Consider the following 112156-nt stretch of genomic DNA (forward strand, 5'->3'; position numbering starts at 1 on the left):
GACGCATCATGGTGACGGGCTCCTGATGGAAATCGGGAGCACAGCATCAGCTGTCAGCTATCCGCTTGGAATGTGGGGTTCATGGAGCGGATACGCTCAAACGCACTGATTGGACAATGGCTCCTGGCCAGGCTGAGGATGCTGCACAGACCGCTTTCATCGTCCTGCACCGATTGCGACCAGCCGTGCTGAATTCCTTGCAACTCGAGCGCCTCCCACATCGAGGGAGCTTTGGAAAAGAGCTCTTCGCTCCAAAGAATGGGCAACATTGTTTGATTGCAATGAGCCACTACTGGGTCGATGTCGCTGAATTTTTTTTGTTCGTACTCCGTATTCCAGCTTTTGGGATAATTGTTGAGTTTCAACGTATTATCTTTATCTGAACTGGCTTTGTAAGTTACTGAAAATTCGAAAAATTTATAGCCGATATTTTTCGCGAAACGCAGCGCTACCTGATAAGCGGTGTCGACTTCCGTTGCGGCGGATAACTGTCTGAGCTGTGACTCCTTCCATCTTTCCATCTTTGAACTCCCACGCATTGGTTTATGGATCCAAAGTCCAATACGCTCGGATTGTAGGATGTTTCCTACGTGCCAGTGAGAATTTTTTGTTTTGTTGAAATTTCTAAAAAGCGTTTCTGGTTCTAAATGTGATTGAGTTCAAAAGATGTATTAAATGTCGATGTTAATGCAATTGCCTGTGTTTTTATTTTATTAACTGGGTGGTTAAATATTTGTGATGGAGTTATGCATTCTATAATGTTTCGCTAAAGACATTACAAATCGCCGGTGTTTATGGGACCCGCTTTGCGCGACACTGCGGTCATGCGTTGAAGGAGCCTGCGATGACCGCCAGTGAAGAGAAATTTACCCGTCAAACCTTGATCGACGTCCAGCCGTTGACGCCGAACCTGTTCACCCTGCGTGCCACGAGGGACGCAGGTTTTCGCTTTCGCGCTGGGCAATTCGCCCGGCTGGGCGTAGTCAAGGCAGACGGCAGTACGGTGTGGCGCGCCTATTCCATGGTGTCTTCACCCTACGACGAGTTTCTCGAATTCTTTTCCATCGTCGTGCCAGGCGGTGAATTCACCAGCGAGCTCAGCCGGCTGGGCGTTGGCGACACGCTGCTGGTCGATCGGCAGGCGTTCGGGTACCTGACGCTCGACCGTTTCATTGACGGGCGTGATTTGTGGCTGTTATCCACCGGTACGGGTCTAGCGCCTTTTCTATCGATCCTGCAGGACTTCGAGGTCTGGGAAAAATTCGAGCGCATCATCCTGGTGTACAGCGTCCGGGAGACCAGGGAGCTGGCTTACCAGGCGCTGATCGCAGGCCTGGCGCAGCGCGACTACTTGAAGGAATTTGCCCACAAATTGCAGCTCATCAACACCGTGACCCGCGAGCAACATCCAGGCGCCCTGAACGGACGGATCACCACCTTGATTGAAAACGGCGAACTGGAGCGGGCGGCGGGTGTGGCGCTGACGCCGGAACATTCGCGTGTGATGTTGTGCGGCAACCCGCAAATGATCGATGACACGCGCAAATTGCTCAAGCAGCGCGACATGCACTTGAGCCTCAGCCGGCGGCCCGGTCAGGTGGCAGTGGAGAACTTCTGGTAAAAAAACGGCGCCTCGAGGGCGCCGTTTGATTCAGGGTCGATTGTTCTGGGCCTTGAGCAAGTCGCGAATCTCACCGAGCAACTCTTCTTCCTTGGTCGGAACCGGCGGCAGGGTGGGCGCCACGGCTTCTTCGCGCTTGAGGCGGTTGATGGCCTTGACGCCCATGAAGATCGCGAAGGCCACGATGACGAAGTCAATCAGGGTCTGGATGAACTTACCGTACGCCAGGACCACGGCCGGGACATCGCCCTGGGCGGCCTTGAGCGTAATGACCAGGTCACTGAAGTCCACTCCGCCGATCAGCAAGCCGATGGGGGGCATGATCACATCGCCGACAAACGACGACACGATCTTGCCGAAAGCAGCGCCGATGATGATGCCGACGGCCATGTCGATCACATTGCCTTTGACCGCGAAGGCCTTGAACTCGTTTATCACGCCCATAGGTCATTTCCTTGTTACAGATGAGGTTGGTGAACGCAGTGTAATTCAGCAAATTGTATCTTGCTTGAAGCGACTGCGTGCGGGGGGCCGCCGGTAAAGGACCGGAGCGGCGGGAAAAAGTTTACCAAATGCCTCTTTATTCCACTCGATAGCATTGCCCGGCAGCTGCTTTTTTACGTTTGGCAATCTGGCGAGTGGCAGGCGGAGAAAGTCGCACTTGCACTCTGGAATTTGAATGTTCAATGTTGTACGGCGTGGAGATTGATGGTTAATGTTTGTACAGGTTTTCCTGCGTGTGCTAGTGGGGGGGCAAGTAATTTGGGGGTGTGTATTCAACTAGTGGCGTTGTACATGTTGTTTATAGATGTGTTGTTTAGTTCTTTAAAGCAAGATCGGAAGTGTTGAGAGGTAAATCACTTGAGATTACCTGACATCAATCGCGGCGTACCAGGACAGCTGTCCTGAGCTATCATCGCGGTTTTTGCCGGGAGTTCAGATGGCCAAGGCCAAGCGCATGTACGGCTGCACCGAGTGCGGCTCAACCTTTCCCAAGTGGGCCGGACAATGTGGCGAATGCGGCGCCTGGAACACACTCACCGAAACCATGGTGGAAAGTGGCGGGGCAGCGGCGCCCAGCGGTCGCACCGGCTGGACCGGCCAGCAGGCGCAAATCAAGACCCTGGCTGAAGTCAGTGTCGAGGAAGTCCCGCGTTTCTCCACGGCCTCCAGTGAACTTGACCGGGTGCTCGGTGGTGGCCTGGTGGACGGCTCGGTGGTTCTGATCGGCGGTGATCCCGGCATCGGCAAATCCACCATTCTGTTGCAAACTTTGTGCAATCTCGCCAAGAGCATGCCGGCGCTGTATGTCACAGGTGAAGAGTCGCAGCAGCAGGTGGCCATGCGCGCCCGACGCCTGGGGCTGCCACAGGATCAGCTGCGGGTCATGACCGAAACCTGCATTGAAACCATCATTGCAACTGCCCGGCTGGAAAAGCCCCGGGTCATGGTAATCGACTCGATCCAGACGATTTTCACCGAGCAACTGCAATCGGCACCGGGCGGTGTGTCTCAGGTTCGCGAAAGTGCGGCGCTGTTGGTGCGTTATGCCAAGCAGAGTGGCACCGCAATTTTCCTGGTGGGACACGTGACCAAGGAGGGCGCCCTGGCGGGGCCCCGAGTGCTGGAGCACATGGTCGACACCGTGCTGTATTTTGAAGGCGAATCAGACGGGCGCTTGCGCCTGTTGCGCGCGGTAAAAAATCGTTTCGGCGCGGTTAACGAGCTGGGCGTGTTCGGGATGACCGACAAGGGCCTGAAAGAAGTCTCCAATCCTTCGGCGATTTTTCTGACCCGTGCCCAGGAAGAAGTCCCGGGCAGCGTGGTCATGGCGACATGGGAAGGCACACGGCCGATGCTGGTGGAAGTCCAGGCGCTGGTCGATGACAGTCACCTGGCCAATCCGCGCCGGGTAACTCTGGGCCTGGATCAGAACCGGCTGGCAATGTTGCTGGCAGTCTTGCACCGGCACGGCGGCATACCCACCCACGATCAGGATGTGTTTCTCAACGTGGTCGGTGGGGTGAAAGTACTGGAAACGGCATCGGATCTGGCATTGATGGCAGCCGTCATGTCCAGTTTGCGTAACCGGCCGCTGCCCCATGACCTGCTGGTGTTCGGTGAGGTCGGCCTGTCTGGCGAAGTGCGTCCGGTGCCAAGCGGTCAGGAGCGCCTGAAGGAAGCTGCCAAGCATGGTTTCAAACGTGCCATCGTGCCCAAGGGCAATGCTCCGAAAGAGGCGCCGCCGGGTTTGCAGATCATTGCTGTGACCCGTCTGGAGCAGGCGCTCGACGCGCTCTTCGAATAACGCCAATCCCCTGTAGGAGCTGCCGCAGGCTGCGATTTTTTGATTTTGGCGTCAGGTGTATCGCCGAAGATCAAAAGATCGCAGCCTGCGGCAGCTCCTACGGGGGCATTCAGATTTCGATGAGCGCGCCCAATTCCCGCTCAAGCTCCTGCGGATCACCCAGGTTGAATTCAATCAATCGCCGCAGGCGTTCAATCGATTCCAGGCTGATATGCCGGCACACGAATCCCAATTGTCCATGGTTTTGATGGGTCAACTGCACATCCATTGCGATGGGGGTGTCTTCGCTCAGATGGATGTCGACAAAAAAGTCCTGCTGCGGGTTGCCAAGCCACGGTTCCGGTCGCTCGATCAGCAAGCCCTTGAGCGACAGATCGATCAGTTTCACCGGCCAGATGAACTCACCTTGGCCCAGTTCGGTTCTGGCATCGAACGCAATACGTTTGAAGCGGCGACGTTCGGCAGGGTTCTCGCTCATGGCGCGATCCTCGGAAATGTACGCTGACTATAGACCGGCATTGCAAAAGGCTGCCAGCTCCGCCAGGTGTCTGGACCCATGTTGGGGTATGGCCTTTGCCGTCAGGCGAGCTAAACTCGAGGGGGTCTGTCTTTCTTGTCCACTCTGGCTGGAATAATAAAATGAAAAATAATAATAGCCCGCTACGCCACTTACCCTGGCTGTTGCTGGCAATCGTTGGGGCGTGCGCCCTGGGCGTAGTGGCACTGCGCCGAGGTGAAGCGATCAACGCTTTGTGGATTGTGGTCGCTGCCGTGGCCATCTATCTGGTGGCGTATCGTTACTACAGTCTGTTCATCGCCAATAATGTCATGCAACTCGATGCGCGACGGGCTACCCCCGCAGTGCTCAATAATGACGGTCTGGATTATGTCCCGACCAACAAGCATATCCTCTTCGGTCACCACTTCGCGGCTATCGCTGGCGCGGGGCCGCTGGTCGGTCCGGTACTGGCGGCGCAGATGGGCTACCTGCCCGGCACGCTGTGGCTGATTGCCGGCGTGGTACTGGCCGGTGCCGTGCAGGACTTCATGGTCCTGTTCATGTCCACCCGCCGCAACGGCCGCTCCCTGGGCGACATGGTCCGCGAGGAAATGGGCCGCATCCCTGGCACCATCGCGCTGTTCGGCTGCTTCCTGATCATGATCATCATCCTCGCGGTGCTGGCCCTGATCGTGGTCAAGGCCCTGGCCGAAAGCCCGTGGGGGATCTTCACGGTGATGGCGACCATCCCGATCGCGATGTTCATGGGCATCTACATGCGTTACATCCGCCCAGGTCGCATCGGTGAAATCTCCGTTATCGGCGTGTTGCTGCTGCTGGGGTCGATCTGGCTCGGCGGGCAGATCGCTGCTGATCCGGTGTGGGCCAAGGCCTTTACCTTCACCGGTGTGCAGATCACCTGGATGCTGATTGGTTACGGTTTCGTGGCAGCCTCTTTGCCGGTGTGGCTGATCCTGGCCCCCCGTGACTACCTGTCGACTTTCCTGAAAATCGGCACCATCGTGGCCCTGGCAATCGGCATCCTGATCACCATGCCTGAGCTGAAAATGCCGGCCCTGACCCAATTCGTTGACGGCACGGGTCCGGTGTGGAAGGGCGGTCTGTTCCCGTTCCTGTTCATCACCATCGCCTGTGGTGCGGTGTCCGGTTTCCATGCACTGATCTCCTCCGGTACTACGCCGAAGCTGCTCGACAACGAGGTCAACGCCCGTTATATCGGCTACGGCGGCATGTTGATGGAGTCCTTCGTGGCGATCATGGCCATGGTCGCTGCCTCGGTAATCGAGCCAGGCGTGTACTTCGCCATGAACAGCCCGCCCGCCGTGGTCGGCGGTGATGTGGTGGCCGTGGCGACCGCAGTCAGCAACTGGGGCTTTGCGATTACCCCGGAGGCACTGCAAGCGGTGGCCAAGGACATCGGTGAAACCACCATCCTGGCCCGAGCCGGCGGTGCGCCGACCCTGGCCGTGGGTATCGCGCAGATCCTGCACAGTGTGCTGCCGGGTGAAAACACCATGGCATTCTGGTACCACTTCGCGATCCTGTTCGAAGCGCTGTTCATCCTGACCGCGGTGGACGCCGGTACCCGTGCCGGGCGTTTCATGTTGCAGGATCTGCTCGGCTCCTTCGTGCCGGCGCTCAAGCGTACCGAGTCCTGGGCTGCCAACTTCCTCGCCACCGCCGGGTGCGTGGCCATGTGGGGCTGGCTGCTGTACCAGGGCGTGATCGATCCGCTGGGTGGCATCAATACCCTGTGGCCGCTGTTCGGCATCTCCAACCAGATGCTGGCCGGTATCGCGCTGATGCTCGGCACCGTGGTGCTGATCAAGATGAAACGCCAGCGTTATGTCTGGGTCACCATGTTGCCTGCCGTGTGGTTGCTGATCTGCACCACCACCGCCGGCTTCATCAAGCTGTTCGACGCCAACCCGGCGATCGGCTTCCTGGCCCTGGCGAAAAAATACAGCGATGCCCTGGCCAACGGTCAGATCCTCGCCCCGGCCAAGGACATTACGCAAATGCAGCACGTGATCTTCAACGCCTACACCAATGCCACGCTGACCGCGCTGTTCCTGTTCGTGGTGTTCAGCATCCTGTTCTATGCGCTCAAGGTCGGTATTGCCGCCTGGGGTAAAAAAGAGCGCACGGATAAAGAATCACCCTTCCAGGCGCTGCCGGATGCGTAACCAGAGGATTGCAGCATGTTCAATGACCTGAGTCGCCTCGGTAAATACCTCGGTCAGGCCGCGCGTCTGATGGTCGGCATGCCCGATTACGACAACTACGTTGAGCACATGCAAAGCAAGCACCCGGACAAACCGGTGATGAGTTATGAGGCGTTCTTTCGCGAGCGCCAGGAGGCTCGTTACGGTGGCAAGGGTGGGCCGAAGTGCTGTTGATGCATCACGCCTGAACAACGCACGACTGTAGGAGCCAGGCTTGCCGGCGAAAGCGATCTTGAGGACGCCTTCGCCGGCAAGCCTGGCTCCTACAGTTTTATCAGCACATAGGAGATTTCGTTTTGCTCACTCCAATCCCGGTCACGATCCTCAGTGGCTTTCTCGGCGCAGGTAAAACCACCTTGCTGCGCTACCTGCTCAAAGCCGAGCACGGTCTGAAAATCGCCGTGATCGAAAACGAATTCAGCGACGCCGGCATCGACACCCAGCTGTTGGGCGATGAGCCGGTGCAAGTCATGACGCTGTCCAACGGTTGCGTCTGTTGCACCATCCACACCGACCTGACCAAGGCCTTGTATCTGCTGCTCGAGCGCCTCGACAGCGGTGAGATCGCCTTCGACCGCCTGGTAATCGAATGTACCGGCCTCGCCGACCCGGCTCCGGTGGCACAAACCTTCTTCATCGACGAGGAGTTGCGCGAGCGCTACATCCTCGACGGCATCATCACCTTGGTTGACGCGGCACATGCCGAACAGCACCTGACCCAGACCATCGCCCAGGCGCAGATCGGTTTCGCCGACCGCTTGCTGGTGAGCAAGCGGGATCTGGTGGACGAACCTGCATTCACGGCGTTGAGCGAGCGCCTGACCCGTATCAATCGTCGTGCACCGATCCGCGTGGTCGACCACGGCAAGATCGACCTTGCCGAACTGCTAGACGTGCGTGGGTTCAACCTTAACGCCGATCTGGGCGGCGGCGTGAGTTTGCGCCCGGTGAGCCAGGCGCCGTCCATCGACCGTATTTCCAGCCTGGTACTGCGCACCGAAAAGCCGCTGGATATCGACAAGCTCAGCGAGTTCATGAACGAGCTGCTGGAGGAGCACGGCAAGCAACTGCTGCGCTACAAAGGCGTATTGAACATCCTCGGCGAGCCGCGCCGCATGGTGTTTCAGGGCGTGCTGAAACTTTACGGTTTCGACTGGGACACGGAGTGGGCGGACGATGAGGCCCGTGAAAGCGTGATCGTGTTCATTGCCGATGATTTGCCGCAAGAAAAGATTCGCGAAGGCTTCGCGCGAGTGGCGGCGAGCTAACCGGCAATACGCTTCTGGTTGGAGTGCGGTTGAGCGTTCAGCAAAACCGCCTCCAGCGACTGGTCGAATGGATGCGCTGTTCGAGAATGGCGTTGAAAACCCGCGAGTACAGATCATCCGCCGCCGGTGCAAAGGGCAGGGTGTTAAGCGTTTGTGGTGAAACGAAGCTGTTCATGGCCTGTCTCCGGTTCGAAGCGGATTCAATTGCCGAGGTTGTCGTCTGGAATGTTCAGTTCGATGCCCATGCACTGGCCTTCGCGCAAGATGTGCCGGCGCATCTCGGTCTGACCAGTTGCTCAAGACGGGTGTCAGAGGGGGCTTAGGCAAGCAAAACCGACCATTGCTGGCCGGTCCATCAACTAAATCTGATCTCTTAGATTTCGTTCGGCGAATCCAGATAAGGCGCGTTTCTTTTATCAATCATCAAGCTGAATAACAACGGTGTTTCGCCCTTGTCAGCAATGTAAGTGTATTTTGAGTTGTGAATTCTATACTTATGCAGTAGCCACGAACTCCTGACTTGGAGATACACTTCGGGGTTGTCTTCGCTTATATCGTCCAAGGTTAAAATGTTACGCCCTTTCCCAACCAGATTAAAGGTGGTTGATCCTTTGCAGGGAAATGCACCCAGTAGTCCAGTTTCACTAATGCTCAGACATTTGCCAAAATAAGGGCCAAGTGTACGAATATACAATTGGTAGTCAATGCCGGTGTATCTGAAGTACAGCTGAAGGCGTGACCTGGCTTCAACCTCAGCCCCGGAGCGCAAGCCTACAAAATGAGAGTGGTCCCTCTGCTGCGGCCTTCCGGCGAAAGAGCCGCCGCTGCCAAGACTGTCGGTAACAAGCGCTTTCTCCCCATACAGTGAATCCAGAAAGTGCAAGGGCGTACCGTGGGTGCCAAGTGTTGCAGTGAAGGATTTTTGTCTGTCTGTACTCATGATGTTCTCTATATTCGGTTAGTAAAAAACTGTCAGGCAGTAGTTGAAGTGCCTTAGTGTTTTTGAGTTTCTTGAATATAGGGGTTTGCAGGTTAAATGTGCGGGTTGTTGCTTTTCAAGCTGTTTCTGAGTTGTGCTAGTAGTTGTTGTTGGTAGGGGTGAATTACTTGGATGTACATTGCGTAGATAATAAAAAAGCCCGACCATTTCTGGTCGAGCCTCGGTATCGCGGGGTGGTGATTGCCCGATTAAGCGCCGTACACCGGCAGCTTCTTGCAGATGGCCTTGACCTTCTCACGAACGGCATCGATCACCGCTTCGTTGTTCAGGTCTGCCAGGATGTCGCAGATCCAGCCGGCCAGTTCCTTGCACTCTGCTTCCTTGAAGCCGCGAGTGGTCACAGCCGGAGTGCCGAAGCGCAGGCCGGAGGTGACGAACGGGGAGCGTGGGTCGTTTGGCACGGAGTTCTTGTTCACGGTGATGAACGCCTTGCCCAGGGCGGCGTCGGCATCTTTACCGGAGATTTCCTGCTTGATCAGCGATAGCAGGAACAGGTGGTTTTCAGTACCGCCGGAAACCACGTCGAAACCGCGCTCGATGAACACGCTGGCCATGGCCTGGGCGTTTTTCACCACTTGTTGCTGGTAGGCCTTGAACTCAGGCTGCAGTGCTTCCTTGAAGCAGATCGCTTTAGCGGCGATCACGTGCTCCAGCGGGCCGCCCTGGGCGCCTGGGAATACCGCGGAGTTCAGCTTCTTCTCGATGTCAGCGTTGGCGCGAGCCAGGATCAGGCCGCCACGTGGACCGCGCAGGGTCTTGTGGGTGGTGGTGGTCACCACGTCAGCGAATGGCACCGGGTTCGGGTAGACGCCAGCGGCGACCAGACCGGCCACGTGGGCCATGTCGACGAACAGGTAGGCGCCCACTTTGTCAGCGATTGCACGGAAACGCGGGAAGTCGAGGATCTGCGAGTAGGCAGAGAAACCGGCCACGATCATTTTTGGCTTGTGTTCAACGGCCAGGCGCTCGACTTCGTCGTAGTCGATCAGGCCATTGGCGTCGATGCCGTACTGGATGGCGTTGTACAGCTTACCGGAGGACGAAACACTGGCACCGTGGGTCAGGTGACCACCGTGGGCCAGGCTCATGCCCAGGATGGTGTCGCCAGCCGACAGCAGGGCCAGGTAAACGGCGCTGTTGGCTTGCGAACCGGCGTGTGGCTGAACGTTGGCGTAATCGGCGCCGAACAGTTCTTTGGCTCGATCAATTGCAAGCTGCTCGACGACGTCAACGTACTCGCAACCACCGTAGTAGCGCTTGCCCGGGTAGCCTTCGGCGTACTTGTTGGTCAGTACCGAGCCTTGAGCTTCCATCACCGCAGGGCTGGTGTAGTTTTCCGAAGCGATCAGCTCAATGTGCTCTTCCTGGCGCTGAGCTTCTTGCTCCATGGCGGCAAAGAGATCGGCGTCGTACTTGGCAATAGTCAAATCACGGCTGAACATGGCGGTCCTCAAGGATCGGGGGCGGAAAAGGGGGGCATTCTAACCCAATGGGTTTTGGAAGGCATATGAAACGACATCATGTCGCAGACAAGTGGGCTTCATGACTGACATGCGGTGTCTGTGCTGGCCTCATCGCTGGCAAGCCAGCTCCCACAATGTCCGTGTTTCAACCCGAGAATTTGGGTTCACAGCAAGTCCCTGTGGGAGCTGGCTTGCCAGCGATGAAGCCAGCAGCCTTGCTGCGATAATTCAGTCGAACATGAAGAGGGCATCATTGCTGAATTGCCCTTCAAAGGTGTGGGCCGGCATCGGCCGGCCAAACAGGTAGCCCTGGACCTCGTCGCAACCGTGCTCCCTGAGGAAATCCAGCTGCTCCTGGGTTTCCACACCCTCGGCGATCACCGCCAGGTTGAGGCTATGGGCCATGGCGATGATCGCCCGGGCGATCTGCGCATCCTGCTCACCCGACGGCAGGCCGTCGACGAAGGTGCGGTCGATCTTGAGTACGTCGATCGGAAACTGCTTGAGGTAATTGAGCGATGAGTAGCCGGTGCCGAAGTCGTCGACCGCGATGCTCAGGCCAAGGTTCTTCAGCCCGGCGAGAATCTGCATGGCTTCGCTGACTTCGCGCATCAGGATACTTTCGGTCAGCTCCAGTTCAAGGCAAGCCGGCGGCAGGCCGGTGTCCCTGAGGATATTGGCGATGCGCGTGCCCAATTGACCATCGGAGAACTGCCGGGCGGAGATGTTCACCGACACCTTCGGCACGCGCACCTTGGCCTGATGCCAGGTCTTGAGCTGACGGCAGGCCTCGCTGATCACCCAGTCGCCGACATCCACCACCAGGCCCAGCTCTTCGAGCACCGGGATGAAATCGCCCGGTGGTACCAGGCCACGACGCGGATGACGCCAGCGCAACAAGGCTTCGGCGCCGGTCAGGCGTTTGCCGTCGCCGCTGAACTGCGGTTGGTAATACAACACGAATTCGTTTTGTTCCAGGGCATGCCGCAAGTCGCTTTCCAGTTCCAGGCGCTCCAGGGCGCTGGCGTTCATGTCCGCCTGATAGAACTGGAAGTTGTTCTTGCCGCGTTCCTTGGCGTGGTACATCGCGGTATCGGCGTTCTTCATCAACTGGCTGAGCTCATTGCCGTCCTGCGGGCTCAGGGCGATGCCGATACTGGCCGTGACGAAGAACTCGCGGCCCTCGAGCACGAAGGGTTTGACCAGGCTGGCGAGGATCTGCTCCGCCACGTGAATCGCCCGGGTCAAGGCGATTTCACGGTTGGCCCGCGGTTGCAGGAGCAAGGTGAATTCATCGCCGCCCATGCGCGCGACCGTGTCGTCATCGTCGACGCAACCGAGCAGGCGCGTGGCCATTTCCTTGAGCATGCGATCACCGGCGGCATGGCCCAGGGAATCGTTGATCGGTTTGAAGCGGTCGAGGTCGAGGAACATCAACACCACCCAGGACTTCTGCCGTTCAGCCGCTTGCAACGCCGTGTGCAAGCGATCCTGGAACAGCGTGCGGTTGGGCAGGTGGGTCAGGGCGTCGTAGTAGGCCAGGCGGTGAATCCGTTGCTCACTGGCCTTGCGCTCGCTGATGTCGCTGAAGAAACACACGTAACTGGCCAGGTCGCCTTCATCGTCCAGTACCGCGGTAATACCGACCCAGGCCGGATAATGCTCGCCATTGCGCCGACGCAGCCACACTTCGCCTTCCCAGGTGCTGTGCTGGTTCAGTTGCTTGAGCACGTAGCGCAAATGGGCTTCCTGCTGCTCGTCGACGGTGAGCATGTTCGGCAACTGGTCGAGTACCTGTTCCACGGCATAACCGCTGACCCGGCTGAAGGCTTCGTTGGCCTGGACGATATAGCCGGCCGGGTCGGTGATGAGGATCGCCGAGGTCGAGTGTTCGAATACCGTGGCGGCCATTCGCAGGTCTTTTTCGGCCCGGCGTTGTTGGCTGATGTCGCGACCGACCCCCAGCACGCCTTCGAATGTACCGTTTTCGTCCCATACCAGTACCAGCCGCAGTTCGATGGGAATCTTGCGTCCGTCGGCGCGCAGGCAGTCGAACAGAAACAGTTGGGTTTGCACCTGGCTGCGTAAATGGGCCAGTTGCTCGGGTTTATCCAGCGCTTTGCCGACGCGATCCATCAGTTGGTAGATGCCGCTCAACTGTTGCGGATTGGCAATGGTCGATTGCCAGCCGTTTTGGAAAATCCACTCGACTTCGTAGCCCAGCACCGCCTGTACCGAAGGGCTGACATAGTTGAGTGCCAGTCGGCTGTCGGTGGAAATAATCACGTCGCTGATGCTTTCGGCGAGCATGCGGTAGCGCTGCTCGCTGTCGCGCAGCGACTCACTGGCCTCGATCTGCTCGGTAACGTCCTTGGCCACGCCGATGATGCGGGTGACCTGATCATGCTTGTCCCGTGCCAGTGCCTGCTCGCGAATGTCGAAACGCCGCCATTGCCCGTCACGGTGGCGGAAGCGCAACTGGCACTGCATCAATTGGCTGTAGCCGCCTTGCCGCTGGCTTTGGCGCGAGCGGTGGTAGTAGTCGGCGTCGTCGGGGTGCAGGAGGATTTCCCAGAAGTACTCGCCCATCTGCTGCAGTTCCGTGCGGTTGTAGCCCAGCGTCTGGCCCAGATGGTGGTTGCTGAAGATCATTCGCTGGCTGATCACATCTTGCACGTAAAGATGATCGGGCACGGTCCGCACGACGTCTGACCAGAAGCCTTCGCGCTCCTGCTGCGACAGCTCGATGAGCTTGCGGCTGGTGATATCGGTGATGCTCAGGATCACCGCCTTGAAGTCGTCAGGGTTCTGCGGCAGGCGCAGCACCAGCCACAGATGTTGGTCACGACCCGTGGCGTCCTGGAGTTTGATTTCCAGTTCAAGCTGTTGCTGTTGCCTGTGCACCGCTTGGAGTACCTGATTGCCGATGGCGCTGCCTTCCACGGGGTTGCCATCGATCAGCAGTCTCCAGACCTGATCGCAGGTATTGACGTTGAGCAGTTGCAGGGCGACCTGGTTGACCTCGGTAATGCGCAGCTCCTGTAACAACTGCCGACGTTGTTCCGGAGCTGCCAGCCATGCTTGCAGTTGCTCGTCGTGCAGCAGCTGAGCCTTGTCGAACACGCTTCGCAGGCCGGACATGTCGAGTACGCACAGGGCCACGCCGCTGCCTTCGAAAATCTCCTGGTAGCGTCGGCGACCTTCGTGCAGCTGTCGCTGGCGACGGCGCATGTTCAGCAGGACGATGAACGGCAGCATGGAAAAGGCCAGGCATAGCAGGCATTTGCCGATGAATGCTGGCAGCAGTTCCTCGAGCACTCGCTGGCGATCGAACAGCCCGCGCAGTTGCCAGTCGCTGCTGCTCAGCGCGACGGTCAGTACGCTGCTGGCCACATCGTCCTGGGTCAAGGTGCCGGGGTTGACCTGCGGTAGCGCCTCGTCGCGGCTGATGATCTGGTGATTGAGGCGATTTTCCACCAGAAACAGCGAGGCAGTGGCCGTTTCGTTCAGCTTGGTCAGTGAGGCGAAAAACGTCGGTTTGAAGCGCAAGACCCAATAGCCACGATTGCTGCCGCTGGCTTGATGCAACAACAAATACACCCGCGAGCCGTCGATGGCGTTGCTGTAATAGTGGGGTTGGGAGCGACTGCGTCGGACCAGATCCCCCAGATAGTCGGCATCGTCGCGGGTGCCGACCGTGTCGCTGATAATTCTTCCCGAGGGGCTGAGCAGTGCAAGGCTTAGCAGATCGGGCAAGGACTTTTGCACTTTGCGCAGCAAGTCCTGGAGCTCGTCAGCACTTTGTGGGTGCTCGACAATCGGCAGCAGGTTGAGGGCGATCTGGGCGTTGAGCGCCATGTTCAGGCTGACTTGTGCAGCCTGGTCGGCAGTGTGGTCGATGGTGGCCTGGCGCTGGCTTTTCTGGGTTTCCCGCAGCTGATCGAAGAGCTGCCAGAACAACAGGGCGAGCAGCAGCAACACGAGTATCGCCAAAGCGCCCTTGAGTGTGCCGCGCATGGGCGAGCCGGGTGCAACAGTCGGTGCACGGGGGGTCAGGGACGGAGGGACACTGGACAAACTGTAATCCTGCGGTTTGGCTGGACTGGCGCGACGTGCACTATAAGTCGGACGCCCGAAGGGCGGCTAGCATGCCTTGAGTTGTGGCGAAGTGCCAGTCCCGCTCGGCTGGACTGCCATCTGTCATTAAGGTAGCTTTACCGGTTACGCGGGAGCGTTCCAGCTCCTAGAATCAGACTTTTTTCAGCGCCTGCGCATTGGCCTCGTCAAGCGTACGTCGCGCATGGTCTGGCCGGGCATCGCCTGCGCTCTATTTATTCATCAGTCACTGACCCTAGGTTCTCCATGGCTCAATACGTATTCACCATGCATCGGCTGGGCAAAGTTGTTCCGCCGAAGCGGGAAATCCTGAAAAACATCTCCTTGTCGTTCTTCCCGGGCGCCAAGATCGGCGTACTCGGCCTCAACGGTTCGGGTAAGTCCACCCTGTTGAAAATCATGGCTGGCGTCGACACCGAGTTCGACGGCGAAGCCCGTCCGATGCCAGACCTGAACATCGGCTATCTGCCGCAAGAACCACAACTGGACCCGACCAAGACCGTGCGTGAAGTGGTCGAGGAAGCGGTCAGCGTGATCAAGGACGCCCAGGCGCGCCTGGACGAGGTCTACGCGGCCTACGCCGACCCGGATGCCGACTTCGACAAGCTGGCTGCCGAACAGGCCAAGCTCGAAGCCATCCTGCAAGCCAGCGATGGTCATAACCTGGAGCGCCAGCTGGAAGTCGCCGCCGATGCACTGCGTCTGCCGGCCTGGGATGCCAAGGTCGAAGTCCTCTCCGGTGGTGAAAAGCGTCGTGTGGCGCTGTGCCGCCTGCTGCTGTCCGCGCCGGACATGCTGCTGCTCGACGAACCGACCAACCACCTGGACGCCGATTCCGTTGCATGGCTTGAGCACTTCTTGCACGACTTCCCGGGCACCGTGGTTGCGATCACGCACGACCGTTACTTCCTGGACAACGTCGCTGGCTGGATTCTGGAACTCGACCGCGGCGCGGGCATTCCGTACGAGGGCAACTATTCGGGTTGGCTGGAAGCCAAGTCTGATCGTCTGGCCCAGGAATCCAAGCAGCAGTCGGCTCACGAAAAAGCCATGAAGGAAGAACTGGAGTGGGTGCGCAAAGGCGCCAAGGCCCGCCAGTCGAAATCCAAGGCTCGTCTGCAACGCTTCGAAGAAATGCAATCGCAGGAATTCCAGAAGCGCAGCGAAACCAACGAGATCTACATCCCGGCCGGTCCACGCCTGGGTGACAAGGTCATCGAATTCAAGAACGTCACCAAGGGCTACGGCGATCGCGTATTGATCGACAACCTGTCGTTCTCCATGCCTAAAGGCGCCATCGTTGGCGTGATCGGCGGTAACGGTGCCGGTAAGTCGACCCTGTTCCGCATGCTGATGGGCAAGGAAACACCGGATTCGGGCAGCATCGAAGTCGGCGAAACCGTGCAACTGGCTTGCGTGGACCAGAGCCGCGAAGACCTGGATGGCAGCAAGACCGTGTTCCAGCAGATCTCCGACGGTTCCGACCAGATCCGCATCGGCAACTACGAGATCCCGTCGCGTACCTACGTCGGTCGCTTCAACTTCAAGGGCGGCGACCAGCAGAAGTTCGTGAAGGACCTGTCCGGTGGTGAGCGTGGTCGCTTGCACCTGGCCCTGACCCTGAAGGAGGGCGGCAACGTCCTGCTGCTCGACGAACCGTCCAACGACCTCGACGTCGAAACCCTGCGTTCCCTGGAAGAAGCGCTGCTCGACTTCCCGGGCGCCGCCATTGTGATCTCTCACGATCGGTGGTTCCTTGACCGTGTCGCGACGCACATCCTGGCGTACGAAGACGACTCGCAAGCGGTGTTCTTCGAAGGTAACTACACCGAGTACGAAGCCGATCGCAAAAAGCGTCTTGGCGAAGCCGCAGCCCAGCCGCATCGGGTACGCCACAAGAAACTGGCCTGATTTGGGGTTGGTTGCATGAAAAAACGGAGCCTTCGGGGCTCCGTTTTTTTATTCATTTTTCAGTGGCACCGCGGTGTATTCATCGCTGGCAAGCCAGCTCCCACAGGGTTTACGCAATGTCTCTAATCGGGTGGAGCACCCCATAAACTGTGGGAGCTGGCTTGCCAGCGATGGCGGTGTAACTGTTGGTGCGGTATTCAAGGAGTCAATCCCTGTTTAGGTGCAAAAATGGCCGATAATCGGACTATATTTATATTCAATGCACCATTTAATTTCATAAACGCGACATTTTGCTCTATTCCTGTGCGCGATTCGTTTGTTAAAGTCCGGCCCAATTTCTTCCAACGACAATAATTTGCCGAGACTTTTCCATGATCGAATCCGTCGAATCCTTCCTTGCCCGCCTGAAAAAGCGCGACCCGGACCAGCCTGAATTCCACCAGGCCGTCGAAGAGGTCCTGCGTAGCCTGTGGCCCTTTCTCGAAGCCAACCCGCATTACCTGACCTCGGGCATTCTGGAGCGCATTTGCGAGCCGGAGCGAGCGGTCGTGTTCCGCGTGTCCTGGGTCGACGATCACGGCAAGGTGCAGGTCAATCGCGGTTTCCGTATCCAGATGAACAGCGCCATCGGCCCTTACAAAGGCGGGCTGCGTTTCCATCCGTCGGTGAATCTCGGCGTGTTGAAGTTCCTCGCCTTCGAGCAAACCTTCAAGAACTCGCTGACGTCGTTGCCCATGGGCGGCGGCAAGGGCGGTTCGGATTTCGACCCCAAAGGCAAAAGCGATGCCGAAGTCATGCGCTTCTGCCAGGCCTTCATGAGCGAGCTGTATCGCCACATCGGCGCCGACGTTGACGTACCGGCCGGTGACATCGGTGTGGGTGCCCGCGAAATCGGTTTCCTGTTCGGTCAGTACAAGCGCCTGAGCAACCAGTTCACCAGCGTGTTGACCGGCAAGGGACCGAGCTACGGCGGCAGCCTGATTCGCCCTGAGGCCACCGGTTTCGGTTGCGTGTACTTCGCCGAGGAAATGCTCAAGCGTCGCGGTGAAACCGTCGAAGGCAAACGCGTGGCGATCTCGGGTTCCGGCAACGTTGCGCAATATGCCGCGCGCAAGGTCATGGACCTGGGCGGCAAAGTGATTTCGCTGTCTGACTCCGAAGGCACGTTGTACTGCGAAAGCGGGCTGACCGAGGAGCAGTGGCAGGCCGTGCTTGAACTGAAAAACGTCCAGCGCGGACGCATCAGCGAGCTGGCGGGTCGTTTTGGCCTGGAGTTCCTGGCTGGCCAGCATCCATGGGGGCTCAGCTGCGACATCGCGCTGCCGTGCGCCACGCAAAACGAACTGGATGCCGATGCGGCACGTGCGTTGCTGCGCAATGGCTGCATCTGTGTGGCAGAAGGCGCGAACATGCCGACTACTCTCGAAGCCGTGGACCTGTTTATCGAGGCCGGCATCCTGTTCGCGCCGGGCAAGGCGTCCAATGCCGGCGGTGTTGCCGTGAGCGGTCTGGAGATGTCGCAGAACGCCATGCGCCTGCTCTGGACCGGTGGTGAGGTGGACAGCAAGCTGCACGCCATCATGCAGTCGATCCATCACGCTTGCGTGCATTACGGTGAGGAGAATGGCCAGGTCAACTACGTCAAGGGCGCGAACATCGCCGGCTTTGTCAAAGTCGCCGACGCGATGCTGGCCCAGGGCGTGGTTTAAGCCGGTTCGATACGGATGATCTCGATCAGTTGATCGCCGGCCGGGCGTTGCCACAGTACCTCGTCACCGAGTTGTGCCCCGAGCAATGCCCGGCCCAGTGGCGATCCCCAATTGATCAGGCCTTTGGCAGCGACGGCCTGGTCTTCACCGACCAGCTGCACGCGGCGCGCGGTGCCGTTTTCATCCGCATAGGTGACCCAACTGCCGATCTGGACTTTCCTGGTCGAGGTCGCGGGCGGCACCACCTGAGCGCTTTGCAGGCGTTGATGGAAGTAGCGCAGATCGCGCTCAAGGTTGACCAACAGCTGCTTGTCAGCCTGATCGCCGAGGGCTGATTGTTGTTTGTGCAGCGCTTGCAACTCGGCGACCTTGTCCTGCAACAGGACCAGGCCGGCGGGTGTGACGTAATTGGACTGCGCACTGACTTGCCGTTCGACCGGCTGATCGGTTTGCGCGGCGGCATTATCTTCATTGACGAAGGCGCGGCTCATGGTTTTCTCCCGTTATAGGGTTTGGGCCATGGTTGCAGGGTTTTGGTTTCGCTGGCTATCTGTCAGCGACCTATTGCGAGCGATAGGCTCGGGCGGCGTCTCGATCCTTTGCTGCTGCCAGGCTTCATCGCGCTCGTCCCAATGACTGTTGCGATAGCTCTCGCGGTCCTGGCTTTCGCGCATGGCCTGACACTGACGAAAACCATCGCTCCAGCCTTCGGCATAGTTTTTGTCTTTCAGATAACGCGGGACATTTTAACGCATTCCAATGTAGGAGCTGCCGCAGGCTGCGATCTTTTAATAGTGATACCACTTCACTTCAAGCATCACTTCATTCTCGGGCGTGGCCAGGTGGCTGAACTCGCGCTGGGCGCTCAGGCGCAACCCGAGGTTGCTTGACAATTCCCACTGCTGATTCAGGCTCAGGCTACGACGCACTTCACCATTGGTGAAGAAATCGCCTTTTGCCTCCAGGCTCAGATTGCCCAAAGGGTTTTTCCACAGCAGGCCTGTGTTGAAACCCGCCGCCGGCGATATGAATTCGGCGAAGTCATTGTTGTGCTCCACGCGCACGGTGCCCAGGGCAAAGCCGAGCATGTCGTCGCTCAATTGCCAGGTTCCACCGCCGCCGCCATTGACGTGGCTGACCAGGTTTTCATCGTCATGTTTGCCCGGCACTCGCTCCAGGCCGCCGGTGACCTGCCACGACAGGGGGTGCAGCAACTCATTACGTGGGGTCAGGGAGCGAATCGTCGCCAGGTCCAGTTGTTGCACTTGCCAGTCATTGCCTTCGTACTGGCGCAGTTTCAATTGCAGGATTTCGATCTGTGCGCCGAGGGGGAAGCTTTCGGCGTTGTCATTGAGGTCGTGGTAGGCCATGCGCAGGCCGTATTCGCCAAAGGCACGGTCGCCGCGGGTGCCGAGACCGGCCTGCCAGGTGCGCGATTCGTGGCCATCCTCGGGCAGGCCAGGCTGCGGGATGTCCAGTTCAGGTGCGGGATTGCGGTTGATCGCCCGCAGCAACTCAAAGCTGCGCTGGGCCCGTTGCGGATCTCGCTCCTGGCCGTTGGCTCGGTAGCGTTCCAGGCGATAGGCCGCATCGATAATCAGCGCCTGACGGTCACGGGGTAGTGCCTTGAATTCGGGCGCTTGCAGTTGCTTTTGGTCGGCGCTGACCTTCAGTACCCACTGTTGTTCTTCATCGCTCAGTGGCTCGGCGCGGCTCAGCAATTCCCTTTCGCGAGACGGTCGATACTGGATGGACTCCACCAGTCCTGCCTCTTTCACGGCCTTGACGGTGTCGGTGGGAATGGCCGTCAGCGGAAATTGCTCGGTCAGGCGCAGGCTCGGGCGCGCCACTTGCAGCAGTTCCAGCAGGCGATAGGAGCAGTTTTCGTCGAAAAAGAAATAGTCGAACTGAATCTGTTTCAGTTCCCAGACGTGCTCGACCATGCGCGCGGTTTCCTGCTGGGTCAGGTTCAGGCGGTACTCCCACAGGTCACGGTTCTCGAGACTGCGATATTCAGAGAGCTTTTCCTGATAAGGCACCAGTGCAAACAACCCCGGATAGCCGCCCATCAAACCTTTCCAGGCGTACAGGATGCTGTTGTCCGACCCCTCAATGTAAGCGCCGAAGTTGATCGCGTAACTGAGCAGCGAGGTCTTGTCGCTTTGTACATCGGCCTGATCGATGCGCAGCAAGGTGTGGCCGAACATCGATGACGGGCTGTTGAGGTAGGCCGCCGGAAAGATCATCACCGCGCTGTGAGGCGAGACGTCCTTGAACCATTGCGTGAACTCGGCGCAGGGAAGCGTCGGCAGATCGGTCAGGTTGAGTTGCGCCTTGAGCCAGCGGGTACGTGCCGGGTAGACGCACTGCGCATGTTGCTCGCCTGCACTGGCCGGGGCGTACAGCGCCTGCACGGTGGTCGCCAGCTCATGGTCCGGGTGCTCGTTGCCATCAGCGGCAAGAAAGAATTTCCTGTCGCTGACATAGCTGCGCCAGCCGCCGAGCTTGGCGGTTTCGTAATGACCCAGGGAAATCCAGAAGGGGTCGTTGGCCAGTTGCTGCAAACGTTGAGGATCGATGTGAGGCGTGGCAGACAGCGGGGCGCAGACACAGAGCGCCAGCCAGGCAAGGCGTTTGAGCATAGTCGGCAACTTAAACAGGAAAAAAACAAAGACCCAAAGGGGGAACAGGTCTAAAAAATAAAACCCGCTTCCCGGAAGAAGCGGGGTGCGTAGGAGCTTAAGCCTGAGTGGCGTACTTGGCCAGACGAGGATCGCTCTTCAGGACGGCCAGGGTGTTGGTATGCACATCTTCCGCGGTCACGTCAGCTTTGCTGAAGATCTGCTGGAAGTGCTCGTGAGTGACGGCGGCGAAGTGCGCACGGTCTTCCGGCGCCACGCCCAGTACCACGGCGTAGGTGGTCAGCGCTTCGCCTTGACCTTTAGCCATGTCTTCGGACAGCTCGTTCATCATGCCATTCATGGCAAACCAGGATTTGCCGCCATAGGTCAGCGACGCGTTGGTCGAGCAACCGTTGGTACCGGAAGTCATACCAAATGTTGCGTTGCCGGAAGTGCCGTTGGTGGTGGATGCCAGGAAGTGAGCCGGGGTGCCACGCTGACCTTCGAACAGCATGTTGCCCCAACCGCAATCCGGGCCGCCTGGCGCCTGAGCCATGGCGTTGATGGATACCGCGGTGAAGAGAGTACCAAGAAGAATCCGTTTCATAGCTTTGTTCTCTTTATGTGCAAACCAATGGACAAGGGTTCTGGCGCCTATCTCGCCAGTGTGGACTGGTTATTGATCCAGTCGCGCAGTTTGGAGTTTAGGCACGATCACGGGGTTCCGTTATTTTTTGCTAAACATTCGCTGGAATCAGTGATTTGGCGCCGCTCAACGCCGGGGTTTGCACTTGTCTATGCTTTGGCCTGAGGCGCTCCTTGCCAGTCGGGCATGGGCAGCGCCAGAATGCCGCTATCTGCCCCGCCTGATTGTTAAGGAAGCCCGATGCCTGATCCTGTTGCTGCCAGCTTGCGTCTAGCGCCTGAAGCGCTGACCCGTCCGTTTTCCGCTGAACAGTTCAGCTTCTCTACCACCAATGATCTGGAGCCCTTTCGCGGTGTGCTTGGCCAGGAACGTGCGGTCGAAGCCTTGCAGTTCGGTGTGGCCATGCCACGCCCCGGTTACAACGTATTCGTCATGGGCGAGCCCGGCACTGGTCGCTTCTCGTTCGTCAAACGTTACCTGAAGGCCGAAGGCAAACGCCTGCAGACCCCGGCGGACTGGGTCTACGTCAATAATTTCGATGAGCCGCGCGAACCGCGTGCCCTGGAATTGCCATCGGGCACCGCCGGTGCTTTCATCGGTGATATCAACGGCTTGATCGACAACCTGCTGGCGACCTTTCCGGCGGTGTTCGAGCATCCGTCCTACCAGCAGAAGAAAAGCGCCATCGACCGCGCCTTCAATCAGCGCTATGACAAGGCACTGGACGTGATCGAGCGCCTGGCGCTGGAGAAAGACGTCGCGCTCTATCGCGATGCCAGCAATATCGCATTCACTCCGATGCTGGACGGCAAGGCGTTGGATGAGGCGGAATTCGCCCAATTGCCGGAAGCGGAGCGCGATCGCTTCCACGATGATATTTCCAACCTCGAAGAGCGCCTGAACGAGGAACTCGCCAGCCTGCCGCAATGGAAGCGCGAGTCGAGCAATCAGTTGCGCCATCTGAACGAAGAAACCATTACCCTGGCCCTGCAGCCTTTGCTGTCGCCGTTGTCGGAGAAATACGCCGAGAACGCGGCGGTGTGCGGTTACCTGCAAGCGATGCAGGTGTATTTGCTCAAGACCGTGGTCGAGCAATTGGTCGACGACAGCAAGACCGATGCGGTCGCCCGCAAGCTGCTGGAGGAACAATACGCGCCGAGCCTGATGGTCGGGCATTCCGCCAGTGGTGGTGCCCCTGTCGTGTTCGAGCCGCATCCGACCTACGAGAACTTGTTCGGGCGTATTGAATACAGCACCGACCAGGGCGCGCTCTATACCACGTATCGGCAGCTGCGACCGGGTGCATTGCACCGGGCCAACGGCGGTTTCCTGATCCTTGAAGCGGATAAAATGCTCAGCGAGCCGTTCGTGTGGGATGCGCTCAAGCGCGCCCTGCAATCGCGCAAACTGAAAATGGAATCGCCACTGGGCGAGATGGGCCGTTTCGCGACGGTCACCCTGACGCCGCAGCACATTCCGTTGCAGGTCAAGGTCGTCATCATCGGTGCCCGTCAGCTCTACTACACGCTGCAGGACCTCGATCCGGACTTCCAGGAAATGTTTCGCGTCCTGGTGGATTTCGATGAAGACATTCCGATGGTCGACGAGAGCCTGGAGCAGTTCGCCCAGTTGCTTAAAACCCGTACTTCCGAGGAGGGCATGGCGCCGTTGACCGCCGATGCGGTGGCGCGCCTGGCAACCTACAGCGCGCGCCTGGCCGAGCATCAGGGGCGTTTGTCGGCGCGCATCGGCGATCTGTTCCAGCTGGTCAGCGAGGCGGATTTCATTCGTCACCTGGCCTCGGATGAAATGACCGACGCCGGCCACATCGAGCGGGCACTCAAGGCCAAGGCCACCCGTACCGGGCGCGTGTCGGCGCGGATTCTCGATGACATGCTGGCGGGGATCATCCTGATCGATACCGCGGGTGCGGCGGTCGGCAAGTGCAACGGCCTGACTGTGCTGGAAGTCGGCGACTCGGCCTTCGGCGTGCCGGCGCGGATTTCCGCCACGGTGTATCCCGGCGGCAGTGGCATCGTCGACATCGAGCGGGAAGTTAACCTCGGTCAGCCGATCCACTCCAAAGGGGTGATGATTCTCACCGGTTACCTGGGCAGCCGTTACGCCCAGGAGTTTCCGCTGGCGATCTCCGCGAGCATTGCGCTGGAGCAGTCCTATGGTTACGTCGATGGGGACAGTGCTTCCCTGGGCGAGGCGTGCACGCTGATCTCGGCATTGTCGAAAACCCCGCTCAAGCAATGCTTTGCGATTACCGGCTCGATCAACCAGTTCGGTGAAGTGCAGGCCGTGGGCGGCGTCAACGAGAAGATCGAAGGGTTCTTCCGGCTCTGCGAAGCCCGCGGGCTGACGGGCGAACAGGGGGCAATCATTCCCCACGCCAACGTTGCCACGCTGATGCTTGACGAGAAAGTGCTGGCGGCCGTGCGCGCCGGTCAGTTCCACGTCTACGCCGTGCGTCAGGCCGACGAGGCGTTGAGCCTGCTGGTGGGTGAGCCGGCGGGTGAGCCGGATGAAAATGGCGAGTTCCCTGAAGGTAGCGTCAACGCACGGGTGGTGGAGCGCTTGCGGGTGATCGCAGAGATGATCAGCGAGGATGACCTGAAGGAAGCCGAGAAGGAAATGGCGGTGGAGGCGCTGGTGGAGGCCAAGCCGGCCTGACACCCGATCAACTCTGTAGGAGCGAAGCTTGCTCGCGAAGGCGGTGTGTCAGGCAATGATAATGTCGACTGACACACCGCCTTCGCGAGCAAGCTTCGCTCCTACGGGTTTTTTGGTGTTATCGAAATTCAAAAGTGCCATCACTCTGGCGCCAATATTCACACAGTGACCATTCGGCGCCTTCTGGTCTTACTTGACGTGCTAGTCAGACTTTTCCTCTATTCTCTGCTCAAGGATATCGACAGTATCACTGGATCGAGACAGCCTTCCCGTGGAGGCTGAATACCGGATTTCCCGAGGGTCGCCGCCATGCCGCGCAACCTCTGCCTGACTCGTCAATGTCTAGGTCTTGTGACCCGTATCGAATGCGCCATCCGCCCCCTGGCGGGCGATACGGGGATGTGGACCTTGCTCTTCGCCGCCGGAATGGCCGGTGAACAACCCTCAGCCATCAAGGCCCAAGGCCCGTTTCATGGCCCTTTTGTGGCTGAGTCCATCCTCGATACCATCGTTGAAAGCCTGACCCTGCACGGCTATGAACTGGCCGATGACCCGCAGATCTGGTGCCTGCATCTGCAAGCCCAGTTGCGGGAAATCAACGGTGGTCGTTGTCGTAGCGTGGGTGGCTTCGAGTTCCGGCCCGAGCACTGACAGCGCTATTGGGCCTGGCTGGACATGTCTGCCTTGTCGAGCTTGACCTCGAATCCATATTGCACGGTGGCGAGGTCAGTTCGTTGATAGGCTTCCAGGCGCGTGGGTTGACCGTAGAAGTAATGCACGGCGAATAACGCGGGTCCTTCTGTGCTCGCGTCATGGCTGACCGCAAGAATTTCCTTCAGGTAATTGCCGCTGTCATCCTTGGCGAAAAAACGCCAGTCCTGATCGGGAAACACTTTCGAATCCACCACCAGTGCATTGCCTTTGAGTTCAAGCCCCTTGGGCAATTGATGGGCATCGAAGGTCTGCTTTTCGACAGTGGCCAGGAACAGCGGGATGGAACCGACCACAAAGGCGGGCGTTTGAGGAAACAGGTTCAGGTCGTAGGTGATGGTGCCGCCCAGGGGGTCGACTTCATACGCCTCGGGTGGCAATTCGATCGGCTCGTCGCGCTTGCCGCTACTGTCTTCGGTAAAGAAGCTGACCGGGCTATCGCCTGGGTTGAAAGACGTACCGAGCAATTCATCGTTGAAGCTGCGCAGGTGAGTGAACTCGACGCGCGCAGCGCTGGGATCCTCGACCGATTGATTGATCCTGACGCCTTTTTTCAACTGCTCCCGGGTCAAGGTCGCGCCCTTGAGCCAGGTCGGCGCGCTATCGTCATAGACCACCACCGGCAAGTTCAGCGGCTGGATGGTTTTCGCCGTGGTATGGCTGTCGAAGCGGCGTACCGGCAGGTCCAGGTCCTTGCGGGTCACGGTCACGCTGGAGAAATCCAGCAGGCTGACTTCAAGGGTTTCGATGGTCCCGTTGAAATACACCTTGGAGTAGTGGCGCTTCTGTTGTTTCTCGAAGGTCCGCTGCTCTTCGTTGAGCTGTTTTTCCAGCGACTCGCTCCAGAGTTTCTGTTGCTGCAACTTCGCCAGCTGTTTCTGGTAGAAGGCAATCTGCGCAGCGTTCTCATTGATCGAGCCTGAGCGCGACAGAAACTGCCCGGTGGCATCCCTGGCCTGGACGATCAGCGGATTCAATGGAGTATCAGCGATCTCGGGGGCGGGCGGCGCGCTGTCGCTGAACTCGATTTCGGCGTAGTTGTCCGCAAGTTTCACCAAGGTGACGCTCAAGTTGTCGTTGGTGCGGGTCTGGCCGATGTCCTTTTTCGTCAGGTCGAAGCTGTAGAGCCGGCGTGGTGCAATGACTTCCACCTTGCCTTGCAGGCTCACCGGTTGTGGCTGGTTCTTGATGTCGACGTCCAGGCCTTCGATGAACGGATAGGTCACGGTGAGGTCGTCAGGGTTGGTCACATTGGAGCTCGACGGACTCAATTGAATGCCGGGGTCGGTTTCCGACCATTCCGGCTGGAAGGCGATGACCCGTTTGTTGCTCAAAGTGACCGACTGCCATTGCAGGCCATGGGGAAACAGAAACGCCGCCGGGATGCTGAAGTTGAAGGGGAACACCGGTTGCAGGTCCGTCAGGTAGTCGGAGCTGGAGTCTTTGTGCAGGACAAACAGGCCGTTGATGTAAGTGTCGACCAGGGCCTGTGGCGTGGGGTAGTGCTTGAGCATGGCGAGGGCGTCTTCGCCGTACTCGGTTTCCACGGGTTTGCTGTCGAGTTTGAGTTGCGCGCGCTCGAGTAATAACAGCGAACCGCCCAGTTCGGCCACCGCATCCTTGAGTTTCGGGTCCTCGATGGCGTCCAGGGACTTCTCGAACTGCGCAGTCTTTTCCTCGAGGCTGACCTGACGCTTCTCGTCGCTGGGCGAGCAGGCGCTAATCAGCAGAGCCAGGCAAATCCCGGCACTCGTTAAAGGCAATCGCCCATCCATTTCCAGTCTTCCTGTCCGATGTCATTTTGCTGTCAATGGCTTGGACACTAGCAGAAAAACTTTGACACACACGCGCAGGTGGCGGATTTTTCGATGGTTTTGGCTGTAACGGACGGCTGTTATACTCGCGGCCATTTCCAGTCCACATGTGAGTTTCAATGGAACGCTTTATCGAAAATGCAATGTACGCCTCGCGCTGGCTGCTGGCGCCAATCTACTTCGGTCTGTCTCTCGGGCTGCTGGCACTGGCGCTGAAATTCTTCCAGGAAGTCTTTCACGTCATCCCCAACGTCTTTTCGATGGCCGAATCGGACTTGATCCTCGTACTGCTGTCGCTGATTGACATGGCGCTGGTCGGCGGCCTGCTGGTGATGGTGATGATCTCCGGCTATGAGAACTTCGTTTCTCAACTGGACATCGACGACAGCAAGGAGAAACTCAACTGGTTGGGCACCATGGACTCGTCGTCGTTGAAAATGAAGGTGGCCGCGTCCATCGTGGCGATCTCGTCCATCCACCTGCTGCGCATCTTCATGGACGCCAAGAACGTCGATCCCGAGCATTTGCAGTGGTACGTCATCATCCACATGACCTTTGTGGTGTCGGCATTCGCCATGGGTTACCTGGATAAAGTGACCAAGCACTGAACAACGACTGTCCCGTTGTTACACGCCGCCCGTCTGTTGCAAAACAGACGGGCGGCGTCGTTTATGGCTTGTGCTTTGATGCGCCGAGGCATATCCCTGTAAGTGTGTTGGCTCGTCACTGCGTGAGGTGCGTTCATGAACCTGCAAGAGTTGAATGCCTATGCCGTCGCCGGGAAGGTCGATGAGTTGAACCTGATCTCGATGGAGGGAGGTATCTACCTGCTGGAGGCGCGGATGCATGGTGCGGCGTATCCACTGAACGATGCGCATGGCCATACGATGAGCCTGCGCTCGGTGGAGCATGCACGTGATGTGCTTCGTTCCTTTCCCAAGCTGCACTTCAATCTGGTGCATACCGTGGTTCATGACGAAATGTGCGGGTTGGTTGCCGATACCGAGGAAAACCTGAAGGTGCCGATCGCCTGACGCCCCTGATCAACGCCACGACAACTGTGCTAGTCTGCTGGCCCTTTTGGTTCCGGGCGCTCCGGGACGCGCTGTGCACGCACGGCCAGTTCCCGGGTCGTCCGCACAGCGGAGCAGTGTCATGTCCGAAGTAAATCTGTCCACCGACGAAACCCGCGTCAGCTACGGCATTGGCCGTCAGCTGGGCGACCAGCTGCGTGACAATCCACCACCGGGCGTTAGCCTGGACGCGATCCTGGCAGGCCTGACCGACGCGTTCGCCGGTCAGCCAAGCCGTGTTGGCCAGGAAGAAATGTCCGCCAGCTTCAAGGTGATTCGCGAAATCATGCAGGCCGAAGCTGCAGCCAAGGCTGAAGCGGCCGCTGGCGAAGGCCTGGCCTTCCTGGCTGAAAACGCCAAGCGTGACGGCATCACCACCCTGGCTTCCGGCCTGCAATTCGAAGTACTGTCCTCCGGTGAAGGCGCCAAGCCATCCCGTGAAGACACCGTGCGTACCCACTACCACGGCACCCTGATCGACGGCACCGTGTTCGACAGCTCCTACGAGCGTGGCGAGCCAGCAGAATTCCCGGTTGGCGGCGTGATCGCTGGCTGGACCGAAGCCCTGCAACTGATGAATGCCGGCAGCAAATGGCGCCTGTACGTGCCGAGTGAACTGGCTTACGGCGCTCAAGGCGTTGGCAGCATTCCGCCGCACAGCGTACTGGTGTTCGACGTCGAGCTGCTGGACGTTCTGTAATACCTTGCCCGATTTCACATCGGGCTAATGTGGGAGCGGGCTTGCTCGCGAAGGCGTTGTTCAGTCGACAAACACGTTGCCTGATACACCGTTTTCGCTGGCAAGCCAGCTCCTGCAAGTCGGGCGCAATGCCCGGGCATAGCAGAACAGAAACAGGTTTCTCACCACTTCCTTGAGCACCACCGGCTCGCTTGAACTCAAGCCATTGACGTCAAGGTCACCTTGATCCTGCAGTTCGCTCAAGGCTTCCTCTTCCAGTACTGCACAGACTTCTCCGGTTTCCCGATGCAGGATCCTGAGATAGGGGTGTGGGCGGTCCAGCCAGGCATCGATCAAATACGTCATGGGTTCTCATCTCCATTGATTGGATTCAATGAGAATAATTCCTATTCAATAAATAGCAAGGGCCTATTGGGAGATTGGGGATTTTTCTGGGTAAAGATTGCGTAAGGTCAAAACGACTGGCGTTTGGCTATTGCGAGGATTCACTGGGCGAGGCGGAGTAGGGCGAAGCACCACCCCACGACAGTGCGCGGGGTGGCGTACAGCTGAATCAGACTTTTCTGACAAATTCGGATTTGAGCTTCATCGGGCCGATGCCGTCGATCTTGCAGTCGATGTCGTGATCGCCATCGCACAGGCGGATGTTCTTGACCTTGGTACCGACCTTGACCACCAGCGACGTGCCCTTGACCTTGAGGTCCTTGATTACGGTGATGGTGTCGCCGTCCTGCAGGACGTTGCCGACCGAGTCCTTCTTCACTGCGTCGTCGGAGACCACTTCGGCGTCACCGCTGGCGGACCATTCATGGGCGCACTCGGGGCAGATCAGCTGGGCGCCGTCTTCGTAAGTGTATTCGGAATTGCATTTCGGGCAGGGTGGCAACGTGCTCACTAAGGCTCCTTGGATTCAGGATCGCTAAAAAGCGCACATTGTATAGGGTTTTATTCTGGGGTGGAGCTAAATGCAAAAGATCGCAGCCTGCGGCAGCTCCTACGGGGTATGTGTAGGAGCTGCTGCCGCAGGCTGCGATCTTTTGATCTTGCTGTTGTGATCAGTGCGTACGCGCGACCGCAAATTCGCTCAATTCGACCAGTGCATCGCGATATTCGCTGGCTGGAAGCACGTCCAGGCACTTGATCGCACGGGCCACATAGTCGCGGGCCAGCTGTGCGGTGTACTCCAGCGAACCTGAGGCCTCCACGGCTTCGCGGATGTTTTCCAGGTCTTCGATGCCGCCTTTCTGGATCGCCTTGCGCACCAGTGCAGCCTGCTCCGGCGTGCCTTCGCGCATGGTGTAGATCAGCGGCAGGGTCGGCTTGCCTTCGGCCAGGTCGTCACCGACGTTCTTGCCCAGGGTCTCGGCATCGCCCTTGTAGTCCAGCAGGTCGTCGACCAGTTGGAAGGCCACACCCAGGTGGTCGCCGAAGGTGCGCAGCGCTTCGCACTGCTCAGGCGTCGCACCGGCCAGGGCTGCCGCGCTGTGGGTCGAGGCCTCGAAGAGCATCGCGGTCTTGCCGCGGATGACTTCCATGTAGGTTTCTTCGGTGGTGCTGGCGTCGCGGACCTTCGACAGCTGCAACACTTCGCCTTCGGCGATGATGCGCGTGGCTTGCGAAAGGATCTTCATCACCGGCATGGAGCCCAGCTCGACCATCATTTCGAAGGAGCGCGAGTACAGGAAGTCGCCCACCAGCACGCTCGGCGCGTTGCCCCACATGGCATTGGCAGTCGAGCGGCCACGGCGCATGCCGGACATGTCGACCACGTCGTCATGCAGCAGGGTCGCGGTGTGCAAGAATTCGATGGTGGCGGCCAGCAGGCGCAGGTCGTCGCCTTCGCGGCCGAGGGCCTTGCCACACAGCAGCACTAATAATGGACGCAGGCGTTTACCGCCGGCCGAGGTGATGTAATCGCCGATTTTCGATACCAGAGGCACTCGGGAAGTCAGCTGCTTCTTGATGATGCCGTCGACGGCGCTAAAATCGTCCGCCACCGCGCGGTAGAAAGCTTGGGGTTGCATCAGCGACAGTCGCTCCAGAAGGGTTGCGCGGCATGCTAGGACCCACGCCTGCAGGTGTCAAGGCGCGATGGACGGCCTATTGCAAGGCGCTCGTGCCTTGCGTACAATCGCGCACCCTGAACTTCCTGGGCAGCACCTGCCTTACGCAATTGCAAGCGGGCCTCCAGCCCCATGCAGCCATGCCAGCCAATACCTATTCTTATAAAGAGCTGGGTGAGCAGGATTATCGGAGAAATACCATGTCTTATGCAGTAATCGTTACTGGCGGCAAGCAGTACAAAGTCGCCCCAGGTGAATACCTGAAGATCGAAAAACTGGAAGTCGCTACCGGCGAATCCGTTACCTTTGATCGCGTTCTGTTGGTTGCCAACGGTGACGACGTGAATATCGGCGCTCCAGTTGTTGCTGGCGCTACCGTTGTGGCTGAAGTGATCTCCCAAGGTCGTCACGATAAAGTCCGCATCATCAAGTTCCGTCGCCGTAAGCACCACATGAAGCGTATGGGCCACCGCCAGTGGTACACCGAGATCAAAATCACCGGTATTCAGGCTTAATTACAGCCTAATTCCTCACTAGGAGAATTGAACTCATGGCACACAAAAAAGCTGGTGGTAGTACCCGTAACGGTCGCGACTCAGAAGCCAAACGCCTTGGCGTGAAGATGTATGGCGGCCAGGCTATCAAAGCAGGCAACATCATCGTGCGTCAGCGCGGCACCCAATTCCACGCTGGCTACGGCGTTGGCATGGGTAAAGATCACACTCTCTTCGCTAAAGTCGAAGGCGTGATCAAGTTCGAAGTAAAAGGCGCCTTCGGTCGTCGTTACGTGAGCGTAGTCGCGGCTTAATTGCGCGATCGCTGGAAAAGCCCTGTCTCGCGACGGGGCTTTTTCGTTTGTGGGGTGAGTCTCTTGCAAAACTGTTTGTATGGGCTGCCGGCGCTGGTTATAGCGGTCGTTGATTGAGGTCGCTGCGCTCATTTTTGCAAGAGTCTTATGTCTTAGTGTTTTTCGGCTCGTCCGTATGGCGAGAGGCGTTTTGTTATGAAGTTTGTTGATGAAGTATCGATCCGAGTAAAGGCTGGCGACGGCGGTAACGGTTGCATGAGTTTCCGTCGCGAAAAATTCATCGAAAACGGTGGCCCGAACGGTGGTGATGGTGGTGATGGTGGCTCGGTCTACATGATCGCCGACGAAAACCTCAACACCCTGGTCGACTACCGTTACACCCGGCACTTCGATGCCGAGCGTGGCTCCAACGGCGGCAGCACCGACTGCACCGGCAAGAAGGGTGAGGATCTGGTGCTGCGCGTACCGGTTGGCACCACCGTGATTGACTCCGCTACCCAGGAAGTGATCGGCGACCTGACCAAGGCCGGCCAGAAGCTGCTGGTGGCACATGGCGGCTGGCACGGTCTGGGCAACACCCGTTTCAAATCCAGTACCAATCGTGCGCCACGCCAGACCACGCCGGGCAAGCCGGGCGAGCAGCGTGACCTCAAGCTGGAAATGAAAGTGCTGGCTGACGTGGGCCTGCTGGGCTTGCCGAATGCCGGTAAAAGTACCTTTATCCGTTCGGTATCCGCTGCCAAGCCGAAAGTTGCCGACTATCCGTTCACCACGCTGGTGCCGAACCTGGGGGTGGTCAGTGTCGATCGCTGGAAAAGCTTCGTGGTCGCGGACATTCCGGGCCTGATCGAAGGTGCTTCCGACGGCGCCGGCCTGGGGATCCGTTTCCTCAAGCACTTGTCGCGTACCCGTCTGCTGCTGCACCTCGTCGACATGGCGCCGCTGGATGACACCAGTGCTCCGGACGCTGCCGAAGTCATCGTCAACGAGCTGACCAAGTTCAGCCCGTCCCTGGCTGAGCGTGATCGTTGGCTGATCCTCAACAAGTGCGACCAGATCCTTGAAGAAGAGCACGATGAGCGGGTCAAGGAAATCGTCGATCGCCTGGAGTGGACTGGTCCGGTGTACGTGATCTCGGCCATCGCCAAGCAGAATACCGAGCGCTTGTGCCACGACATCATGCGTTACCTGGAAGATCGTGCCGATCGCCTGGCCAACGACCCGGCCTACAAGGAAGAGCTGGCCGACCTCGATCAGCGCATCGAAGACGAAGCCCGTGCCCAGCTGCAGGCGCTGGACGATCAGCGTGCCCTGCGTCGCAGCGGCGTGAAGTCGGTCCACGACATTGGCGACGATGATTGGGACGAAGAAGATGTGGATGACGAGGATGGTCCGGAAATCATTTACGTGCGTGACTGATTCGTTGCGATAAACTTAAGCGCCGCTCAATCGAGCGGCGTTTTAGTATCTGGAAATCGACTGTTGGTCACGAGTAACCACGAATAACGTCACGGGCAGTGCCAGGTCGCGCTGCCCTCAAGCTAAGGTTGAAGATGATGCGGAGCAAGGTGACAGGTGCGCAGCGTTGGGTCGTGAAGATCGGCAGCGCTTTGCTGACGGCGGATGGCAAGGGCCTGGATCGCGCGGCAATGGGTGTCTGGGTTGAGCAGATGGTGGCCTTGCACGAGGCGGGAGTCGAGCTGGTGCTGGTGTCCTCCGGGGCGGTGGCGGCCGGCATGAGCCGTCTGGGCTGGACCGCGCGACCCAGTGCGATGCACGAGCTCCAGGCCGCTGCTGCAATCGGCCAGATGGGCTTGGTGCAGGCCTGGGAGTCGAGCTTTGCCGAGCATGGCCGGCACACCGCGCAGATTCTCCTGACTCACGATGACCTGTCTGATCGCAAGCGCTATCTGAACGCCCGCAGCACCTTGCGTGCGCTGGTCGAGTTGAAGGTTATTCCGGTGATCAATGAGAACGACACCGTGGTCACCGACGAAATCCGTTTCGGCGACAACGATACCCTGGCGGCGCTGGTGGCCAACCTGGTCGAGGCTGACCTGCTGGTGATCCTGACGGACCGCGATGGCATGTTCGACGCAGACCCGCGCAACAATCCTGATGCCCAGCTGATTTACGAGGCGCGTGCCGATGATCCGGCGCTCGATGCGGTGGCGGGCGGTACGGGCGGTGCGCTGGGGCGTGGTGGCATGCAGACCAAGCTGCGAGCGGCGCGCCTGGCGGCACGGTCCGGGGCGCATACGATCATCGTTGGCGGTCGCCTGGAGCGCGTGCTCGATCGCCTCAAGGCGGGTGAGCGCATCGGCACCTTGCTCTCGCCTGAGCGCGGCATGCTGGCGGCACGCAAGCAGTGGTTGGCCGGGCATCTGCAAACCCGTGGCACCCTGGTGCTGGATGCGGGTGCGGTGACGGCGTTGTCCCAGGGCAACAAGAGTTTGCTGCCGGTGGGGGTCAAATTGGTCCAGGGTAGCTTCCGTCGCGGCGAAATGGTGGTGTGCGTGGCGCCTGACGGTCGTGAAATTGCCCGCGGGTTGGCCAACTACAGTGCGCTGGAAGCACAAAAAATCATCGGTCAGTCGTCCGAGGCGATTGTCGGTCTGCTGGGTTACATGGCGGAGCCGGAGCTGGTTCACCGCGATAACTTGATCCTGGTCTGAAGGAATACCTGATGCGCGTGGCAAAAGGATTGTTGGGGTTGCTGTTGGCGATGCCTTTGCTGGCGTCGGCTGAGGAAATCGGTCAGGTGTCGACGGTGTTCAAGTTCGTCGGGCCAAATGACCGGATCGTGGTCGAGGCCTTTGATGATCCCAAGGTTGAGGGTGTGACCTGCTACCTGTCGCGCGCCAAGACGGGCGGGGTCAAGGGTGGTCTTGGATTGGCCGAGGATCGCGCCGAGGCGTCCATCGCCTGTCGCCAGGTTGGGCCCATCAGCTTCAAGGGTGAGCTCAAGGACGGCGACGAGGTGTTCAAGGAGCGTACCTCCCTGGTGTTCAAGACCATGCAGGTGGTGCGGTTCCTCGACAAGAAGCGCAATACCCTGGTGTACCTGGTGTACAGCGATCGCTTGATCGAGGGCAGTCCGCAGAATGCGGTGACGGCAATCCCGATCTTGCCGTGGGCCCAGTAGGAGCGAGCTTGCTCGCGAAAAACCAGAGTGCGCCGCGTACATTCAGGCGGCGCACGTAATCGTTGACGACCTTCGCGAGCAAGCTCGCTCCTACAGTTTTTTTGCGCGCCCATCAAATCGCGGGCAATAAAAAACCGACCCTGAGGTCGGTTTTTTAATGAACGAGACGCTTAGGCAGCAGCGGCAACGCTCAGGGCCTTTACGTGGCCATTCAGGCGGCTCTTATGGCGAGCAGCCTTGTTCTTGTGGATGATGCCTTTATCGGCCATACGGTCGATAACTGGCACAGCCAGAACGTAAGCAGCTTGAGCTTTTTCAGCGTCTTTTGCGTCGATGGCCTTAACTACATTCTTGATGTAGGTACGAACCATGGAACGCAGGCTGGCGTTGTGGCTGCGACGCTTCTCAGCCTGTTTTGCACGTTTTTTGGCGGAAGGTGAGTTGGCCACCGTCGAGCTCCTCGAAAGACTTTTTAGGAAATAGCAAACAAAATAGGCCGCGAATCATGCCGATGAGTTGAGGTCTTGTCAAGGGCGGTTGAGACGTTCCGCTAAGTGGTAGGTACTACACCTCTGGATATTTCTTTCCAGCGTGCGACCTGTAAACTCGCGAGCTTTGGCTCTGTGCTGTTGCGGCGCGGAGTATCGCATAAGTAGGCGCGTAGTTCGCCTGCTGTTTATCGACAGGCACAAACTCTTTCAATGAATCTGCTCAAATCGTTGGCCGCCGTCAGCTCTATCACGATGCTTTCCCGGGTTTTGGGGTTTGTTCGTGACACCCTTATCGCACGTGCCTTCGGCGCGGGAATGGCGACCGACGCCTTCTTCATCGCCTTTAAACTGCCCAATCTATTGCGGCGGATTTTTGCCGAAGGCGCGTTTTCCCAGGCATTCGTGCCGATTCTTGCCGAATACAAGAGTCAGAAAGGCGATGAGGCGACGCGAACCTTCATTGCCTATGTGTCTGGCCTGCTGACGCTGGTGCTGGCGCTCGTCACGGCGCTGGGCATTCTTGCCGCCCCCTGGGTGATCTGGGTGACCGCGCCGGGTTTCGTCGATACGCCGGAGAAGTTCGAGCTGACCACGAGCCTGTTGCGGGTGACCTTTCCCTACATCCTGCTGATTTCCCTGTCCTCATTGGCCGGCGCCATCCTCAACACCTGGAACCGTTTTTCAGTGCCGGCCTTTGTGCCGACCCTGCTTAACGTCAGCATGATTATCTTTGCACTGTTCCTGACGCCTTATTTCGATCCCCCGGTGATGGCGCTGGGCTGGGCGGTGCTGGCGGGCGGTCTGGCGCAGTTGCTGTACCAGCTGCCACACCTGAAAAAGATTGGCATGCTGGTCCTGCCGCGCCTGAGTCTGCGCGACAGCGGCGTCTGGCGGGTGATGAAGCAGATGCTGCCGGCGATTCTCGGGGTGTCGGTGAGCCAGATCTCGCTGATCATCAACACCATCTTTGCCTCGTTCCTGGTTGCCGGCTCGGTGTCCTGGATGTATTACGCCGATCGCCTGATGGAGTTGCCGTCCGGTGTGCTGGGCGTGGCATTGGGCACGATTTTGCTGCCAACCCTGGCCAAGACCTACGCCAGCCAGGATCGCCAGGAGTATTCGCGAATCCTCGATTGGGGCCTGCGCCTGTGTTTCCTGCTGGTATTGCCGTGCGCCCTGGCGTTGGGGATTTTGGCCGAACCGCTGACGGTTTCGCTGTTCCAGTACGGTCAGTTTGGTGCCCATGACGCGGCCATGACCCAGCGCGCACTGATCGCCTATTCAGTCGGTTTGCTGGGGATTATTGTGATCAAAGTGCTGGCGCCGGGCTTTTATGCGCAACAAAACATCCGCACGCCGGTAAAAATCGCGATTTTCACCCTCGTGGTCACCCAATTGTTCAACCTGCTGTTGATCGGCCCGCTGGCTCATGCCGGCCTTGCGCTCGCCATCAGTGCCGGGGCTTGCCTCAATGCCGGGCTGCTGTTCTATCAACTGCGCAAACAGCAGATGTACCAGCCGCAACCGGGCTGGGCGAAGTTTGGTTTCAAGCTGATGGTCGCGGTATTGGTGATGTCCGCTGTACTGCTGGCGGGGATGCATTTCATGCCCGCCTGGAGCGAAGGGCAGATGCCTGAGCGGTTCCTGCGCCTGGGTGCTTTGGTAATCGCCGGTGTGGTGGCTTATTTCGGCATGTTAGTGTTGATGGGATTCAGGTTGCGCGACTTCAATCGCAAGGCGCTTGGCTAAGGTCGGGGCCTGGATAAGCATGGGCGAGTCGGCGTTTTTGTCGGCTCGATGACTTTGGGATACGGTGTTGCCTGTCGTCGGCCGCCGGGTGTGGTTATAATCGACGACTTTATGAGCAAGAAGCGCGTTATGCAGCTGGTTCGAGGCCTCCACAATCTGCGCCCCCAGCATCGGGGCTGTGTCGCCACTATTGGCAACTTTGACGGTGTGCACCGTGGCCACCAGGCTATCCTGGCGCGGCTGCGCGAGCGTGCACTTGAGTTGGGCGTGCCCAGCTGCGTGGTGATTTTCGAGCCGCAGCCACGGGAATTCTTCGCCCCGGACACGGCGCCGGCCCGTCTGGCCCGGCTGCGTGACAAACTGCAGCTGTTGGCTGCCGAAGGGGTCGACCGGGTCCTGTGCCTGGCCTTCAACCAGCGCCTGAGCAAGCTCAGCGCCAGTGAGTTCGTCGATACCATCCTGGTTGACGGCCTCGGCGTGCAGCACCTTGAAGTTGGCGACGACTTCCGTTTTGGCTGTGACCGGGTAGGGGATTTCGATTTCCTGCAACAGGCCGGCGTCATGCAGGGCTTCACCGTCGAAGCGGCGCAAACCGTCGAGCTCGACGGTATTCGCGTCAGCAGCACCCAGGTGCGTAATGCGCTGGCCGCCGCTGACTTTGCCCTCGCAGAGCGTCTGCTGGGTCGCCCGTACCGGATCGCCGGTCGCGTGTTGCATGGCCAGAAGCTGGCGCGGCAGTTGGGTACGCCCACCGCCAACATCCAGCTCAAGCGTCGTCGCGTACCGCTGACCGGGGTTTATCTGGTCAGCGTCGATTTGGACGGCAAGACCTGGCCTGGCGTCGCCAATATCGGCGTTCGACCCACGGTCCAGGGAGATGGCAAAGCCCACCTCGAAGTACATCTTTTAGATTTTGCCGGCGATCTGTATGACCGGCGTATGACGGTGGTTTTCCACCAAAAGCTGCGTGAAGAGCAGCGTTTCGCCTCTCTGGAGGCGCTTAAGACGGCGATCAATGCGGATGTCGCCGCCGCCCGTGCCCTGTCGCACCTAGCGCCAATCGCTAATGAAGAGCCTTAAATGACCGACTATAAAGCCACGCTAAACCTTCCGGACACCGCCTTCCCAATGAAGGCCGGCCTGCCTCAGCGCGAACCGCAGATTCTGCAGCGCTGGGACAGCATTGGCCTGTACGGAAAGTTGCGCGAGATTGGCAAGGATCGTCCGAAGTTCGTCCTGCACGACGGTCCTCCGTACGCCAACGGCACGATTCACATCGGTCACGCACTGAACAAGATTCTCAAGGACATGATCATCCGTTCGAAGACCCTGTCGGGCTTCGACGCGCCTTATGTTCCGGGCTGGGACTGCCACGGCCTGCCGATCGAGCACAAGGTCGAAGTGACCCACGGCAAGAACCTGGGCGCGGACAAGACCCGCGAGCTGTGCCGGGCCTACGCCACCGAGCAGATCGAAGGGCAGAAATCCGAATTCATCCGTCTGGGCGTGTTGGGCGACTTCGCCAACCCCTACAAGACCATGGATTTCAAGAACGAGGCCGGTGAAATCCGCGCCCTGGCCGAAATCGTCAAGGGCGGTTTCGTGTTCAAGGGCCTCAAGCCGGTGAACTGGTGCTTCGACTGCGGATCGGCCCTGGCCGAAGCGGAAGTCGAGTACGAGAACAAGAAGTCCTCGACCATCGACGTGGCGTTCCCGATTGCCGACGAAGCCAGCCTGGCTGCCGCTTTCGGTCTGCCATCTCTGGCCAAGCCGGCTTGGATCGTGATCTGGACCACCACCCCGTGGACCATTCCGGCCAACCAGGCGCTGAACGTCCACCCGGAGTTCAACTATGCCCTGGTCGATGTCGGCGACAAATTGCTGGTACTGGCTGAAGAGCTGGTCGAGTCGTGCCTGGCGCGTTACAGCCTGGAAGGTTCGGTCATCGCGACCACTACGGGCAAGGCGCTGGAACTGATTAACTTCCGTCACCCGTTCTACGACCGCCTGTCGCCTGTGTACCTGGCTGACTACGTCGAATTGGGCGCCGGCACCGGCGTGGTTCACTCCGCCCCGGCCTACGGCGTGGACGACTTCGTGACCTGCAAGAAATACGGCATGGTCAATGACGACATCCTCAATCCGGTACAAAGCAACGGCGTCTACGCGACTTCGCTGGAATTCTTCGGCGGCCAGTTCATCTGGAAGGCCAACCCGGCCATCGTCGACAAGCTGACCGAAGTCGGCGCGCTGCTGCACACCACTATCATCGAACACAGCTACATGCACTGCTGGCGTCACAAGACCCCGCTGATCTACCGCGCCACCGCGCAGTGGTTCATCGGCATGGACAAGCAGCCGACCACGGGCGACACCCTGCGCCAGCGTTCGCTCAAAGCCATCGAGGAGACCCGGTTCGTACCGGCCTGGGGCCAGGCGCGCCTGCACTCGATGATCGCCAACCGTCCTGACTGGTGCATCTCCCGCCAGCGCAACTGGGGCGTGCCGATCCCGTTCTTCCTGAACAAGGAAAGCGGTGAGCTGCACCCACGCACCGTCGAACTGATGGAAGAAGTTGCCAAGCGCGTCGAAGGCGAAGGCATCGAGGCCTGGTTCAAGCTGGACGCCGCCGAACTGCTGGGCGATGAAGCGCCACAGTACGACAAGATCAGCGATACCCTGGACGTCTGGTTCGATTCGGGCACCACGCACTGGCACGTCCTGCGCGGTTCGCACCCGATGGGCCACGAAAGCGGTCCACGCGCCGACCTGTACCTGGAAGGTTCGGACCAGCACCGCGGCTGGTTCCACTCGTCGCTGCTGACCGGTTGCGCCATCGACAACCACGCGCCGTACCGCGAGTTGCTGACCCACGGTTTCACCGTTGACGAGTCCGGCCGCAAGATGTCCAAGTCGTTGGGCAACGTCATTGCACCGCAGAAAGTCAACGACACCCTGGGCGCCGATATCATGCGCCTGTGGGTCGCTTCTACCGACTACTCCGGCGAAATGGCAGTGTCCGAGCAGATCCTGCAGCGCAGTGCGGACGCCTACCGGCGTATCCGTAACACCGCGCGTTTCCTGCTCTCGAACCTGACCGGCTTCAACCCGGCCACCGACCTGTTGCCGGCCGAAGAAATGCTGGCGCTGGACCGTTGGGCGGTGGACCGCACCTTGCTGCTGCAACGCGAGCTGCAAGAGCACTACGGTGAATACCGCTTCTGGAACGTCTACTCCAAGATCCACAACTTCTGCGTGCAGGAGCTGGGCGGTTTCTACCTCGACATCATCAAGGACCGCCAGTACACCACGGGTGCCGACAGCAAGGCCCGTCGTTCGTGCCAGACCGCGCTGTTCCACATCTGCGAAGCGCTGGTGCGCTGGATCGCCCCGATCCTGGCGTTCACCGCCGACGAGCTGTGGCAATACCTGCCGGGCGAGCGCAACGAGTCCGTCATGCTCAACACCTGGTACGAAGGCCTGACCGAACTGCCGGAAGGCTTCGAGCTGGGTCGCGCCTACTGGGACCGCATCATGGAAGTGAAGGTCGCGGTCAACAAAGAGATGGAAATCCAGCGTGCGGCCAAGGCCGTCGGTGGCAACCTGCAAGCCGAAGTGACGCTGTTCGCCGAAGAGGCGCTGACCGCCGACCTGGCCAAGCTGAGCAACGAGCTGCGTTTCGTCCTGATCACCTCCACCGCCAGCGTTGCGCCTTTTGTTCAGGCGCCAGCGGATGCGGTAGTCACCGAAGTCAGCGGCTTGAAGCTGAAAATCGTCAAGTCGGCCTTCGCCAAGTGCGCCCGTTGCTGGCACTGCCGTGAAGACGTCGGCGTGAACCCGGAGCATCCGGAAATCTGTGGCCGTTGCGTCGACAACATCAGCGGCGCGGGCGAGGTTCGTCACTATGCCTAATGCCGTTGGCCGTTTTGGACGGCTGGGCTGGCTCTGGTTGAGCTTGCTGGTGCTGGTCATCGACCAGGCCAGCAAGTTCTACTTCGAAGGCTCGTTGACGATGTACCAGCAAATCGTGGTGATCCCCGATTACTTCAGCTGGACTCTGGCCTACAACACCGGCGCGGCGTTCAGCTTCCTGGCTGACAGCTCTGGCTGGCAGCGCTGGTTGTTTGCCCTGATCGCTGTAGTTGTCAGTGCAGTGCTGGTGGTCTGGCTGAAGCGTCTTGGTCGCAACGAAACCTGGCTGGCCATCGCATTGGCGTTGGTGCTGGGTGGCGCGCTGGGCAATCTATATGACCGCATAGCCTTGGGCCATGTGATCGATTTCATCCTGGTGCATTGGCAGAACCGCTGGTATTTCCCGGCGTTCAACTTCGCCGACAGTGCTATCACTGTAGGCGCTGTAATGCTGGCACTGGATATGTTCAAAAGTAAAAAGACCGGAGAAGCCGTTCATGACTGAACAGGTATTGGCTGAGCAACGCATCGGCCAGAACACGGAAGTCACCTTGCATTTCGCATTGCGCCTGGAGAACGGCGACACGGTGGACAGCACCTTCGACAAGGCCCCGGCGACCTTCAAGGTCGGTGATGGCAACCTGTTGCCAGGTTTCGAAGCGGCACTGTTCGGTTTCAAGGCGGGCGATAAGCGTACCCTGAGCATCGAGCCGGAAAACGCGTTCGGCCAGCCCAACCCGCAAAACGTGCAGATCATTGCGCGCTCGCAGTTCCAGGACATGGACCTGTCGCCGGGTTTGCTGGTGATCTTCAACGATGCGGCCAATACTGAATTGCCGGGTGTGGTCAAAGAGTTCGATGACGCGCAAGTGACCATCGACTTCAACCATCCGCTGGCGGGCAAGACGCTGACCTTTGACGTCGAAATCATTTCCGTCAAAGCGCTGTAAACGTTTTTCTGTAGGCGCCGGCTTGCCGGCGAAGAGGCCTTGAAGGCTAGCGGTGAACCTGATGGCCTCTTCGCTGGCAAGCCAGCTCCTACAGTGAGTTGCAATGATCCATTTTTTCGCGCGCAAGACACGAGGCACAGCATGCAAATCAAACTCGCCAATCCCCGTGGCTTCTGCGCCGGTGTGGACCGGGCGATCGAAATCGTCAATCGCGCCCTTGAGGTCTTCGGGCCGCCGATCTATGTGCGCCACGAAGTGGTCCACAACAAGTTCGTCGTCGAAGACCTGCGTAACCGTGGGGCAATCTTCGTCGAGGAACTGGACCAGGTGCCGGACGACGTGATCGTGATCTTCAGCGCCCATGGCGTGTCCCAGGCCGTACGGACCGAAGCTGCCGGCCGTGGCCTGAAAGTGTTCGACGCCACGTGTCCGCTGGTCACCAAGGTGCACATCGAAGTCGCCCGTTACAGCCGCGACGGTCGTGAATGCATCCTCATCGGTCACGCCGGTCACCCCGAAGTCGAAGGCACCATGGGTCAGTACGATGCCAGCAACGGTGGGGCGATCTATCTGGTCGAAGATGAAAAGGACGTCGCCGAACTCCAGGTGAACAACCCGGATAAACTAGCGTTCGTCACCCAGACGACCTTGTCCATGGACGATACCAGTCGCGTCATCGACGCCCTGCGTACGCGTTTTCCGGCCATCGGCGGCCCGCGTAAGGACGACATCTGCTATGCCACGCAAAACCGCCAGGACGCGGTCAAGCAATTGGCCGACGAATGCGATGTGGTGTTGGTGGTCGGTAGCCCGAACAGCTCCAACTCCAATCGCCTGCGTGAACTGGCAGAACGCATGGCGACCCCGGCCTACCTGATCGACGGTGCCGAGGATCTGGACAAGAGCTGGTTCGATGGTGTCGAGCGGATTGGCATCACCGCTGGCGCTTCCGCTCCGGAAGTCCTGGTGCGCGGCGTGATCCAGCAATTGCAGGCCTGGGGCGCTACCGGTGCCGATGAGCTGGCCGGGCGTGAAGAGAACATCACGTTCTCCATGCCCAAAGAACTCCGGGTCCGTTCGCTGCTCTGAGCCTTCAGGTTGCGCATAACGCCTGCGCGGTTTTTTCACTGCGCAGGCTGATGCGGCCGTTCGAGGCCAGCACCACCTGGTGTTGGCTTTGCGCTTCGCGTGCAGCGCAAACATGCAATGTCCCTGCTTGGAAACCTCCGGACACCGGCTCACCCCCTGGGCCGAATCGTACGGCAGTCCTGACATACTGGTTGCCGAAAATCGCCACGCCAATGCCGCTGCGACGCTCTATCAACAGCGGATTGCCGGGGTCCTCGTGCCCCTTGCCGCTGACATCCAGAATGATTCGCCAGCCCTGGCTCCAGTCATCGTTTATGCCGTGAACGACGACGACCTGACCGCGCGATACCGCTTCGCTCCTTGCACTGCGCAGACCGCTGACCAGTGACTTGGCCGCTTCCTCGCGATGGTTCGATTCTGTCAGCGCAGCGAATGCCGGACTGACCAATTGCAGAACAATCCCGAGAATCGCGAGTCCCATAAGCAATTCAATCAGACTGAAACCTTGCTCACGCATGAGATTTTCCTCCCTGGAATGTTCTAGCGCGTGGAGCAGGTATAGCCGACGGCAGCAGAGAGCAACGATGGATCATCGTACAAAAGGTTTCACGTTGATCGAGTTGTTGGTTGCGTTGGCGATTTTCCTGGTCCTGATCACACTGGTGGTCCCGGCGTTTATCCGTTCGTCGCAAGGCACCAAGGCCGACACCGAGATAAGGGACCTGCAACGTGGCCTCAACTTCGCCCGACTCGAAGCCATCGATCGCGGCGTGACCATTCGGGTACGACCCACGGCGGGTGGGGGCGCATGGACAGGGGAGTTGTCGGTCTATGACGGTACGGGCACCCCGGCGAATGTATTGCGGGTTGTTCCACCGATCAGCAGCGGTGCGACTCTGACGCTAACCTCGGGAGTGTCGGCCATCGATTTCAACAATTTGGGCGGGCTGTCGTCACCCTCCACGGCAGTGGTGATCAGCTATGTGCTCGGAACGCAAAGCAGGATGCTGAATGTGTGTTTGAACGGACGAATTCTATTGGGTGGAAATTGCGGATGAGGCCATGGAGCAAGCGTGCCCAGGAGGGTATGACGCTGATCGAAGTGCTGGTGGCGTTGCTGATTCTGGGCGTGGGGCTGTTGGGCGCGGCTGCCGTTCAATTGAATGCCTTGAAATACACTGACAGTGCGCGCATGACCAGCCAGGCCAGTTTTATCGCCTACGACATGCTGGACCGCATTCGCGCCAATGCCGCCGCCGATTACACCGTGACACCGCCGACCTCGGGCAATCTCAATGTCGCCCGGGACCAGGATCTCTACGATTTCACCCATAACATCGTCAATTTCGGTGGTGTCACTGCGACCGGCACCATCTCCCTGAACCAGCGGGTGTACACCATCACCATTAATTGGGATGACTCGCGGGCCGCCAACAGCGCGAACTCAAGGCGCAGTTTCGTCCTCACAAGCCGCGCGACCGCCGACCCGGTGACCACTCCATGAGCCGCTCCAATCGCGGGTTCGGCCTGATCGAGTTGCTGATTGCCCTGGCGTTGAGCCTGGTGGTGGTACTGGGTGTGGTGCAGGTGTTCATCGCCGCAAAAAACACCTACATCAGCCAGAATGCCGCCGCGGCCATGCAGGAGGACGCGCGCTTTGTACTGAGCAAGATGATCCAGGAAATCCGCATGGTCGGCATGTTCGGCTGCCTGGGGACGATCACCGATGCCAGCAAAGAGGGTGATTTCGCTGCCAGCCAGATAAAACCGATCAGTTGGGACAACGCCAGTCTCAAGCTAATCCTGGTCACGGCGGATGTCGGCAGCAATGGTGGGACCCCGGCCTGGACGGTGGTTTCCGATTGTCGAAGCAGCGCGACGGCTTATTCCGACCTGCGCACACCTGCCACGGGGCAACTGGCATTTCCCATCCGGCGCTTGATCTACGGCTTGAAGGGCGGTCAGTTGACGCTCGGTGTCGGCAGGGGAAAGCCGCTCGAACAAGTGCTGGTGGATAACGTCAGTGCCTTCGACGTGAGCTTCGGCCTCGCCAGCTCGGCTGCCGATTCGGCGGTGTCCAGTTACAGCAGCAACCCGTCGGACCCGGCGCGCATCCGTAGCGTACGCCTGAGCCTGACCCTCAACGACCCGAACCACCGGGTGAGCGACCAAACCTTCAACGTGGTTGCCGCCTTGCGCAACCGCCTGCCATGAAGGGCGGGCCGGTGCGTGTATCCCCTGATTGCCAGCGCGGCATGGCGCTGCTGGTCAGCCTGGTGTTCCTGTTGCTGCTGACGCTGATCGGCATCTCGTCGATGCAAAACGCCACGCTGCAGGAAAAAATGGCCGGTAGCCTGAGCTTGCGCAACCAGTCATTCCAGGCTGCCGAAGCGGTGTTGCGCGTAGGCGAAAGCGCGGTGCAGCTCGACAGTTATTCGTTGCCGGTGTGCAGCGGCACTTTCCGGTGCGCACCGCCTGCCGAATCGACGACTCTCAAGGCGGCCGGGTTCAACTCCACCTCGGGGGTGACCTGGATCGCGTCGGGCGCCGGCTTCTATGGCGTGCAGAACATTGGCACCAGCCTGGCCGCGGTGAACGTGCCGAGTAACACCTCGGTGACTTTGTACCGGGTCACCGCCGTGGGCATTGCGGGCAGCTCACGCAGTGTGGTGGAGAGCATTTATGCGAAATATTGAAAGCCGCACGCAGCTGTGGAGATTGTTGAGCGGGGTCTTTTGCGCCTTGTTCCTGGCAGCTCCCGCCGATGCCTTTACGCCCTCGGACACACCCTTGTTGTGCGCCGCCGGCTCCGGCGGCAGTGGTGTCGCCAGCGCCAGCCGCTATTTCCAGACCCGCTACGACCCCAAGGACTGGCGTGGCACGATAAAGGCTTACGGCTTCACCGCCAGTGGCGCGGTCAATACCGCGTCGGTGCTGTGGTCCACCGATAACACCATCGTGCCGGGCGCTACGGCACCGACCTATCAATCATGGAACAACCAGAGCAACAGCGTCGTGCCATTGGCCTTCGCCAACTTTTCCGCGACCCAGCAAGCCGTTCTCAACCAGGGCTTGCCCAGCGGAATCACGGGCAGCGATCTGGTGGCGTGGAGCAAGGGCACCCACAAGGCCGGCCTGAAGGCGCGCAGTGTGTTGCTGGGCGATATCGTCAATTCACCGCTGGTCCTGGCGGCACCTTCGGATCAAACCGCATCGGACTTGTCGGGGGACACCAGCTACAGCGCTTACCTGGCGATCAAGGCGGTTAGCATGAGTGCCAGTCTGGTGGTCAACGCCAACGATGGTTTCGTCAGCGTCATCAATACCGGTAACGGTGCCAGGCGCTACGCCTACATGCCCTCCAGCGTGCTGCCGTCTTTGCGTTACATCGCCGATAGCGCCTACATCAACGGCATCAGCCACAAGTTTCTGGTGGATGGGCAGGTGGGCGTGTTCGATGCTCAGCTCAACACTGCCTGGAAAACCCTCGCACTCGGCGGAACGGGGGCGGGCGGGCGAACCTTCTATGCGCTGCAGCTGTTCGACGCATCGGCGGGGAATACCACCAAGGCCTTGTGGGAGATCAGCGCGCCAGCCATTGCCAATGCGGCGAACGCTTTCAATGACTTGGGTTATGCCTACGCCCGACCGGAGGTGGCACGCTTGGCGGATGGACGGTGGGCGGCGTTCATTGCCAACGGTTATGGCAGTCACTCCGGGGTGGCGGCGTTGTACGTGGTGGACATTCGTGACGGCAGCCTGATCAGGAAGGTCGTGATCGACAGCCGCGAAACCACTAACGGCTTGTCTTCGGTGAAACTCAAGGTGAACTCGCAGAATGTGGTGCAGGCGGCCTATGGCGGCGATCTCAAGGGACGGCTCTGGAAGTTTGACCTGAGTGGCACCTCCCCGGACGCCTGGGGCCTGGCGTTTGCCGGCAAGCCGTTGTTTACCACAGCCGGTGGCGCTACCCAGCCAATCACCGCGCAGCCATTGCTGGCGGACAATGCCCTGGGTGGCAAGATGGTGTTTTTCGGCACTGGAAAACTCAACGAGACGGCAGACCAGGCCAACAAGGACCTGCAGGCGTTCTACGCGGTGTGGGACGCGAACGGCGGCTCCGGGCAGATCACCACCTCCAGTCTGCGGGCTCAGGCGGTGACCGGGGTGCTTTCGGGAAGTTCGGGGCAGTTGATCACCACCAGCCAGAACGAGGTGACCTACCCGGCGCAAAAAGGCTGGTACTTGCCATTGCTGTACAACAGCGCGCTGACCGGTGAGCGGGTGATCAACCAGGCCAGCCTGGTGCTTGGACGGATCGTCTTCACCACAGCCAGCGTGGATACCACGGACCCGTGCGCCAGCTTTGGTACCGGCAAACTGGTCGAACTTGATGCGTTCAGCGGTAAGATGCTCAATTACGCGGTGCTCGACACCAACGGCGACGCAGTGGTCGACAGCACCGACACGCTGTCCAGCGGCGTGGTCTTTACCGGCGGCATTCCGACTTTGAACGCCATCGTCAATGGCGCGACGCGCAAGATCGTGAACGATTCCAGTGGCGGTATCTCCACGCTGGTGGAAAAATCCGGCGGCGGCAGCCGTCGCATCATGTGGCGACAAATACAGTAAGCGAGAGTTGAGGCATGCACAGATCCAACCGCGGTTTTACCCTGATCGAAATAATGATCGTGATTGCGATCATCGGGATTGTCATGACCATCGCTATGCCGAGCTTCACCGAATATCTTAATAAGGGGCGCCGCACCGAAGTGACCGGTTTGCTTACCGAGCAGGCGCAGATCCTTGAGCGTTTCTATTCACAGAAAAACGTCTATAGCGGTGTCCCGGGTCTCAGCGCCGGAAATGACTACTACACCATCACGCCGACTCTGACCGACCAGACCTTCTTGCTGACGGCGGTGCGCAAGCCTGGCACCAGCATGGCCAATGACAAGTGCGGTGATTTCACCATCACCAATACGGGGGGGCGCGCGATGGTCAATGCCACGGCCGGCCTGACCACCAAGGATTGCTGGGGTCGCTGAGTTTCCATTACGGGCGTCCTTTGCGCCTCTGTCTAATTAACGGTTGGATCTGAACATGACCAGGCAACAGCAAGTGGTGATCGTCGGTGGTGGGGTAATCGGCCTGCTGACGGCATTCAATCTCGCGTCCCAGGTGCAGAGTGTGGTGCTGCTGGATCGATCGAACGTCGGCCAGGAGTCGTCCTGGGCGGGCGGCGGCATCGTTTCCCCGCTCTATCCATGGCGCTACAGCCCCGCTGTTACCGCGCTGGCGCATTGGTCCCAGGATTTTTATCCACAGCTGGGCGAGCGCTTGTTCGCTGCTACCGGGATCGATCCCGAGGTGCATACCACAGGCCTGTACTGGCTGGACCTGGACGATGAGGCCGAGGCGCTGGCCTGGGCCGCGCGCGAGGGTCGTCCGCTACGGGCTGTGGATATCTCGGCGGCCCACGATGCGGTGCCGGTGCTCGGTAGCGTTTTTTCCCGAGCGATCTACATGGCCGACGTGGCCAACGTGCGCAACCCGCGGCTGGTGAAGTCGCTCAAGGCGGCATTGCAGGCGCTGGGGAACGTGACTATTCATGAGCAATGCGAAGTCAGCGGGTTTATTCGGCAAGACGAAAAAGTAGTCGGTGTGCAGACCTCCAAAGGGGCGATCCATGGTGATCAAGTGGTCCTGACCGCTGGCGCCTGGAGCGGCGATTTACTCAGGAGCCTGGGCCTTGAGTTGCCGGTCGAACCGGTGAAAGGGCAGATGATCCTCTACAAGTGCGCGGCGGATTTCCTGCCGAGCATGGTGCTGGCTAAAGGGCGTTATGCGATACCGCGGCGCGATGGGCACATCCTGATTGGCAGTACCCTGGAGCATGAGGGCTACGACAAGACGCCGACCGAATCGGCCCTCGAAAGCCTCAAGGCTTCGGCTGTGGAGTTGATTCCGGCGTTGGCCGACGCTGAGGTGGTGGGGCATTGGGCCGGGTTGCGGCCAGGTTCGCCGGAGGGTATTCCCTACATTGGCCGGGTGCCGGGGTTTGACGGTCTGTGGCTCAATTGCGGGCACTACCGCAACGGCTTGGTACTGGCGCCGGCGTCGTGTCAGTTGTTCGCCGATGTGATGTTGGGCAGGGCGCCGATCATTGATCCAGCACCCTATGCGCCGGCCGGGCGGATGTAGTTACGGCATTTTTCGGTGACTGTCAGATCGCTTTCGCGGGCAAGCCACGCTCCTACAGAGGGTGCGACGCAATCCGACTTGCCCGCGAAGGGGTCCTCAATCCAGGCCTAATTTCTTCAGTCTGTAGCGCATCGACCTGAACGACAGATTCAACCGCTGAGCCGCCGCCGTGCGGTTCCAGCGGGTCTCTTCCAGTGCCTGGAGAAGCAGTTGGCGTTCAACGGTTTCCAGGTACGCCTCCAGGTTATCGATCTGCGTGAGGTCCGGCACGCCCCCTTCGGCGGCACAGTTACCCTCGGCCAGGCGCAGGTCGCTGGCCTCGATCTGCTTGTTCTCACATAAGGTATGAGCCCGTTCGAGCATGTTCTCCAGCTCTCGCACATTGCCCGGGAAACGATAGCTTTTCAGGGCGTCGAGGGCATTGGGGTGGAGCTTTGTCGCGGGCTGTCCAGTGTCTGCAGCCAGGCGCTTGAGCACGTGGCTGGCCAGCGGTTCGATGTCGTCACGGCGTTCACGTAAAGGTGGAACCCGTAGCTCGATCACGTTCAGGCGGTAATACAGATCCTGGCGAAAACGTTCGGCAGCGACTTCGGCGCCAAGGTCTTTATGGGTGGCGCAGAGTATGCGCACATCGACCACCCTCTCTTGTTGCTCGCCGACGCTGCGTACAGCTTTCTCCTGGATCGCCCGCAGCAGTTTGACTTGCACAGGCAGGGGCAGATCTGCCACTTCGTCGAGAAACAGGGTGCCGCCGTGGGCCGCTTGGAACAATCCGGGTTTATCTTCGATGGCGCCGCTGAAGCTGCCTTTTCGATGGCCGAAAAACTCGCTTTCCATCAGCTCCGTCGGAATCGCGCCGCAATTGACCGGGACAAAGGGCTGGCTGGCCCGTGGTCCGCGTTCATGAATCAGGCGGGCGACCAGTTCTTTGCCACTGCCGGATTCGCCACTGATGTACACCGGTGCCTGGCTGCGGGCCAGTTTGTCGATCTGCTTGCGCAGATCGCGCATGGGCGGCGAATCGCCCAGCAAGCGGCGATCGATAGCGGAGCCAGGGGCGGGCAGCAGCAAGGCACTGGTCACCAGTTCCCGCAGGCGGGTGAGGTCCACCGGTTTGGTCAGGAAGTCAAACGCACCGGCCTTCAGCGCATTGATCGCCGTGTCGAGGTTGCCATAGGCCGTGATCATGGCCACTGGCACTTGTGGATAGCGTTGCTGGATGTGTTGCACCAGCTCAAGGCCGCTGCCGTCCGGCAAGCGCATGTCGGTCAGGCACAGGTCGAACGGGTCGCGCTGGAGCAGGGCCAGGGCCTCGCCAACGTTACGGGCGCTGCAGGTGTCGAGTTTCATCCGCCCCAGGGTGATTTCCAGGAGTTCGCGGATATCCGGTTCGTCGTCGACGATCAGGACTTTTTGCCGTGGGCTCATGTTCAACCTTGTTTGTGTCCGTGGGCAAAGGTGATGCGAAAGCAGCCGCCTTGGCGTGGCTTGAAGTCCAGGCGGGCCTGGTTGCTCTCGCACAGCTCACGGGACAGGTAAAGCCCCAGGCCAGTGCCCAGGTGGCTGGTGGTGAAGAAGGGCTCGAACAATTGCGCTTGATGGTCCGGGGCCACGCCAGGGCCGTCGTCGAGGATTTCGAGGACCGGCAACTGGCTGTCCGGATCGGTGAACAACTCAAGCCAGACCTGCGCCTGGTCGTGGTCCAGGGCGCTATGGCGCCATGCATTGCGTATCAGATTGTCGAGAATCTGCTCCAGCTGGTTCGGGTCCATCAAGGTCTTGAAGTCACCGGGAGCAATGCGTAGGTGGATCTTCTGCTGCTCGCTCGCCTGTTCGCGGGTTGCCGTCACGAACTGTTCCAGCCAGGGCCTCAGATCGAGTCGTTGGGCCGTGGTTGGCGGGCGGCGGGACAGTTGCAGGACGTTTTCGATAACCCGATTCATGCGCTGAGAGTGGTCTTGAATAATCTGCGTCAGACGTCGATCCGCGGCATTCAGTTCCTCCGATTCTCGCAATAGCTGCGCGGCGTGACTGATGGCGCCCAGCGGGTTGCGGATTTCATGGGCGATCCCGGCGCTCAGGCGACCCAGGGCGGCGAGCTTCAGTTGTTGAGCCTGTTGAGTGATTTGTGCGAGGTCTTCGAGAAAGATCAGGGTCTGGTGATGCGGGCCGGGATCCAGGGCAATGAAGCTCGGCTGCAGTTCAAGGCCGCTGCCGGCGATCTTCAGGCTTTGCGGGCGCAGTGTCGGGTTGTTGACCCACAGTTGCAGTCGCTCGACCAGGGAAGGGGCATGTTCGTTGATCCGCCGTCCTTCGAGGCGCTCGCAGCCCAGCAGGGTCAAGGCGCTATGGTTGGCCAGTTGCACGCGCCATTGGTCGTCAAGCACCAGGATGCCTGTGCGCATGCGTTGCAGGATCAGTGCGTTGAGGGCTTCCAGGCCGACGACTTCGCTGGCCTTCTGTTCCGCCAGGGTTTCGCTGACCTCCAGTCGTCGCATCAGGACCTGAACCAGCAGCGCGGCGGCAAAACACAGGACGCCAAGGGTACCGACCTGCAAATAATCGTTGGGACTGGCCTGATGGCTGACATTTAGCGGGAAACTCGAACCCAGGATGCCCAGTGCGCCGATGGCGGCAATCAACAGGCCGATGGGTTTTCGCAACAAGGTATTGCTGATGGCCACCGAGACGATCAGCAAGTTGCCAATGGCGCTGGCCACACCGCCGCCGGCGTAGAACAATCCGCAAAGCAACAGGACATCGACCAGCGCCAGGCTGAACAGCTGCGCCGGGCGGCGGGTGTTCCCGAAGAAGACCACCAGCAGGATGTTCAGCACAAGGTACAACCCGCTGCCGCCGCGCAGCAGGTCGTCATTGGCGGACGTCAGCAACCGGTTGTCCAGGTTGCTGAAAATCAGCAGTACCAGGGTGATGCCGATGCTTAAGCGGTAGAGGTGATAGAGACGCAGCAGTCGCTGGGTCTGTTTTTCGCCGGGACTGGACGTCTCAGCGATCACTTTTGCCGGGGCCTTGCTCGAGGTGAGCCTGGCTGCAATACCACTGTTGTTGGAGGTTCAGTGCGCGGTCGCGGGGCAGGTGCACGCCGCAGTGGGCACAGCGGACCATGGGCGCGGCTTCCAGTTCGGCGGAGGACTTGGGTGCAGAAGCCTTGCCCTTGTACTTGCGCCAGAACCACACAGCGGCGGCAATCACTGCGACCCAGAATAATAAACGAAGCATGATGAGCTGCTTTATGACGGATGAATCGCCAGTTTAGCCAAGGACATGACGGCCGCACAGCGTATTCGCGCCGCATAAAAACGGCGCAATAAAAAAGGGAGACTCGAGAGTCTCCCTTTCTGTGCCGCCGGTCGTATCAGTCGAACACGCCGAAGGTCATGTAGCTGAACCACGAGCGGTCTTCATTGTTGCCTTGCGCTTCGTGTTCCTCTTCTTCGATCACATCGCCGTTGCTGTCTTTAGGCTTGAGCTCGTTCGGAATCGCGTCTTTCGCGTCCTGGAATTGCTTCTGCACGTCCTGGTTGGCGCGGGTTTCTCCCGGTGGCAGCGGCGGACGGGATTCGATCAGGCCCAGGGTGGCCTTGCTCAGCCACGAACGGTTGTCGGCTTCGGCAACCGATGGCACGAACTGACCGTCCACCAGGCTTGGGTGGTTCGGGTAGTTGAGCTTCAGGGTTTCGAGGCTGGTGGCCGCCAGGTCGTCCAGGTGCAGGCGCTGGTAGGCCTCGGTCATCACCGCCAGGCCGTCGCCGACCGCAGGGGTTTCCTGGAAGTTTTCCACCACGTAACGGCCACGGTTCGCGGCGGCCACGTAGGCCTGACGGGTCAGGTAGTAGTCGGCCACGTGGATTTCGTAGGCTGCCAGCAGGTTGCGCAGGTAAATCATGCGCTGCTTGGCATCCGGCGAATACCGGCTGTTGGGGAAGCGGCTGGTCAGCTGGGCGAACTCGTTGTAGGAGTCGCGGGCGGCGCCCGGGTCACGCTTGGTCATGTCCAGCGGCAGGAAGCGCGAGAGCAGGCCAACGTCCTGGTCGAAAGAAGTCAGGCCCTTGAGGTAGTAGGCGTAATCGACGTTCGGGTGCTGTGGATGCAGGCGAATGAAGCGCTCGGCAGCGGCCTTGGCAGCTTCCGGTTCGGCGTTCTTGTAGTTGGCGTAGATCAGCTCAAGTTGAGCCTGATCGGCATAGCGGCCGAACGGATAGCGCGATTCCAGAGCCTTCAGCTTGGCAGTGGCGCTGGTGTAGCTATTATTGTCCAGATCGGCTTGAGCCTGTTGGTACAACTCGACTTCGCTCAGGTTTTCGTCTACGACTTCCTTCGAAGAGCAAGCAGCGGTCAATGCGAGGATGGCGATCAGCAGCAGGTGTTTCACTTGCATGGCGGCTTGCGTCCCTATGACGGCCGCTGTCTTGGGCGAGGCCGTCCTGTTATGATGAGCGCCCCGGTGAATAGCCTCGGGGCAAAAGACGCCGTATTTAACCACAAGCGCGCAGCCGAAACCAAAGGCTGTGCCGACGCCCAGTCCGAGCATGTCCGATAAAATTGAACTTCGCGCAGAGGTGCCGTCCGAATTGGGCGGCCAACGCCTCGATCAAGTCGCCGCACAACTATTCGCTGAGCACTCGCGCTCGCGCCTTTCCGCCTGGATCAAAGACGGCCGCCTGACTGTGGATGGGGCGGTTGTCCGCCCGCGAGACATCGTTCACGGTGGCGCCATTCTTGAACTCACTGCCGAGCAGGAAGCTCAGGGCGAATGGGTCGCTCAAGACATCGCCCTGGACATCGTCTACGAAGACGACGACATCCTGGTGATCAACAAGCCTGCGGGCCTGGTGGTGCACCCGGCTGCCGGCCACGCTGATGGCACCTTGCTCAACGCCTTGCTGCACCACGTGCCGGACATCATCAATGTGCCCCGCGCCGGGATCGTGCATCGCCTGGACAAGGACACTACCGGTCTGATGGTGGTGGCCAAGACCATCCAGGCGCAGACGCAGCTGGTGACACAATTGCAGAGCCGCAGCGTCAGCCGGATCTACGAGTGCATCGTGATCGGCGTGGTGACGGCAGGCGGCAAGATCAACGCGCCCATCGGTCGCCATGGCCAGCAACGCCAGCGCATGGCCGTGATGGAAGGTGGCAAGCAGGCCGTCAGCCATTACCGCGTGCTCGAGCGTTTCCGTTCCCACACCCACGTGCGGGTGAAGCTGGAAACCGGTCGTACACACCAGATTCGCGTGCACATGGCGCACATCAATTTCCCGTTGGTCGGAGACCCGGCCTATGGCGGTCGCTTCCGGATTCCGCCGGCAGCCAACCCGACCATGGTCGAGTCGCTGAAGAACTTCCCGCGTCAGGCGCTGCATGCGCGGTTCCTGGAGCTGGATCACCCGACGACCGGTGTGCGAATGAGCTGGGAGTCGCCGTTGCCGGAAGATTTCGTCTGGTTGCTGACCCTGCTCAAGCAAGACCGCGAGGCGTTTGTCGGATGAGTGACTGGCTGATTCCTGACTGGCCCGCGCCGGCCGGGGTCAAAGCCTGCGTCACCACCCGTGCGGGCGGCGTCAGTCTGGCGCCGTTCGACAGCCTCAATCTTGGCGATCACGTCGACGACAGCCCCGAAGCTGTCGCCGAAAATCGCCGTCGCCTGACCGATCACTTCTCCATTCAACCGGCCTGGTTGCAGCAGGTTCACGGCATTGTCGTGGCCCATGCGGACCCGAGCCGGGTGATGACTGCCGACGCCAGTTGGACTTCAACGCCGGGCATTGCCTGTGCGGCGATGACTGCCGACTGCCTACCTGCGCTGTTTTGCGACCGTGCCGGTACCCGCGTTGCCGCAGCCCATGCCGGTTGGCGCGGGCTGGCGGCCGGTGTGCTGGAAGCCACGCTCGACAGTCTGGCTGTTGCGCCTGCCGAGGTCCTGGTCTGGCTCGGCCCGGCCATTGGCCCGCAGGCGTTTGAAGTCGGCCCGGAAGTGCGCGAAACCTTCGTTGAGCAATTGCCCGAAGCCGCCCGGGCATTCGTGCCAAGCCAAAACCCCGGCAAGTTCATGGCCGACATCTATACGCTGGCGCGTTTGCGTCTGGCGGTACGCGGTGTAACGGCCGTCTATGGTGGCGGTTTTTGCACCGTGACCGATCCGCGCTTCTTTTCTTATCGCCGTGCGTCGCGCACCGGCCGCTTTGCCTCCCTGATCTGGCTCGAACGCTAGACTTCTCTGATCTGCATCAACATCACAACGCTTGAAACTCCCAGAATCGACCGCATCTATTGTGGTATCTGGCAGGTTTCTTCATTCAGGATGTTTTATAGGTCCGACCTGCTCAAAAGGAAGGTGACCCATGCGTATAGACCGTTTAACCAGCAAATTGCAGTTAGCCTTGTCCGACGCCCAATCCCTGGCTGTCGGTCTCGATCATCCGGCCATTGAACCGGCGCATTTGATGCAAGCCCTGCTCGAGCAACAGGGCGGCTCGATCAAGCCCCTGCTGATGCAGGTGGGCTTCGATGTCAACAGCTTGCGTAAAGAGCTGACCAAAGAGCTCGACCAGCTACCGAAAATCCAGAACCCGACCGGCGACGTGAACATGTCGCAGGATCTGGCGCGCCTGCTCAACCAGGCCGATCGCCTGGCCCAGCAGAAGGGCGACCAGTTCATTTCCAGCGAACTGGTGCTGCTCGCCGCCATGGACGAGAACAGCAAGCTCGGCAAGCTGTTGCTCGGCCAGGGCGTGAGCAAGAAAGCCCTGGAAAATGCGATCAACAACCTGCGTGGTGGCGAGGCGGTCAATGACCCCAACCACGAGGAAGCGCGCCAGGCGTTGGATAAATACACCGTCGACCTGACCAAGCGTGCCGAAGAGGGCAAGCTCGATCCGGTGATTGGCCGTGACGATGAAATTCGCCGGACCATCCAGGTGCTGCAACGTCGCACCAAGAACAACCCGGTGCTGATCGGTGAGCCTGGCGTCGGTAAAACCGCCATCGCCGAAGGCCTGGCCCAGCGCATCATCAATGGCGAAGTGCCTGATGGTCTCAAGGGCAAGCGCCTGCTGTCCCTGGACATGGGGGCATTGATTGCCGGTGCCAAGTATCGCGGTGAGTTCGAGGAGCGCCTCAAAGCCCTGCTCAATGAGCTGTCGAAGCAGGAAGGGCAGATCATTCTGTTCATCGACGAGCTGCACACCATGGTCGGCGCCGGTAAAGGCGAGGGCTCGATGGATGCAGGCAATATGCTCAAGCCGGCCCTGGCGCGCGGTGAGTTGCATTGCGTCGGTGCGACCACGCTCAACGAGTACCGCCAATACATCGAGAAGGACGCCGCCCTGGAGCGACGTTTCCAGAAAGTGCTGGTGGACGAGCCGAGCGAAGAAGACACCATCGCCATCCTGCGTGGCTTGAAAGAGCGCTACGAGGTTCACCACAAGGTGGCGATCACCGATGGCGCGATCATTGCGGCGGCCAAGCTCAGCCATCGCTACATCACTGACCGGCAATTGCCGGACAAGGCCATCGACCTGATCGACGAGGCCGCCAGCCGCATCCGCATGGAGATCGACTCCAAGCCGGAGGTGCTGGACCGTCTGGAGCGCCGTTTGATTCAGCTGAAGGTGGAATCCCAGGCGCTGAAGAAAGAAAGCGACGATGCGGCGAAAAAACGCCTGGAAAAACTCCAGGAAGAAATTGCCCGTCACGAGCGTGAGTACTCGGATCTCGAAGAAATCTGGAACTCGGAAAAAGCCGAGGTGCAGGGTTCGGCGCAGATCCAGCAGAAGATCGAACAGTCACGTCAGGAGCTGGAAGCGGCCCGCCGCAAAGGCGACCTGAACCGCATGGCCGAATTGCAGTATGGGGTGATCCCGGACCTGGAACGCAGTCTGCAAATGGTCGACCAGCATGGCAAACCCGAGAACCAGCTGCTGCGCAGCAAGGTGACCGAAGAGGAAATCGCTGAAGTCGTGTCGAAATGGACCGGCATTCCTGTGTCGAAAATGCTCGAGGGCGAGCGCGAAAAGCTGATGAAGATGGAAAGCCTGTTGCACCAGCGTGTGATCGGCCAGGATGAAGCGGTCGTGGCGGTTTCCAACGCGGTACGGCGCTCCCGCGCCGGGTTGTCCGACCCGAACCGGCCAAGCGGCTCGTTCATGTTCCTCGGCCCGACCGGTGTCGGTAAAACCGAGCTGTGCAAGGCGCTGGCCGAATTCCTCTTCGATACCGAAGAGGCGATGGTGCGGATCGACATGTCCGAGTTCATGGAGAAACATTCCGTGGCTCGCCTGATCGGTGCGCCACCGGGCTACGTTGGTTATGAAGAGGGCGGTTACCTGACCGAGGCGGTGCGCCGCAAGCCTTACTCGGTGATCCTCATGGACGAAGTCGAGAAGGCGCACCCGGATGTGTTCAACGTTTTGCTCCAGGTGCTGGAAGATGGTCGCCTGACCGACAGCCATGGCCGCACGGTGGACTTCAAGAACACCGTGATTGTCATGACTTCCAACCTGGGCTCGGTGCAGATCCAGGAGCTGGTGGGGGATCGTGAGGGACAGCGCGCAGCGGTGATGGATGCGATTTCCAGCCACTTCCGGCCGGAGTTCATCAACCGGGTCGATGAAGTGGTGATCTTCGAGCCATTGGCGCGGGATCAGATCGCTGGCATCACCGAGATCCAGTTGGGTCGCCTACGCAGTCGCCTGACCGAACGGGAGCTGAAGTTGGAACTGAGCCCGGAGGCCATGGACAAGCTGATCGCGGTCGGTTACGACCCGGTGTACGGCGCACGGCCGCTCAAACGAGCGATCCAGCGCTGGATCGAGAACCCGCTGGCACAGTTGATCCTGTCCGGTCGATTCATGCCGGGCGATACGGCCCATGGCGTGGTGGAGAACGACGAAATCGTCTTCGTCTGATCCATAACGGCAGCAAAATCGAAAAGGCCTCGCATTGCGAGGCCTTTTTTTCATTCAGGCTGTTGAACTCTAAGGAAAAGGCTTGTAAAGTGCGCCCCGCAGTAAGTCACCCGCCAGGGTTTCTGCTCCCAAGCAGGAATCTAAAATAAGTTGCAAATCATTAACTTGAATGCAAATTAGGGGGTTGACAGAGGTGCTGAAGATTGTAGAATAGCGCGCCTCAGACACACGAACGCAGCGATGCGAACGGGTCGAAGAGAACGCAGTAAAGCTACAAAGTTGTAAATTGAAATGTGTAGTTCCGTGATAGCTCAGTCGGTAGAGCAAATGACTGTTAATCATTGGGTCCCAGGTTCGAGTCCTGGTCACGGAGCCAATTTCAAACCGGGGTATAGCGCAGTCCGGTAGCGCGCCTGCTTTGGGAGCAGGATGTCAGGAGTTCGAATCCCCTTACCCCGACCATTTTTGGGTCGTTAGCTCAGTTGGTAGAGCAGTTGGCTTTTAACCAATTGGTCGTAGGTTCGAATCCCACACGACCCACCATTTTTGAAACCAGTTAACGCTGGAATCGAATCTTAAGATCAGACGCCAAAAGCTCTGTTCGCAGAAGGCGCCTTTCAAAGGTGCCTTTTTTTTACCGGGGTATAGCGCAGTCCGGTAGCGCGCCTGCTTTGGGAGCAGGATGTCAGGAGTTCGAATCCCCTTACCCCGACCATACTAAAAATCCTCGTATCGAAAGATACGGGGATTTTTTTTGTCCAGATTTCAGGGACAGCGGTGAAGCATTCGCTGGCAAGCCAGCTCCTACAAGTCCGATGCGGTCCGTAGGAGCTGGCTTGCCAGCGAAGAGGCCCTGGAAGGCGCTAAAGAGCTTAGTGCAGCTTCAGGCGCGGCTCGGTCCCGCGTCCAATCTTGCTGCCCAGCATCAGCATCGCCGTGCGGAACGGCCCGTACAGCGCCATCTGGTGCATGCGGTACAGCGACACGTAGAACATCCGCGCCAGCCAGCCTTCCAGCATGACGCTACCGGTCAGGTTACCCATCAGGTTACCCACAGCCGAAAAACGCGACAGCGAGATCAGCGACCCGTAGTCGGTGTACTTGTACGTAGGCAGAGGCTTGCCTTCGATTCGCAATTTCAGCGATTTGGCCAGCAACGAAGCTTGCTGATGCGCTGCCTGGGCGCGCGGCGGCACATTGCGATCAGTGCCCGGTTGCGGGCAAGCCGCACAGTCACCGAAGGCGAAGATGTTCTCGTCACGGGTGGTTTGCAGGGTCGGCAGCACCTGCAGTTGATTGATGCGATTGGTTTCCAGGCCATCGATGTCCTTGAGGAACCCTGGCGCACGGATCCCGGCGGCCCAGACTTTCAGGCTGGCATTGATCACCTTGCCGTCCGCGGTGATCAGGCTGTCGGTCGTCACCTCGCTGACGGCGGCGTTGGTCATGACGTTGACCCCGAGTTTTTCCAGGGTCTTGTGTACCGGCCCGCCGATCCGCTCCGGCAGGGCCGGCAGCACGCGAGGTCCGGCTTCGATCAGGGTGATGTGCATGTTTTCCGGTTTGATCCGATCCAGGCCATACGCCGCCAGTTCATGGGCGGCGTTATGCAGTTCGGCGGCCAGTTCGACCCCGGTGGCACCCGCACCGACGATGGCGACGCTGATCTGCTCGACCTTGTCGGTCTGCCCCGCGTGGGCGCGCAGGTAGTGGTTGAGCAATTGTTGATGAAAGCGCTCGGCCTGTTTGCGGGTATCCAGGAACAGGCAATGCTGCGCCGCGCCCAGGGTGCCGAAATCGTTGGTGGTGCTGCCCACGGAGATCACCAGCGAGTCGTAAGGCACTTCCCGGGCGGGCACCAGTTCCAGTCCGGCTTCATCGTAGGTAGCGGCCAGCTGGATTTTTTTATTGGCGCGATCAAGCCCGCTCATGCGCCCCAGCTGGAATTGGAAGTGGTTCCATTTTGCCTGGGCCACATAGTTGAGTTCGTCTTCGGACGAGTTCAGCGACCCGGCCGCGACTTCGTGTAACAGCGGTTTCCAGATGTGGGTCAGGTTCGCGTCGACCAGCATCACGCTGGCCGTGCCGCGCTTGCCCAGAGTCTTACCCAGACGGGTAGCCAGCTCCAGACCGCCGGCGCCGCCGCCGACAATTACAATACGATGGGACATGGGGATAACTCACAAGGCTAAAGAAAATCGGTGTGGTTACCCAAGCGAGCGCCAGGCAGCTCATAGCGTCAGGTAACTGATAAGTCGGCTCAGCAGGCCCAGACCAATGGTCACTGCCAATACCAGCACCAGGAGCATCCACGGCCGGAAAGGCCGGCGCTCGACTCGATGTTGGGACAGTTGCAGATAGGCTTCGACATGCTTTTGGTCTTCGGGGTTCAGGCGGCTGGTCATAATGGCCTCGTCAGTAGACGTTGCTGAAGGTGAAGAAGCTACAGGCAGACTCAACGAACGTTGAACGGAGCATAGCCGCTGACCGGAATGGGCTCGACGCTCACCTTGTCGTCCAGTCGAATGATGCCACTTTGTAACACCCGGGCGGTGATTCCACCATGTCCGCGCACGGCCTGGAACGTCCCGGGGCCCAGCTTGTGTTGCAGGCGTGCGCAGGGTTGGCACCAGCCGGTGGTTTCGAAAATCGCCTGACCGATGCGGAAACGCCGGCCCTTGAGGCTGAACAGATTGATGCCACTGATAACGAGATTGCGCCGCAGATCTTCAGGCTTGACCGGTTGATCGTCCGGGCGACCCATGAGCGAGCTGATCACTGCCAGATGCTCCCACTGAATCAGCGTCACCTGCCGCGCATTGCGCACGCCAGGGCGGGCGCGATCGCCGGTCAAGCCGGCCTCCAGTCGCGCCTCCACGGCATCCAGTTCGATCATTGGCACGTGAGGTTCGGGACGCACGCCGATCCAGCGTACGCGACCGATCTGCGGCACTTCGCCAATCAGTTCCTGCAATGGGCTCACAGGCTGATCCCGACGTCGAACACAATGCTGCGGCCCAGGTTGCTGCGCAGGAAATCCGGTGCATCGGGATGCGCGAACAACACGCGGGCGAAGGTCGGGCCCACCAGCGACAGCGAGCGCCAGCCCTGGCGCAGGTATTCGGTGGGTGGTGGGAAATGGCTGTTGAGGTCCAGCACTTCGCGCTTGAGGCTGGCGAAGGCAATGATGTCCAGCTCGCCCAGGTCCATGCCGCGCTCTTTGTAGTTGTGCGCTTTTTTGCGCAAGGTCGGCGCCAGCCGCAACAAGAACTCGTTGGCCGGTATGCGGCGGGGCTTGGCCTCGCGCCGGACCAGTTGGCTCAGGGAGAACGCGCTGCGCCGCCGTTGCAGTTCGTCGCGCCATTCATCATTGAGGCGTCGGCCCTCGTCGAGAACGAAGAACACCTCGAAACTGGCGTCGCGAAACAACACGTCCGGCGGCTCTCCTGCCGGGGCGAATTCGTCGGCGCGGTAGGGAATGTTCAGGCCTTGCAGCAGGCGCTGGCAGACCCAACGCTCTCGCTCCCATTTGCGGGCATTGGACAGGAACGCGTTGGCTTGCTCGGCCGCAATGGTCAGCAGGCGTAAGTAATCTGAGTCATCCATAGGCCCAAGCTTAGCGCTCAAATCTGATCGCAAAGAAAACAGTTTGTCGCACAGGTGCAAATACCGCTGCGAAATTCCCGCCTGCAACACCTCATTACGCCTCTGCACAAAACGGATAGCGATCTGCGCGATGCGGATATTGACCTGCGCCAGACGCCTCTAGCATCGGCTGTACGGACGTAAGCCGTATTCCCGATGCTCTTAAAAGAAAAACAACAAGAGATGAACGCCATGCGCAAAATCGACGTACACGAGGTTATCGACAAGGCTCGCTTCAACCGCTTTCACTGGATGGTGCTGTTCTGGTGTGCACTGATCATCATCTTCGACGGTTACGATCTGGTGATCTACGGCGTGGTTCTGCCGATGTTGATGAAGGAATGGGGGCTCAGTCCCCTGCAAGCGGGTGCGCTGGGCAGTTATGCATTGTTTGGCATGATGTTCGGCGCACTGTTCTTCGGCCCGCTGTCGGACAGGATCGGCCGCAAGAAAGCCATCACCCTTTGCGTGATCCTCTTCAGTGGTTTCACCGTGCTTAACGGTTTCGCCAGGAACCCCACGGAGTTTGGTATCTGCCGCTTCATTGCCGGCCTGGGCATTGGTGGCGTGATGCCCAATGTCGTGGCGTTGATGAACGAATACGCGCCGAAAAAAATCCGCAGCACCCTGGTGGCGATCATGTTCAGCGGTTACTCGGTGGGCGGCATGCTGTCCGCCGGGCTGGGCATCGTGCTGATCCCGAGCTTCGGCTGGCAGTCGGTGTTCTACGTGGCGATCCTGCCGTTGCTGCTGTTGCCGCTGATCATGTATTTCCTGCCCGAGTCGGTGGGGTTCATGCTGCGCCAGGGGCGCAATGACGAAGCCCGCAAGATTCTCCAGCGGATCGACCCGGCCTATGTCGCACAAGCCGATGACCAGTTGCACATGATTGAGGTGAAGGGCACTGGCACCCCGGTGTTGCAGTTGTTCCGCGAGGGCCGTGCGCTGCGCACGCTGATGCTGTGGCTGGCGTTTTTCTGCTGCCTGCTGATGGTCTACGCCTTGAGTTCCTGGCTGCCAAAACTGATGGCCAACGCCGGTTACAGCCTGGGCTCGAGCCTGTCGTTCCTGCTGGTGCTGAATTTCGGCGCGATCTTCGGTGCAGTCGGCGGCGGTGTGCTGGGTGACAAGCTCAACCTGCCGCGTGTGCTGTCGGTGTTCTTCGCCATGGCGGCGGTGTCGATCACCCTGTTGGGCTTCAACAGCCCGATGCCGGTGCTGTACCTGTTGATCGCCATCGCTGGCGCCACCACCATCGGCTCGCAGATTCTGCTGTACGCCTGCGCCGCCCAGTTCTACTCCATGAATATTCGGTCCACGGGTCTTGGCTGGGCTTCGGGCATCGGGCGCAATGGTGCGATCGTCGGGCCATTGCTGGGGGGGGCCTTGCTCGGAATCAGCTTACCGCTGCAACTGAACTTCATGGCGTTTGCCTTGCCTGGTGCGATTGCCGCCATCGCCATGACGGTGTTCGCCATCAGCAGTCGGCGCAGTGCCCGACAATCACTATCAGGCGCGCAGCAGGGCGCGTCTGGCGGAGCTGTCGGCGAGGCTTCATGAAGACCTTGATGCGCGACTTTTCCCCGTCTGCGGCCGTGGCCGGATTCATCGCCACGGTGATTTCCTACGCGGGTCCCCTGGTGATCATTTTCCAGGCCGCCGAGGCCGCGCACCTGTCGCGGGAGGTGCTGTCGTCGTGGGTCTGGGCGATTTCCATCGGCAGCGCCGTGCTCGGCATCGGCCTGAGTTTGCGCTACCGCGTGCCGGTGATCATCGCGTGGTCGGCGCCCGGTTCGGCGTTGCTGGTGGCGTTGTTGCCAGCAATCTCCCTGCCGGAAGCGGTGGGTGCCTATCTGGTGAGCAGCCTGATCATTTTCCTGGTCGGGGTCTCGGGGGCGTTTGACCGGATCATCGGCAAGCTGCCGGCAGCGGTGGCGGCGGCGATGCTGGCGGGGATTCTGTTCAGCTTCGGCACCGGGCTGTTCGTCTCGTTGCAGGGCAAGCCGTTGCTGGTGCTGGCGATGTTTGTCACGTACCTGATCTGCAAACGGCTGATGCCGCGGTATGCGGTGCTGATGGTCCTGCTGGTGGGTTGCTCGATGGCGTTGCTCGCCGGTGATCTGCATCGCGAGGCACTGGTCATCGGCTTGGCCACGCCGGTGTGGATCACCCCGGCGTTCAGCCTCAGCGCAACGCTGAACATTGCCTTGCCGCTGGTGATGGTGGCGCTCACCGGCCAGTTCGTTCCGGGCATGGCAGTGTTGCGCGCCAGCGGCTACGCCACGCCATCGGGGCCGATCATCGCCAGCAGCGCTTTGGGCACGGCCCTGTTGGCGCCGTTCGGTTGCCACGGGTTGAACCTGGCGGCGATTACCGCGGCCATTTGCACCGGCCGCGAGGCCCACGAAGATCCCGGCAAGCGTTATGTGGCCGGGGTGGTGGGTGGCCTTTGCTACCTGGTGCTGGGGATCTTCGGCGCCACCCTGGTCTCTCTGTTTTCCGCATTCCCCAAGGAACTGATCGCGGCCCTCGCCGGATTGGCGCTGTTCGCGGCGATTGCCGGAGCGCTGGCGGGCGCGATGGCGGTGCCAAGCGATCGCGAAGCCGCGCTGGTGACCTTTCTCACCACCGCCTCGGGCATGTCGCTGTTCGGGTTGTCCGCGGCTTTTTGGGGACTGATTTTCGGCATGGTCACCCATTTGATGTTGAGCAGCCGTCGCTCCACCCCACGCCGCGAAAGCGCTGCGGCCAAGGCACTTCTACCTGTCGATCAATAAAAATAAGAGAAAAAACGATGAAACAGATTCTTCCAACAACCGGTTCAGTGTTGTCCATGGCTGTCGTCTCGGGTTTCTCCACCGGTGCGATGGCCGCCGAGGGCGGTTTCATCGAAGACACCACGGCCACCTTGCAGGCACGCAACTACTACTTCAGCCGCGACTATTCCGACATCGTCGGGGCCAATCAGCAATCGAAGGCCGAAGAATGGGCGCAGGGATTCATCCTCAACGTCAAATCGGGTTATACACAGGGCACCGTCGGCTTTGGCGTGGATGTAATCGGCCTGCTCGGGCTCAAGCTCGACAGCAGCCCGGATCGGGTCAATACAGGTTTGCTGCCGGTGCAGGATGACGGGCGTGCTGCGAACGATTACAGCCGTCTGGAGGGCGCCTTGAAGATGCGCTACTCCAAAACCGAACTCAAAGTGGGGGAGTTGCAACCCAACCTGCCGGTGCTGGTGTTCAGCGATATCCGACTGCTGCCGCCCAGTTATCAGGGTGCGAGCATCAGTTCCAGCGAGATCAATGGCCTGACGCTGCAGGGCGGGCATTTGAATTCCACCAGCCTGCGCAACGAGGCCGGTGACGAAAAAATGCAGGCCATGCTCGGTCATGTCCCGCAACGTCAGGTCAGCAGTGACGGCTTCAATTTTGCCGGGGCTGATTACGTCTTCAACGATAAACGCAGCTCGGTCAGCGCCTGGTACGGGCAACTGGAAGACATTTACAACCAGCGCTTCCTGGGGCTCAAGCACAGCCAGCCGATGGGTGACTGGGTATTGGGGGCCAACCTCGGCTACTTCGATTCGCGCGAGGACGGCAAAAAACTGCTGGGCAATATCGACAACCAGGCGTTCTTTTCGCTGCTGTCGGCCAAGCGCGGCGGTCACACATTTTATCTCGGCTATCAGGGCATGTACGGCGACAGCGCGTTCCCACGGGTGTTCGCCAACATCTCACCGCTGGGCAACGAAGTGCCGACCTACGAGTTCGCCTCCACCGATGAACGCTCCTGGCAGGCGCGTTACGACTATGACTTCGCGGCCCTGGGGGTACCGGGGTTGACCAGCACCGTGCGCTACATCTCCGGCAACAATGTAGACACAGGGAAAGGCTATGAGGGCAAGGACCGTGAACGTGACCTGGACATCGGCTATGTGCTGCAGAGCGGCAGCCTCAAAGGCCTCGGCATCCGTGTGCGCAATGCGATGGCGCGGTCCAACTACCGCAGTGATATCGATGAAAACCGCTTGATCCTGAGTTACACCTGGACGCTGCTCTGAGTGCCAAGGCGAATCACAGGCTGCTGGTGCAATCACCGATGACGTTGTAGGGCACGCGGCGGGCTGCCCGCTACAGCGAGCTTTATCCCGGTGTGGTGATCGAGTTGACCCTGTCGCAGCGCAATCCCGACCCGCTGGAGGAAGGCCACGACGTGGTGATTTCGACGGCCCAGGAACTGGCCGATTCGCAATTGGTCACCCAGGGTCGTCGGGCGGTTTTACAGCGTGCCCTGCGCTTCCCCGCAATATCTGCAACGCCGGGGTGTGCCGGATCATCCGCTGGCGCTGGGGCGATCATCAGTGCTTGCGCATGCTCGACCCGTTGTACAGCGATCAGTGGCTGTTTCAGGACGAGGAGGGCGAGCATGCGGTCAGTCCGTCCAGGACTTTTCAGTGCAATGTCGCCGAGTCGATGGTCAAGGCTTCGGAGGCCGGCATGGGCATCAGCCTGATTCCGTTCTACACCGCCACGCGTTTCTTGAGCGACGGCAGCTTGATGCGTTTGCTACCGGACTATCGGCCGCGTCAGCGTAATGTGTATGCGCTGTATCCGTCGCGGCGCTTTCTCGATGCCAAGGTCCGCACCTGGGTGGATTTTCTCAAGATCGAGCTGCCCAGATTGTTCGCCGAGCATGAAGCGGTGATCAACGATCCCCGGCATTGGGCGTGAAGTCGAGGGGCCGGCAGAGGGCGGTGTAGACTGAAGGCCTGTTCTCTATCGGCAAGACAAGGGAGTGTGCCCCGTCATGATCGGCGCCGAATTGCTGTCACCCGCAACCCTCACCGTGGGGTGGCTGATCTATGTGCCGGTGCTGATCTGGGCCGTTGCGCGAGTGTCCTGGGTCGAACTGTTCAGCGACAGCCGTCGCCAGCATTTGTTGTTCGGCACGGTGTTCGCGCTGTTCGCGCTGTGGCTGGTGCGACGGGATTTCGATACCGGCGTGTCCTATCACTTTATCGGCATGACCGCGGTGACCCTGTTGCTCGACTGGCCGTTGGCGATCGTTGGCGCAGTGGTGGCGCAAACGGGGCTGGTGCTGCTGGGCCGTCAGGACCTCATGGCCATGGGGGTCAATGGCGCACTGTTCATTTTGTTGCCGGTGTTGATCACCGAATGCTGTGCGATTCTGGTGGAGCGCGCGCAGCCACGAAACCCCTTCGTGTACATCTTCGTTTCCGGTTTCTTCGCTGCAGCCCTTACAGCGTTGCTGTGCCTGGTGCTGTCGCTGACCTTGTTGTGGTACGACGAGCGGTTTGCCATGCCTTACTGGCTCGAAGACTTCATTGGCTACCTGTGGCTGCTCATTTTTCCGGAGGCGTTCATCAACGGCATGGTGGTCAGCGCGCTGGTGGTGTTCTGCCCCGAGTGGCTCGAGACCTTCAACCGTACGCGCTATCTGTCGGCGCCCTGGAAGGACGACGATCCCAAGTCTTGATCCCTTTCAAACCTGCCGTTTCAATCAATCAACTGATCAATCAGGACCACGTTGGAATAGATCAGGCTGCCATCGCTCGCCCGGTGTCCGACCAGATGGAACTGACCACGCTCGTAATGCAGATAGACGCGCATCTGACAGTCAGACAAGGGGCCGTACCCCTCTGGCAAGACCAGGTTCAAGGTGTTCATGTCGACGTCGACCATGATTTCTTTCAGGTCAGGGGTCTTCTGCAGGCGTTCTTCCGCTTCCTCCAGGCGTAGATGGAGGGGGCCGTCGACGTAAAAATGGATTTCGCCTATCGGGTCGGATGGTTGATTGGGGTTGGGTTTGCACCGGCCTTCGAGCGTCAGGTTACTCATGACGAATCCTCCATCGGGGCTGCTGGACTGCCATTGAGTATAGCCGCCTGCCGGGTCTCGCTTGCCGACCTATACTTTTCACTGGATTTGCCACCTTGGGTGGTAGTTGCCGGCCCTGTCTGGACGTCAGTGGCGGTGCTTGCGCGAGGCCTGTGAGCAACAGCAATAGGATGAAGAGAAAATGGCGATAGCAATTATCTTGATTCTAATCGTTATTGCCTCAGTGCTCTTTCATGTACTAGCGCCCTGGCATGCGGCACCGCCCGCTTCCAACTGGGGATCAATAGACACCACGCTGTTCATCACTTTGATCATTAGCGGAATATTTTTCATCGCCATTACGGTGTTCATGGCAGTCGCCGTGATGCGTTATCGTCACAAGGAAGGTGCCAGGGCGCACTACCAACCAGAAAGCAAGAAGTTGGAATTCTGGTTGATTGTCGTTACCTCGATCGGTATCGCCGCCATGTTGGCGCCAGGCCTGGTGGTCTACAACGATTTCATCCGGGTTCCGAAAGAGGCCTATGAACTTGAAGTGGTCGCCCAGCAATGGCAGTGGACCTATCGTTTTCCCGGCCAGGACGGGAAGTTGGGCAGGTCGGATATCAAGTTTGTCGATGCCACCAATCCCCTCGGTGTTGATCCAAAAGACCCCGCCGGGCAGGACGATGTACTTATAAAAAACAATGAAATCAGGCTTCCACTTGATAAGCCGGTAAAAGTTTTACTGCGTTCCAAAGATGTGTTGCACAACTTCTACATCCCGCAAATTCGCAGCAAGATGGATATGGTGCCAGGGATGGTGTCGTACTTTTGGTTTACCCCCACTAAAACCGGGAAATATGAAGTCCTGTGCGCCGAGTTTTGTGGCGTAGGCCATTACAACATGCGCGGCCAGATGATCGTGGAGGAGCAGGGCGCCTTCGATCAATGGTTGAGCGGCCAGCCGAGCTTTGCGCAGACATTGGCCACCGCTGCCAAACCCGGTCAGGACAGCGTGCTGGAAAAGGGTCGCCAGTTGGTCGAGCAATACGGTTGCAGTGCCTGCCATAGCCAGGATGGCAGTACCCGTCTCGGCCCGGGATGGAAGGGGCTGTACGGTCGCACTGAACAGTTTGCCGACGGCACCAGTGCGCTGGTCGATGAGGCTTACCTGAAAGAGTCGATCCTCAAGCCGCAGGCCCGCCTGGTACAGGGCTACCCGCCGGTGATGGTGGCCTATACTCTCAAGGACGATGAACTGGCTGCGATCGTCGCCCTGATCAAATCACTGGGCGCTGCGCCGCAAGCGTCGGGTCCGGGCGAGGACTTGGTGGCGCAGGGACAACAGCTGGCCCAATCGCTCGGTTGCCTGGCCTGTCACAGTGTCGATGGCAACAAGGGCGTCGGCCCCACCTGGCAGGGCCTGTATGGCTCGACAGTCACCCTGGCCGACGGTACGAGCGTAAAGGCCGATGAGGGCTATCTGAAAGAATCGGTTCTTGATCCCGCTGGCAAAATCGTCAAGGGCTATGCGGCCGTCATGCCGGCTTTGAAACCGAGCGATAAGGACTTGGACGCGCTGATCGCCTTTATAAAATCCAAAGCCAATGCCGACGCGAGCAAGGCGCAACCAGGGAAGTCGCCGTAAACAGCCAGGAATGCACCGAAACTTCGACAGGAGGATGACGTGATGGCCTATGCGGAGCAAGCCGAAACAGAAGCACTGCACGAACCCAAGAGTTTCCTGACCAAATACATCTGGAGTCAGGACCACAAGGTCATCGCCGTTCAGTATTCCTTGACGGCGCTGTTCGTGGGGCTTATCGCCGTGGTGTTGTCCGGCTTGATGCGCATGCAGATAGGCTTCCCCGGCAGTTTGGCGTTCATGGATGCCAGTACTTACTATCAGGCGATGACCATGCACGGCATGATCATGGTCATTTACTTGCTGACGGCCCTGTTTCTGGGGGGCTTCGGCAACTATCTGATCCCGTTGATGGTGGGCGCCCGTGACATGGTCTTCCCCTATGTCAACATGCTCAGTTACTGGTTCTACCTGCTGGCGGTAGTGGTGTTGCTCGCCAGTTTCTTTGTCCCTGGCGGCCCAACGGGTTCGGGCTGGACGCTATATCCGCCACAATCGATCAGTCAAGGCACGCCAGGGGTCGAGTGGGGCATCGTGCTGATGCTGGTCTCGCTGGCGATTTTCATCGTCGCCGCCACCATGGGTGGGTTGAACTACGTCACCACGGTGTTGCAGGCGCGCACCCACGGGATGACCTTGTTCCGCATGCCGCTCTCGGTGTGGGGCATCTTCATGGCCTCGATCATGGCGTTGCTGGCGTTCCCGGCGTTGTTTGTCAGTGCGGTCATGATGCTGTTCGACAAACTCCTGGGCACCAGTTTCTTCATGCCGGCGATGATCTCGCTGGGGCAGCCGCTCGATCACCAGGGTGGCAGCCCGATATTGTTCCAGCATCTGTTCTGGTTCTTTGGCCACCCTGAAGTCTATATCGTTGCGCTCCCCGCGTTTGGCCTGGTTTCCGACCTGATCAGCACCCATGCGCGTAAAAACATCTTCGGCTACCGAATGATGGTGTGGGCGATTATTGCGATTGGCGTGCTCAGCTTTGTGGTCTGGGCGCACCACATGTATGTCAGCGGCATGAACCCGTATTTTGGCTTTTTCTTCGCCGTCACCACCTTGATCATCGCAGTGCCGACGGCACTGAAAGTCTACAACTGGGTGCTGACCCTGTGGCGGGGCGACATCCATCTGACCGTGCCGATGCTGTTTGCCCTGGCCTTTATCGTCACCTTCCTGGTCGGCGGTCTGACCGGGTTGTTTCTCGGCAATGTGATCGTCGATATTCCGCTCTCGGACACCTATTTCGTTGTCGCCCATTTTCATATGGTCATGGGGGTCGCACCGGTACTGGTGGTGTTCGGCGGCATTTATCATTGGTTCCCTAAAGTCACCGGGCGCATGTTTAACGACACCCTGGGCAAGTTACATTTCTGGATAACTTTCCTGGGCACCTATGCCATCTTTTTCCCCATGCACTACCTGGGTTTCCAGGGCATGCCGCGTCGGTACTACGCCTATGACAACTACGCCTTCATCCCGCAGTCGGCACAAGAGTTGAATGCCTTCATTACCGTGGTCGCATTGATCGTCGGCGTTTCCCAGTTGCTGTTCGTGTTCAACATGGCCTGGAGTGTATTCAAAGGTAAACCCGCCGGCAGTAACCCCTGGGGCGCGGCCAGTCTGGAATGGCAAACCCCGGACACCCCACCGGTTCACGGTAACTGGGGAGCGAAGCTGCCAGTCGTGCATCGCTGGGCCTATGACTACAGCGTGCCGGGGATAGAGCAGGATTTCGTGCCGCAAACGGTCTCCGCCGAGGAGCTGGAGCAAATGCGGCAACTCAGTGCCGGAACCAAGATAGCGGATGTTAAGACATGAACAGACTGCTATTGAGAAATGCCGACGGCGCTGACCCCGGCGGCAGTTGGAATCGTGATCCTGACGGTATTCAGTCCACCGAGGGTGCCGAAAGAAACCAGATCGCAAAAACAGGCCTGCGGTTGTTTCTGGCCGTGGTGAGCTCGCTGTTCCTTCTCTTCCTGCTCGCTTTTATCGCCCGCTCGCAGATGGCCGACTGGCTACCCCTGACAGAACCCATGGCGCCACTGGCCAATCCTTGGCAACTGTGGGTGAACTCGGCTTTTCTGGTATTGAGTTGCATCGCACTGCAGTGGTCGCGCATGGCCGCCCGCCGGGCTCGCATGGACGCAATGGTCATTGCATTTGTAGTGGGGGGAGGATTTGCCATTGCCTTTCTGGCGGGGCAACTCTGGGTCTGGCAGCAGTTTGTCGACTGGGGCTACTTTGTCGCCGGCAATCCGGCCAACAGCTTTTTCTACCTGTTGACCGGTGTGCACGGCCTCCACCTGTTGGGCGGGTTGATTGCCTGGGGTCGGACCGTCGTTAAATTCCTGCGTCAGGTGCCGCTGCCGCAACTCAGCGCCAGCATCGAGCTCTGTGCCATCTATTGGCACTACCTATTGGGTCTCTGGTTCGTGCTGTTCGCGCTGCTGACCAGCACGCCACAAACCTATGAAACCATCGCCAGACTCTGCGGCCTGAGGTGAAAAACCATGGCATCGCATCCGCAAACCCCCGTCGAGTCCGATCCAGCGAGTCCGCTGCCTGCACCGGGATGGCAGGGCATCGCCAGCGACTGGGCCTCGGATAAGGATGCTTTCAAGCAGGTCCACTGGGGCAAGGCGATGATGTGGATATTCCTGCTCAGCGATACGTTTATATTCACCTGTTTCCTGACCGGCTACATGTCGGTACGCATGACCATCACCGACCTCTGGCCGAACCCCAGTGAAGTGTTTGCACTGACGATTGGCGGTAAGGAAATCCCGCTTATCCTGATCGCCATCATGACCTTTGTGCTCATCAGCAGCAGCGGCACCATGGCCATGGCCGTCAATTACGCCTATCGCCGGGATCGCGCGAAAACCACCGCCCTGATGCTGGCGACTGCAGCCCTGGGGGTGACTTTCGTCGGAATGCAGGCCTTTGAATGGAGCAAACTCATTTCAGAAGGGGTGCGTCCTTGGGGGAACCCTATGGGGGCGGCGCAATTTGGTGCCAGCTTTTTCATGATCACCGGTTTCCACGGACTGCATGTGTCCATCGGCGCCCTCTACCTCAGCATTGTGGCGATGAAAGTATTGCGCGGAGATTATGAGCGCTCCGGAAACTATCAGAACGTCGAGATAGCCGGGCTTTATTGGCACTTCGTGGATTTGGTGTGGGTGTTTATTTTTGCTTTCTTCTATTTATGGTAGAGGAGCACGGGTGATGGCACACGCTCAAGGTCAGCAACATCCAATCAGCTTGTATCTCAAAATCTGGGGACTATTATTCGTTCTCAGCACCCTGTCCTATCTTGTCGATTATTTCCAGTTCCACGGCTACCTCAGGTGGTCGCTGATTATCACTTTCATGTTGCTGAAGGCAGGCTTGATTGTCTCCATCTTCATGCACATGGCCTGGGAACGGTTGGCCATGGTGTACGCCATATTGTTGCCACCGTTGTGTTTACTGGTACTCGTGGGACTGATGGCCACCGAGGCAGACTATGTTTTCCTCAGCCGGGTCATTTCCTTCGGCCAATAAGCCGCTTCGGTGGCCTTGAGTCTCCAGGGCTAACCCGATATCACCCGCTTGAACTGATGCCATTTGTGCTGCCAGGCGACTGTCCAGTGGGGGGCTGCCGCTCCCGTGCCGGCGATCATCAGATTGGGATGATGTCCGATTACCTGATCCAACAGGGATTCCTGATTCGGATCGACATCCACGAAGAAGATGTGTTTGCCCTCTTGTACCGCCTGTTTGTAATTGCGGAAGTGAGTGTTCGGCACCTGGAACCCGAAAAAACCGCCTTCCCAGATGCAAAAACCCAGGACAACAATGGCAAGGAAGATGAAGGGCATCCAGCCTACGGCAGATTCGGTCCAGCCCATCCAATAGGCGCCACCCAGGACCAGCGCGGCCAGTGGCAGACCGATCACCGCACCAATCTCACCAGAACGAACAGCATCCTGTTCCATTAACGAGCTAATCTCATGGAGGTGATGTTGTTCAACATCAGCAACCTTTTGGCTGAGCACATGAATTTGTTCGGAATTGATGCCGCTGGCTTCCAGTTCATCTTCAACGGCTTCAAGATCGTCGAGATTGTCACTGATGTAATAGTGTCGATTCATACCACACCTCCCATCTCGTGTTGGCTTTGAACCTCCTGTGTCCTGCAGCCAATTACCGAGATTGTGCCGTCGGTAACAGTCCCCGTGGGGAACGTTGCACATTCATGCAATTCGAGAGAAGTATAGCATTCGCTAAAATGCTGGATTTTAGGGGGCAAGCCCTGAAAAGCAGCATCAGGGCCTGGCTCGCCGGTTCGATTTCGGTCAAATGCCAGGCCGCTGATGATCGGGATCAATGACGCGGGTCGAAATCGCCGCTGAACAATTCGTCCTCGGCGTCCGGGGCCACTGGAATCTTGTGCTCTTCCGACGCCCAGGCGCCCAGGTCAATCAATTTGCACCGGTCGGAGCAGAACGGCCGGAATTTGCTCTCGGGGCTCCATTCGACAGGGGCACCGCAGGTTGGGCATTCGACGGTTGGGGTCTGGCTCATGATTGGCCTCCACGCAAAGTAAGGTAAAAGTGATGCAGGCGTTCGACCTCGCTGTGCAGCCAGGCGAGGTCGCGGTCGTTGACCACCACGTCGTCGGCATGGCTTACGCGATCCTGGCGGCTGGACTGCGCCTTGAGGATCGCCTGGACCTGCTGTTCGCTGGTCTGGTCACGCCGCAGGGTGCGTTCGATCTGCAACTGTTCCGGGGCATCGATCACCAAAACCCGTTGGGTCATGGCGTACTGGCCGGACTCAATCAGCAGCGGCGAAACCAGGATCGCGTAAGGTGATTTTGCCAGCGCCAGGTGATGGGCAATCTCTTCGGCGATCAGCGGATGCAACAAGGCCTCCAGCCAGAGGCGTTGCTCCGGTACTTCGAAGATCAGTTTGCGCAACGCGGCGCGGTCCAGTTGCCCGTCGGCTTGCAACACGCCGGGACCAAAGTGTTCGGCAATTTTTGCCAGTGCCGGCCGACCCGGTTCCACCACCCAGCGAGCGGCATGATCGGCATCGACCGCATGCACGCCCAGGTCGATAAAGTGTTGGGCCGCCGCACTTTTGCCGCTGCCGATGCCGCCGGTCAAGCCGAGAATCCAGGGTTTTTCCACAGGGGTATTCATTTCAGACCGACAAACTGCCAATAGAAGTCGGTTATTTGACCACCCCAGAGCAAGGCAATCCAGCCGGCAATGGCCAGATAGGGGCCGAAAGGGATGGGTGTCGATGTTTGTACCTTGCGCAGGCGCAGGTAAATCACGCCGATGATCGCGCCCACCAGGGATGACAGGACGATCGTCAGTGGCAGGATCTGCCAACCGCCCCAGGCGCCAAACATCGCCAGCAGCTTGAAGTCGCCATGCCCCATGCCGTCCTTGCCGGTGAGCAGCTTGAACACCCAGAACACCGTGCACAGCGCCATGTAGCCGGCAATGGCGCCCCACAACGCCTCAGGTAATGTCACGAACAGGGCGAAGCTGTTGACGATCAGCCCCAGCCACATCAGCGGCAGCACCAGTACATCCGGCAGCAGTTGATGCTCGGCGTCGATCAGGCTCATGGCCAGCAAGCCCCAGGTCAGGAGCATCGCCATGCCGGCTTGCCAGCCGAAGCCGAAGTGCCAGGCAATGAACGCCGACAGGAGGGCGCAGACCAGCTCGGTCAATGGATAGCGTTTGCTGATCGGCGTCGCGCAGGCCGAACAGCGCCCGCGCAGGAACAGGAAGCTGAACACTGGAATGTTTTCCCAGGCACGAATCCGGTGGCCGCAATGTGGGCACTGGGAGTGCGGCAGCATCAGATTGTAGGTCGGCAACGGCGTTTCGTCGGGCAACCCGAGGATCTCATGGGCCTGCACGCGCCAGTCGCGCTCGAGCATTTTCGGCAGGCGCCACACCAGAACATTGAGGAAGCTGCCAACCAGCAGGCCGACTACCCCGGCGATGACGACGAAAGCCAGCGGGAAGTGGGTCAGAATTTCGTTCAAGGGCATGTCAGATCGCTGAGCCGAGTTGGAAGATGGGCAGGTACATCGCGACCACCAGGCCGCCGACAATAACACCCAGCACCACCATGATGAACGGTTCCATCAGGCTGGTGAGGTTGTCGACCATATTGTCGACCTCGTCCTCGTAGAAACCGGCGACCTTGTCCAGCATGTCGTCGAGTGCGCCAGACTCCTCGCCAATGGCGGTCATCTGCACGGCCATGTTCGGGAAAACACCGGAAGTGCGCATGGAAAAATTCAGCTGCATGCCGGTCGCAACGTCCTGCCGGATGCGCAACACCGCGCGTTTGAACACGATGTTGCCGGTGGCGCCGGCCACCGACTCCAGGGCGTCGACCAGCGGTACGCCGGCGGCGAAGGTCGTCGACAGCGTGCGAGCGAAACGGGCCACCGCGGACTTGTACATCAAGGTGCCTATCAAAGGCAGTTTCAGCAGCCAGGTGTCCGTTCGGTCGCGAAAACCTTGCGAGGTTTTCAGGGCGCGGCGCACAGCCAGAGCAGCCGCAATGACTGCGCCCAGCAACATCCACCACCACGCTTGCATGAACTGCGACAGGTCGATGACCATCAAGGTGAAGCCCGGCAATTGAGCACCAAAACCCTTGAACACCGATTCGAATTGCGGCACCACCTTGATCAGCAGGATGCCGGTCACGATGATCGCGACGCACACGACGATCAGCGGGTAGGTCATGGCTTTTTTGATCTTCGCCTTGAGACTTTCACTTTTTTCCTTGTAGGTCGCCACCCGTTCCAGCAGGGTGTCCAGCGCGCCGGCCTGCTCCCCGGCGTCCACCAGGTTGCAGTACAACTCATCGAAGTATTGCGGTTTTTTGCGCAGGGCCGCGGCGAAGCTGTTGCCCGCTGCCACTTCCTGCTTCACCTCATCGACCAGCTTGCGCATGGCCGGGTTGTCGAAGCCTTCACCGATGATGTCGAACGACTGCAACAACGGCACGCCGGCCTTCATCATGGTCGCCATCTGCCGGGTGAAGAGGGCAATGTCCTGGGCCTTGATGCGTTTGCCGAGATTGAAAATCGACGTGGTTTTCCTGCGCACCTTGCCAGGATTGATGCCTTGCTTGCGCAATTGCGCCTTGATCAGCGCCGGGTTTTGACCGCTCAACTCGCCCGTCACCTTCGTGCCTTTCCTGTCTGTACCTTCCCAGGTGTACACGCTGGTTCTTGCTGCCTTGACTGCCATGTTCAGTCCTTGCTGACCCGTTATAACGCCGTTGCATTGATCGCAACCGACCCTCATAGATCGTGAATGTGCCGATGCGTTCCTCGGGATACCGGGTACAAGGCATTCAAGACTTATAGCCTAGTCAATTGGTGGAGCCAAACCAGCGCTCTTGAGGTGACGAAAAGTGTCAGATTGTGCGGTTCCTGAGGGTAAAAGGGAGCTTTGTGGCGACCGTGCACCCCGGGAACAGGGCGCCACGGGCTTGGCATGGGCTGTGCTGCAGACGGTGCAGATCATGAGATTTCGACTCATGCACGGAGGCTGTCATTGAACAATCAAAAAGGTTTTACCCTGATCGAGTTACTGATAGTGGTGGCGATCATCGGGATTCTGGCGACGTTTGCGCTCCCTGCTTACTCCAAGTACCAGGCGCGGGCCAAGGTCACGGCCGGGTTGGCCGAGATTTCAGCATTGAAGGTGCCGTTTGAAGATCTGATGAACCAGGGGACGGACCCGGATCTGGCGCAGGTGGGCGGTTCCGCCAGCACGTCCAACTGCACCATGACCGCAGCGGGCAAAGCTGCCGAGGGTACGGGCACGATTGGTTGCACAATCCTCAATGCTCCGGCGCAGGTGCTGAATAAAACCATTACCCTGACGCGCTCATTGACTGGCTGGGCGTGCACCACCGGTGTCGACCAGGACTACGCGCCGAAAGGCTGCACGGGCGTTGCGCCGAAAGCTTGATCCATTGGTTTATTGCCTGATACCCCGCCGCTGCGGGGTATTTTTTGCTCGCTGTTCAGAAACATCGACTCATTGAGAAAACTTCCAAAAATTCATGGCCTTAGGCCTTCTTCAAAACCCGCAACTTGCATGTCGATAATGTCCAACTCATGCATTTTGCATGATTGTGAAAAATGACTGTTTTTCTAACTTATTGATTTATAAGAAATTAATGTTTGTTTCAAAGTTGGCACAGCGTTCGCAATATCTCTGGTAACCCTGCTGACAGATCACCCAGCAGACTTTCCAGAAAAACAGGAGTTACTCGTATGAAGAAGTTCGCTATTGCTGCCGCTACTGCTACCGCGCTGACCCTGACCATGGCCAACGCTGCGTTTGCCCAGACTCAGGCCACACAAGCACCGATGATGCTGGCCGCCGGTGAAATGACCGAAGCGAAAGAGGATGTTTCCGATACCTGGATCACTACCAAAGTCAAATCAGACCTGGTCACCGAAAAAGGCATTCCAGGTACCGATATCAAAGTGGAAACCAACAAGGGTGTTGTGTCCCTGTCGTCCACCGTTGCAGTAACGGACGCTCAGAAATCCACTGCGGTGGCCATCACCAAGAAAATCAAAGGCGTCAAGGCAGTCTCCGCTGACGGCCTCAAAGCCGAGTAAGGCAAGACTTCTCGCCTGGACTGGGAGAAGGCGCGGCAGGCGGGCTGAGTCATACGTCTGCCGCAACTTAGAAGTTCATGCGACCGGCCACAAGGACGTGGCCATTACAGGCCCTGGCATTCGTGTCGGGGCCTGTTCTATTTAAAGCAAAAGATCGCAGCCTGCGATCTTTTGACGTTTAGTTCACTCGGCGTCCAGATGCAGTGGCGTAACGACCTTGCCGTCTTTTTCCGCTTCGCCCAACTGGGCATCGATGAAGTACACGCGGTCGTCGGCGAGCTGGCCCTTGTCGACCAGGTAATCCTTGATGCTGCTGGCGCGTTCCTGACCCAGCTCACGCAATAACACTTCGCTGGAGCTCCAGAACTGGATCACGTCCGCACGCATTTTCGCGGTGCGTTCTTCTTTGCCCAGGTCTTTCCATTCGGCAGGTGGCTGGACCTTCAGGCGTGTGCGGTAGATCCCTTCCAGCAACGGGCCTTTCTCGCTGTCGGGCACCTCCAGCAAGGCAGCCTTCGCCGGCACCTTGTCGCCACGGCGCTGGAGCATTTTGTAGTAGTTGTACTGGTATTCCCGTTCCAGGCGTTGCTCGGCGATCAGCGGGCCGTCACTGCTCTTGGCGGCGGTGCCTTCGATTTCCAGGCGTAGGGCCGGACGTTCCTTGAGGGCCTGGGACAGTTTGACCAGTGCCGCTTCGGCGTCCTTGTTCAGGTCGCTCGAGCCCGGGGCGAATGACACGGTACCCAGGTCTTGCGAACCACCACCGGCCACCAGGCCGCCAATGAGCTTGAACGGCGCGGCGGCGGCCTTGACGATCAGGTTGCGCAGGGTCTGCCAGACAATCGGCATCACGCTGAACTGCGGGTTATTCAGGTCGCCGCTCACCGGCAGTTCGATGGAAATCTTGCCATCGACATCCTTGAGCAAGGCGATGGCCAGTTTCAGTGGCAGGCTCACGGCATCCGGGCTGTCGACTTTTTCGCCCAGTTGCAACTGCTCGACCACCACTTTGTTTTCAGCCTTGAGCTGGCCCTTGACGATCACGTAATGCAAATCGAGGTTGAGCCGGCCCTTGCGGATGCGATAACCGGCGAACTTGCCGGAGTAGGGTGTCAGCGTGGTCAGTTCCACGCGTTTGAAGCTGGTGGCGATGTCGAGGCTGGCCATCGGGTCGAACGGGTTGACCGCGCCCTTGATGGTCACCGGTGCATAGCGATCGACCTTGCCTTTGATGTCGACACTGGCCGGTTTCGCCTGACGGCTGTCGATGGTGCCGATCGAACCGTTGAGCTGCTGGATAGCGGTGGCGAAGTTCGGGGTCAGGCTGAAGTCGGCGAAGTTCGCGGAACCGTCGTTGATGGCAATGCCACCGATATGGATGCCCAGGGGCTTGTCCTTGCTGGCGGCGGGTTTGGCGGCGGCAGGCTTGGCGCCAGCGCCAGTGTCGGCCGGTTGTGGGATCAGCAGATCATCGATGTTGGTGGTCCGGTCATCGTTGATCATGAAGCGCGCATAGGGTTGCAGCAGGTTGATCTTGTCGATCGACAGGCTGTCGCCGTGTTGATAGTTCAGGCCTTCGACTACTAACTGTTGCCACTTGAGGAAGTCGCGGGTTTTCAGGGTGTCGAGGGTATGCAACTGATCCACCTGGGCGCGGCCGGTAACGCTGAGGGCCAGGGGGTCGGTGCCTTTGAGGTTGACCGCCATGTCGCTGCCGAGCATGCCGCTGCGCAGTTCCAGGCGAATGAACGGGCTGATATAGGACTGGGCGACGCGCAGGTCGATGTCCTTGGTCTGTACGTTGAGTCGGGCGCTGACCGGCGCCAGGTTGACCTCGCCATCGGCCGTGAGCTTGCCCTGCTTGCCAACGCCGGTGTCGAGCTTGAGGAGGAAGGGCGAGCCATTGAGGCTGTCGAACTTCTGCAAGTCGAGATTCAGTGGGCTCAGCTCCAGCTCCACCGCAGGCTGCGCTTTGCGGTCCACCAGATGCACTTTGTAATCGCGCAATTGCACATCGTTGAGCAGCACTTGCCAGGGTTTGCCTGGCGTTGCCGGTTCGGGTTTCGGCGAGTCGGCTGCCGCCGGGGTGCTCGGCGGCTCGGCGTTGGCCTTGGCCGCCGGTTTTGACGGTTGGCTGGCGAACAGTTTCTGCCAGTCAAGTTGCCCGTCGGCTTCCAGTGCTGCCCAGGTTTCCAGTTTGTGGCTACGGATCTTGCCGACCACCACCTGTTGCTTGGCCAGGTCCACCGTGGTTTCGCTGATGTCCAGGCGCTCGAGTTTCGCCAGCGGCCGACCGTCCGGGGCCTTGATCGCGAAGGGCGCGACACTGACCGCGACGTTGTTCAGCAGCAGTTCGGTTTGCTTGGACAGGTTGAGTTTGTAATCGGTACTGAGGTTGAGTACGCCACTTTCGAGGTCCAGGGGCACCGCGTCGCGCACATAAGGCCAAAAAGCTTTCATTTTGCCGTCGGTGATTTTCACCTTCCCTTCGGAGGCCAGCGGAATCAGGCTGAAGTTGCCGGTCCAGTCAATCTGGCCGCCGTTGGGACCAATTGCCACCAGCGTCATGTCGGCGCTGTCTTCAGGCAGGGTGCTGAGGTTCTTGAGTTCGAAATCGAGCTTGTCGTAGAGGAACTCGATGGGTTCGCTGGGGCGTGTATCCTTGAAGTGCAGCGATCCGTCCACCAGTTTGATGCGGTCGATGCGCAGCGGGAATGGCTTGGCGTCAGGATCGACTGGCGTCGGTTCGCTGGTCGGCAATTTGAACAAGCCGATCAGGTTGAGCTTGCCATCCTTCGCGAAGAGCACCTCGGTCTTGGATTTTTCCAGCTCGATTTCCGACAGATGCAGCGCCTTGGTCCAGAGACTGTCGAGTTGCAGGTTGGCGTACAGGCGTTCGAAGCCGACCTGCTCCTTGCCGGGCTCGCCGATGTTCAGGCCCCACAGGGTCACTTCAAGGCTGAAGGGATTGAGTTCGATGCGCTGGAGCGTGGCGGGCGTCGTCGCGTAGTTGGCCAACTGCTGGTTGACCAGGCGCAAGGCGATGCCTGGCAAAATCAGAAACCCCAGCAGGCTGTAGAGGGCCAGAGCAGTCAACAAGGCGCCGATGGCGCGAATCAATCCTTTGTACATGTGAGGCTTCATCTGTCTGGATCGGAGTGCCTTGGAGTATGGCACGCGATTTCGGTTCCGAAGTCCTCACATCGAGCAGGATTTATCTGAAAACAACGGCGATTTTCAGAACTGCAGAATCAGGGTTTTCAGGGGTGGCTGCTGGTCCATCGACGGGAAGTCGCCGCCTGGTTTCATGACGGTCCACTCCCGTACCGGCCGGCCGGCCTTCTCGGCGCAACGCAAGACCTGCTCGCGCCAGTCGTCCATGCTGACTTTTGCCAGGTTATTGCAGCAGATCAGCACGCCATTGTCTGCGGTGGTCAGCAATGCCGGCTTGAGCAGGCTCTGGTAGTCGCGCAGCAGGTCGACGGTGCCAAAAGCACTCTTGGCCCAGGCAGGGGGATCGAGCAGCACCAAGTCGTACTGGCGCTGCTCCAGGCGTTGATAGCTCGGCAGCTTCTGTCCGCGACGCTGGCTGATGGGCAGGCCGGCCAACTGGCGAATGGCCGGGAAGTAGTCGGACTGGATGAATTCCATGGTCGGCAATTGCGGGTTGAGCAGGCCATTCTCGCGACCGACCGCCAGGTTGCCTTCGGCAAAGTCCAGGTTGCAAACCTCGCTGGCACCACCGGCTGCGGCGCTGAGGCCGACTCCGCAGGTGTAGGCGAACAGGTTCAGCACGCGCTTGTTCCTGCTGTGCTCCTTGACCCAGCCACGGGTGTTGCGCAGGTCGAGGAACAGCAGTGGATCTTGCCCGGCGTGACGCCCGCGTACCCGGTAATTGAGGCCCCACTCGTGGCCAACCAGGTCTTGCAGCGCGGCTTCGTCAGCGCGGTAGACGGTGTCTTCACGGTCGATGCGCGAGTTGCCACGGGAACGGTCGTTGTAGACCAGCAGGGTTTCAAACCCCAGGTATTGATTGACGATTTCGTGCAAGTGCAGCAACGCCTCGCGCTCCAGCGACTGGTGGAAGCTTTGCACCATCAGTTGCGGGCCGTAGCGGTCGATCGTCAGCCCCCCGGCGCCTTCCTGGCTGCCATGGAACAGGCGATAACAGTCGGTGCCCTGGCTGTGCAACTCGGCCAGCAGACCTTGACGATGTTCAAGGGCGGCGCGCAGCGCCTGGTTCAAGGATGACATGCTGGGCGCCTTGCAGGAGGAATTGGGCGCGGGAGTTTAACAGCTTGGACTGTAGGAGCGAGCGGTGCGGTGACCCGACTTGCCCGCGAAGAACGATAACGCGGTCTTGCTGAAATACCGCGTTATCGTTCTTCGCGGGCAAGCCACGCTCCTACAGCAGGCCCATACGCCGTTTCGCACGATGTACCGAACCATTACGCACCGCCCAGCGCAGCATCGGCGCGCTGCGATTGACGCTGGCGCGGATCAGTTTGCGTTGCAGCGGCCCCTGGCTCACGCCGAGCATGTCACTGGCCCAGTCCGGCAGCAGGTCGATCCCGGCTTGCATCATCAAGCCACCGAAAGGCCTGGCCAAACGGCTGGGGGAGGGGGCGTTCAACAGCAGCCGCAGCACTTCGCGACTGCGCTCGTCGCACAACAGTTGCGGGCGAACTCTCTCAAGATAAGCGGCAATATCCAGCCGGGAACGCGGCACGTCACGGGCGCCCAGGCGTTCGGCCACCAAGGCGATCTCTGCGTAGTAACGATCCTGGTCGGCCAGGGACAGGTGCGGGTTTCGATAACGCAAATGCGCGGCCAGGAAGTTGCTGACCTCGGCCACGTGCACCCAGGTCAGCAGGTCGGGATCGCTGGCGGCATAGGGGCGGCCATCGGGTGCGGTGCCAGTGATTTGCAAATGGATGGTGCGGACTTTCTCGATCAGCCAGTCGGCGTCCTGTCGTGAGCCGAAGGTGGTGCCGGAAATGAATTGCCCGGTGCGGCGCAGGCGACCGAGCATGTCCTCGCGAAAATTCGAATGGTCCCAGACACCGGCCAAGGCCAGCGGGTGCAGCGCTTGCAGCATCAGGGCGCTGATACCGCCGATCAGCATGCTGCTGAAGTCGCCGTGGACTTGCCAGCTCACCGAATCCGGTCCGAACAGCCCGGGGTCGCCCTTGGGGCTTTCCAGGTCGAGCTTGCCCAGGGACAGACCGGTCAGGCTCATGATCTGGGTTTCAATGCGGGTACGGATGAATTCCATGGTGTCCCTGTGATTTTCTGTCGGAGCAGCCTGCGACAGCTCCGACAGTAGACGGCAGTACGTTATTGGTTCAGGCGCTTGTCGATCAAGCCCTGGACCACACTCGGGTCGGCCAGGGTCGAGGTATCTCCCAGGCTGTCCAGTTCGTTACAGGCGATCTTGCGCAGAATGCGCCGCATGATCTTGCCTGAACGGGTTTTCGGCAAGGCCGGTGCCCATTGGATCAGGTCGGGCTTGGCGAAGCTGCCGATTTCCTTGCTGACGTGGGCCAGCAAGGTTTTCTTCAGTTCTTCGTTGGGCTCGACGCCGTTCATGGGGGTGACGAAGGCATAGATGCCCTGGCCCTTGACGTCATGGGGGTAACCGACCACGGCGGCTTCGGCGATGCTGTCGTGCAGTACCAGGGCGCTCTCCACTTCGGCGGTGCCGATGCGGTGCCCGGAGACATTGATGACATCGTCGATACGCCCGGTGATCCAGTAGTCGCCATCTTCGTCGCGGCGGGCGCCATCGCCGGTGAAATAGTAACCGGGATAGGGCTTGAAGTAGGTGTCGACCATCCGTTGCGGGTCGCGGTAGACGCTGCGGATTTGCGCCGGCCAGCTTGATTTCAGGGCGAGCACGCCGCTGCCGGCGCCTTTGATTTCCTTGCCATGCTCGTCCAGCAGCACCGGTTGCACACCGAACATTGGTTTTGTCGCGCAGCCGGGTTTGATGTGTTGGGCACTGACCAGCGGGCTGAGCATGATGCCCCCGGTTTCGGTCTGCCACCAGGTATCGACGATCGGGCAGCGCTGTTCGCCGACGACATTGAAGTACCACTCCCAGGCTTCCGGATTGATCGGCTCACCGACAGTGCCGAGCAATCTGAGGCTGGCACGTGATGTTTCCTTCAACGGTTCTGCGCCTTCGCGCATCAGGGCGCGCAGTGCGGTGGGGGCGGTGTAGAAGATGTTCACTTTGTGCTTGTCGATCACCTGCCAGAACCGCGAGGTGCTCGGGTAGCTCGGCACGCCTTCGAAGATCAGGGTGGTGGCGCCATTGGCCAGGGGCCCGTAGACGATGTAGCTGTGGCCAGTGACCCAGCCGACATCGGCGGTGCACCAGAACACTTCGCCATCGCGGTAGTCCAGCACATATTTGAAGGTCATTGCCGCTTGCAGCAAGTAGCCACCCGTGGTGTGCAGCACGCCTTTGGGTTTGCCGGTGCTGCCGGAGGTGTAGAGGATGAACAGCGGGTCTTCGGCGTCCATCGGCTCGGGCGGGCAGTCGTCGCCGACGTCGCGCAGCGCCTGGTGGTACCAGAGGTCGCGGCCCTCGACCCAGTCCACCGGGTTCTGGGTCCGTTCGACCACGACCACGGTGCTGACATCCGGGCAGCTTTGCAGCGCCTTGTCGACATTGTGCTTGAGCGGCACGAATTTACCTCCGCGCACGCCTTCATCGGCGGTAATCACTGTGCGGCAGTCGGCGTCGAGGATCCGGTCGCGAAGCGAATCCGGCGAGAAGCCACCGAACACCACCGAATGCACTGCACCGATGCGAGTGCAGGCGAGCATGGCGTAGGCGGCTTCAGGGATCATCGGCATGTAGATGCACACCCGGTCGCCTTTCTTCACGCCACGGCTTTTGAGCACGTTGGCCAGGCGGCAGACGTAATGATGAAGTTTCCTGTAGGTGATTTGCGTGGATTCGGCGGGGTCGTCGCCTTCCCAGATGATCGCGGTTTGATCGCCGCGGGTTGCCAGGTGACGGTCAATGCAGTTGTAGCTGACGTTCAGCCGGGCGCCGGCAAACCAGTGGGCTTCACCGGTTTTCAGATCGTAGCGCTGGACGGTCTGCCAGGGTGTGCTCCAGTCGAGGAAGCGGTTGGCCTGTTCGGCCCAGAAGGTGCTGGGGTGCTCGATGGATTCGCGGTACAGGCGGTGATAGTCGTCTTGACTCAGTTGTGCAGCCCGGCGCACGGCATCGGCTTTGGGGAACGTGCTGATATCGAACATGACGGTTCCTTCTTCTTGTTTTGAGGACAAGAGGGGAGCTGCGCGACCCTCGTAGGGGCTGGCTTGCCAGCGAAAGCGGTGTATCAGTCGACATAAGTATTGCCTGATATACCGTCTTCGCTGGCAAGCCAGCTCCTACAAAGGTTAGTACCCGCCGCAGGATTAGCGTCAAGTCAGCCGCGGTGACGCCCGCGGAAGTAGTTGATCAAGCCCTGGGTAGACGCGTCGTCAGCCGGGGTTTCTTCGCTGCCGACCAGGCGGTTGTAGACGCCTTTGCCCAGCTCCTTGCCCAGCTCCACACCCCATTGGTCGAAGGCGTTGATGCCCCAGATCACGCTTTGCACGAAGACTTTGTGCTCGTACATCGCCACCAGTGCACCCAGGCGCCGCGGGCTGATGCGCTCGACCACCAGGGTGTTGCTTGGACGGTTGCCCGGAATCACCTTGTGTGGCGCAAGGCTCTGCACCTGCTCTTCGCTCATGCCTTTGTCACGCAGCTCGGCCTGGGCTTCAGCCAGGGTCTTGCCGAGCATCAGCGCCTGGCTTTGCGACAGGCAGTTGGCATACAGCCACTGGTGGTGGTCGGCCACCGGGTTGAAGCTGACGATCGGCACGATGAAGTCAGCCGGGATCAGTTGGGTGCCCTGGTGCAGCAACTGGTGGTAAGCGTGCTGGCCGTTGCAGCCCACGCCGCCCCAGATTACCGGGCCGGTATCGGTGCTGACGGGAGTACCGTCCTGGCGCACGCTCTTGCCATTGGATTCCATGTCCAGCTGTTGCAGGTGCTTGGTGATGTTACGCAGGTAGTGGTCGTACGGCAGGATCGCGTGACTTTGCGCGCCCCAGAAATTGCCGTACCAGACACCCAGCAGGGCCAGCAGCACCGGCATGTTCTGTTCGAACGGGGTGTTGAGGAAGTGCTGGTCCATGGTGTAGGCACCGGACAGCAGTTCCTTGAAGTTCGACATGCCGATGGCCAGGGCGATTGGCAGGCCGATGGCCGACCACAGCGAGTAACGCCCGCCGACCCAGTCCCACATCGGGAAGATGTTTTCTTCGCGGATGCCGAACGCCACGGCGGCAGCATTGTTGCTCGATACCGCGATGAAGTGACGATGCAGCTCGGCTTCCGAGCCACCCTGGGCCAGGTACCAGGCGCGTGCGGCCTGGGCGTTTTTCAGGGTTTCGAGGGTGTTGAAGGATTTCGACGAGACGATGAACAGGGTGGTCTCGGCGCGCAGCTTCAGCGCCAGTTCATGGAACTCGCTGCCATCGATGTTCGCCAGGTAGTGGCACCGCACACCCTTCTGGGCATAGGCCAGCAGGGCTTCGGACACAAGCTCCGGGCCGAGGAACGAACCGCCGATGCCGATGTTGACCACGTCAGTTATCGGCTTCTCGGAGTAGCCGCGCCACAGGCCATCATGGATACGGCCCACCAGGTCGGTGATCTGGTTCAGCACCTTGTGCACTTCAGGCATCACGTTGACGCCGTTGACCGAAAGCTTGTCGCCGACCGGACGGCGCAGGGCGGTGTGCAGGGCGGGGCGGCCTTCGGAGGCGTTGACGATTTCGCCATCGAACAGCGATTTGATCGCGCCCTTGAGGTCGACTTCGTTGGCCAGGCACACCAGCAGGTCGCGGGTCTGGGCGTTGATCAGGTTTTTCGAATAGTCGAGAAACAGGCCGCAGCTACTAAGAGTGAATTGGGTAAATCGCTGCGGGTCGGCGTTGAAGGCCTCGCGCATGTTGAAATCCTGCATGGCCTGGCGGTGGTCTTTCAACGCTTGCCAGGCGGGCAGGGCGGTCACGTCGTGGGGGGTGCGGTAGTACGCCATCGCTGCGGGTTTCCTTTTACTTGAACTGCCTTTAAGACACTGAAAATACCGGAATGTCCTGACCACTGTCTGGGTGGTACCCGGTTAGCCTGCGTGCACACGATTAAATAGCGCAGGCCGGTAACAGTAAACCCAGAGCGACGATCTGTCTTGGCTTTGTCGGACCTGCGACCGGTACTTTTTTATACCGGCGCGGTCTCGGGGGATATGTAGGGGGGAATTCAGGCGGGGGTATCGAGGTTCAGGTGCAGGTTGTCGATCAAGCGCGTCGTCCCCAGGAACGCCGCCACAAGGATCACCAGGTCTCGATCTTCCGGGGTTGCCGGACGCAGACTCAGGCCATGACGAATTTCCAGGTAGTCGGGGCGCAGGCCCGCAGCTTCCAGCTGTTGCAGCTTGGCGCGGATCAGGGCCGGGTAATCGCGCTCGCCTTGCCTGATCGCTTCGGCGATCTCGCACAGCGTGCGATACACCACCGGTGCCACGGCGCGCTGGTCTTCGGTGAGGAAGCCATTGCGCGACGACAGTGCCAGGCCATCGGCCGCCCGCACTGTCGGCTCGCCAATGATCTGGATCGGCATGTTCAGGTCATGCACCAGCGCGCGAATGACCGCCAGTTGCTGGAAGTCTTTCTGGCCGAAGATCGCCAGGTCCGGCTGGACCATATTGAACAGCTTGCTGACCACCGTTGCCACACCTTCGAAATGTCCCGGACGGCTGGCGCCGCACAGGCCTTCGGACAGTTGCGGGACGCTGACGCGGGTCTGTCCCGCCATGCCGTCGGGGTACATCTCTTCAACAGTTGGCGCGAACAGCAGGTCGCAGCCGGCTTCGAGGAGTTTTTCCTGGTCGGCGGCGAGGGTGCGCGGGTATTTGTCGAGGTCTTCGCCAGCACCGAACTGCAGCGGGTTGACGAAAATGCTCGCGACCACGAAATCCACCCGTTGGGTGGCCTTAGTGATCAATGCGACATGACCGCTGTGCAGGTTGCCCATGGTCGGCACGAAGCCGATGCGCTTGCCTTCACCGCGGGCACGGGCCACGGCGGCCCGCAGTTCGCGGACAGTTTTGACGGTGTTCATGCAGAGAATCCATGTTCGATGCCTGGGAAAGTCGCCGCTTTGACTTCGGTGACATAGGCGCTCAAGGCAGCGTGAATGCTGGTTTGGCCGGTCATGAAGTTTTTCACGAATTTGGGTACGCGACCGGTGATGGACAGGCCCAGCATGTCATGCAGCACCAGTACCTGGCCGTCGGTGTGGTGGCCGGCGCCAATCCCGATGACCGGAATGTTCACGGCCTGGGTAATTTCTTCGGCCAGCTCGCTGGGAACACATTCGAGCAGCAGCATCGCCGCGCCAGCCTGCTCCAGGGCAATGGCATCGGCGCGCATCTGCCGCGCCTGGTTTTCATTGCGACCCTGGACCTTGTAGCCGCCGAGGATGTTCACCGATTGTGGGGTCAGGCCCATGTGGGCACAGACCGGAATGCCTCGTTCCGCCAGCAGGCGGATGGAGTCCGCCAACCACAACGCGCCTTCGACCTTGATCATGTGAGCGCCGGCCTGCATCAGCAGGGCGCTGTTGGTCATGGCCTGTTCCGTGGTGGCGTAGGCCATGAAGGGCAAGTCGGCAAGGATCAAGGCGTCGGTGTTACCGCGTTTGACGGCTGCCACGTGGTACGCCATTTCGGCGGTAGTCACCGGCAGGGTGCTGTCATGACCTTGCAGAACCATGCCGAGGGAGTCGCCCACCAGCAGCACTTCGACACCTGCCTGGTTGCAGGCGTGGGCGAAGGTCGCGTCATAGCAGGTCAGCATGGTGATTTTTTCACCTTTGTGCTTGAGACCTTGCAGAGTGGTCAGGGTGATGGCTGGCATGAAAAGTTCCTCATTCAGGCGCTGTGGAAACTACTGCGAGTAACGCGCGTGATTCTTCGTTAAATACAGGCGCACGGTCTTTTGTCGTGCTTTTAAGGCCTGGATTGCGCCCTTGATGCCGGGATGGCGGCAGCGGGACGCCTATAGTCGTGAGGAGAACGTGGGAAGTCAATTACGTGTGTTACCGCGTTGTTACGTCAGCGGTGTTACCGGGCTTACTGATGCGATTCAGCAGGCTGGGCGGGCTTATCGCGCATTTTCTGTCCTGCGCTCCCACAGGGTTTGTGTCAATTTTTAGTCAGGCGTTCCAGGCCGACGAACGGGCACGCAGCGAGCAATTCTGCCAGGCCGCGGCCATCGGCCAGGCGCAGATCTGCAGGCGCCAATTCCGCCAATGGATACAGCACAAAGGCCCGTTCCTGCATGTGGTAGTGGGGGACTTTGAGGCGAGGCTCGTCGATCAGGCGGTCACCGAACAGCAGGATGTCGAGATCCAGCGTGCGCGGCCCCCAGCGCTCAAGGCGCTCGCGGCCCTGGCCGTTTTCGATTGACTGCAAGGCGTCCAGCAGCTCAAGCGGTGCCAGCGTGCTGTCGAGAGCGGCAACCGCGTTGGTGTAACGCGGTTGGCCGGGCAGCAGCGAGTCGCTTTGATAGAAGGCTGAAACCCCGGCCAGCTGCGATTGCGGCAACTGTGCAAGCGCTTCGATGGCGCTGCGCAGCTGTTCGGCGGGGTCAGCGAGGTTGCTGCCCATGCCGATGTAGATGCGTTCCATTGGTTTATTCGCCCGTGGTGCTCGAAGCGTCCGCTGAGCGCTTGCGCTTGGAGCCGCCGCTGCGGCGACGTTTGCGTGGGCCGCCGGTGCCGTCGTCCTTGCCGCTGAGGTCGCGAATCATGTCGCGACGCTCGCTGTCATTGGCATCCTGATAGTCGGTCCACCATTCGCCCAGGCCATCGGTCTGCTCGCCGGCGCTTTCGCGTAGCAGCAGGAAGTCGTAACCGGCGCGGAAGCGCGGATTGTCCAGCAGCAGGTCGGCACGTTTGCCGCTGCGCCGAGGCAGGCGCTCCTGCATGTCCCAGATCTCGCGGATCGGCAGGGTGAAGCGTTTCGGGATCGCGATGCGCTGGCACTGCTCGGCAATCAATTCGTGCGCGGCTTCCTGCATCGCCGGAATCGGTGGCATGCCACGGTCCTGCAGGCGCAATACGCGCGCCGGCAGGGCAGGCCAGAGCAAGGCGGCAAACAGGAACGCCGGGGTCACCGGTTTGTTCTGCTTGATGCGCAGGTCGGTATTGATCAGGGCTTCGCTGATCAGGGTATGGGTGTAGGTCGGGTTGTATTCCAGTGCCTCGGCGCTGGCCGGGAACAGTGGATCGAACAATTGCAGGTCGACCAGCATTTCAAAGGTGTCGGCAGCGTGTCCGGACAGGAACAGCTTGAGCACTTCTTCAAACAGGCGGGCCGACGGGATCTCGCGCAGCATGGGTGCCAGTTCGCGGATCGGCGTGGCGCTGTGTTTTTCGATGCCGAAATTCAGCTTGGCGGCAAAACGCACGGCACGCAGCATCCGCACCGGATCTTCCTGGTAACGCTGCTTGGGGTCGCCAATCAAGCGGATCAGTTGGTTGCGAATGTCGTGTACGCCGTTGGCGTAATCGAGAATGCGTTCGCTGACCGGGTCGTAATACAGGGCGTTGATGGTGAAGTCACGGCGTTGCGCGTCTTCTTCCAAAGTCCCGTAGACGTTATCGCGCAGGATGCGCCCGCTTTCGTTACTCAAGGATTTATTGTGGTCTTCCTCTTCGTCGTTTTGCGGGTGATTGGCGCGGAAGGTCGCGACTTCGATGATTTCGCGGCCGAAGTGGATGTGCACCAGCTTGAACCGGCGGCCGATGATCCGCGCATTACGGAATTCGGCCCGTACCTGTTCGGGCGTGGCGCTGGTGGCGACGTCAAAGTCTTTCGGCGTGATGCCGAGCAGCATGTCGCGCACACAACCGCCGACCAGATAAGCCTGGTAACCGGCGCCCTGCAGGCGTTCGACGATGTTTACCGCGTAACGGCTGAACTGGCCCTTTTGCAGCGAATGTTGACCGCTGTTGAGCACTTCAGGCGTGCTGCGGATGTGTTGCGTACGACGCAGGGGAGTACGGAATGACTGGAACAGCTTCTTCAGCATGGGATGCACTGTTTGAAGGAATGTTCGGCCAAAACGAAGAATGACCGCATGATGGGCGGGGATTCTAGCATTTAGTCGAGGGATGGTGTAGGACACTGCAGGTTTGAGCTGCAAGCCGCATGCTTCAAGGCAGAAGCGGGCTGATTTGAGGGGTTTCCAGATCGCGGAAACTACAAGGGGAGCCGAAGCTCCCCAAGAAGTAGTTGCATGCTCTATTTTTGTTATTGGTTTCGGGCTTCTTGTTTTTGTTGAGTGCCCTTGCCATGAAGCTTTCCTTCATGACCCTCCCAATCGGGAGTCAAGAGCAAACGGATTGCTTTGGTCGCTGTGCTGCAGTGATCTTGCGATCCAACCAGTTCAGGCTCTGTCTTAAGACAGTTTTTTGTTGTTCTCGGCCTGGTCGTGGGGCAAGCCCCAAATACAACGCCTCTCCAAAAGAATCAGTTAGCTGCGCCTCTCGCCGTCTTGTTTTTATTGTGCGTGAGTCGATTCGTCTTATTTTTATTGTCTTGTTCGTTGCTTGTTATTGTTCTTGTACCAAACATATAGCAGGGTGCGTGCCAACTTTTGCGAACCCCAGTAAAACAAGGGGTTAGGTGCGTTGCTGGGGTAAATGAGGGCCAAAAAAAACCGGGGCTTCGTTACCGTAAGCCCCGGCTTCTGTTACGTGAAAAACCTGAGGTAACAGTTTTTTCACAAAATCATGTGTTACCCGCACATGAGACAGGTGGGGCTCAGCTCTCGCTCGGTACCCCGGTTTTGCGCCGTGGGATGCCCAGGCGCTGACGGCGTTCCCACAGGCACTTGCGACTCACCCCGAGTTTGCGCGCCAGCTCGGTTTCGGTCATGTGATCCTGATGCTCGAGCACGAAGTGCTGGAAGTAGTCTTCCAGGGACAGGTCTTCGGTCGGCTCGTGATTGTTGTTGCCGGCGTTACCGTTGCCCTGTTGTGGGGGCAGGCCGATGAACTCGTCGTCTTCCAGGTCGCCCAGTTCGATGTCGATGCCCAGTAGCTCGGCGGAAATTTCCGGGCTCTCGCACAGGATGACAGCACGCTCGACCGCGTTTTCCAGCTCGCGAACGTTGCCTGGCCAGGAGTAATGACGAATGGCTTGCTCGGCGTCCGGGGCGAACTTCAGGTCTGTGCGGTTGATCCGTGCGCTTTGGCGCGCCAGGAAGGCGTTGGCGATTTCATTGACGTCCGCGCCACGTTCGCGCAGAGCCGGCAGTTTCAGGGCAATCACGTGGAGGCGGTAATACAGGTCTTCACGGAATTGGCCGATCTTCGCCAGGCTCTTGAGGTCGCGGTGGGTCGCAGCGATCAGGCGCACATCGACTTTCTGCGACTGGACCGAACCCACTCGACGAATTTCACCTTCCTGCAGCACGCGCAGCAGGCGCGCCTGGGCTTCCAGTGGCAATTCACCGATTTCATCGAGGAACAGGGTGCCGCCGTCCGCCGCTTCCACAAGGCCGGCACGTCCGGCGCTGGCGCCGGTGAATGCGCCTTTTTCGTGGCCGAACAGTTCGGACTCGATCAGGCTTTCCGGAATGGCCGCGCAGTTCACCGAGATCATCGGCGCCTTGGCCCGCCTGGAGAGGTTGTGCAGGGCGCGCGCCACCAGTTCCTTACCGGTACCGGACTCGCCCTGGATCAGGACATTGGAGTCCGTCGGCGCGACCTTGCGGATCTTGCCATACAGGTCCTGCATCGGTGGGCATGAGCCGATGATGCCGATTTCACCGTTGCTGTTGTCGCTACCGGTTTTGGTCGCGCCATTGGCGACTTTGCCGGCGACCGGTTCACTGCTGGCTTGCGCCGATTGGCGGTCACGCAGGATGCGCGCGACGGCCTGGAGCATTTCGTCGTGGTCGAAAGGCTTGGCGATGTAATCCACCGCGCCCATCTTCATCGAGTCCACCGCCGAGCGCAGGCTGGCATAGCTGGTCATGATCAGCACCGGCGTGCCCTGGCCAAGCTTGATCAACTCGGTACCCGGCGCGCCCGGCAGGCGCAGGTCACTGACGATCAGGTCGAACGTGGGAATGGTGAAGCGTTCTTGTGCTTCCTGCACTGAACCGGCTTCGCTGACCTGGTACTGGTTGCGTTCCAGCAGGCGGCGCAAGGCGGAGCGGATAATGGTTTCGTCTTCGACGATCAAAATGTGCGGCATTGATTCGATACTCTCGACGGTCTCAGTTCACAGCGGACGTCGCTTCGACATGACGCGGTAAGGTCACCCGGATACGGGTACCGCGTTGGCTCTGAACATCAGCCGGGCTGTCGATGGTGATTTGTCCATAATGCTCTTCAACGATGGAATAGACCAGTGCAAGGCCCAGACCGGTACCTTCACCCGGGTCCTTGGTGGTGAAGAAGGGTTCGAACAATCGATCCATGATGCTCGAGGGAATGCCGCTGCCTTCGTCTTCCACGATCAGGTCGACCGTGTGTTCGCCGGCTTCGCTCTTGACCCGCACCGCGCTGCCGGGAGGCGAGGCGTCACGGGCGTTTGAGAGCAGGTTGATCAATACCTGGGCGAGCCGCTGCGGATCGCCTTCGACCCAGTGATCGGGGTCGCACAGGTTGTAGAACTGCACTTCGAAATTGCGCCGGTTCAGGGCCAGCAGGCCGATGGCGTCCTGGGCCACTTCGGCCAGACAGACGGGCTCGTCGCTGTGCTGGTGGCTGCCGGCATGGGCGAAGCTCATCAGCGACTGCACGATGCGCGAGACGCGCTTGGTCTGTTCGAGGATCTGCCCGCTGATTTCCTTGAGTTCGCCGTCTTCCTCGCGCTCTTCGCGCAGGTTCTGCGCCAGGCAGGCGATGCCGGTGATCGGGTTGCCGATTTCATGGGCCACGCCCGCGGCCAGGCGACCGATGCTGGCCAGGCGCTCGGAATGCACCAGTTTGTCTTCGAGCATCTGGGTTTCGGTCAGGTCTTCCACCAACAGCACCAGGCCACTGTTGCCCGGTGCGAGCGGTTCGTCGATCGCCGCCTTGTGCAGGTTCAGCCAGCGGGTCTGGCCGTCGAGGGCCAGGTGCTGTTTGTGCAAGTGCTCATCCGGAACGTTGATGAAGCCTTGCAGCAGCGCTTTCCACGGATCGGCAATGGTGCTCAGGCGCGAACCTACCACACGCTGCGCGGCGATCCCGGTCAATTCCTCCATGGCTTTGTTCCACATGAGGATTTCCTGGTCCTTGGCCAGCGAGCAGACGCCCATCGGCAACTCCTGCAGGGTCTGGCGGTGATAGCGACGCAGGGCGTCGAGCTCGGCGGCCAGGCCGGTCAGGCGCGAATGGTAGTCCTCGAGGCGGCTTTCAATGAAGTGGATGTCCTCGGTGACATAGTTTTCGCCGCCGGCCTTGTAGGGCAGGAACGTCTCGACCATGTCCTGGGCCACGCTCGGCCCCATCAGGCCGGACAGGTTGGCTTCGATCCGGTCGCGCAAGCGGCGCAAGGCGTACGGTCGACGCTCGTCGAAGGGCAGGTAGAGATCGCGCAGGGCCTGCTCGACTTCCTTCTGCGCCGCCTTGGCACCCAGCGGTTTGGCCAGCTGGGTGGCGAATTCCTGGGGCGAGGCGGCGTGCAGTTCCCGGCGTTGCGGGCGGCGTACGTTGTCCACGGCACAGGCTTCGGCGGCGCTGGCCTCTTCGGTGCTGGCATTGGTGAACAGCGAAATCAGGGTGAACATCAGTACGTTGGCGGCCAGGGAGGCGATCGCGGCCATGTGCCAACTGGTGTCGTCGAGCACGTAGATCATGTTCAACAACGGTATGTAGAAGCCCTGCAGGTTACCGACCAGCGGTAGCAGCATGGTCACCAGCCACACCAGGATCCCGGCCAGCAGCCCGGCGATGAAGCCGCGACGGTTGGCGGTCGGCCAATACAGGACCGACAGCACGCCCGGCAGGAATTGCAGCGTGGCCACGAAGGCGACGATGCCGAGGTTGGCCAGGTCTTGCTCGGCGCCCAGCAGCAGGTAGAAACCGTAGCCGGCCATGATGATGGCGACGATCAGGGCGCGACGGGTCCATTTCAGCCAGCGGTAGATGTTGCCTTCGGCTGGTGGCTGGTACAGCGGCAGCACCAGGTGGTTCAGGGCCATGCCGGACAAGGCCAGGGTGGTGACGATGATCAGGCCGCTGGCAGCGGAGAGGCCGCCGACATAGGCCAGCAAAGCCAGGGCCTTGCTGTTGGCCGCGATGCCGATGCCGAGGGTGAAATATTCCGGGTTGGTGGTGGCGCCGAGCTTCAGGCCGGCCCAGAGAATCAGCGGCACCGCCAGGCTCATCAGCAGCAGGAACAGTGGCAAGCCCCAGCTCGCGCTGACCAGCGAGCGCGGGTTGAGGTTTTCGGTGAAGGTCATGTGGTACATGTGCGGCATGACGATCGCCGAGGCGAAGAACACCAGCAGCAGCGTGCGCCAAGGGCCTTCCTGCAGTGGCGTGTGCAGCGCGGCCAGGGCGGTCTGGTTTTGCAGCAGCCACAATTCCAGCTGTTGCGGGCCGTCGAATACGCCATACAACGCATAGAGGCCAACGCCGCCGAGGGCGATCAGCTTGATCACCGATTCGAAGGCAATCGCGAACACCAGGCCTTCATGTTTTTCCCGGGTGGCGATGTGCCGGGAGCCGAAGAAAATCGTGAACAGCGTGATCAGCGCGCAGAAACTCAACGCCACGCGATGCTGTACCGGCTCGCGGGTGAGGATGCCGATGGAGTCGGCGACCGCCTGGATCTGCAACGCCAGCAGGGGCAGTACCCCGACCAGCATGAAAATCGTGGTCAGCGCGCCAGCCCAGGTGCTGCGAAAGCGGAACGCGAACAGGTCGGCCAGGGACGACAGCTGATAGGTGCGGGTGATCTTCAGGATCGGATACAGCAACACCGGTGCCAGCAGAAACGCGCCGGAAACCCCCAGGTAGCTGGACAGGAAGCCGTAGCCATACTGATAGGCCAGGCCCACGGTGCCATAAAATGCCCAGGCACTGGCGTAGACCCCCAGCGACAGGGTGTACGTCAGCGGGTGGCGAATGATCGCCCGCGGGATCATGCCCCGTTCGCTGACCCAGGCCACGCCGAACAGCACCGCCAGGTACGCGGCGCTGATCAGGATCATCTGGGTCAGGCTAAAGCTCATCGGCATCTTTTTGGCTCTGCAGGATGAAGGTCACGACGATCAGGATCAGCCAGAGCAGATAAGGGCGATACCAGGCGCCAGTGGCGTCGATCCACCAATCCATGATGGCTGGGGAAAACAGATAAATCCCCACTACCAGGAGCAGGACCAAGCGATAGATGTACATCCCGGCCTCTCTTTTTTATGCCCGTGCCCGAAAACGTGCGGCGATGGTAACGGATGGGCGCGCCACTGCAAGCACGATCACTGTAGCTGCGCCTCGGGCAGGCTCAGTGTGCGCGGGATCGACAGGGCGTCCCAGTGGGCAATGCCCCAGTCCAGCACTTCCCGCGGCGTGGCGCAGGCCAGCTCGGCACCGGGCTTTTGTCCCAGGGCGCGCAGGGCTCGCAGCAACAACGGTGAAGCCTGGTCTTCGGTCAGCGGCGGTGAGCGGTAGGACTTGCCGAGCTTGTTGCCATCAGGTTGGGTAATCAGCGGGATGTGCAGGTACCGCGGCTGGCGCAGGCCGAGCAGCTCCTGCAAATAGAGCTGGCGCGGCGTGGAATCGAGCAGGTCGGCACCGCGCACGATGTCAGTGATGCCTTGCCAGGCATCGTCCAGGACCACCGCCAGTTGATAAGCATAGAGCCCGTCGCGCCGGCGAATCACGAAATCGCCGACATCCCGGCCCAGATGCTGATGGAACTCGCCCTGCACCCGATCAATGAAGTGGTAGTCCAGCTCGGGGACGCGAACGCGAATGGCGGCATCTTCGGTGCCGTGTCCGGCATTGCGGCACAACCCTGGATAAATGCCGTGGTACGGCTCCAGTTGTTTGCGCGAGCAGGTACAGGCGTAGGCCAGGCCTTGGTTGAAAAGGCGATTGAGCACTTCGGCGTAGGCCTCGTGGCGGTCGCTCTGGCGGACCATCTCGCCATCCCACTCGAAACCGTAACTCTCCAGGGCCTTGAGGATTGCCGCCTGGGCACCGGGTTCTTCCCGGGGCGGGTCGAGGTCTTCCATGCGCATCAGCCAACGGCCACCCACCGAGCGGGCGTCGAGGTAGGAAGCCAGTGCGGCGACCAGCGAGCCGAAATGCAGGTGGCCACTGGGCGTGGGCGCAAAGCGCCCGATGTAGGCGGGGGAGGTGATGGCGGTCATGAATGCATTTAAAGCCAAAAAAACATCAGAAACAAAAACGGAGCGTTCGCACGCCCCGTTCTTCGTTCAAGTCGCGATTATTTGCCGACTTGCTTTTCCTTGATTTCCGCCAGTGTCTTGCAGTCGATGCACAAGTCAGCGGTAGGGCGTGCTTCAAGGCGCTTGACGCCAATCTCGATGCCGCAGGATTCACACCAGCCGTACTCTTCGTCTTCGATCAACTGAAGCGTCTTGTCGATCTTCTTGATCAACTTGCGCTCACGATCGCGGGCTCGAAGCTCGAGAGCGAACTCTTCTTCCTGGCTGGCACGGTCTGCCGGGTCAGGGAAGTTGGCCGCTTCGTCCTTCATGTGGTCCACGGTCTTGTCGACACCTTCCATCAGCTCTTTTTTCCACTGATTCAGAACCTTGGTGAAGTGCTTGCGCATGGGCTCGCCCATGTACTCTTCGCCAGCTTTCTGAACATAGGGCTCGAAGCCGCTGATCGCCTGATTCGCTTGTTGCTTTGCTTGGGTGGACATGAAATAGACCGCCTCTACTCTTGTAATCCATCTGCGCAGGATTGCTCCATCACCGGCACCTGCCGGCCCTGCGGCTGCAAGCGGGCGAACTTACCAGATCAAATCAGACCGCGCTACTCCCGGATGTCGAGGCCGCGGCCCGCGGTGCTTGCAAATGATGGCAAAGCATTGCCTGGTGGTTCTGGAACCCTGCTCAATTAATGATTTTAGTCAAACCCTGAGCACTCGCTCAGCTCGTTTGTACCTGGGTCATAAGGCCTCTGACCGCTTTAGGTTCTCGCTCGTTCCTGCGCTTGGGTAGAATCGTTTCTTTTCCCTGTTGAAGGAAGGCCAATGGCTCAGTCCTACAGTGCCCGCAGTCGCGCGATCGAACCTTTTCATGTCATGGCGTTGCTGGCGCGGGCCAATGAATTGCAGGCTGCCGGTCACGATGTGATCCACCTGGAAATCGGCGAACCGGACTTCACCACCGCCGAGCCGATCATCCGCGCCGGGCAGGCTGCGCTGGAAGGGGGCAAGACGCGTTACACCGCCGCCCGCGGTATCCCCGAACTGCGCGAGGCCATTTCGGGCTTTTATCAGCAGCGTCATGGCTTGAACATCGACCCGCGACGCATCCTCATCACCCCCGGCGGTTCCGGTGCGTTGTTGCTGGCCAGTGCCTTGCTGGTCGATCCGGGCAAACACTGGCTGCTGGCCGACCCGGGTTACCCATGTAATCGGCACTTCCTGCGCCTGGTGGAAGGGGCCGCGCAGCTGGTCCCGGTAGGTCCGGAGGTGCGTTATCAACTGACACCGGACCTGGTTGAGCGGCATTGGGATCACGACAGTGTGGGCGCGCTGGTGGCTTCCCCGGCCAACCCGACCGGCACCATCCTCAACCGCGACGAACTGGCGGGGCTGTCCCAGGCCATCAAGCAGCGTCACGGTCACCTGGTGGTGGACGAGATCTACCATGGCCTGACTTACGGCACCGATGCGGCCAGCGTGCTCGAAGTCGACGACAGTGCCTTTGTGCTAAATAGTTTTTCCAAGTATTTCGGCATGACCGGCTGGCGTCTTGGCTGGCTGGTAGCGCCGGATGCGGCGGTGAGTGAGCTGGAAAAGCTTGCGCAAAACCTCTACATCAGCGCACCAAGCATGGCCCAGCACGCGGCGTTGGCCTGTTTCGAGCCGGCCACCATTGCGATCCTGGAAGAGCGACGCGCCGAATTCGGTCGTCGACGGGACTATCTGCTGCCTGCCTTGAGAGATCTGGGTTTCGGTATCGCCGTTGAGCCGGAAGGCGCGTTCTATCTGTACGCCGATATCAGCAAGTTCGGCGGCGATGCCTTCGCGTTCTGCCGTCATTTCCTCGAAACTGAACATGTCGCGATCACCCCCGGACTGGACTTCGGCCGCTACCAGGCCGGGCACCACGTGCGGTTTGCCTACACCCAAAGCCTCGAACGCTTGCAGGAAGCGGTGGAGCGTATCGGTCGTGGTCTGCGGAGCTGGCAAGGCTAATGCTTTTTCATCCCCCCCTCGAAGAGGGTCGGCTGATACGCCGCTACAAGCGTTTTCTCGCCGATATCGAAACCGTCGATGGCGAGTTGCTGACCATTCACTGCCCGAACACGGGCTCGATGCTCAATTGCCAGGTCGAAGGCGGGCAGGTCTGGTTCAGTCGCTCCAATGACCCCAAGCGCAAGTTGCCCGGCACCTGGGAAATCGGCGAAACCCCGCACGGACGCCTGTTTTGCGTAAATACCGGGCGGGCCAATGGCTTGATCGAAGAAGCGTTGCGGGCGGGGGTGATCGGCGAGTTGAACGGCTTCACCGAGCTGAAACGCGAAGTCGCTTACGGACAGGAAAGCAGCCGCATCGATTTCCGTCTCGAGTACCCGAGCGGGCACGCGTACGTGGAAGTCAAAAGCGTCACCCTGGGTTATGACGGCACGCCTGTGGCGGCGTTTCCCGATGCGGTGACCCAGCGCGGGGCCAAGCATTTGCGTGAATTGGCCCATCTGGCCCGGGACGGGATTCGCGCGGTGCAGTTGTACTGCGTCAATCTCAGTGGCATCGAAGCTGTGCGACCGGCAGAAGAAATCGATTCGGCCTACGCACAGGCCTTGCGTGAGGCGGTGGCGTGCGGGGTTGAAGTGCTGGCCTACGGCGTACGCCTGACCCACGAGGAAATGGTGGTGGACCGCCGTCTTGACGTATTGCTCGGCGGTTAGAGGCTGACCCAGATGCCCTGTGCGTCTTCGCGGCAATCGACCCGGGTCAGCGATTGCCCCGCACAGGGGCCGGCAACACATTCGCCGTCCTCGATCAGGAACAGGGCGCCATGGGTGGCGCACTGGATCAGGCTGTTGCTCGGGTCGAGGAACTGGTCCGGGGTCCACTCGAGCCCGACGCCACGGTGCGGGCAGCGATTGATATAGACGTAAACCTGGCCGCCCCGGCGCACGGCGAAGAGTTTTTGGCCGTCGATGTCGAAACCGCGGCTGCTGGCGTCGGTCAACTCAGTGCCTGTACAAAGAAATTTCATGCTGATCCTCAGGTCGCGAGCAGTGATCAATAGCTGAATTGCCCAATGCAAACCAGTGCCAGGTGCTCAGGATACTTGTTGCAGCGCTGCACGACTTTTCCACAGGCAAAAAAAAGACCCGGCAAGAGCCGGGTCAAATAACCGTGATTAGCCTGATGAGGAGATAATCTGAGAGTCCGAACCAAGGGCTTTTCAGAATATCGACCAGTCTCGCGACCAGTTGTGATAATCATATCGATTCTCATTACCAAGTCAACAGGTGATTTCCCATTTGTTCGAATCCTGTCGCACGCTTGTGCCAAGTCCTTGTATTCATTGGGTTCTGCCTGTCGTTTTCAGTGCGCTCAACTGTGTAACCTGTTTATTCAGCAGGTCGATACGTCGGGCCATGCTTTCGATCAGGCTGTTGGCAATCTTCGGATTGCTCTGGGTGAGGCTCAAGAACTGATCCTTGGGAATGCGCATGATGGTGCAGGGTTCGCTGGTGATCACCGTGGCGTTGCGTTTCTCGCCGGTAAACACGGCCATGGCGCCGAAAATCTCGTCCTTGGGCACATCGCCCACCTTCACGCCATCGACAAACGCTTCGGCGTGGCCGTCGATGATGACGAACACATGGTCCGCCTCATCGCCCTGATGGATCAGCATGTCGCCGCTGGTAACGCGCTGGAAGCCGTTGGTGGCGCGAAATTCCGGCTGCTGTAGGCGCGCCACGGCATCGGACAGCAGGGCGGTCTGGCCCGCCATGTACTGCAGGAACAGCTCCGAGCGGGCCGGATCGGCATAGATGTGCTGGAACACCTGCGATCGAAGGTAGGGTGTCAGTGCCAGGGGCGTCTTGCTGCACAAGCGACAGCGGGGCAAGCCCGCGTCCTGGCGCAGGCCGATCAGATCGCCCCGCTGCAGATAGAACAGCGCGCGATCATCGATACAGCCGTGCAGCCGGCCGTTATCCAGCATGAACAGTTGATCGGTGGATAATGCGGCGGCGAGGTCGTCTACGGCAGGAAATTCGACGGTGGGCCCACTCGGTGCCAAACCCTGCAACAGTCGGGCGGGGATGTGTTGCAGGCGATTGATCAGTGTTTCGGCGTAAGCCGGTTGTTCCCCAAGTAGGTACATGGCGAGCGGTACTCGTTCAGTTCTTGTGGCGTGACGAGATGGCTTCGAGTTGTTTGTTCAAGGCTTCCTTGCGTTCGGCTGGAATGTCATTCCAGTGCACGTCCATCAAGGCGCCTTCGATCGCGTACAACAACACCTTGGAGGCCCGGAACCCGCGCGTGCGCACGGCCCGATAAGCGTCCACCGCCCCCAGGCGACGCAAGTCCGAGGCGCTGTGGATGCCCACTGCATGCAGCCATTGCGCCGACGTCTTGCCAAGATTCTTCAGGTGTTGCAGTTCATCATTCATCAAGCCTCCTTGCGATGGCCGAATGGTGCGTGGGCAAGCTTCTGAGGAGTGTAGCCATCAGCAGGAAAAGCGTGATTGTTTGCTCAGTTTTGATGCAAACGCTTCTAAGAGGCAGTTGACAGTAGGGCTGCTAAAAGCGTGGAAAAGGAGGGGGGGTAGCGATCAAATTGCCCGATTTTCGAGCAAGGTCGTCCAGAGTCGAGCGCAAAGCAGGGGCGCTGGACTTGTCATTTCAGACTGGCGGTCAGCGGGTGCGATAACGCAGGCGCGTACCGAAGTTCATCGACATCAGGATTTCGTCGGCGCTCAGTTCCACCGGAAAGTAGGCGCCGGAAATCTGTGCGTGGGCCAGGCTCGCACCTTCGAGCGAAGCGTTGCGAAAATCGATGCCGCGCAGATCGGCGGAGCGGAAATAGGCGTCGGTGAAGTCGATGCCGTCGGCGTCCAGTTCGCGCAGGTCCAGGCCACGGAAATCACCACCGACCATGTCGATAGTCCCGTGCTGGGGGCGCTCTTTATTGAAACCGGCGATATCGTCTTTGTGCAGCAAGGCATACAGCGGGGTGTCGAGCAGTTTGGGCTGGCTCATGTCACGTCACCTGTTGGATTTATGACGCCAGTATAGTGCCAGTATTTGAAGGCCGTGAAGCCGGGTCAGGCTTCACGGCGCAAATGCCCCTTATAGGCCGGGCAGGCGCTGGCGAATCTGTTCCACCACCGTGTCGAGGGTTCCACTTTCGTTGGTCTGCACGCGCTTGCTGCAGAGGATTTCTGCGGGTGTCAGTGCTTCACGACTGGCTTGCTGGGCTTCGATAACGGCCAAGGTGGCGTCGGACGGATCCTTTTTGTCTGCCTGGCGCAGGGCCAGCCAGCTCTCGATCACTGCTTGCGGTGCATTGCAGTCAAGGATCAGGAAAGGCGCGCCGGTGGCCTCGGCCACTTTCGCCGCGTTGTCACGCTGCTCATGCTTGAGGTAAGTGGCATCGACCACCACAGGGAACCCGGCGTGCAGGATCTGTCCTGCAATTTCGTGCAGGCGCTGGTAGGTCGCGGCGCTGGCGTCGGCACTATATATGCCGGCTTGCAGGTCATTGGCGACGGTTTGCTCGCCGAACAGGCGTTTGCGCTCCACATCGGAGCGCAGGCGAATCGCCCCCAGTGCTTCCACCAGGCGCATGGCCACGTGGCTTTTGCCAACGGCGGAAACACCGTGGGTAATGGCCATGAAGCGCGACGGGATGGTGCTGTAGCTTTCCGCCAGGTTGGCGTAGTTGCGGTATTGGCGCAGCGTGGTGGCGCGCTGCACCGCAGTGGCCTCGGCCGGCATGCTGAACAGGGTGACCTTGGCACGCACCAGTGCGCGGTAGGCTTTATAGAAGTTCAGCAGTTCCAGGCCCTGGTAATCGCCGGTCAGTTCCAGGTATTGGCTGATGAATCGACGCGCCAGGCACTTGAGGCCGCGGTCTTCCAGGTCCATCGCCAGGAAGGCGATGTCGGCGTACACATCGGTGAAGCGGAACGGTTCGTTGAACTCGATGCAGTCGAAGATCACCACGCGGCCGTCGATCACAGTGGCGTTGCCCAAATGGATGTCGCCATGGCATTCGCGAATGAAACCCTCGGCCTTGCGTTGGGCAAACAGTGGCTTGAGGCGTTCGAAGCTGCTTTCGGCCCAGGCCTGCAGGGCGTCCAGCTGCAGCAGGTCGGCCTTGTCGCTTAGGAAGGGGCGAATCTGCTCGAAGTTCTGCCGTACAGGGGCCATGACACTGTCCGCGGTCCCGGCTTCGTGTTCAGCCGGCACTCGCGGGGCGTCCAAGTGGAAGCGGGCGATTTGATCAGCCATCTGGTCGATGTGCGCGGGTGTCAGTTCGCCGTTGGCTTGCAGCGTGCTGAGTAATCCGTCCTGGGCAAACTGGCGCATTTTCAACGCGTACTCGATGGCCGGACCTTCGCCACCCAGTTGTGGCGCTTCGGCGCTACCGGTGATCGGTAACACTTCGAGGTAAAGATCCTCGGTCAGGCGCTGGTTCAGGCGCAGCTCTTCAGCGCAGAAATGCCCCCGGGCTTCAAGGGTGGTGAAGTCGAGGAAGCCGAAGTTCATCGGCTTCTTCACTTTATAAGCAAAGGGGCCGGTAAGCACGACCCAGGAAATGTGGGTCTCGATGACCTTGAATCCATCTACAGGATGCGGGTAGAGGGCCGGGTTTTGCAGAGCGGCGATCAGGGACTGGCTCACAGGCGATCCTTAAGAGTCGGAAAAATTCAGGCGGTCATTATGGCGTCTAGCCAGCCTAACGCAAACTCGCGGGCCTCCTGTTGAGGATGAATAAAGTGCGTATAATCCGCCGCCATGACTCGTACTCGAACCCCCCGTACCCCAAAGAAACCCCCCTCCAGAGGCCTGCGGCCCTGGCTGGGCTGGGCCCTTAAACTCAGCCTGGTCGGCCTTGTGGTGCTGGCCGGGTTCGCCGTTTACCTCGATGCCATCGTGCAGGAGAAGTTCTCCGGCAAGCGCTGGATGATTCCGGCCAAGGTCTACGCGCGTCCGCTCGAGCTGTTCGTCGGACAAAAGCTGAGCCGGGATGATTTTCTCACCGAGCTCGATGCCTTGGGCTATCGACGTGAAAGCGTGGCCAACGGTCCGGGTGCGGCCTCGGTCAGCGGCAATACCGTCGATCTGAACACCCGTGGCTTCCAGTTCTATGAAGGCATGGAGCAAGCGCAACCGGTGCGAGTGCGTTTCTCCGGTGATTACGTGGCCGAACTGTCGGGGACCAAGGGTTCGAAGTTGTCGGTGGTCCGTCTGGAACCGCTGCTGATCGGCGGCCTGTACCCGAAAAACCTCGAAGACCGGATCCTGATCAAGATCGATCAGGTGCCGCCGTATTTGCTCGAGACCCTGGTCGCTGTCGAAGACCGTGATTTCTACCACCACTTTGGTGTCTCGCCAAAGTCGATTGCCCGGGCGATCTGGGTCAACGGCTCGTCGGGTCGCATGCGTCAGGGCGGTAGTACCCTGACCCAGCAACTGGTCAAGAACTTCTACCTGACCAACGAGCGCAGCCTGACCCGCAAGTTGAACGAAGCCATGATGGCGTTGCTGCTTGAGCTGCACTACGACAAGCGAGAAATCCTCGAGGCTTACCTCAACGAAGTGTTTGTCGGCCAGGACGGCCAGCGCGCGGTGCACGGGTTCGGGCTGGCCAGCCAGTTCTTCTTCAGCCAGCCACTGGCCGAGCTGAAGTTGCATCAGGTGGCCTTGCTGGTCGGCATGGTCAAGGGACCGTCCTCCTACAATCCGCGCCGGTATCCGGAGCGTGCACTTGAGCGGCGCAACCTGGTGCTCGATGTGCTGCAGGAGCAGGGCGTTGCCACGGCCGAGCAAGTCGAAGCCGCGAAGAAAATGCCGCTGGGCGTGACCAAGCGCGGCAGCCTGGCGGACAGCTCGTTCCCCGGTTTCCTTGATCTGGTCAAGCGCCAGCTGCGTGAAGACTACCGCGACGAAGACTTGACCGAAGAGGGGCTGCGGATCTTTACCAGCTTCGATCCGATCCTGCAGATGAAGGCCGAAGCGTCGGTCAACGACACGTTCAAGCGCCTGTCTGGCCGCAAGGGCTCGGATGAGGTCGAGGCGGCCATGGTCGTGACCAACCCGGAAACCGGCGAGGTGCAGGCCATGATCGGCAGTCGCCAGGCCAGCTTTGCCGGATTCAACCGGGCGCTGGACGCAGTGCGACCGATCGGCTCGTTGATCAAGCCGGCGGTTTACCTGACGGCGCTGGAAAAACCAAGCCAGTACACATTGACCAGTTGGCTGTCGGACGACTACTTCTCGGTCAAGGGCGCGGACGGCCAGGTCTGGAAGCCGCAGAACTATGATCGCCGCTCCCACGGCACGGTTTTCCTTTATCAAGGGCTGGCGCACTCCTACAACTTGTCGACCGCACGCCTGGGCCTGGCCGTGGGTGTGCCGAATGTCCTCAAGACTCTCGGGCGCCTGGGTGTCAGCCGCGAGTTCCCGGCCTTCCCCTCGATGTTGCTGGGCGCCGGCGGCATGACCCCGATCGAAGTGGCGACCATGTACCAGACGCTCGCCAACGGTGGCTTCAATACGCCAATGCGCGGGATTCGCAGCGTCCTGACGGCCGAAGGCGAACCGCTCAAGCGTTATCCGTTCCAGATCCAGCAGCGTTTCGACCCGGCGTCGATCTACCTGATCCAGAGCGCCATGCAGCGCGTGATGCGTGAAGGTACTGGCAGCTCGGTCTACAACGTGTTGCCGAAGACCTTGACCCTGGCCGGCAAGACCGGGACCAGCAACGACTCGCGAGACAGTTGGTTTGCAGGTTTCAGTCAGGACTTGCTGGCGGTGGTCTGGTTGGGGCGCGACGACAACGGCAAGACACCGTTCACGGGTGCCACCGGTGCGTTGCAGGTCTGGACCAGCTTCATGCGCAAGGCCGACCCGTTGCCGCTGGACATGCCGCAGCCGGATAATATCGTTCAGGCCTGGGTCGACTCGCGAACCGGCCAAGGCTCCGACGCCGGTTGCCCCGGCGCCGTGCAGATGCCGTATATTCGCGGCAGTGAACCGCCTCCCGGTCCCGCTTGTGGTGGCGAAAGCCCGATCAACGGTGAAACGGTGATGGATTGGGTCAAGGGCTGGATGAATTAAGCAAAGAGGGTTTCAAGTGAACAAGTGGTTGATTCCAGCGGTTACCGCCGTGGCTTTGCTCAGCGGTTGTTCTTCGGTACAGCGCGGCTCGATTCCGGTGGTGGATTCCGGTACCAAGGTTTCCAATAGCGAGCGCGTTTCGGCGAACGGCGGCTACCGTCAGACGACGGTAAAACGTCCTGTGCAATCCCAGGCCCAGGAAATTCCACAAGGCGATACCGGTGTTGTCGTGATGGTGCCAGGGGGTGGTGCGGTGACGTCGGCGCCAATCAGCACCAGCCCGATTACGCCAGGTCCGATTACGCCAGGCCCGATTACGCCAGGCCCGATCGATACCTCGCCGATCCAGTCCGCACCGGTCAATCAGGGCAGCTACAGCATGCCTTCGACGCCGAGCGGGATTCCGTCGGCCAGTTCCGGTGGCCTGTCCGCCGACGAACAACTGGACGGTCCGGTGCTGGCCCTGTTGACCACCGCGCAGCAGCAACAGGCCAGCGGCGACCTCAATGGCGCTTCTTCCAGCCTCGAGCGTGCCCAGCGTGTCGCCCCGCGTGAGCCGCAAGTGCTCTATCGCCTGGCGCAAGTGCGCATGGCCCAAGGTGATGCGCCGCAGGCCGAGCAATTTGCTCGCCGTGGCCTGACCTTCGCCAACGGGCGTCCGGCACTGCAGGCCAGCCTGTGGGAGCTGATCGCCCAGGCGCGTGAGAAGCAGGGCGACTCCGCGGGCGCAGCACTGGCTCGTCAGAAAGCCAAGGTTACTTCGTGATGGATGTACGTTTTCCAAAGATTGCCGATCAGCTGCTGCTGATCGAACGTGAATTGCGGGTGCAAGGGTGGTGGGATGAAGTCCCGCCATCCGCTGAAGCGCTGTCCAGCGTCGAGCCGTTTTCGGTCGATACGCTGGACTTTGAGCAGTGGCTGCAATGGATCTTCCTGCCGCGCATGAAAGCAATCCTGGAGCAGGATCTGCCCTTGCCGAATGCATCGGGGATTCAGGAGATGGCCGAAATGGTCTTTGCCGGGCGCAATGTCCAGGGCAAGGATCGGCAGCTGCAGGTTTTGCTCAAAGAGTTCGATCAACTGATCACCGCTTCGCGCTGAACCCCGATCCGCTGTACTCGACAGCTCCTACGAGCAGTTATCCGCAATCTGTTTTTGCGTTTCGCCGATGCGCTCCTGACGCTGGGAGCCATCAAGACGCCGCATCTGTCCATCCACTTCCTCTCTCAAACGTGGATTATTCTGCAATTGCGCCAGATTGGTTCGCGCTTGTTCGCAGAAAGCCTTGAGCTGGTTTTGTTGCTCTGTCACCTGCTTCTTCACCGACTTGTTGATCGCCTGTTGGTCGCCAATGGCGCCGCTGTGTGCGGTAGTGCCCGGCTTGCCGGGGGAGGAGGCGGGCGTGACGACAGTAGTGGCTGGCTGATCCCGAGGCGGTTGAGCATCGAAATGGGTAACGCCCTGGGTGTCGACCCACTTGTAAATCTGCGCGGCCATGGACGGCGGGCTGAGGGCGATCATCAGGCCGGCGATGAGGAAGTGCGTACGCATGCCAATTCCTTGTCAAAAGTTGCGCAATTGAAGCTAACACGCAGGGGGTTTACGGGTTTTTTCTTGCGTTCTCATGTGGTTAGTAGAATAAACCTCATAGACGACTTGACTTGCAAGGGACGAAACAGAAGAATCCAAAGTCCGCTGTAGAGGGACTGCCAGAAGCAGACCCACTCGGCAGATCATGAGGCGCACATCCGCGCCGACCTGTTACACCCGCAACGCGTTACCTCGCGCTGGGTGGGAAAAGCCCGCAACACTTGGGACGATCCCAATACTTGCTCAGTCAGTGCTGACGTAGTCGGCGACCACCGTCGCTCATGCTCTGCTGAGAAGTAAACCTATTAAGACCCGTCCTTTTGTGGGCGGTATTCTGGCGTTTTAGAGGTGAACAACGTGGAGCTTTTATCTGGCGGTGAGATGCTCGTCCGCTTTTTGCGCGACGAAGGCGTCAAATATATCTACGGGTACCCGGGTGGTGCTCTTCTTCATGTCTACGATGCCTTGTTCAAAGAACCGGAAGTGACCCACATCCTGGTTCGTCACGAGCAGGCTGCGACCCATATGGCTGACGGCTACGCCCGTGCCACCGGTAAAGCCGGCGTGGTACTGGTGACCTCCGGTCCGGGCGCAACCAACGCCATCACCGGTATCGCCACGGCCTACATGGACTCCATTCCGATGGTGGTGATTTCTGGCCAGGTGCCTAGCACCATGGTCGGTACCGACGCTTTCCAGGAAACCGACATGATCGGTATCTCCCGGCCGATCGTGAAACACAGCTTCATGATCAAGCACGCGTCGGAAATCCCGGAAGTCATGAAGAAGGCTTTCTACCTGGCGCAATCCGGTCGTCCTGGTCCGGTCGTTGTCGACATTCCGAAAGACATGACCAACCCGGCCGAGAAGTTCGAATACGTCTTCCCGAAAAAAGCCAAGCTGCGCTCCTACAGCCCAGCCGTTCGCGGCCACTCGGGACAAATCCGCAAGGCGGCAGAAATGCTCCTGGCGGCCAAGCGTCCTGTGCTGTATTCGGGCGGTGGCGTCATCCTGGGGGGTGGCTCCGCGCCGCTCACCGAATTGGCGAAGATGCTCAACCTGCCAGTGACCAACACCCTGATGGGCCTGGGCGGTTACCCTGGTACCGACCGTCAGTTCATCGGCATGCTGGGCATGCACGGCAGCTACACCGCCAACCTGGCGATGCACCATGCTGACGTGATCCTGGCCGTCGGCGCACGTTTCGACGACCGCGTCATCAACGGCGCATCGAAGTTCTGCCCGAACGCCAAGATCATCCACATCGACATCGACCCGGCTTCGATCTCCAAGACCATCAAGGCCGATGTGCCTATCGTGGGTCCGGTGGAGAGCGTCCTGACCGAAATGGTCGCGATCCTCAAGGAAATCGGCGAGACCCCGAACAAGGAGTCCGTGGCCAGCTGGTGGAAGCAGATCGACGAGTGGCGTGGTGACCGCGGCCTGTTCCCTTATGACAAGGGCGACGGCAGTGTGATCAAGCCGCAGGCGGTGATTGAAACCCTGTGCGAAGTGACCAAGGGCGATGCCTTTGTAGCCTCGGACGTGGGTCAGCACCAGATGTTCGCGGCGCAGTACTACAAGTTCAACAAGCCGAACCGCTGGATCAACTCCGGTGGCCTGGGCACCATGGGCTTTGGTTTCCCGGCAGCCATGGGCATCAAGTTGAGCTTTCCGGATGATGACGTCGCCTGCGTAACGGGCGAGGGCAGCATCCAGATGAACATTCAGGAATTGTCGACCTGCCTGCAGTACGGTTTGCCGGTCAAGATCGTCATCCTGAACAACGGTGTACTGGGCATGGTTCGCCAGTGGCAGGACATGAGCTACGGCAGCCGTCACTCTCATTCCTACATGGAATCGCTGCCTGATTTCGTCAAGCTGGCGGAGGCCTACGGCCACGTTGGCGTGCGCATCACCGATTCGAAAGATTTGAAGTCGAAGATGGAAGAAGCGTTCGCCATGAAAGATCGCCTGGTAGTGATCGATATTGCGGTCGACACCAGCGAGCACGTCTACCCGATGCAGATCAAAGACGGCTCCATGCGCGATATGTGGCTGAGCAAGACGGAGCGTACTTAATCATGCGGCACATTATTTCCTTGCTTCTGGAAAACGAACCTGGCGCTTTGTCTCGTGTAGTCGGCCTGTTCTCGCAGCGCAACTACAACATTGAAAGCCTGACCGTGGCCCCCACCGAAGACCCGACCCTGTCGCGTCTGACGCTGACCACTGTCGGCCACGATGAGGTCATCGAGCAGATCACCAAGAACCTGAACAAGCTGATCGAAGTGGTCAAATTGGTCGACCTGTCGGAAAGTGCTCACATCGAGCGCGAACTGATGCTGGTAAAGGTCAAGGCCACCGGCGCCCAGCGCGCCGAGATCAAGCGCACCACCGATATTTACCGTGGACAGATCGTCGATGTCAGTGCCAGCGTATATACCGTTCAATTGACCGGTACCAGCGACAAGCTCGACAGCTTCATCCAGTCCATTGGCACCGCCTCGATCCTGGAGACCGTCCGCAGTGGCGTCACCGGTATTGCCCGCGGCGACAAAGTACTCAGTATCTAAACCAAATTAGCGAATGGCCTGAACGGCCTGATAGAGGGGAAATTCATGAAAGTTTTCTACGATAAAGACTGCGACCTGTCGATCATCCAGGGCAAGAAAGTTGCCATCATCGGTTACGGTTCCCAGGGCCACGCTCAAGCGTGCAACCTGAAAGACTCTGGCGTTGACGTGACTGTTGGTCTGCGCAAAGGCTCGGCCACCGTTGCCAAAGCTGAAGCCCATGGCCTGAAAGTGACTGACGTTGCTTCCGCCGTTGCTGCTGCCGACCTGGTCATGATCCTGACCCCGGACGAGTTCCAGTCTTCCCTGTACAAGAACGAAATCGAGCCGAACATCAAGAAAGGCGCCACCCTGGCCTTCTCCCACGGCTTCGCGATCCACTACAACCAGGTTGTGCCGCGCGCTGACCTCGACGTGATCATGATCGCGCCGAAAGCTCCAGGCCACACCGTACGTTCCGAGTTCGTGAAAGGCGGCGGTATCCCCGACCTGATCGCGATCTACCAGGACGCTTCCGGCAACGCCAAGAACGTTGCGCTGTCCTACGCTGCCGGTGTTGGCGGCGGTCGTACCGGCATCATCGAAACCACCTTCAAGGACGAGACTGAAACCGACCTGTTCGGCGAACAAGCCGTTCTGTGCGGCGGTACCGTTGAGCTGGTGAAAGCTGGCTTCGAAACTCTGGTTGAAGCTGGCTATGCGCCGGAAATGGCCTACTTCGAGTGCCTGCACGAACTGAAGCTGATCGTTGACCTCATGTACGAAGGCGGTATCGCCAACATGAACTACTCGATCTCCAACAACGCCGAGTACGGCGAGTACGTGACTGGCCCGGAAGTCATCAACGCCGAATCCCGTCAGGCCATGCGCAACGCCCTGAAACGTATTCAGGACGGCGAATACGCCAAGATGTTCATCAGCGAAGGCGCTACCGGCTATCCTTCGATGACCGCCAAGCGTCGTAACAACGCCGCGCACGGTATCGAAGTGATCGGCGAGCAACTGCGCTCCATGATGCCTTGGATCGGTGCCAACAAGATCGTCGACAAAGCCAAGAACTAAGTCGAGCACTTGTACGAAAAACGCGGCTTAGGCCGCGTTTTTTCGTTTGGGTGAGCGGTTCTGGTATAAAGCTGCATCGTTTGCGGTCGAACCGTCGTCCCAGACACCTGTCGAAACTTTCCACCCCGTTGCAAGGTAATGTCCATGAGCGAACGTCCCGAAGAGCCAAAGCAGGCTTCTGACGCCGAAAGCCTTCTGCCCATCGATGAGCACATCGAAGAAGGGCATGACGCTGAAGGCCGTAAAGTCCGGCATCGTGGTATCTATCTTCTGCCGAATCTGTTCACCACTGCGAACCTGTTCGCAGGGTTCTATTCCATCATCAATTCGATGAGTGCACAGGCTGCCTTGAGCGCCGGTGACTCGATCGGCGCGAGCAAGTATTTCGCCTTTGCCGCCATCGCGATTTTCGTGGCGATGGTGCTCGACGGTCTCGACGGGCGCGTTGCCCGCATGACCAATACCCAGAGTGCCTTTGGTGCCGAGTACGACTCGCTGTCGGACATGGTCGCCTTCGGCGTGGCGCCCGCATTGCTCGCCTTTGGCTGGGCGCTTGGCGACATGGGCAAGGTCGGCTGGATGGTCGCCTTCATCTATGTAGCAGGCGCGGCTTTGCGCCTGGCGCGTTTCAACACCCAGGTCGGTACTGCCGACAAACGCTATTTCATCGGTCTGGCCAGCCCGGCTGCGGCCGGTGTAGTGGCCGGTATTGTCTGGGCGTTCAGTGATTACGGCATCCAGGGATCCAAGATGTCCTTTCTGGTTGCGCTGATGGTGGCGGCGGCCGGCATGCTGATGGT

101 protein-coding genes, 4 tRNA genes and 5 pseudogenes (1 of these 110 cut by a window edge) are annotated in these 112156 nt (G+C 59.5%); 58 read left to right on the forward strand and 52 right to left on the reverse strand.

The window, feature by feature from the left end:
* Positions 1-53 precede the first annotated feature (53 nt).
* Positions 54-521: an autoinducer binding domain-containing protein gene (locus tag ACIO0C_RS20995; RefSeq protein ID WP_401314967.1), complete on the reverse strand. Its 468-nt coding sequence runs from the start codon at positions 519-521 to the stop codon at positions 54-56.
* A 323-nt stretch (positions 522-844) separates the two neighbouring features.
* Here ACIO0C_RS20995 and ACIO0C_RS21000 point away from each other — a divergent pair, with 323 nt between their 5' ends.
* Positions 845-1621, forward strand: a complete 777-nt coding sequence (locus tag ACIO0C_RS21000) for a ferredoxin--NADP reductase (RefSeq protein WP_401314969.1) — start codon at positions 845-847, stop codon at positions 1619-1621.
* Positions 1622-1651: 30 nt separating this feature from the next.
* Here the strand turns inward: ACIO0C_RS21000 and mscL are convergent, their stop codons facing one another.
* Positions 1652-2065 (reverse strand): large-conductance mechanosensitive channel protein MscL, encoded by a 414-nt coding sequence (gene mscL, locus ACIO0C_RS21005; RefSeq protein ID WP_401314970.1) that lies wholly within the window; start codon positions 2063-2065, stop codon positions 1652-1654.
* 496 nt (positions 2066-2561) lie between these two features.
* Between mscL and radA the strand changes: the two genes are divergently transcribed.
* Entirely contained in the window at positions 2562-3929 is a 1368-nt protein-coding gene (gene radA / locus ACIO0C_RS21010) for a DNA repair protein RadA (RefSeq protein WP_180204530.1), read from the forward strand.
* A 109-nt stretch (positions 3930-4038) separates the two neighbouring features.
* Here the strand turns inward: radA and ACIO0C_RS21015 are convergent, their stop codons facing one another.
* Complete coding sequence (locus ACIO0C_RS21015; RefSeq protein WP_401314972.1) at positions 4039-4407, reverse strand: PilZ domain-containing protein; 369 nt, start codon at positions 4405-4407, stop codon at positions 4039-4041.
* A 161-nt stretch (positions 4408-4568) separates the two neighbouring features.
* On the opposite strand from ACIO0C_RS21015, the gene ACIO0C_RS21020 reads away from it, so the two are divergent.
* The 3 genes from ACIO0C_RS21020 to yjiA all read left to right on the forward strand — a co-directional run bounded on the left by ACIO0C_RS21020 (position 4569) and on the right by yjiA (position 7942).
* Positions 4569-6635, forward strand: a complete 2067-nt coding sequence (locus ACIO0C_RS21020; protein ID WP_401314973.1) for a carbon starvation CstA family protein — start codon at positions 4569-4571, stop codon at positions 6633-6635.
* Between the two features lie 15 nt (positions 6636-6650).
* On the forward strand, positions 6651-6848 hold the full coding sequence (locus ACIO0C_RS21025) for a YbdD/YjiX family protein (protein ID WP_008058222.1): 198 nt from the start codon (positions 6651-6653) through the stop codon (positions 6846-6848).
* Between the two features lie 122 nt (positions 6849-6970).
* Positions 6971-7942, forward strand: a complete 972-nt coding sequence (gene yjiA, locus ACIO0C_RS21030; RefSeq protein WP_401314974.1) for a GTPase — start codon at positions 6971-6973, stop codon at positions 7940-7942.
* 52 nt (positions 7943-7994) lie between these two features.
* On the opposite strand, the pseudogene ACIO0C_RS21035 reads toward yjiA, so the two are convergent.
* The 5 genes and pseudogenes from ACIO0C_RS21035 to ACIO0C_RS21055 form a co-directional block, all read right to left on the reverse strand.
* Positions 7995-8117 (reverse strand): annotated as a pseudogene (locus ACIO0C_RS21035) (GntR family transcriptional regulator); the annotation flags it as partial.
* A 25-nt stretch (positions 8118-8142) separates the two neighbouring features.
* Positions 8143-8238: pseudogene (locus tag ACIO0C_RS21040) on the reverse strand (GntR family transcriptional regulator); the annotation flags it as partial.
* Positions 8239-8315: 77 nt separating this feature from the next.
* On the reverse strand, positions 8316-8882 hold the full coding sequence (locus ACIO0C_RS21045; protein ID WP_401314976.1) for a hypothetical protein: 567 nt from the start codon (positions 8880-8882) through the stop codon (positions 8316-8318).
* A 248-nt stretch (positions 8883-9130) separates the two neighbouring features.
* The gene (gene glyA, locus ACIO0C_RS21050) at positions 9131-10384 is read right to left on the reverse strand and encodes a serine hydroxymethyltransferase (RefSeq protein WP_008022534.1); all 1254 of its coding nucleotides are present in this window, start codon (positions 10382-10384) and stop codon (positions 9131-9133) included.
* A 249-nt stretch (positions 10385-10633) separates the two neighbouring features.
* Positions 10634-14422, reverse strand: a complete 3789-nt coding sequence (locus ACIO0C_RS21055) for an EAL domain-containing protein (RefSeq protein ID WP_401315076.1) — start codon at positions 14420-14422, stop codon at positions 10634-10636.
* A 345-nt stretch (positions 14423-14767) separates the two neighbouring features.
* Between ACIO0C_RS21055 and ettA the strand changes: the two genes are divergently transcribed.
* Both ettA and gdhA read left to right on the forward strand, forming a co-directional pair.
* The gene (gene ettA, locus ACIO0C_RS21060; protein WP_180204537.1) at positions 14768-16432 is read left to right on the forward strand and encodes an energy-dependent translational throttle protein EttA; all 1665 of its coding nucleotides are present in this window, start codon (positions 14768-14770) and stop codon (positions 16430-16432) included.
* 371 nt (positions 16433-16803) lie between these two features.
* A complete protein-coding gene (gene gdhA / locus ACIO0C_RS21065; RefSeq protein ID WP_401314978.1) occupies positions 16804-18141 on the forward strand; it encodes an NADP-specific glutamate dehydrogenase in 1338 nt (445 codons plus the stop codon).
* Here the strand turns inward: gdhA and ACIO0C_RS21070 are convergent.
* The 4 genes and pseudogenes from ACIO0C_RS21070 to ACIO0C_RS21085 form a co-directional block, all read right to left on the reverse strand.
* Positions 18138-18632: a GreA/GreB family elongation factor gene (locus ACIO0C_RS21070; RefSeq protein ID WP_401314979.1), complete on the reverse strand. Its 495-nt coding sequence runs from the start codon at positions 18630-18632 to the stop codon at positions 18138-18140. The genes gdhA and ACIO0C_RS21070 overlap by 4 nt on opposite strands.
* Before the next feature lie 70 nt (positions 18633-18702).
* Positions 18703-18887: pseudogene (locus ACIO0C_RS21075) on the reverse strand (hypothetical protein); the annotation flags it as partial.
* A 42-nt stretch (positions 18888-18929) separates the two neighbouring features.
* Positions 18930-20783 (reverse strand): DUF4105 domain-containing protein, encoded by a 1854-nt coding sequence (locus ACIO0C_RS21080; RefSeq protein WP_401314981.1) that lies wholly within the window; start codon positions 20781-20783, stop codon positions 18930-18932.
* A gap of 97 nt (positions 20784-20880) precedes the next feature.
* Complete coding sequence (locus tag ACIO0C_RS21085) at positions 20881-21369, reverse strand: DUF3015 domain-containing protein (RefSeq protein WP_020798660.1); 489 nt, start codon at positions 21367-21369, stop codon at positions 20881-20883.
* A 279-nt stretch (positions 21370-21648) separates the two neighbouring features.
* Between ACIO0C_RS21085 and ACIO0C_RS21090 the strand changes: the two genes are divergently transcribed.
* Together ACIO0C_RS21090 and ACIO0C_RS21095 are read left to right on the forward strand one after the other, a co-directional pair.
* A complete protein-coding gene (locus ACIO0C_RS21090; protein ID WP_401314982.1) occupies positions 21649-24087 on the forward strand; it encodes a Lon protease family protein in 2439 nt (812 codons plus the stop codon).
* Positions 24088-24396: 309 nt separating this feature from the next.
* Complete coding sequence (locus tag ACIO0C_RS21095) at positions 24397-24738, forward strand: hypothetical protein (RefSeq protein ID WP_008058253.1); 342 nt, start codon at positions 24397-24399, stop codon at positions 24736-24738.
* 5 nt (positions 24739-24743) lie between these two features.
* Here the strand turns inward: ACIO0C_RS21095 and ACIO0C_RS21100 are convergent, their stop codons facing one another.
* Positions 24744-26573, reverse strand: a complete 1830-nt coding sequence (locus tag ACIO0C_RS21100) for a hypothetical protein (RefSeq protein WP_401314984.1) — start codon at positions 26571-26573, stop codon at positions 24744-24746.
* Between the two features lie 158 nt (positions 26574-26731).
* Between ACIO0C_RS21100 and ACIO0C_RS21105 the strand changes: the two genes are divergently transcribed.
* From ACIO0C_RS21105 to ACIO0C_RS21115, 3 genes are all read left to right on the forward strand, one after another.
* Positions 26732-27220 carry a TIGR00645 family protein gene (locus ACIO0C_RS21105; RefSeq protein ID WP_007970904.1) on the forward strand — a complete coding sequence of 163 codons (489 nt, stop codon included), beginning with the start codon at positions 26732-26734 and terminating at the stop codon, positions 27218-27220.
* Between the two features lie 135 nt (positions 27221-27355).
* The gene (locus ACIO0C_RS21110; protein WP_401314985.1) at positions 27356-27646 is read left to right on the forward strand and encodes a DUF6482 family protein; all 291 of its coding nucleotides are present in this window, start codon (positions 27356-27358) and stop codon (positions 27644-27646) included.
* 121 nt (positions 27647-27767) lie between these two features.
* The gene (locus tag ACIO0C_RS21115; protein WP_008058284.1) at positions 27768-28385 is read left to right on the forward strand and encodes an FKBP-type peptidyl-prolyl cis-trans isomerase; all 618 of its coding nucleotides are present in this window, start codon (positions 27768-27770) and stop codon (positions 28383-28385) included.
* A gap of 60 nt (positions 28386-28445) precedes the next feature.
* Here the strand turns inward: ACIO0C_RS21115 and ACIO0C_RS21120 are convergent, their stop codons facing one another.
* The 3 genes from ACIO0C_RS21120 to ACIO0C_RS21130 all read right to left on the reverse strand — a co-directional run bounded on the left by ACIO0C_RS21120 (position 28446) and on the right by ACIO0C_RS21130 (position 30409).
* Positions 28446-28730: a hypothetical protein gene (locus tag ACIO0C_RS21120; RefSeq protein WP_401314986.1), complete on the reverse strand. Its 285-nt coding sequence runs from the start codon at positions 28728-28730 to the stop codon at positions 28446-28448.
* A 208-nt stretch (positions 28731-28938) separates the two neighbouring features.
* On the reverse strand, positions 28939-29280 hold the full coding sequence (locus ACIO0C_RS21125) for a zinc ribbon domain-containing protein YjdM (protein WP_008058286.1): 342 nt from the start codon (positions 29278-29280) through the stop codon (positions 28939-28941).
* A gap of 160 nt (positions 29281-29440) precedes the next feature.
* Positions 29441-30409 carry a polyprenyl synthetase family protein gene (locus ACIO0C_RS21130; RefSeq protein ID WP_401314988.1) on the reverse strand — a complete coding sequence of 323 codons (969 nt, stop codon included), beginning with the start codon at positions 30407-30409 and terminating at the stop codon, positions 29441-29443.
* 239 nt (positions 30410-30648) lie between these two features.
* Between ACIO0C_RS21130 and rplU the strand changes: the two genes are divergently transcribed.
* From rplU to ACIO0C_RS21155, 5 genes are all read left to right on the forward strand, one after another.
* A complete protein-coding gene (rplU, locus tag ACIO0C_RS21135) occupies positions 30649-30963 on the forward strand; it encodes a 50S ribosomal protein L21 (protein WP_007950961.1) in 315 nt (104 codons plus the stop codon).
* A gap of 35 nt (positions 30964-30998) precedes the next feature.
* Positions 30999-31256: a 50S ribosomal protein L27 gene (rpmA, locus tag ACIO0C_RS21140; RefSeq protein ID WP_003281574.1), complete on the forward strand. Its 258-nt coding sequence runs from the start codon at positions 30999-31001 to the stop codon at positions 31254-31256.
* Positions 31257-31451: 195 nt separating this feature from the next.
* Positions 31452-32675 carry an Obg family GTPase CgtA gene (gene cgtA / locus ACIO0C_RS21145; protein WP_020798650.1) on the forward strand — a complete coding sequence of 408 codons (1224 nt, stop codon included), beginning with the start codon at positions 31452-31454 and terminating at the stop codon, positions 32673-32675.
* Positions 32676-32812: 137 nt separating this feature from the next.
* Positions 32813-33931 carry a glutamate 5-kinase gene (proB, locus tag ACIO0C_RS21150; protein WP_033041014.1) on the forward strand — a complete coding sequence of 373 codons (1119 nt, stop codon included), beginning with the start codon at positions 32813-32815 and terminating at the stop codon, positions 33929-33931.
* 11 nt (positions 33932-33942) lie between these two features.
* The gene (locus ACIO0C_RS21155; protein ID WP_401314990.1) at positions 33943-34401 is read left to right on the forward strand and encodes a CreA family protein; all 459 of its coding nucleotides are present in this window, start codon (positions 33943-33945) and stop codon (positions 34399-34401) included.
* Positions 34402-34571: 170 nt separating this feature from the next.
* On the opposite strand, the gene rpsT is transcribed toward ACIO0C_RS21155, so the two are convergent.
* Positions 34572-34850 carry a 30S ribosomal protein S20 gene (rpsT, locus tag ACIO0C_RS21160; protein WP_060543338.1) on the reverse strand — a complete coding sequence of 93 codons (279 nt, stop codon included), beginning with the start codon at positions 34848-34850 and terminating at the stop codon, positions 34572-34574.
* A gap of 252 nt (positions 34851-35102) precedes the next feature.
* On the opposite strand from rpsT, the gene murJ reads away from it, so the two are divergent.
* The 6 genes from murJ to ispH all read left to right on the forward strand — a co-directional run bounded on the left by murJ (position 35103) and on the right by ispH (position 42592).
* Entirely contained in the window at positions 35103-36641 is a 1539-nt protein-coding gene (murJ, locus tag ACIO0C_RS21165; RefSeq protein ID WP_401314992.1) for a murein biosynthesis integral membrane protein MurJ, read from the forward strand.
* Positions 36642-36770: 129 nt separating this feature from the next.
* Positions 36771-37721 carry a bifunctional riboflavin kinase/FAD synthetase gene (ribF, locus tag ACIO0C_RS21170; protein ID WP_034148228.1) on the forward strand — a complete coding sequence of 317 codons (951 nt, stop codon included), beginning with the start codon at positions 36771-36773 and terminating at the stop codon, positions 37719-37721.
* A complete protein-coding gene (gene ileS / locus ACIO0C_RS21175; protein WP_401314993.1) occupies positions 37722-40553 on the forward strand; it encodes an isoleucine--tRNA ligase in 2832 nt (943 codons plus the stop codon). It abuts the gene before it with no gap.
* Positions 40546-41058 carry a signal peptidase II gene (gene lspA / locus ACIO0C_RS21180; protein ID WP_401314995.1) on the forward strand — a complete coding sequence of 171 codons (513 nt, stop codon included), beginning with the start codon at positions 40546-40548 and terminating at the stop codon, positions 41056-41058. Before ileS ends, lspA begins: the two co-directional genes overlap by 8 nt.
* 7 nt (positions 41059-41065) lie before the next feature.
* A complete protein-coding gene (fkpB, locus tag ACIO0C_RS21185; protein ID WP_401315077.1) occupies positions 41066-41503 on the forward strand; it encodes an FKBP-type peptidyl-prolyl cis-trans isomerase in 438 nt (145 codons plus the stop codon).
* Between the two features lie 141 nt (positions 41504-41644).
* A complete protein-coding gene (gene ispH, locus ACIO0C_RS21190) occupies positions 41645-42592 on the forward strand; it encodes a 4-hydroxy-3-methylbut-2-enyl diphosphate reductase (protein ID WP_401314996.1) in 948 nt (315 codons plus the stop codon).
* 4 nt (positions 42593-42596) lie between these two features.
* Here the strand turns inward: ispH and ACIO0C_RS21195 are convergent, their stop codons facing one another.
* Positions 42597-43109: a GspH/FimT family pseudopilin gene (locus ACIO0C_RS21195; protein ID WP_401314998.1), complete on the reverse strand. Its 513-nt coding sequence runs from the start codon at positions 43107-43109 to the stop codon at positions 42597-42599.
* Between the two features lie 67 nt (positions 43110-43176).
* Between ACIO0C_RS21195 and ACIO0C_RS21200 the strand changes: the two genes are divergently transcribed.
* From ACIO0C_RS21200 to thiO, 7 genes and pseudogenes are all read left to right on the forward strand, one after another.
* Positions 43177-43650 (forward strand): GspH/FimT family pseudopilin, encoded by a 474-nt coding sequence (locus tag ACIO0C_RS21200; RefSeq protein WP_401315000.1) that lies wholly within the window; start codon positions 43177-43179, stop codon positions 43648-43650.
* Positions 43647-44096, forward strand: a complete 450-nt coding sequence (gene pilV / locus ACIO0C_RS21205) for a type IV pilus modification protein PilV (protein ID WP_401315001.1) — start codon at positions 43647-43649, stop codon at positions 44094-44096. Before ACIO0C_RS21200 ends, pilV begins: the two co-directional genes overlap by 4 nt.
* Positions 44093-44806 (forward strand): prepilin-type N-terminal cleavage/methylation domain-containing protein, encoded by a 714-nt coding sequence (locus tag ACIO0C_RS21210; protein ID WP_401315002.1) that lies wholly within the window; start codon positions 44093-44095, stop codon positions 44804-44806. Before pilV ends, ACIO0C_RS21210 begins: the two co-directional genes overlap by 4 nt.
* Positions 44803-45288, forward strand: coding sequence for a PilX N-terminal domain-containing pilus assembly protein (locus ACIO0C_RS21215; RefSeq protein WP_401315004.1), 486 nt, complete (start codon positions 44803-44805; stop codon positions 45286-45288). The genes ACIO0C_RS21210 and ACIO0C_RS21215 overlap by 4 nt, the downstream gene beginning before the upstream one ends.
* Before the next feature lie 103 nt (positions 45289-45391).
* A pseudogene (locus ACIO0C_RS21220) lies at positions 45392-47224 on the forward strand (pilus assembly protein); the annotation flags it as partial.
* A gap of 14 nt (positions 47225-47238) precedes the next feature.
* Complete coding sequence (locus ACIO0C_RS21225; protein WP_401315006.1) at positions 47239-47640, forward strand: type IV pilin protein; 402 nt, start codon at positions 47239-47241, stop codon at positions 47638-47640.
* Between the two features lie 55 nt (positions 47641-47695).
* A complete protein-coding gene (thiO, locus tag ACIO0C_RS21230; RefSeq protein ID WP_401315007.1) occupies positions 47696-48796 on the forward strand; it encodes a glycine oxidase ThiO in 1101 nt (366 codons plus the stop codon).
* Between the two features lie 96 nt (positions 48797-48892).
* On the opposite strand, the gene ACIO0C_RS21235 is transcribed toward thiO, so the two are convergent.
* From ACIO0C_RS21235 to ACIO0C_RS21250, 4 genes are all read right to left on the reverse strand, one after another.
* Entirely contained in the window at positions 48893-50224 is a 1332-nt protein-coding gene (locus tag ACIO0C_RS21235; RefSeq protein ID WP_401315008.1) for a sigma-54-dependent transcriptional regulator, read from the reverse strand.
* Between the two features lie 2 nt (positions 50225-50226).
* Positions 50227-51813, reverse strand: coding sequence for an ATP-binding protein (locus ACIO0C_RS21240; protein ID WP_401315009.1), 1587 nt, complete (start codon positions 51811-51813; stop codon positions 50227-50229).
* Positions 51803-52036: a PP0621 family protein gene (locus ACIO0C_RS21245; protein WP_401315011.1), complete on the reverse strand. Its 234-nt coding sequence runs from the start codon at positions 52034-52036 to the stop codon at positions 51803-51805. The genes ACIO0C_RS21240 and ACIO0C_RS21245 overlap by 11 nt, the downstream gene beginning before the upstream one ends.
* 136 nt (positions 52037-52172) lie before the next feature.
* Positions 52173-53195 carry an outer membrane protein assembly factor BamD gene (locus ACIO0C_RS21250; protein WP_401315012.1) on the reverse strand — a complete coding sequence of 341 codons (1023 nt, stop codon included), beginning with the start codon at positions 53193-53195 and terminating at the stop codon, positions 52173-52175.
* Between the two features lie 151 nt (positions 53196-53346).
* Between ACIO0C_RS21250 and rluD the strand changes: the two genes are divergently transcribed.
* From rluD to ACIO0C_RS21285, 7 genes are all read left to right on the forward strand, one after another.
* Complete coding sequence (gene rluD / locus ACIO0C_RS21255; RefSeq protein ID WP_008058321.1) at positions 53347-54309, forward strand: 23S rRNA pseudouridine(1911/1915/1917) synthase RluD; 963 nt, start codon at positions 53347-53349, stop codon at positions 54307-54309.
* Positions 54306-55031 (forward strand): peptidoglycan editing factor PgeF, encoded by a 726-nt coding sequence (pgeF, locus tag ACIO0C_RS21260; protein ID WP_401315013.1) that lies wholly within the window; start codon positions 54306-54308, stop codon positions 55029-55031. Before rluD ends, pgeF begins: the two co-directional genes overlap by 4 nt.
* Positions 55032-55161: 130 nt before the next feature.
* Complete coding sequence (gene clpB / locus ACIO0C_RS21265) at positions 55162-57726, forward strand: ATP-dependent chaperone ClpB (protein WP_401315015.1); 2565 nt, start codon at positions 55162-55164, stop codon at positions 57724-57726.
* Between the two features lie 300 nt (positions 57727-58026).
* Positions 58027-58102: transfer RNA gene (locus ACIO0C_RS21270), tRNA-Asn, on the forward strand.
* Positions 58103-58111: 9 nt separating this feature from the next.
* Positions 58112-58188 (forward strand) — tRNA-Pro (locus tag ACIO0C_RS21275).
* 5 nt (positions 58189-58193) lie between these two features.
* Positions 58194-58269: transfer RNA gene (locus tag ACIO0C_RS21280), tRNA-Lys, on the forward strand.
* 95 nt (positions 58270-58364) lie between these two features.
* Positions 58365-58441: transfer RNA gene (locus tag ACIO0C_RS21285), tRNA-Pro, on the forward strand.
* A 157-nt stretch (positions 58442-58598) separates the two neighbouring features.
* Here ACIO0C_RS21285 and ACIO0C_RS21290 read toward each other — a convergent pair.
* From ACIO0C_RS21290 to ACIO0C_RS21305, 4 genes are read right to left on the reverse strand one after another with little or no spacing between them, the layout of a single operon-like run.
* Complete coding sequence (locus tag ACIO0C_RS21290) at positions 58599-59897, reverse strand: NAD(P)/FAD-dependent oxidoreductase (protein WP_180204564.1); 1299 nt, start codon at positions 59895-59897, stop codon at positions 58599-58601.
* A gap of 60 nt (positions 59898-59957) precedes the next feature.
* Positions 59958-60131 carry a DUF3094 family protein gene (locus ACIO0C_RS21295; RefSeq protein WP_033866070.1) on the reverse strand — a complete coding sequence of 58 codons (174 nt, stop codon included), beginning with the start codon at positions 60129-60131 and terminating at the stop codon, positions 59958-59960.
* 50 nt (positions 60132-60181) lie between these two features.
* Complete coding sequence (locus ACIO0C_RS21300) at positions 60182-60709, reverse strand: MOSC domain-containing protein (protein WP_401315018.1); 528 nt, start codon at positions 60707-60709, stop codon at positions 60182-60184.
* Positions 60706-61332: a DUF1780 domain-containing protein gene (locus ACIO0C_RS21305; protein ID WP_007970534.1), complete on the reverse strand. Its 627-nt coding sequence runs from the start codon at positions 61330-61332 to the stop codon at positions 60706-60708. Before ACIO0C_RS21305 ends, ACIO0C_RS21300 begins: the two co-directional genes overlap by 4 nt.
* Before the next feature lie 231 nt (positions 61333-61563).
* Between ACIO0C_RS21305 and ACIO0C_RS21310 the strand changes: the two genes are divergently transcribed.
* The 5 genes and pseudogenes from ACIO0C_RS21310 (at position 61564) to ACIO0C_RS21330 (ending at position 66870) form a co-directional block, all read left to right on the forward strand.
* Entirely contained in the window at positions 61564-62931 is a 1368-nt protein-coding gene (locus ACIO0C_RS21310; RefSeq protein ID WP_401315019.1) for an aromatic acid/H+ symport family MFS transporter, read from the forward strand.
* Positions 62928-64148, forward strand: a complete 1221-nt coding sequence (locus ACIO0C_RS21315) for a benzoate/H(+) symporter BenE family transporter (RefSeq protein WP_401315021.1) — start codon at positions 62928-62930, stop codon at positions 64146-64148. Before ACIO0C_RS21310 ends, ACIO0C_RS21315 begins: the two co-directional genes overlap by 4 nt.
* Before the next feature lie 17 nt (positions 64149-64165).
* Positions 64166-65434: an OprD family porin gene (locus ACIO0C_RS21320; protein ID WP_401315022.1), complete on the forward strand. Its 1269-nt coding sequence runs from the start codon at positions 64166-64168 to the stop codon at positions 65432-65434.
* 65 nt (positions 65435-65499) lie between these two features.
* Positions 65500-66104, forward strand: a pseudogene (locus ACIO0C_RS21325) (substrate binding domain-containing protein); the annotation flags it as partial.
* Positions 66105-66180: 76 nt separating this feature from the next.
* Positions 66181-66870, forward strand: coding sequence for an energy-coupling factor ABC transporter permease (locus tag ACIO0C_RS21330; protein WP_401315023.1), 690 nt, complete (start codon positions 66181-66183; stop codon positions 66868-66870).
* 20 nt (positions 66871-66890) lie between these two features.
* Here ACIO0C_RS21330 and ACIO0C_RS21335 read toward each other — a convergent pair whose 3' ends face one another.
* Complete coding sequence (locus ACIO0C_RS21335) at positions 66891-67232, reverse strand: hypothetical protein (protein ID WP_401315024.1); 342 nt, start codon at positions 67230-67232, stop codon at positions 66891-66893.
* Positions 67233-67413: 181 nt separating this feature from the next.
* Between ACIO0C_RS21335 and ACIO0C_RS21340 the strand changes: the two genes are divergently transcribed.
* The 5 genes from ACIO0C_RS21340 to ACIO0C_RS21360 are packed head-to-tail and all read left to right on the forward strand — an operon-like array spanning position 67414 to position 72411.
* Positions 67414-68862 carry a c-type cytochrome gene (locus tag ACIO0C_RS21340; RefSeq protein WP_401315026.1) on the forward strand — a complete coding sequence of 483 codons (1449 nt, stop codon included), beginning with the start codon at positions 67414-67416 and terminating at the stop codon, positions 68860-68862.
* Positions 68863-68904: 42 nt separating this feature from the next.
* Positions 68905-70680 (forward strand): cytochrome c oxidase subunit I, encoded by a 1776-nt coding sequence (ctaD, locus tag ACIO0C_RS21345; RefSeq protein WP_401315079.1) that lies wholly within the window; start codon positions 68905-68907, stop codon positions 70678-70680.
* A complete protein-coding gene (locus ACIO0C_RS21350) occupies positions 70677-71369 on the forward strand; it encodes a cytochrome c oxidase subunit 3 (RefSeq protein WP_401315028.1) in 693 nt (230 codons plus the stop codon). Before ctaD ends, ACIO0C_RS21350 begins: the two co-directional genes overlap by 4 nt.
* A 6-nt stretch (positions 71370-71375) precedes the next feature.
* Positions 71376-72080, forward strand: coding sequence for a heme-copper oxidase subunit III family protein (locus tag ACIO0C_RS21355; protein ID WP_401315030.1), 705 nt, complete (start codon positions 71376-71378; stop codon positions 72078-72080).
* 13 nt (positions 72081-72093) lie between these two features.
* Entirely contained in the window at positions 72094-72411 is a 318-nt protein-coding gene (locus tag ACIO0C_RS21360) for a cytochrome C oxidase subunit IV family protein (RefSeq protein ID WP_401315032.1), read from the forward strand.
* A 29-nt stretch (positions 72412-72440) separates the two neighbouring features.
* Here the strand turns inward: ACIO0C_RS21360 and ACIO0C_RS21365 are convergent, their stop codons facing one another.
* The 5 genes from ACIO0C_RS21365 to ACIO0C_RS21385 all read right to left on the reverse strand — a co-directional run bounded on the left by ACIO0C_RS21365 (position 72441) and on the right by ACIO0C_RS21385 (position 76142).
* Positions 72441-73001 (reverse strand): magnesium transporter, encoded by a 561-nt coding sequence (locus tag ACIO0C_RS21365; RefSeq protein WP_401315033.1) that lies wholly within the window; start codon positions 72999-73001, stop codon positions 72441-72443.
* 232 nt (positions 73002-73233) lie between these two features.
* Positions 73234-73434: a DNA gyrase inhibitor YacG gene (gene yacG / locus ACIO0C_RS21370; protein ID WP_008058361.1), complete on the reverse strand. Its 201-nt coding sequence runs from the start codon at positions 73432-73434 to the stop codon at positions 73234-73236.
* A complete protein-coding gene (coaE, locus tag ACIO0C_RS21375; protein ID WP_272603583.1) occupies positions 73431-74054 on the reverse strand; it encodes a dephospho-CoA kinase in 624 nt (207 codons plus the stop codon). The genes yacG and coaE overlap by 4 nt, the downstream gene beginning before the upstream one ends.
* Complete coding sequence (locus ACIO0C_RS21380; RefSeq protein WP_401315035.1) at positions 74051-74923, reverse strand: prepilin peptidase; 873 nt, start codon at positions 74921-74923, stop codon at positions 74051-74053. Before ACIO0C_RS21380 ends, coaE begins: the two co-directional genes overlap by 4 nt.
* Position 74924: 1 nt before the next feature.
* Complete coding sequence (locus ACIO0C_RS21385) at positions 74925-76142, reverse strand: type II secretion system F family protein (RefSeq protein ID WP_401315036.1); 1218 nt, start codon at positions 76140-76142, stop codon at positions 74925-74927.
* A 309-nt stretch (positions 76143-76451) separates the two neighbouring features.
* Between ACIO0C_RS21385 and ACIO0C_RS21390 the strand changes: the two genes are divergently transcribed.
* Together ACIO0C_RS21390 and ACIO0C_RS21395 are read left to right on the forward strand one after the other, a co-directional pair.
* On the forward strand, positions 76452-76871 hold the full coding sequence (locus tag ACIO0C_RS21390; RefSeq protein ID WP_401315037.1) for a pilin: 420 nt from the start codon (positions 76452-76454) through the stop codon (positions 76869-76871).
* Between the two features lie 308 nt (positions 76872-77179).
* Entirely contained in the window at positions 77180-77533 is a 354-nt protein-coding gene (locus tag ACIO0C_RS21395) for a BON domain-containing protein (protein ID WP_401315039.1), read from the forward strand.
* 183 nt (positions 77534-77716) lie between these two features.
* Here ACIO0C_RS21395 and ACIO0C_RS21400 read toward each other — a convergent pair whose 3' ends face one another.
* The 14 genes from ACIO0C_RS21400 to dksA form a co-directional block, all read right to left on the reverse strand.
* A complete protein-coding gene (locus ACIO0C_RS21400) occupies positions 77717-80677 on the reverse strand; it encodes a DUF748 domain-containing protein (RefSeq protein WP_401315041.1) in 2961 nt (986 codons plus the stop codon).
* Positions 80678-80770: 93 nt separating this feature from the next.
* Positions 80771-81787, reverse strand: a complete 1017-nt coding sequence (locus ACIO0C_RS21405; RefSeq protein ID WP_401315043.1) for a class I SAM-dependent rRNA methyltransferase — start codon at positions 81785-81787, stop codon at positions 80771-80773.
* Between the two features lie 151 nt (positions 81788-81938).
* Entirely contained in the window at positions 81939-82808 is an 870-nt protein-coding gene (locus ACIO0C_RS21410) for an oxygenase MpaB family protein (RefSeq protein ID WP_401315044.1), read from the reverse strand.
* A 62-nt stretch (positions 82809-82870) separates the two neighbouring features.
* Complete coding sequence (acs, locus tag ACIO0C_RS21415; protein ID WP_401315045.1) at positions 82871-84808, reverse strand: acetate--CoA ligase; 1938 nt, start codon at positions 84806-84808, stop codon at positions 82871-82873.
* A gap of 173 nt (positions 84809-84981) precedes the next feature.
* A complete protein-coding gene (gene pgi, locus ACIO0C_RS21420; RefSeq protein ID WP_401315047.1) occupies positions 84982-86646 on the reverse strand; it encodes a glucose-6-phosphate isomerase in 1665 nt (554 codons plus the stop codon).
* A gap of 221 nt (positions 86647-86867) precedes the next feature.
* Positions 86868-87728 (reverse strand): pantoate--beta-alanine ligase, encoded by an 861-nt coding sequence (panC, locus tag ACIO0C_RS21425; RefSeq protein WP_401315048.1) that lies wholly within the window; start codon positions 87726-87728, stop codon positions 86868-86870.
* Positions 87725-88525 carry a 3-methyl-2-oxobutanoate hydroxymethyltransferase gene (panB, locus tag ACIO0C_RS21430; protein WP_401315050.1) on the reverse strand — a complete coding sequence of 267 codons (801 nt, stop codon included), beginning with the start codon at positions 88523-88525 and terminating at the stop codon, positions 87725-87727. Before panB ends, panC begins: the two co-directional genes overlap by 4 nt.
* Before the next feature lie 287 nt (positions 88526-88812).
* Positions 88813-89298 (reverse strand): 2-amino-4-hydroxy-6-hydroxymethyldihydropteridine diphosphokinase, encoded by a 486-nt coding sequence (gene folK, locus ACIO0C_RS21435; RefSeq protein ID WP_401315052.1) that lies wholly within the window; start codon positions 89296-89298, stop codon positions 88813-88815.
* A gap of 4 nt (positions 89299-89302) precedes the next feature.
* The gene (locus ACIO0C_RS21440) at positions 89303-90703 is read right to left on the reverse strand and encodes a polynucleotide adenylyltransferase PcnB (RefSeq protein ID WP_401315053.1); all 1401 of its coding nucleotides are present in this window, start codon (positions 90701-90703) and stop codon (positions 89303-89305) included.
* A gap of 734 nt (positions 90704-91437) precedes the next feature.
* Positions 91438-92877 (reverse strand): sigma-54-dependent transcriptional regulator, encoded by a 1440-nt coding sequence (locus ACIO0C_RS21445; protein WP_401315054.1) that lies wholly within the window; start codon positions 92875-92877, stop codon positions 91438-91440.
* A gap of 22 nt (positions 92878-92899) precedes the next feature.
* On the reverse strand, positions 92900-95854 hold the full coding sequence (locus ACIO0C_RS21450) for a sensor histidine kinase (protein ID WP_008058384.1): 2955 nt from the start codon (positions 95852-95854) through the stop codon (positions 92900-92902).
* The gene (locus ACIO0C_RS21455) at positions 95838-96014 is read right to left on the reverse strand and encodes a hypothetical protein (RefSeq protein ID WP_003176118.1); all 177 of its coding nucleotides are present in this window, start codon (positions 96012-96014) and stop codon (positions 95838-95840) included. The genes ACIO0C_RS21450 and ACIO0C_RS21455 overlap by 17 nt, the downstream gene beginning before the upstream one ends.
* A 77-nt stretch (positions 96015-96091) precedes the next feature.
* Positions 96092-96988: a tRNA glutamyl-Q(34) synthetase GluQRS gene (gene gluQRS, locus ACIO0C_RS21460; RefSeq protein ID WP_401315055.1), complete on the reverse strand. Its 897-nt coding sequence runs from the start codon at positions 96986-96988 to the stop codon at positions 96092-96094.
* A 77-nt stretch (positions 96989-97065) separates the two neighbouring features.
* A complete protein-coding gene (gene dksA, locus ACIO0C_RS21465) occupies positions 97066-97509 on the reverse strand; it encodes an RNA polymerase-binding protein DksA (RefSeq protein WP_008058386.1) in 444 nt (147 codons plus the stop codon).
* A 333-nt stretch (positions 97510-97842) separates the two neighbouring features.
* Between dksA and ACIO0C_RS21470 the strand changes: the two genes are divergently transcribed.
* Both ACIO0C_RS21470 and sfsA read left to right on the forward strand, forming a co-directional pair.
* Positions 97843-99015 (forward strand): pyridoxal phosphate-dependent aminotransferase, encoded by a 1173-nt coding sequence (locus ACIO0C_RS21470; protein ID WP_401315056.1) that lies wholly within the window; start codon positions 97843-97845, stop codon positions 99013-99015.
* Positions 99015-99728, forward strand: a complete 714-nt coding sequence (gene sfsA / locus ACIO0C_RS21475) for a DNA/RNA nuclease SfsA (protein ID WP_401315057.1) — start codon at positions 99015-99017, stop codon at positions 99726-99728. The genes ACIO0C_RS21470 and sfsA overlap by 1 nt, the downstream gene beginning before the upstream one ends.
* Here sfsA and ACIO0C_RS21480 read toward each other — a convergent pair.
* From ACIO0C_RS21480 to ACIO0C_RS21500, 5 genes are all read right to left on the reverse strand, one after another.
* The gene (locus tag ACIO0C_RS21480) at positions 99725-100042 is read right to left on the reverse strand and encodes a Rieske (2Fe-2S) protein (protein ID WP_401315058.1); all 318 of its coding nucleotides are present in this window, start codon (positions 100040-100042) and stop codon (positions 99725-99727) included. The two genes, sfsA and ACIO0C_RS21480, sit on opposite strands and share 4 nt — an antisense overlap.
* A gap of 312 nt (positions 100043-100354) precedes the next feature.
* A complete protein-coding gene (locus tag ACIO0C_RS21485) occupies positions 100355-101164 on the reverse strand; it encodes a Crp/Fnr family transcriptional regulator (RefSeq protein WP_401315059.1) in 810 nt (269 codons plus the stop codon).
* A gap of 16 nt (positions 101165-101180) precedes the next feature.
* Complete coding sequence (locus ACIO0C_RS21490) at positions 101181-101453, reverse strand: TfoX/Sxy family protein (RefSeq protein ID WP_007971093.1); 273 nt, start codon at positions 101451-101453, stop codon at positions 101181-101183.
* Positions 101454-101697: 244 nt separating this feature from the next.
* On the reverse strand, positions 101698-102042 hold the full coding sequence (locus ACIO0C_RS21495; protein ID WP_401315061.1) for a pentapeptide repeat-containing protein: 345 nt from the start codon (positions 102040-102042) through the stop codon (positions 101698-101700).
* A gap of 90 nt (positions 102043-102132) precedes the next feature.
* A complete protein-coding gene (locus ACIO0C_RS21500) occupies positions 102133-103689 on the reverse strand; it encodes an AAA family ATPase (protein WP_401315063.1) in 1557 nt (518 codons plus the stop codon).
* A 114-nt stretch (positions 103690-103803) separates the two neighbouring features.
* On the opposite strand from ACIO0C_RS21500, the gene mrcB reads away from it, so the two are divergent.
* The 3 genes from mrcB to ACIO0C_RS21515 are packed head-to-tail and all read left to right on the forward strand — an operon-like array spanning position 103804 to position 107229.
* Positions 103804-106128 (forward strand): penicillin-binding protein 1B, encoded by a 2325-nt coding sequence (gene mrcB, locus ACIO0C_RS21505; RefSeq protein WP_401315065.1) that lies wholly within the window; start codon positions 103804-103806, stop codon positions 106126-106128.
* Between the two features lie 16 nt (positions 106129-106144).
* The gene (locus ACIO0C_RS21510; RefSeq protein WP_401315067.1) at positions 106145-106894 is read left to right on the forward strand and encodes a tetratricopeptide repeat protein; all 750 of its coding nucleotides are present in this window, start codon (positions 106145-106147) and stop codon (positions 106892-106894) included.
* Entirely contained in the window at positions 106894-107229 is a 336-nt protein-coding gene (locus tag ACIO0C_RS21515) for a YqcC family protein (protein WP_180204600.1), read from the forward strand. Before ACIO0C_RS21510 ends, ACIO0C_RS21515 begins: the two co-directional genes overlap by 1 nt.
* Positions 107230-107256: 27 nt before the next feature.
* Here ACIO0C_RS21515 and ACIO0C_RS21520 read toward each other — a convergent pair whose 3' ends face one another.
* On the reverse strand, positions 107257-107679 hold the full coding sequence (locus tag ACIO0C_RS21520; protein WP_401315069.1) for a DUF4124 domain-containing protein: 423 nt from the start codon (positions 107677-107679) through the stop codon (positions 107257-107259).
* A 396-nt stretch (positions 107680-108075) separates the two neighbouring features.
* On the opposite strand from ACIO0C_RS21520, the gene ACIO0C_RS21525 reads away from it, so the two are divergent.
* The 4 genes from ACIO0C_RS21525 to pssA form a co-directional block, all read left to right on the forward strand.
* On the forward strand, positions 108076-109800 hold the full coding sequence (locus ACIO0C_RS21525; protein WP_401315070.1) for an acetolactate synthase 3 large subunit: 1725 nt from the start codon (positions 108076-108078) through the stop codon (positions 109798-109800).
* A gap of 2 nt (positions 109801-109802) precedes the next feature.
* On the forward strand, positions 109803-110294 hold the full coding sequence (ilvN, locus tag ACIO0C_RS21530) for an acetolactate synthase small subunit (RefSeq protein WP_003176102.1): 492 nt from the start codon (positions 109803-109805) through the stop codon (positions 110292-110294).
* 45 nt (positions 110295-110339) lie between these two features.
* A complete protein-coding gene (ilvC, locus tag ACIO0C_RS21535; RefSeq protein ID WP_007909969.1) occupies positions 110340-111356 on the forward strand; it encodes a ketol-acid reductoisomerase in 1017 nt (338 codons plus the stop codon).
* Between the two features lie 144 nt (positions 111357-111500).
* Positions 111501-112156: the 5' portion of a CDP-diacylglycerol--serine O-phosphatidyltransferase gene (gene pssA / locus ACIO0C_RS21540; RefSeq protein ID WP_401315071.1), read on the forward strand. The gene runs 202 nt beyond the window's last position; only the first 656 of its 858 coding nucleotides appear in the window; the start codon lies at positions 111501-111503; its stop codon lies off the right edge, out of view.

The organism is Pseudomonas sp. NPDC087336, from assembly GCF_044744285.1.
Classification (GTDB): domain Bacteria; phylum Pseudomonadota; class Gammaproteobacteria; order Pseudomonadales; family Pseudomonadaceae; genus Aquipseudomonas.

What these genes read in the sequence shown, in the direction of transcription:
- ACIO0C_RS21020 (WP_401314973.1), top strand. Translation starts at nt 4,569, where the DNA reads ATGAAAAATAATAATAGCCCGCTACGCCACTTACCCTGGCTGTTGCTG.
- ACIO0C_RS21330 (WP_401315023.1), top strand. Translation starts at nt 66,181, where the DNA reads ATGATCGGCGCCGAATTGCTGTCACCCGCAACCCTCACCGTGGGGTGG.
- ACIO0C_RS21295 (WP_033866070.1), bottom strand. Translation starts at nt 60,131, where the DNA reads ATGACCAGCCGCCTGAACCCCGAAGACCAAAAGCATGTCGAAGCCTAT.
- ACIO0C_RS21410 (WP_401315044.1), bottom strand. Translation starts at nt 82,808, where the DNA reads ATGGAATTCATCCGTACCCGCATTGAAACCCAGATCATGAGCCTGACC.
- ACIO0C_RS21210 (WP_401315002.1), top strand. Translation starts at nt 44,093, where the DNA reads ATGAGCCGCTCCAATCGCGGGTTCGGCCTGATCGAGTTGCTGATTGCC.
- ACIO0C_RS20995 (WP_401314967.1), bottom strand. Translation starts at nt 521, where the DNA reads ATGGAAAGATGGAAGGAGTCACAGCTCAGACAGTTATCCGCCGCAACG.
- ilvC (WP_007909969.1), top strand. Translation starts at nt 110,340, where the DNA reads ATGAAAGTTTTCTACGATAAAGACTGCGACCTGTCGATCATCCAGGGC.
- ACIO0C_RS21095 (WP_008058253.1), top strand. Translation starts at nt 24,397, where the DNA reads ATGCCGCGCAACCTCTGCCTGACTCGTCAATGTCTAGGTCTTGTGACC.
- ACIO0C_RS21250 (WP_401315012.1), bottom strand. Translation starts at nt 53,195, where the DNA reads ATGCAAGTGAAACACCTGCTGCTGATCGCCATCCTCGCATTGACCGCT.
- rplU (WP_007950961.1), top strand. Translation starts at nt 30,649, where the DNA reads ATGTCTTATGCAGTAATCGTTACTGGCGGCAAGCAGTACAAAGTCGCC.
- sfsA (WP_401315057.1), top strand. Translation starts at nt 99,015, where the DNA reads ATGCTTTTTCATCCCCCCCTCGAAGAGGGTCGGCTGATACGCCGCTAC.
- ACIO0C_RS21045 (WP_401314976.1), bottom strand. Translation starts at nt 8,882, where the DNA reads ATGAGTACAGACAGACAAAAATCCTTCACTGCAACACTTGGCACCCAC.
- ACIO0C_RS21235 (WP_401315008.1), bottom strand. Translation starts at nt 50,224, where the DNA reads ATGAGCCCACGGCAAAAAGTCCTGATCGTCGACGACGAACCGGATATC.
- folK (WP_401315052.1), bottom strand. Translation starts at nt 89,298, where the DNA reads ATGGAACGCATCTACATCGGCATGGGCAGCAACCTCGCTGACCCCGCC.
- ACIO0C_RS21490 (WP_007971093.1), bottom strand. Translation starts at nt 101,453, where the DNA reads ATGAATGATGAACTGCAACACCTGAAGAATCTTGGCAAGACGTCGGCG.
- ACIO0C_RS21000 (WP_401314969.1), top strand. Translation starts at nt 845, where the DNA reads ATGACCGCCAGTGAAGAGAAATTTACCCGTCAAACCTTGATCGACGTC.
- lspA (WP_401314995.1), top strand. Translation starts at nt 40,546, where the DNA reads ATGCCTAATGCCGTTGGCCGTTTTGGACGGCTGGGCTGGCTCTGGTTG.
- ACIO0C_RS21485 (WP_401315059.1), bottom strand. Translation starts at nt 101,164, where the DNA reads ATGTACCTACTTGGGGAACAACCGGCTTACGCCGAAACACTGATCAAT.
- rpmA (WP_003281574.1), top strand. Translation starts at nt 30,999, where the DNA reads ATGGCACACAAAAAAGCTGGTGGTAGTACCCGTAACGGTCGCGACTCA.
- ACIO0C_RS21520 (WP_401315069.1), bottom strand. Translation starts at nt 107,679, where the DNA reads ATGCGTACGCACTTCCTCATCGCCGGCCTGATGATCGCCCTCAGCCCG.
- ACIO0C_RS21310 (WP_401315019.1), top strand. Translation starts at nt 61,564, where the DNA reads ATGCGCAAAATCGACGTACACGAGGTTATCGACAAGGCTCGCTTCAAC.
- clpB (WP_401315015.1), top strand. Translation starts at nt 55,162, where the DNA reads ATGCGTATAGACCGTTTAACCAGCAAATTGCAGTTAGCCTTGTCCGAC.
- pgi (WP_401315047.1), bottom strand. Translation starts at nt 86,646, where the DNA reads ATGGCGTACTACCGCACCCCCCACGACGTGACCGCCCTGCCCGCCTGG.
- ctaD (WP_401315079.1), top strand. Translation starts at nt 68,905, where the DNA reads ATGGCCTATGCGGAGCAAGCCGAAACAGAAGCACTGCACGAACCCAAG.
- ilvN (WP_003176102.1), top strand. Translation starts at nt 109,803, where the DNA reads ATGCGGCACATTATTTCCTTGCTTCTGGAAAACGAACCTGGCGCTTTG.
- ACIO0C_RS21320 (WP_401315022.1), top strand. Translation starts at nt 64,166, where the DNA reads ATGAAACAGATTCTTCCAACAACCGGTTCAGTGTTGTCCATGGCTGTC.
- cgtA (WP_020798650.1), top strand. Translation starts at nt 31,452, where the DNA reads ATGAAGTTTGTTGATGAAGTATCGATCCGAGTAAAGGCTGGCGACGGC.
- proB (WP_033041014.1), top strand. Translation starts at nt 32,813, where the DNA reads ATGCGGAGCAAGGTGACAGGTGCGCAGCGTTGGGTCGTGAAGATCGGC.
- ispH (WP_401314996.1), top strand. Translation starts at nt 41,645, where the DNA reads ATGCAAATCAAACTCGCCAATCCCCGTGGCTTCTGCGCCGGTGTGGAC.
- ACIO0C_RS21130 (WP_401314988.1), bottom strand. Translation starts at nt 30,409, where the DNA reads ATGCAACCCCAAGCTTTCTACCGCGCGGTGGCGGACGATTTTAGCGCC.
- ACIO0C_RS21015 (WP_401314972.1), bottom strand. Translation starts at nt 4,407, where the DNA reads ATGAGCGAGAACCCTGCCGAACGTCGCCGCTTCAAACGTATTGCGTTC.
- ACIO0C_RS21070 (WP_401314979.1), bottom strand. Translation starts at nt 18,632, where the DNA reads ATGAGCCGCGCCTTCGTCAATGAAGATAATGCCGCCGCGCAAACCGAT.
- ACIO0C_RS21155 (WP_401314990.1), top strand. Translation starts at nt 33,943, where the DNA reads ATGCGCGTGGCAAAAGGATTGTTGGGGTTGCTGTTGGCGATGCCTTTG.
- ACIO0C_RS21340 (WP_401315026.1), top strand. Translation starts at nt 67,414, where the DNA reads ATGGCGATAGCAATTATCTTGATTCTAATCGTTATTGCCTCAGTGCTC.
- ACIO0C_RS21395 (WP_401315039.1), top strand. Translation starts at nt 77,180, where the DNA reads ATGAAGAAGTTCGCTATTGCTGCCGCTACTGCTACCGCGCTGACCCTG.
- panC (WP_401315048.1), bottom strand. Translation starts at nt 87,728, where the DNA reads ATGAACACCGTCAAAACTGTCCGCGAACTGCGGGCCGCCGTGGCCCGT.
- mscL (WP_401314970.1), bottom strand. Translation starts at nt 2,065, where the DNA reads ATGGGCGTGATAAACGAGTTCAAGGCCTTCGCGGTCAAAGGCAATGTG.
- ettA (WP_180204537.1), top strand. Translation starts at nt 14,768, where the DNA reads ATGGCTCAATACGTATTCACCATGCATCGGCTGGGCAAAGTTGTTCCG.
- ACIO0C_RS21245 (WP_401315011.1), bottom strand. Translation starts at nt 52,036, where the DNA reads ATGCTTCGTTTATTATTCTGGGTCGCAGTGATTGCCGCCGCTGTGTGG.
- ACIO0C_RS21335 (WP_401315024.1), bottom strand. Translation starts at nt 67,232, where the DNA reads ATGAGTAACCTGACGCTCGAAGGCCGGTGCAAACCCAACCCCAATCAA.
- dksA (WP_008058386.1), bottom strand. Translation starts at nt 97,509, where the DNA reads ATGTCCACCCAAGCAAAGCAACAAGCGAATCAGGCGATCAGCGGCTTC.
- ACIO0C_RS21315 (WP_401315021.1), top strand. Translation starts at nt 62,928, where the DNA reads ATGAAGACCTTGATGCGCGACTTTTCCCCGTCTGCGGCCGTGGCCGGA.
- thiO (WP_401315007.1), top strand. Translation starts at nt 47,696, where the DNA reads ATGACCAGGCAACAGCAAGTGGTGATCGTCGGTGGTGGGGTAATCGGC.
- acs (WP_401315045.1), bottom strand. Translation starts at nt 84,808, where the DNA reads ATGTTCGATATCAGCACGTTCCCCAAAGCCGATGCCGTGCGCCGGGCT.
- ACIO0C_RS21195 (WP_401314998.1), bottom strand. Translation starts at nt 43,109, where the DNA reads ATGCGTGAGCAAGGTTTCAGTCTGATTGAATTGCTTATGGGACTCGCG.
- ACIO0C_RS21385 (WP_401315036.1), bottom strand. Translation starts at nt 76,142, where the DNA reads ATGGCAGTCAAGGCAGCAAGAACCAGCGTGTACACCTGGGAAGGTACA.
- ACIO0C_RS21440 (WP_401315053.1), bottom strand. Translation starts at nt 90,703, where the DNA reads ATGCTGAAGAAGCTGTTCCAGTCATTCCGTACTCCCCTGCGTCGTACG.
- ACIO0C_RS21110 (WP_401314985.1), top strand. Translation starts at nt 27,356, where the DNA reads ATGAACCTGCAAGAGTTGAATGCCTATGCCGTCGCCGGGAAGGTCGAT.
- coaE (WP_272603583.1), bottom strand. Translation starts at nt 74,054, where the DNA reads ATGAATACCCCTGTGGAAAAACCCTGGATTCTCGGCTTGACCGGCGGC.
- ACIO0C_RS21290 (WP_180204564.1), bottom strand. Translation starts at nt 59,897, where the DNA reads ATGTCCCATCGTATTGTAATTGTCGGCGGCGGCGCCGGCGGTCTGGAG.
- ACIO0C_RS21105 (WP_007970904.1), top strand. Translation starts at nt 26,732, where the DNA reads ATGGAACGCTTTATCGAAAATGCAATGTACGCCTCGCGCTGGCTGCTG.
- ribF (WP_034148228.1), top strand. Translation starts at nt 36,771, where the DNA reads ATGCAGCTGGTTCGAGGCCTCCACAATCTGCGCCCCCAGCATCGGGGC.
- ACIO0C_RS21380 (WP_401315035.1), bottom strand. Translation starts at nt 74,923, where the DNA reads ATGCCCTTGAACGAAATTCTGACCCACTTCCCGCTGGCTTTCGTCGTC.
- ACIO0C_RS21025 (WP_008058222.1), top strand. Translation starts at nt 6,651, where the DNA reads ATGTTCAATGACCTGAGTCGCCTCGGTAAATACCTCGGTCAGGCCGCG.
- ACIO0C_RS21350 (WP_401315028.1), top strand. Translation starts at nt 70,677, where the DNA reads ATGAACAGACTGCTATTGAGAAATGCCGACGGCGCTGACCCCGGCGGC.
- ACIO0C_RS21305 (WP_007970534.1), bottom strand. Translation starts at nt 61,332, where the DNA reads ATGGATGACTCAGATTACTTACGCCTGCTGACCATTGCGGCCGAGCAA.
- gluQRS (WP_401315055.1), bottom strand. Translation starts at nt 96,988, where the DNA reads ATGACCGCCATCACCTCCCCCGCCTACATCGGGCGCTTTGCGCCCACG.
- ACIO0C_RS21480 (WP_401315058.1), bottom strand. Translation starts at nt 100,042, where the DNA reads ATGAAATTTCTTTGTACAGGCACTGAGTTGACCGACGCCAGCAGCCGC.
- mrcB (WP_401315065.1), top strand. Translation starts at nt 103,804, where the DNA reads ATGACTCGTACTCGAACCCCCCGTACCCCAAAGAAACCCCCCTCCAGA.
- ACIO0C_RS21090 (WP_401314982.1), top strand. Translation starts at nt 21,649, where the DNA reads ATGCCTGATCCTGTTGCTGCCAGCTTGCGTCTAGCGCCTGAAGCGCTG.
- ACIO0C_RS21055 (WP_401315076.1), bottom strand. Translation starts at nt 14,422, where the DNA reads ATGCGCGGCACACTCAAGGGCGCTTTGGCGATACTCGTGTTGCTGCTG.
- ACIO0C_RS21100 (WP_401314984.1), bottom strand. Translation starts at nt 26,573, where the DNA reads ATGGATGGGCGATTGCCTTTAACGAGTGCCGGGATTTGCCTGGCTCTG.
- ACIO0C_RS21515 (WP_180204600.1), top strand. Translation starts at nt 106,894, where the DNA reads ATGGATGTACGTTTTCCAAAGATTGCCGATCAGCTGCTGCTGATCGAA.
- ACIO0C_RS21450 (WP_008058384.1), bottom strand. Translation starts at nt 95,854, where the DNA reads ATGCCGATGAGCTTTAGCCTGACCCAGATGATCCTGATCAGCGCCGCG.
- rluD (WP_008058321.1), top strand. Translation starts at nt 53,347, where the DNA reads ATGTCCGATAAAATTGAACTTCGCGCAGAGGTGCCGTCCGAATTGGGC.
- pgeF (WP_401315013.1), top strand. Translation starts at nt 54,306, where the DNA reads ATGAGTGACTGGCTGATTCCTGACTGGCCCGCGCCGGCCGGGGTCAAA.
- ACIO0C_RS21365 (WP_401315033.1), bottom strand. Translation starts at nt 73,001, where the DNA reads ATGAATCGACACTATTACATCAGTGACAATCTCGACGATCTTGAAGCC.
- glyA (WP_008022534.1), bottom strand. Translation starts at nt 10,384, where the DNA reads ATGTTCAGCCGTGATTTGACTATTGCCAAGTACGACGCCGATCTCTTT.
- panB (WP_401315050.1), bottom strand. Translation starts at nt 88,525, where the DNA reads ATGCCAGCCATCACCCTGACCACTCTGCAAGGTCTCAAGCACAAAGGT.
- ACIO0C_RS21215 (WP_401315004.1), top strand. Translation starts at nt 44,803, where the DNA reads ATGAAGGGCGGGCCGGTGCGTGTATCCCCTGATTGCCAGCGCGGCATG.
- pilV (WP_401315001.1), top strand. Translation starts at nt 43,647, where the DNA reads ATGAGGCCATGGAGCAAGCGTGCCCAGGAGGGTATGACGCTGATCGAA.
- ACIO0C_RS21445 (WP_401315054.1), bottom strand. Translation starts at nt 92,877, where the DNA reads ATGCCGCACATTTTGATCGTCGAAGACGAAACCATTATCCGCTCCGCC.
- yacG (WP_008058361.1), bottom strand. Translation starts at nt 73,434, where the DNA reads ATGAGCCAGACCCCAACCGTCGAATGCCCAACCTGCGGTGCCCCTGTC.
- ileS (WP_401314993.1), top strand. Translation starts at nt 37,722, where the DNA reads ATGACCGACTATAAAGCCACGCTAAACCTTCCGGACACCGCCTTCCCA.
- ACIO0C_RS21355 (WP_401315030.1), top strand. Translation starts at nt 71,376, where the DNA reads ATGGCATCGCATCCGCAAACCCCCGTCGAGTCCGATCCAGCGAGTCCG.
- gdhA (WP_401314978.1), top strand. Translation starts at nt 16,804, where the DNA reads ATGATCGAATCCGTCGAATCCTTCCTTGCCCGCCTGAAAAAGCGCGAC.
- radA (WP_180204530.1), top strand. Translation starts at nt 2,562, where the DNA reads ATGGCCAAGGCCAAGCGCATGTACGGCTGCACCGAGTGCGGCTCAACC.
- murJ (WP_401314992.1), top strand. Translation starts at nt 35,103, where the DNA reads ATGAATCTGCTCAAATCGTTGGCCGCCGTCAGCTCTATCACGATGCTT.
- ACIO0C_RS21080 (WP_401314981.1), bottom strand. Translation starts at nt 20,783, where the DNA reads ATGCTCAAACGCCTTGCCTGGCTGGCGCTCTGTGTCTGCGCCCCGCTG.
- ACIO0C_RS21225 (WP_401315006.1), top strand. Translation starts at nt 47,239, where the DNA reads ATGCACAGATCCAACCGCGGTTTTACCCTGATCGAAATAATGATCGTG.
- ACIO0C_RS21495 (WP_401315061.1), bottom strand. Translation starts at nt 102,042, where the DNA reads ATGAGCCAGCCCAAACTGCTCGACACCCCGCTGTATGCCTTGCTGCAC.
- ACIO0C_RS21115 (WP_008058284.1), top strand. Translation starts at nt 27,768, where the DNA reads ATGTCCGAAGTAAATCTGTCCACCGACGAAACCCGCGTCAGCTACGGC.
- ACIO0C_RS21120 (WP_401314986.1), bottom strand. Translation starts at nt 28,730, where the DNA reads ATGACGTATTTGATCGATGCCTGGCTGGACCGCCCACACCCCTATCTC.
- ACIO0C_RS21455 (WP_003176118.1), bottom strand. Translation starts at nt 96,014, where the DNA reads ATGTACATCTATCGCTTGGTCCTGCTCCTGGTAGTGGGGATTTATCTG.
- ACIO0C_RS21470 (WP_401315056.1), top strand. Translation starts at nt 97,843, where the DNA reads ATGGCTCAGTCCTACAGTGCCCGCAGTCGCGCGATCGAACCTTTTCAT.
- ACIO0C_RS21400 (WP_401315041.1), bottom strand. Translation starts at nt 80,677, where the DNA reads ATGAAGCCTCACATGTACAAAGGATTGATTCGCGCCATCGGCGCCTTG.
- ACIO0C_RS21085 (WP_020798660.1), bottom strand. Translation starts at nt 21,369, where the DNA reads ATGAAACGGATTCTTCTTGGTACTCTCTTCACCGCGGTATCCATCAAC.
- ACIO0C_RS21405 (WP_401315043.1), bottom strand. Translation starts at nt 81,787, where the DNA reads ATGTCATCCTTGAACCAGGCGCTGCGCGCCGCCCTTGAACATCGTCAA.
- ACIO0C_RS21360 (WP_401315032.1), top strand. Translation starts at nt 72,094, where the DNA reads ATGGCACACGCTCAAGGTCAGCAACATCCAATCAGCTTGTATCTCAAA.
- ACIO0C_RS21200 (WP_401315000.1), top strand. Translation starts at nt 43,177, where the DNA reads ATGGATCATCGTACAAAAGGTTTCACGTTGATCGAGTTGTTGGTTGCG.